Origin of the sequence: Ktedonobacter robiniae, assembly GCF_016587375.1 — a bacterium.
Taxonomy (GTDB): domain Bacteria; phylum Chloroflexota; class Ktedonobacteria; order Ktedonobacterales; family Ktedonobacteraceae; genus Ktedonobacter; species Ktedonobacter robiniae.
The window spans coordinates 745,369-860,711 of the sequence record NZ_BNJG01000003.1; the positions used below are offsets into that span (position 1 = coordinate 745,369).

95 protein-coding genes and 9 pseudogenes (2 of these 104 only partly in view) are annotated in these 115,343 nt (G+C 53.6%); 47 read left to right on the forward strand and 57 right to left on the reverse strand.

What is annotated here, in order from left to right:
- The 5 genes from JMJ04_RS35910 to JMJ04_RS35930 form a co-directional block, all read right to left on the reverse strand.
- A protein-coding gene (locus tag JMJ04_RS35910) for a hypothetical protein (protein ID WP_201375177.1) crosses the window boundary here: on the reverse strand, window positions 1–1,030 show its 5' portion. The gene continues 95 nt to the left of window position 1, outside the view; only the first 1,030 of its 1,125 coding nucleotides appear in the window; the start codon lies at window positions 1,028–1,030; its stop codon lies beyond the left edge, outside the window.
- Between the two features lie 193 nt (window positions 1,031–1,223).
- Window positions 1,224–1,682: a hypothetical protein gene (locus JMJ04_RS35915; RefSeq protein ID WP_201375178.1), complete on the reverse strand. Its 459-nt coding sequence runs from the start codon at window positions 1,680–1,682 to the stop codon at window positions 1,224–1,226.
- A gap of 108 nt (window positions 1,683–1,790) precedes the next feature.
- On the reverse strand, window positions 1,791–2,348 hold the full coding sequence (locus tag JMJ04_RS35920) for a hypothetical protein (RefSeq protein ID WP_201375179.1): 558 nt from the start codon (window positions 2,346–2,348) through the stop codon (window positions 1,791–1,793).
- A gap of 33 nt (window positions 2,349–2,381) precedes the next feature.
- Entirely contained in the window at window positions 2,382–4,076 is a 1,695-nt protein-coding gene (murJ, locus tag JMJ04_RS35925; protein ID WP_201375180.1) for a murein biosynthesis integral membrane protein MurJ, read from the reverse strand.
- A 211-nt stretch (window positions 4,077–4,287) separates the two neighbouring features.
- Window positions 4,288–5,214, reverse strand: a complete 927-nt coding sequence (locus tag JMJ04_RS35930; RefSeq protein WP_201376146.1) for a bifunctional helix-turn-helix transcriptional regulator/GNAT family N-acetyltransferase — start codon at window positions 5,212–5,214, stop codon at window positions 4,288–4,290.
- A 226-nt stretch (window positions 5,215–5,440) separates the two neighbouring features.
- Here JMJ04_RS35930 and JMJ04_RS35935 point away from each other — a divergent pair, with 226 nt between their 5' ends.
- Window positions 5,441–6,493: a sodium:calcium antiporter gene (locus JMJ04_RS35935; protein WP_201375181.1), complete on the forward strand. Its 1,053-nt coding sequence runs from the start codon at window positions 5,441–5,443 to the stop codon at window positions 6,491–6,493.
- Window positions 6,494–6,529: 36 nt separating this feature from the next.
- Window positions 6,530–7,459 (forward strand): cation diffusion facilitator family transporter, encoded by a 930-nt coding sequence (locus tag JMJ04_RS35940; protein WP_201375182.1) that lies wholly within the window; start codon window positions 6,530–6,532, stop codon window positions 7,457–7,459.
- A 78-nt stretch (window positions 7,460–7,537) separates the two neighbouring features.
- Here JMJ04_RS35940 and JMJ04_RS35945 read toward each other — a convergent pair whose 3' ends face one another.
- The 5 genes and pseudogenes from JMJ04_RS35945 to JMJ04_RS49175 all read right to left on the reverse strand — a co-directional run.
- Window positions 7,538–8,368 carry a sugar phosphate isomerase/epimerase family protein gene (locus tag JMJ04_RS35945; RefSeq protein WP_201375183.1) on the reverse strand — a complete coding sequence of 277 codons (831 nt, stop codon included), beginning with the start codon at window positions 8,366–8,368 and terminating at the stop codon, window positions 7,538–7,540.
- Between the two features lie 245 nt (window positions 8,369–8,613).
- Window positions 8,614–10,698, reverse strand: coding sequence for an amino acid permease (locus tag JMJ04_RS35950; protein ID WP_201375184.1), 2,085 nt, complete (start codon window positions 10,696–10,698; stop codon window positions 8,614–8,616).
- Window positions 10,699–10,903: 205 nt separating this feature from the next.
- Window positions 10,904–11,086 (reverse strand): hypothetical protein, encoded by a 183-nt coding sequence (locus JMJ04_RS35955; RefSeq protein WP_201375185.1) that lies wholly within the window; start codon window positions 11,084–11,086, stop codon window positions 10,904–10,906.
- 84 nt (window positions 11,087–11,170) lie between these two features.
- Window positions 11,171–11,908, reverse strand: coding sequence for an SdpI family protein (locus JMJ04_RS35960; protein ID WP_201375186.1), 738 nt, complete (start codon window positions 11,906–11,908; stop codon window positions 11,171–11,173).
- Between the two features lie 112 nt (window positions 11,909–12,020).
- Window positions 12,021–12,248, reverse strand: a pseudogene (locus tag JMJ04_RS49175) (metalloregulator ArsR/SmtB family transcription factor); the annotation flags it as partial.
- Between the two features lie 369 nt (window positions 12,249–12,617).
- Here JMJ04_RS49175 and JMJ04_RS35970 point away from each other — a divergent pair.
- Window positions 12,618–12,785, forward strand: a complete 168-nt coding sequence (locus JMJ04_RS35970) for a lmo0937 family membrane protein (RefSeq protein WP_201375188.1) — start codon at window positions 12,618–12,620, stop codon at window positions 12,783–12,785.
- Window positions 12,786–13,054: 269 nt separating this feature from the next.
- Here the strand turns inward: JMJ04_RS35970 and JMJ04_RS35975 are convergent, their stop codons facing one another.
- The 3 genes from JMJ04_RS35975 to JMJ04_RS35985 all read right to left on the reverse strand — a co-directional run bounded on the left by JMJ04_RS35975 (window position 13,055) and on the right by JMJ04_RS35985 (window position 19,620).
- Window positions 13,055–14,806, reverse strand: coding sequence for a peptide ABC transporter substrate-binding protein (locus JMJ04_RS35975; RefSeq protein WP_201375189.1), 1,752 nt, complete (start codon window positions 14,804–14,806; stop codon window positions 13,055–13,057).
- Between the two features lie 653 nt (window positions 14,807–15,459).
- Window positions 15,460–17,214 carry a peptide ABC transporter substrate-binding protein gene (locus JMJ04_RS35980; protein WP_201375190.1) on the reverse strand — a complete coding sequence of 585 codons (1,755 nt, stop codon included), beginning with the start codon at window positions 17,212–17,214 and terminating at the stop codon, window positions 15,460–15,462.
- A 648-nt stretch (window positions 17,215–17,862) separates the two neighbouring features.
- Entirely contained in the window at window positions 17,863–19,620 is a 1,758-nt protein-coding gene (locus JMJ04_RS35985; RefSeq protein WP_201375191.1) for a peptide ABC transporter substrate-binding protein, read from the reverse strand.
- A gap of 572 nt (window positions 19,621–20,192) precedes the next feature.
- Here JMJ04_RS35985 and JMJ04_RS35990 point away from each other — a divergent pair.
- Both JMJ04_RS35990 and JMJ04_RS35995 read left to right on the forward strand, forming a co-directional pair.
- Window positions 20,193–22,871, forward strand: coding sequence for an ATP-binding protein (locus JMJ04_RS35990; protein WP_201375192.1), 2,679 nt, complete (start codon window positions 20,193–20,195; stop codon window positions 22,869–22,871).
- 45 nt (window positions 22,872–22,916) lie between these two features.
- Window positions 22,917–23,717, forward strand: a complete 801-nt coding sequence (locus JMJ04_RS35995; RefSeq protein ID WP_476630029.1) for a response regulator transcription factor — start codon at window positions 22,917–22,919, stop codon at window positions 23,715–23,717.
- A gap of 25 nt (window positions 23,718–23,742) precedes the next feature.
- Here the strand turns inward: JMJ04_RS35995 and JMJ04_RS36000 are convergent, their stop codons facing one another.
- The 7 genes from JMJ04_RS36000 to JMJ04_RS36030 form a co-directional block, all read right to left on the reverse strand.
- The gene (locus JMJ04_RS36000) at window positions 23,743–24,969 is read right to left on the reverse strand and encodes an NAD(P)/FAD-dependent oxidoreductase (RefSeq protein WP_201375193.1); all 1,227 of its coding nucleotides are present in this window, start codon (window positions 24,967–24,969) and stop codon (window positions 23,743–23,745) included.
- 28 nt (window positions 24,970–24,997) lie between these two features.
- The gene (locus JMJ04_RS36005; protein WP_201375194.1) at window positions 24,998–25,717 is read right to left on the reverse strand and encodes a helix-turn-helix transcriptional regulator; all 720 of its coding nucleotides are present in this window, start codon (window positions 25,715–25,717) and stop codon (window positions 24,998–25,000) included.
- Window positions 25,714–26,052: a helix-turn-helix transcriptional regulator gene (locus JMJ04_RS36010; RefSeq protein ID WP_201375195.1), complete on the reverse strand. Its 339-nt coding sequence runs from the start codon at window positions 26,050–26,052 to the stop codon at window positions 25,714–25,716. The genes JMJ04_RS36005 and JMJ04_RS36010 overlap by 4 nt, the downstream gene beginning before the upstream one ends.
- 187 nt (window positions 26,053–26,239) lie before the next feature.
- Window positions 26,240–27,280: an ABC transporter substrate-binding protein gene (locus JMJ04_RS36015; RefSeq protein ID WP_201375196.1), complete on the reverse strand. Its 1,041-nt coding sequence runs from the start codon at window positions 27,278–27,280 to the stop codon at window positions 26,240–26,242.
- 162 nt (window positions 27,281–27,442) lie between these two features.
- Window positions 27,443–28,288, reverse strand: coding sequence for an ABC transporter permease (locus JMJ04_RS36020; protein WP_236038819.1), 846 nt, complete (start codon window positions 28,286–28,288; stop codon window positions 27,443–27,445).
- 1 nt (window position 28,289) lies between these two features.
- Window positions 28,290–29,132: an ABC transporter ATP-binding protein gene (locus JMJ04_RS36025; RefSeq protein WP_201375198.1), complete on the reverse strand. Its 843-nt coding sequence runs from the start codon at window positions 29,130–29,132 to the stop codon at window positions 28,290–28,292.
- Window positions 29,133–29,441: 309 nt separating this feature from the next.
- Entirely contained in the window at window positions 29,442–29,798 is a 357-nt protein-coding gene (locus JMJ04_RS36030; protein ID WP_476630030.1) for a ClpX C4-type zinc finger protein, read from the reverse strand.
- Window positions 29,799–30,013: 215 nt separating this feature from the next.
- On the opposite strand from JMJ04_RS36030, the gene JMJ04_RS36035 reads away from it, so the two are divergent.
- The 3 genes from JMJ04_RS36035 (at window position 30,014) to JMJ04_RS36045 (ending at window position 32,227) form a co-directional block, all read left to right on the forward strand.
- Entirely contained in the window at window positions 30,014–30,466 is a 453-nt protein-coding gene (locus JMJ04_RS36035) for an NADAR family protein (RefSeq protein WP_201375200.1), read from the forward strand.
- A gap of 599 nt (window positions 30,467–31,065) precedes the next feature.
- Window positions 31,066–31,674, forward strand: a complete 609-nt coding sequence (locus JMJ04_RS36040; protein ID WP_201375201.1) for a hypothetical protein — start codon at window positions 31,066–31,068, stop codon at window positions 31,672–31,674.
- A gap of 106 nt (window positions 31,675–31,780) precedes the next feature.
- Window positions 31,781–32,227, forward strand: coding sequence for a pyridoxamine 5'-phosphate oxidase family protein (locus JMJ04_RS36045; RefSeq protein WP_201375202.1), 447 nt, complete (start codon window positions 31,781–31,783; stop codon window positions 32,225–32,227).
- 92 nt (window positions 32,228–32,319) lie between these two features.
- Here JMJ04_RS36045 and JMJ04_RS36050 read toward each other — a convergent pair whose 3' ends face one another.
- Together JMJ04_RS36050 and JMJ04_RS36055 are read right to left on the reverse strand one after the other, a co-directional pair.
- A complete protein-coding gene (locus JMJ04_RS36050; protein WP_201375203.1) occupies window positions 32,320–33,429 on the reverse strand; it encodes a Zn-dependent alcohol dehydrogenase in 1,110 nt (369 codons plus the stop codon).
- Window positions 33,430–33,534: 105 nt separating this feature from the next.
- Window positions 33,535–33,885, reverse strand: coding sequence for an ester cyclase (locus JMJ04_RS36055; protein WP_201375204.1), 351 nt, complete (start codon window positions 33,883–33,885; stop codon window positions 33,535–33,537).
- A gap of 364 nt (window positions 33,886–34,249) precedes the next feature.
- On the opposite strand from JMJ04_RS36055, the gene JMJ04_RS36060 reads away from it, so the two are divergent.
- A complete protein-coding gene (locus JMJ04_RS36060; RefSeq protein WP_201375205.1) occupies window positions 34,250–34,492 on the forward strand; it encodes an SHOCT domain-containing protein in 243 nt (80 codons plus the stop codon).
- Window positions 34,493–34,614: 122 nt separating this feature from the next.
- Here the strand turns inward: JMJ04_RS36060 and JMJ04_RS36065 are convergent, their stop codons facing one another.
- Window positions 34,615–36,735, reverse strand: coding sequence for a WD40 repeat domain-containing serine/threonine protein kinase (locus tag JMJ04_RS36065; RefSeq protein ID WP_201375206.1), 2,121 nt, complete (start codon window positions 36,733–36,735; stop codon window positions 34,615–34,617).
- 351 nt (window positions 36,736–37,086) lie between these two features.
- Here JMJ04_RS36065 and JMJ04_RS36070 point away from each other — a divergent pair.
- Window positions 37,087–37,792 (forward strand): annotated as a pseudogene (locus tag JMJ04_RS36070) (IS6 family transposase); the annotation flags it as partial.
- Window positions 37,793–38,289: 497 nt separating this feature from the next.
- On the opposite strand, the pseudogene JMJ04_RS36075 reads toward JMJ04_RS36070, so the two are convergent.
- Window positions 38,290–39,786: pseudogene (locus JMJ04_RS36075) on the reverse strand (PAS domain-containing sensor histidine kinase); the annotation flags it as partial.
- 645 nt (window positions 39,787–40,431) lie between these two features.
- Window positions 40,432–41,292: an NmrA family NAD(P)-binding protein gene (locus JMJ04_RS36080; RefSeq protein WP_201375208.1), complete on the reverse strand. Its 861-nt coding sequence runs from the start codon at window positions 41,290–41,292 to the stop codon at window positions 40,432–40,434.
- Window positions 41,293–42,021: 729 nt separating this feature from the next.
- Between JMJ04_RS36080 and JMJ04_RS48245 the strand changes: the two genes are divergently transcribed.
- From JMJ04_RS48245 to JMJ04_RS36100, 5 genes and pseudogenes are all read left to right on the forward strand, one after another.
- Window positions 42,022–42,153 carry a hypothetical protein gene (locus tag JMJ04_RS48245; protein ID WP_268887417.1) on the forward strand — a complete coding sequence of 44 codons (132 nt, stop codon included), beginning with the start codon at window positions 42,022–42,024 and terminating at the stop codon, window positions 42,151–42,153.
- A gap of 301 nt (window positions 42,154–42,454) precedes the next feature.
- Window positions 42,455–43,444: an acetamidase/formamidase family protein gene (locus tag JMJ04_RS36085; RefSeq protein ID WP_201375209.1), complete on the forward strand. Its 990-nt coding sequence runs from the start codon at window positions 42,455–42,457 to the stop codon at window positions 43,442–43,444.
- Window positions 43,445–43,666: 222 nt separating this feature from the next.
- Window positions 43,667–43,918 (forward strand): annotated as a pseudogene (locus tag JMJ04_RS36090) (HAD family hydrolase); the annotation flags it as partial.
- 217 nt (window positions 43,919–44,135) lie between these two features.
- A complete protein-coding gene (locus JMJ04_RS36095) occupies window positions 44,136–44,801 on the forward strand; it encodes a TetR/AcrR family transcriptional regulator (RefSeq protein WP_201375211.1) in 666 nt (221 codons plus the stop codon).
- Window positions 44,802–44,814: 13 nt separating this feature from the next.
- A complete protein-coding gene (locus tag JMJ04_RS36100) occupies window positions 44,815–44,997 on the forward strand; it encodes a hypothetical protein (RefSeq protein WP_201375212.1) in 183 nt (60 codons plus the stop codon).
- Here the strand turns inward: JMJ04_RS36100 and JMJ04_RS36105 are convergent.
- The gene (locus JMJ04_RS36105) at window positions 44,994–45,185 is read right to left on the reverse strand and encodes a DNA glycosylase AlkZ-like family protein (protein WP_201375213.1); all 192 of its coding nucleotides are present in this window, start codon (window positions 45,183–45,185) and stop codon (window positions 44,994–44,996) included. The genes JMJ04_RS36100 and JMJ04_RS36105 overlap by 4 nt on opposite strands.
- A gap of 514 nt (window positions 45,186–45,699) precedes the next feature.
- Between JMJ04_RS36105 and JMJ04_RS36110 the strand changes: the two genes are divergently transcribed.
- Window positions 45,700–46,284 (forward strand): HdeD family acid-resistance protein, encoded by a 585-nt coding sequence (locus JMJ04_RS36110; protein ID WP_201375214.1) that lies wholly within the window; start codon window positions 45,700–45,702, stop codon window positions 46,282–46,284.
- Window positions 46,285–46,679: 395 nt separating this feature from the next.
- Window positions 46,680–47,657: an aldo/keto reductase gene (locus tag JMJ04_RS36115; protein ID WP_420799564.1), complete on the forward strand. Its 978-nt coding sequence runs from the start codon at window positions 46,680–46,682 to the stop codon at window positions 47,655–47,657.
- A 19-nt stretch (window positions 47,658–47,676) separates the two neighbouring features.
- Here the strand turns inward: JMJ04_RS36115 and JMJ04_RS36120 are convergent, their stop codons facing one another.
- The 3 genes from JMJ04_RS36120 to JMJ04_RS47430 form a co-directional block, all read right to left on the reverse strand.
- Window positions 47,677–48,795 carry a glucose 1-dehydrogenase gene (locus tag JMJ04_RS36120; RefSeq protein ID WP_201375216.1) on the reverse strand — a complete coding sequence of 373 codons (1,119 nt, stop codon included), beginning with the start codon at window positions 48,793–48,795 and terminating at the stop codon, window positions 47,677–47,679.
- A 78-nt stretch (window positions 48,796–48,873) separates the two neighbouring features.
- The gene (locus tag JMJ04_RS36125) at window positions 48,874–50,544 is read right to left on the reverse strand and encodes a glycoside hydrolase family 15 protein (RefSeq protein ID WP_236038821.1); all 1,671 of its coding nucleotides are present in this window, start codon (window positions 50,542–50,544) and stop codon (window positions 48,874–48,876) included.
- Window positions 50,478–50,747 (reverse strand): trehalase-like domain-containing protein, encoded by a 270-nt coding sequence (locus JMJ04_RS47430; protein ID WP_236038823.1) that lies wholly within the window; start codon window positions 50,745–50,747, stop codon window positions 50,478–50,480. Before JMJ04_RS47430 ends, JMJ04_RS36125 begins: the two co-directional genes overlap by 67 nt.
- A 110-nt stretch (window positions 50,748–50,857) precedes the next feature.
- Between JMJ04_RS47430 and JMJ04_RS36130 the strand changes: the two genes are divergently transcribed.
- Entirely contained in the window at window positions 50,858–51,250 is a 393-nt protein-coding gene (locus JMJ04_RS36130) for a DUF2721 domain-containing protein (RefSeq protein WP_201375217.1), read from the forward strand.
- Between the two features lie 392 nt (window positions 51,251–51,642).
- Here the strand turns inward: JMJ04_RS36130 and JMJ04_RS36135 are convergent, their stop codons facing one another.
- The 3 genes from JMJ04_RS36135 to JMJ04_RS36145 form a co-directional block, all read right to left on the reverse strand.
- The gene (locus JMJ04_RS36135) at window positions 51,643–52,287 is read right to left on the reverse strand and encodes a response regulator (RefSeq protein ID WP_201375218.1); all 645 of its coding nucleotides are present in this window, start codon (window positions 52,285–52,287) and stop codon (window positions 51,643–51,645) included.
- A 30-nt stretch (window positions 52,288–52,317) separates the two neighbouring features.
- A complete protein-coding gene (locus JMJ04_RS36140) occupies window positions 52,318–54,087 on the reverse strand; it encodes a GAF domain-containing sensor histidine kinase (RefSeq protein ID WP_201375219.1) in 1,770 nt (589 codons plus the stop codon).
- Window positions 54,088–54,329: 242 nt separating this feature from the next.
- On the reverse strand, window positions 54,330–55,217 hold the full coding sequence (locus JMJ04_RS36145) for a haloalkane dehalogenase (protein WP_201375220.1): 888 nt from the start codon (window positions 55,215–55,217) through the stop codon (window positions 54,330–54,332).
- 557 nt (window positions 55,218–55,774) lie between these two features.
- Between JMJ04_RS36145 and JMJ04_RS36150 the strand changes: the two genes are divergently transcribed.
- The gene (locus tag JMJ04_RS36150) at window positions 55,775–56,617 is read left to right on the forward strand and encodes a hypothetical protein (protein ID WP_236038825.1); all 843 of its coding nucleotides are present in this window, start codon (window positions 55,775–55,777) and stop codon (window positions 56,615–56,617) included.
- Between the two features lie 98 nt (window positions 56,618–56,715).
- Here JMJ04_RS36150 and JMJ04_RS36155 read toward each other — a convergent pair whose 3' ends face one another.
- From JMJ04_RS36155 to JMJ04_RS47435, 5 genes are all read right to left on the reverse strand, one after another.
- Window positions 56,716–57,462 (reverse strand): metallophosphoesterase family protein, encoded by a 747-nt coding sequence (locus JMJ04_RS36155; RefSeq protein ID WP_201375221.1) that lies wholly within the window; start codon window positions 57,460–57,462, stop codon window positions 56,716–56,718.
- A gap of 77 nt (window positions 57,463–57,539) precedes the next feature.
- Window positions 57,540–59,585, reverse strand: a complete 2,046-nt coding sequence (locus JMJ04_RS36160; RefSeq protein WP_201375222.1) for a serine/threonine-protein kinase — start codon at window positions 59,583–59,585, stop codon at window positions 57,540–57,542.
- A 572-nt stretch (window positions 59,586–60,157) separates the two neighbouring features.
- Window positions 60,158–60,676 (reverse strand): hypothetical protein, encoded by a 519-nt coding sequence (locus JMJ04_RS36165; RefSeq protein WP_201375223.1) that lies wholly within the window; start codon window positions 60,674–60,676, stop codon window positions 60,158–60,160.
- Between the two features lie 886 nt (window positions 60,677–61,562).
- Window positions 61,563–63,254, reverse strand: coding sequence for an FAD-dependent monooxygenase (locus tag JMJ04_RS36170; RefSeq protein WP_201375224.1), 1,692 nt, complete (start codon window positions 63,252–63,254; stop codon window positions 61,563–61,565).
- Between the two features lie 72 nt (window positions 63,255–63,326).
- Window positions 63,327–64,892 carry a LuxR family transcriptional regulator gene (locus JMJ04_RS47435; protein WP_236038827.1) on the reverse strand — a complete coding sequence of 522 codons (1,566 nt, stop codon included), beginning with the start codon at window positions 64,890–64,892 and terminating at the stop codon, window positions 63,327–63,329.
- A gap of 118 nt (window positions 64,893–65,010) precedes the next feature.
- Here JMJ04_RS47435 and JMJ04_RS36180 point away from each other — a divergent pair, with 118 nt between their 5' ends.
- On the forward strand, window positions 65,011–65,391 hold the full coding sequence (locus tag JMJ04_RS36180; RefSeq protein ID WP_201375225.1) for a UPF0158 family protein: 381 nt from the start codon (window positions 65,011–65,013) through the stop codon (window positions 65,389–65,391).
- A gap of 87 nt (window positions 65,392–65,478) precedes the next feature.
- Window positions 65,479–65,688 carry an SEC-C metal-binding domain-containing protein gene (locus JMJ04_RS49180; RefSeq protein ID WP_201375226.1) on the forward strand — a complete coding sequence of 70 codons (210 nt, stop codon included), beginning with the start codon at window positions 65,479–65,481 and terminating at the stop codon, window positions 65,686–65,688.
- Between the two features lie 11 nt (window positions 65,689–65,699).
- Here the strand turns inward: JMJ04_RS49180 and JMJ04_RS36190 are convergent, their stop codons facing one another.
- Window positions 65,700–65,864: an amidase family protein gene (locus JMJ04_RS36190; protein WP_236038829.1), complete on the reverse strand. Its 165-nt coding sequence runs from the start codon at window positions 65,862–65,864 to the stop codon at window positions 65,700–65,702.
- 20 nt (window positions 65,865–65,884) lie between these two features.
- On the opposite strand from JMJ04_RS36190, the gene JMJ04_RS36195 reads away from it, so the two are divergent.
- Together JMJ04_RS36195 and JMJ04_RS36200 are read left to right on the forward strand one after the other, a co-directional pair.
- Window positions 65,885–66,568: a leucine-rich repeat domain-containing protein gene (locus JMJ04_RS36195; protein WP_420799547.1), complete on the forward strand. Its 684-nt coding sequence runs from the start codon at window positions 65,885–65,887 to the stop codon at window positions 66,566–66,568.
- Between the two features lie 40 nt (window positions 66,569–66,608).
- Window positions 66,609–66,962 carry a leucine-rich repeat domain-containing protein gene (locus tag JMJ04_RS36200; protein ID WP_236038979.1) on the forward strand — a complete coding sequence of 118 codons (354 nt, stop codon included), beginning with the start codon at window positions 66,609–66,611 and terminating at the stop codon, window positions 66,960–66,962.
- A gap of 125 nt (window positions 66,963–67,087) precedes the next feature.
- Here JMJ04_RS36200 and JMJ04_RS36205 read toward each other — a convergent pair whose 3' ends face one another.
- Window positions 67,088–69,571 carry a DUF4132 domain-containing protein gene (locus JMJ04_RS36205; RefSeq protein WP_201375229.1) on the reverse strand — a complete coding sequence of 828 codons (2,484 nt, stop codon included), beginning with the start codon at window positions 69,569–69,571 and terminating at the stop codon, window positions 67,088–67,090.
- Between the two features lie 5 nt (window positions 69,572–69,576).
- Entirely contained in the window at window positions 69,577–69,966 is a 390-nt protein-coding gene (locus JMJ04_RS36210; protein WP_201375230.1) for a MoaD/ThiS family protein, read from the reverse strand.
- Between JMJ04_RS36210 and JMJ04_RS36215 the strand changes: the two genes are divergently transcribed.
- The 4 genes and pseudogenes from JMJ04_RS36215 to JMJ04_RS36235 all read left to right on the forward strand — a co-directional run bounded on the left by JMJ04_RS36215 (window position 69,947) and on the right by JMJ04_RS36235 (window position 74,042).
- Window positions 69,947–70,294, forward strand: coding sequence for a hypothetical protein (locus tag JMJ04_RS36215; protein WP_201375231.1), 348 nt, complete (start codon window positions 69,947–69,949; stop codon window positions 70,292–70,294). The two genes, JMJ04_RS36210 and JMJ04_RS36215, sit on opposite strands and share 20 nt — an antisense overlap.
- A gap of 387 nt (window positions 70,295–70,681) precedes the next feature.
- Window positions 70,682–71,044, forward strand: coding sequence for a hypothetical protein (locus JMJ04_RS36225; protein ID WP_236038832.1), 363 nt, complete (start codon window positions 70,682–70,684; stop codon window positions 71,042–71,044).
- A 486-nt stretch (window positions 71,045–71,530) separates the two neighbouring features.
- Window positions 71,531–72,322, forward strand: a pseudogene (gene iscB, locus JMJ04_RS36230) (RNA-guided endonuclease IscB); the annotation flags it as partial.
- 157 nt (window positions 72,323–72,479) lie between these two features.
- Entirely contained in the window at window positions 72,480–74,042 is a 1,563-nt protein-coding gene (locus JMJ04_RS36235; protein ID WP_201375234.1) for an acyl-CoA synthetase, read from the forward strand.
- Window positions 74,043–74,314: 272 nt separating this feature from the next.
- Here JMJ04_RS36235 and JMJ04_RS36240 read toward each other — a convergent pair whose 3' ends face one another.
- Both JMJ04_RS36240 and JMJ04_RS36245 read right to left on the reverse strand, forming a co-directional pair.
- On the reverse strand, window positions 74,315–74,494 hold the full coding sequence (locus JMJ04_RS36240) for a hypothetical protein (protein ID WP_201375235.1): 180 nt from the start codon (window positions 74,492–74,494) through the stop codon (window positions 74,315–74,317).
- Complete coding sequence (locus JMJ04_RS36245) at window positions 74,491–74,811, reverse strand: cupin domain-containing protein (protein WP_201375236.1); 321 nt, start codon at window positions 74,809–74,811, stop codon at window positions 74,491–74,493. Before JMJ04_RS36245 ends, JMJ04_RS36240 begins: the two co-directional genes overlap by 4 nt.
- 109 nt (window positions 74,812–74,920) lie before the next feature.
- Here JMJ04_RS36245 and JMJ04_RS36250 point away from each other — a divergent pair, with 109 nt between their 5' ends.
- From JMJ04_RS36250 to JMJ04_RS36260, 3 genes are all read left to right on the forward strand, one after another.
- Complete coding sequence (locus tag JMJ04_RS36250; RefSeq protein ID WP_201375237.1) at window positions 74,921–75,493, forward strand: AAA family ATPase; 573 nt, start codon at window positions 74,921–74,923, stop codon at window positions 75,491–75,493.
- Between the two features lie 568 nt (window positions 75,494–76,061).
- Window positions 76,062–77,249 (forward strand): class I SAM-dependent methyltransferase, encoded by a 1,188-nt coding sequence (locus JMJ04_RS36255; protein ID WP_201375238.1) that lies wholly within the window; start codon window positions 76,062–76,064, stop codon window positions 77,247–77,249.
- Between the two features lie 535 nt (window positions 77,250–77,784).
- Window positions 77,785–79,686: a peptide ABC transporter substrate-binding protein gene (locus tag JMJ04_RS36260; RefSeq protein WP_307811796.1), complete on the forward strand. Its 1,902-nt coding sequence runs from the start codon at window positions 77,785–77,787 to the stop codon at window positions 79,684–79,686.
- Here JMJ04_RS36260 and JMJ04_RS36265 read toward each other — a convergent pair.
- Window positions 79,643–80,167, reverse strand: coding sequence for a universal stress protein (locus tag JMJ04_RS36265; RefSeq protein WP_201375239.1), 525 nt, complete (start codon window positions 80,165–80,167; stop codon window positions 79,643–79,645). The two genes, JMJ04_RS36260 and JMJ04_RS36265, sit on opposite strands and share 44 nt — an antisense overlap.
- A gap of 21 nt (window positions 80,168–80,188) precedes the next feature.
- Window positions 80,189–81,499, reverse strand: a complete 1,311-nt coding sequence (locus JMJ04_RS36270) for an ArsB/NhaD family transporter (protein ID WP_201375240.1) — start codon at window positions 81,497–81,499, stop codon at window positions 80,189–80,191.
- 407 nt (window positions 81,500–81,906) lie between these two features.
- Here JMJ04_RS36270 and JMJ04_RS36275 point away from each other — a divergent pair.
- From JMJ04_RS36275 to JMJ04_RS36290, 3 genes and pseudogenes are all read left to right on the forward strand, one after another.
- Window positions 81,907–83,864, forward strand: a pseudogene (locus JMJ04_RS36275) (amino acid permease).
- 176 nt (window positions 83,865–84,040) lie between these two features.
- The gene (locus tag JMJ04_RS36285) at window positions 84,041–85,075 is read left to right on the forward strand and encodes an SDR family NAD(P)-dependent oxidoreductase (RefSeq protein ID WP_201375243.1); all 1,035 of its coding nucleotides are present in this window, start codon (window positions 84,041–84,043) and stop codon (window positions 85,073–85,075) included.
- Window positions 85,076–85,646: 571 nt separating this feature from the next.
- Window positions 85,647–86,261 (forward strand): annotated as a pseudogene (locus JMJ04_RS36290) (SDR family oxidoreductase); the annotation flags it as partial.
- A 65-nt stretch (window positions 86,262–86,326) separates the two neighbouring features.
- Here JMJ04_RS36290 and JMJ04_RS36295 read toward each other — a convergent pair.
- Complete coding sequence (locus JMJ04_RS36295; protein WP_236038983.1) at window positions 86,327–87,406, reverse strand: Type 1 glutamine amidotransferase-like domain-containing protein; 1,080 nt, start codon at window positions 87,404–87,406, stop codon at window positions 86,327–86,329.
- A gap of 306 nt (window positions 87,407–87,712) precedes the next feature.
- On the opposite strand from JMJ04_RS36295, the gene JMJ04_RS36300 reads away from it, so the two are divergent.
- Window positions 87,713–87,988 (forward strand): YkgJ family cysteine cluster protein, encoded by a 276-nt coding sequence (locus tag JMJ04_RS36300; protein ID WP_201375245.1) that lies wholly within the window; start codon window positions 87,713–87,715, stop codon window positions 87,986–87,988.
- Between the two features lie 75 nt (window positions 87,989–88,063).
- On the opposite strand, the gene JMJ04_RS36305 is transcribed toward JMJ04_RS36300, so the two are convergent.
- Window positions 88,064–89,137, reverse strand: a complete 1,074-nt coding sequence (locus JMJ04_RS36305; RefSeq protein ID WP_201375246.1) for a glycosyltransferase family 9 protein — start codon at window positions 89,135–89,137, stop codon at window positions 88,064–88,066.
- Between the two features lie 240 nt (window positions 89,138–89,377).
- Between JMJ04_RS36305 and JMJ04_RS36310 the strand changes: the two genes are divergently transcribed.
- The gene (locus JMJ04_RS36310; protein ID WP_201375247.1) at window positions 89,378–89,686 is read left to right on the forward strand and encodes a hypothetical protein; all 309 of its coding nucleotides are present in this window, start codon (window positions 89,378–89,380) and stop codon (window positions 89,684–89,686) included.
- A 143-nt stretch (window positions 89,687–89,829) separates the two neighbouring features.
- Entirely contained in the window at window positions 89,830–90,264 is a 435-nt protein-coding gene (locus JMJ04_RS36315) for a hypothetical protein (protein WP_201375248.1), read from the forward strand.
- 100 nt (window positions 90,265–90,364) lie between these two features.
- Here the strand turns inward: JMJ04_RS36315 and JMJ04_RS36320 are convergent, their stop codons facing one another.
- The 3 genes from JMJ04_RS36320 to JMJ04_RS36330 all read right to left on the reverse strand — a co-directional run bounded on the left by JMJ04_RS36320 (window position 90,365) and on the right by JMJ04_RS36330 (window position 92,610).
- A complete protein-coding gene (locus JMJ04_RS36320) occupies window positions 90,365–91,318 on the reverse strand; it encodes an aldo/keto reductase (protein WP_201375249.1) in 954 nt (317 codons plus the stop codon).
- Window positions 91,319–91,510: 192 nt separating this feature from the next.
- Entirely contained in the window at window positions 91,511–92,275 is a 765-nt protein-coding gene (locus JMJ04_RS36325; protein ID WP_201375250.1) for a Type 1 glutamine amidotransferase-like domain-containing protein, read from the reverse strand.
- 194 nt (window positions 92,276–92,469) lie between these two features.
- On the reverse strand, window positions 92,470–92,610 hold the full coding sequence (locus JMJ04_RS36330; RefSeq protein WP_201375251.1) for a hypothetical protein: 141 nt from the start codon (window positions 92,608–92,610) through the stop codon (window positions 92,470–92,472).
- Between the two features lie 311 nt (window positions 92,611–92,921).
- Between JMJ04_RS36330 and JMJ04_RS36335 the strand changes: the two genes are divergently transcribed.
- The gene (locus JMJ04_RS36335; RefSeq protein ID WP_476630031.1) at window positions 92,922–93,974 is read left to right on the forward strand and encodes a WD40/YVTN/BNR-like repeat-containing protein; all 1,053 of its coding nucleotides are present in this window, start codon (window positions 92,922–92,924) and stop codon (window positions 93,972–93,974) included.
- A 69-nt stretch (window positions 93,975–94,043) separates the two neighbouring features.
- Here JMJ04_RS36335 and JMJ04_RS36340 read toward each other — a convergent pair whose 3' ends face one another.
- The 3 genes from JMJ04_RS36340 to JMJ04_RS36350 form a co-directional block, all read right to left on the reverse strand.
- Window positions 94,044–94,238 carry a hypothetical protein gene (locus JMJ04_RS36340; RefSeq protein ID WP_201375253.1) on the reverse strand — a complete coding sequence of 65 codons (195 nt, stop codon included), beginning with the start codon at window positions 94,236–94,238 and terminating at the stop codon, window positions 94,044–94,046.
- Window positions 94,239–94,343: 105 nt separating this feature from the next.
- Window positions 94,344–95,249, reverse strand: a complete 906-nt coding sequence (locus tag JMJ04_RS36345) for a 2-deoxy-5-keto-D-gluconate 6-phosphate aldolase domain-containing protein (protein ID WP_236038840.1) — start codon at window positions 95,247–95,249, stop codon at window positions 94,344–94,346.
- Between the two features lie 116 nt (window positions 95,250–95,365).
- Window positions 95,366–96,211, reverse strand: coding sequence for an MIP/aquaporin family protein (locus tag JMJ04_RS36350; RefSeq protein WP_201375254.1), 846 nt, complete (start codon window positions 96,209–96,211; stop codon window positions 95,366–95,368).
- Between the two features lie 543 nt (window positions 96,212–96,754).
- Between JMJ04_RS36350 and JMJ04_RS36355 the strand changes: the two genes are divergently transcribed.
- The 7 genes and pseudogenes from JMJ04_RS36355 (at window position 96,755) to JMJ04_RS36385 (ending at window position 105,490) form a co-directional block, all read left to right on the forward strand.
- Window positions 96,755–99,574: a winged helix-turn-helix domain-containing protein gene (locus JMJ04_RS36355; RefSeq protein WP_201375255.1), complete on the forward strand. Its 2,820-nt coding sequence runs from the start codon at window positions 96,755–96,757 to the stop codon at window positions 99,572–99,574.
- A 326-nt stretch (window positions 99,575–99,900) separates the two neighbouring features.
- A complete protein-coding gene (locus tag JMJ04_RS36360) occupies window positions 99,901–101,433 on the forward strand; it encodes an ATP-binding protein (RefSeq protein ID WP_236038843.1) in 1,533 nt (510 codons plus the stop codon).
- A gap of 13 nt (window positions 101,434–101,446) precedes the next feature.
- The gene (locus JMJ04_RS36365; protein ID WP_201375257.1) at window positions 101,447–101,839 is read left to right on the forward strand and encodes a response regulator; all 393 of its coding nucleotides are present in this window, start codon (window positions 101,447–101,449) and stop codon (window positions 101,837–101,839) included.
- Between the two features lie 411 nt (window positions 101,840–102,250).
- Window positions 102,251–103,645, forward strand: coding sequence for a mercuric reductase (locus tag JMJ04_RS36370; RefSeq protein ID WP_201375258.1), 1,395 nt, complete (start codon window positions 102,251–102,253; stop codon window positions 103,643–103,645).
- A 243-nt stretch (window positions 103,646–103,888) separates the two neighbouring features.
- Window positions 103,889–104,499, forward strand: a pseudogene (locus tag JMJ04_RS36375) (sulfite oxidase-like oxidoreductase).
- Entirely contained in the window at window positions 104,469–105,227 is a 759-nt protein-coding gene (locus tag JMJ04_RS36380) for a ferredoxin reductase (protein WP_201375259.1), read from the forward strand. The pseudogene JMJ04_RS36375 and the gene JMJ04_RS36380 overlap by 31 nt, the downstream one beginning before the upstream one ends.
- Window positions 105,224–105,490, forward strand: a complete 267-nt coding sequence (locus JMJ04_RS36385) for a DUF6510 family protein (RefSeq protein ID WP_236038846.1) — start codon at window positions 105,224–105,226, stop codon at window positions 105,488–105,490. The genes JMJ04_RS36380 and JMJ04_RS36385 overlap by 4 nt, the downstream gene beginning before the upstream one ends.
- A gap of 62 nt (window positions 105,491–105,552) precedes the next feature.
- Here JMJ04_RS36385 and JMJ04_RS36390 read toward each other — a convergent pair whose 3' ends face one another.
- Both JMJ04_RS36390 and JMJ04_RS49185 read right to left on the reverse strand, forming a co-directional pair.
- On the reverse strand, window positions 105,553–107,067 hold the full coding sequence (locus JMJ04_RS36390; protein ID WP_201375260.1) for an APC family permease: 1,515 nt from the start codon (window positions 107,065–107,067) through the stop codon (window positions 105,553–105,555).
- Between the two features lie 189 nt (window positions 107,068–107,256).
- Window positions 107,257–107,649, reverse strand: a complete 393-nt coding sequence (locus JMJ04_RS49185; protein WP_420799565.1) for a zinc ribbon domain-containing protein — start codon at window positions 107,647–107,649, stop codon at window positions 107,257–107,259.
- Window positions 107,650–108,546: 897 nt separating this feature from the next.
- On the opposite strand from JMJ04_RS49185, the gene JMJ04_RS36400 reads away from it, so the two are divergent.
- Entirely contained in the window at window positions 108,547–111,684 is a 3,138-nt protein-coding gene (locus tag JMJ04_RS36400; RefSeq protein ID WP_201375262.1) for a transglycosylase domain-containing protein, read from the forward strand.
- Window positions 111,685–111,777: 93 nt separating this feature from the next.
- Here JMJ04_RS36400 and JMJ04_RS36405 read toward each other — a convergent pair whose 3' ends face one another.
- The 3 genes from JMJ04_RS36405 to JMJ04_RS36415 form a co-directional block, all read right to left on the reverse strand.
- Window positions 111,778–113,145 (reverse strand): glutamine synthetase family protein, encoded by a 1,368-nt coding sequence (locus JMJ04_RS36405; protein WP_201375263.1) that lies wholly within the window; start codon window positions 113,143–113,145, stop codon window positions 111,778–111,780.
- Window positions 113,146–113,372: 227 nt separating this feature from the next.
- Window positions 113,373–113,867, reverse strand: coding sequence for a cytochrome P450 (locus tag JMJ04_RS36410; protein ID WP_201375264.1), 495 nt, complete (start codon window positions 113,865–113,867; stop codon window positions 113,373–113,375).
- A complete protein-coding gene (locus JMJ04_RS36415) occupies window positions 113,849–114,430 on the reverse strand; it encodes a cytochrome P450 (RefSeq protein ID WP_201375265.1) in 582 nt (193 codons plus the stop codon). The genes JMJ04_RS36410 and JMJ04_RS36415 overlap by 19 nt, the downstream gene beginning before the upstream one ends.
- A gap of 331 nt (window positions 114,431–114,761) precedes the next feature.
- Between JMJ04_RS36415 and JMJ04_RS36420 the strand changes: the two are divergent.
- Window positions 114,762–114,985, forward strand: a pseudogene (locus tag JMJ04_RS36420) (winged helix-turn-helix transcriptional regulator); the annotation flags it as partial.
- Window positions 114,986–115,250: 265 nt separating this feature from the next.
- On the forward strand, window positions 115,251–115,343 hold the 5' portion of the coding sequence (locus JMJ04_RS36425; RefSeq protein WP_201375266.1) for a PPOX class F420-dependent oxidoreductase. 363 nt of this gene lie beyond the right edge of the window; the window shows 93 of its 456 coding nt (coding positions 1–93); its start codon is at window positions 115,251–115,253; the stop codon falls past the right edge of the window.

Below are 115,343 nucleotides of genomic sequence, written 5' to 3' on the forward strand. Positions count from 1 at the left end.
AGGGCGCGGACCACTGAATGCCGCTCTCGTACGTGATTGGTCCTACAATAGAGAGATCAATGAAGTACAGGATATAGAACATCAATGGCACCAGGAAAGCGAACAAACGCACGCGCTCCGGCTGGTCCGATGATGGCTGCAAGAAGCGATAGACAAGATCTGCCGCGAGTCCACCCAGAAGCGCCGTGGGAACAGCGATCAGTGCCGCATGAGGATGAAAAGCCAGCATCAGCACGCCGTTTAAGCCGAGCATGAAGGCGAAGGTGCCAAAGGGCAGCCGCCAGCGGCGCATAATCAAGAGCACACAGCCCATCATAATAGCAGTATTCAGCAGGATAGCGGTAATGCCATCTGTGGCCGAACGCGTAACAGTAAGCAGTGGCCAGGGTGAGATCAATGGTGAGGCATAAGAAGTAAAAAAGGTTAAAAGCGAGAAGGTAAAGGTCAGGGAGAAAATGACGGGTCCCAGTTGGCGCCAGGAAGGGGTAGCCCCAGAGCGACGCCAGGCGGCACGCAATGGACCTGTCAAGGCAAGAGCAATGCCCAGCGCCAGGCCCAGGTGTGTTGGGCTAAGCAGAGCCTCGGTGCTGCGCTCAATCCCCAGAAAAATGTGCCAGGTCATATCGCCAATACCGCAAATGCCAAAAACCACCAGGCCCAGCAGCGTAAGATCATACCCCTTTGGAATGGCGCGCAGCCAATTCTGATCTTTCAGGGCAGTACTCAGCAGCGATCCGAAGGATGTGCTCTGGCCGCTTGTAAGGGTTGACTGGCGTACGTTGAGAAATACCTGAGTGAGCAGAGTAAAAGCCACTACCAGGTATCCCGAATAGAAGACAGCATGCCAGGGGGTAAAGAAGGTCTCTAGCTGTGGAATATTGCTGTGCGCCCACCCATCGATAAAGAGGCCACCCAGCCACCAGACGGAGACAATGACCATAATCCAATCAAAACGGAGAGAGCTCGCAGTGCGCACTACTATCCCGCTTGCTCCCTGAGAAAACCCTAGACTATCCGATTTGCTCGCCATGGTAGGATTCCTTCCTTGTGATGTTCCCATGCATCGAGATATGATACCTTCATTTATACGACGAACTATACACCAGAGTTAGAGAAAAGTCTATTCAACCTCAAGAAAGGACGGGCATATATAAAAGCGGAGAGATGAGGAACATACCTCATCTCTCCGCTTCATTGATAGAACTGCTCTTCTTAGTGTAACACTAGGCTGATAGCTTCAATCGTAGCTCAGCGGCGGCCTCGCGCTTACTCACATAGACCTTATTGCCACAGTAGATGTTGCGCCGCTTGAACTCCTCAGGAGTTTCACGCTCATAGCGCTCGCGCACACGTGGGTTACGCTCGGCGGCCGGGGAGAAGAACCAGGCGTCCGCAAGAGGAGCATAGGCGGCATCATGCACCCAGGCGGGACAGGGGAGCTCATATTTCGCGCACAGGTACTCCACCGAGGCCGCACAGAAGACCGCCCAGCGCCGCAACTCGGGCGCCAGGCTGGCCGATACCTCGATAGGATCTTTGACCAACTCCTCGCGGCGGTCCGCGAAGTTATCAAAGAAGTCATTCATAAAGTCGCCTAGCGGGACCCACGGTGTTTTGTCGGTATCCTTACAAATCTGCCGAAAGGCGACAGCCATGGTCTGTAGCTGTGTGCATGTTTGCATGATACTATCCTCTTCTGCTTTCAGCCTTTTTCGCTGTCAACCAAATTATAACATGAAGAAGGAAGAAACAAGAAGATGTAGGAGTAGAATCTCAGCAATTTGCTGCAATTACTCAAAAAAGATTTCGTCGAGGGTGTCTTCGAGGAAGTATTCTTCTTGCCAGCGCTTGGCGATAAAGGTATCTACGAGAGTCTGAGCTTCATCGCGCGTGCGGACGCCGAGTTGTTGGGAGAGCGCTTCGACGTCGCTGCGGTCCTTCTCGCGAAATGAGATCAATTTCAGGGCGAGGATACAGGCTTTGGAGGGAAGATAGACCGAGAGCTTGCCAAAGGTTTTCCAGTGGCGGGCCTGAGGTTCAGGGGCGAAGCCGCGCACAAAGAGGGCCGCGTCATCGTTGAGCCAATGCTGCTTGATCTTCAAACGGCGAGCGACCGCGCGCACCGCCGTTTGAAAGAGTCTGGTCTCTTTGGTGGCCGTATCCCTGTTCGTGGTATCGGGCAGGTCCATCAAGACGACGTCGATATCCTGGGTCGACTCGCGGTTGCCGACCATCATAAGCATATAGACACCGCCCACGATCATAATACGCACCGGCTCCTGAAAGCCGCGCCGCTCTAGCTCATCTCCCAGCTCCTGGAGATAGAGCTCGACTTCTTGACGCTCCATGCCCTAGCTCAATCCTTGTTTTCACTCTGGTTACTATTTCTTACCCAGCTTCGCCAGTACCGCCTGCTTCAGCAGAGAAATCTCCTCCACCTTCATCAATAGAATACCACCAAAGAAGACGATCACGGCGACTCCACCTGCAATGAGCGTTGTTAAGAGCTGACCACGCAGAGAACGCAGGGAGAAGAAGTCATAGTGGCCCATCCAGTATTGCAACACCCAGGCCACCGCCGCCATCACCACGGTCGCGACAATGATCTTCAAAAGTGCCGGGAGCGAAGAGCGGAAATGCAGCGAGCCAAAGAACTTATAGAAGAGAGCAAAGAGGATAATACCATGCATCGAGTTCTGCACGGTATTGGCAAAGACCAGCGCGGGCATACCAATCGTGCGATAGAAGGGCAGCGCGACGAGGGCATAGAGACCATAGCAGACAAAGCCTACAATGACGGGAACTATGGTATTCTTGCGCGCATAGAAAGCGAACATAATCAACTGGTCCACGACCAGGAAGGGGAGTTGATAGGCATAATTCTGGAGCGCGACCGCTGCCAGCCCGGCATCGCTGGGCGTAAAGTTTCCATGGCGAAAGAGCAGGAAGACAATTGGATAGCGCAAAACGATCAGGCCTGCCATAGCTGGAATCATCAAGAGCAGGCCCAAGCGTAGACCCATGGTTAATGTCTCTTTGAACTGGCTATCCTCATTCTCAGTCGCGTAACGCGAGAGTGTGGGCAAAATGGCGAAAGAGAGCGCTGCCGATACCAAACCGCCAGGGAACTGAATCAAGGTCGTAGCGAATTTAGCAGCCGTCAGATTAGCCGTACGGTCACCAGGGGTGCGATTCATCAGGCTGAGATCGAGGAAGACGAAGAACATACTGATGATATAGCTCACGGCCAGGGGGGCATATAGCTTGAAGATACGCCGGATCGCGGGATGCTTCACATCCAGCACAAACATATATGGCAGGCGCTGGCGTTTCAGTCCAGGTACCAGCAGCGCAACCTGCGCCAGGCCACCAAGAATGACGCCAAAGGCCAGCCCCAACTGACCAAAGTGGGTGGCACCAAACCAGCCAGTCACGATGGCACCGGCGATGATTCCCAGGTGCAGCGCGCCAGAGGCAAAGGCCGCGAAGCCAAACTCTTTACGCGCATAGAGCACAGCCTGCAAGACAGCAAAGGGTCCCATAACGGTCAGAGCGCAGATAATGACCTGGGCGAACGTAATCGTAAGCGCCTTCTCGCCCGCTTTGAAATCGCCTGTCAGAATAGATCCCACAAACCAGGGCGCGACAAAGATAAAGATCGCATTGACAAATAGGGAAATAAGAATCAACAGGTTCACCAGGCTATAGACCACGCGCCTCAGCTCCTGGTGCCTCCCCTCATCGGCGTAATCTGAAAAGGTCGGAATAAGCGCGCCACTGACTGTGCCATTAGCAAGGAGATCAAGGAAGGTTTGGAGGGGTGTCAAGGCGGTAGCGAAGGGGCCCGTAACGGCTGTGCCCAGGCCCGCCAGAACACTCTGACGTAGCTGACCCAGCACGCTGCTCCCCAGGTTTCCCAACATAACAACCGTCGCCGACTTGACGAGCTGGCCTCGTTTACTTGGTGTTGGGGCGGTCTCGTTTGCCTCAACTACCTCAATTATCTCCTGGTCAGCCAGCTCCTGCTGGATCGGCTCCTGAGCTGGAACATGGGCTATGCTCGCTTGCTCTTCCATGAATAAACTACCTCTTTATCTCTGTCATTTTATGTGAGTTTATTTACCTAGTGTATCACCCCCAAGCTAACAAGCCCAGCAAAGGTAGAAATAATTCCTATTCTTGCTTACTTTTCACGCCTGCGGCGCTCGCGGGAGTAGATAATATGGTGGCCCTGGCAGCCTCAGGCTGCCAGGGCCACCATATTATCTATCCGAAATAAGCGCTTGCTTATAGAGGTAGCTCCCAGGTTTCGCCTATGAGGTCATGGCCATAGCTGTGGTGAGGTTCTTGCTCTACGAGCGTGAAGCCGGTTTTGGTGTAAATGTGGCGCGCCTCCACAAGAATGCTATTCGTCCAGAGTTTGAGCTTTTTATAGCCCCTACGGCGCGCGAAGCGGATGCACTCCTCGACGAGACGAGTGCCGAGTCCCAGACCACGTGCCTTCGGTTCGACTAGCAGCAGGCGGAGTTTGGCCTCGTCCTCGTTGGCCCGCACAACAAATACTGAACCCACAATCTCGCCTTGCATCTCGGCAATCCAGCAACGCTCCCATTCTGGCTGATAGTTGTTGATAAAATCTGCGACAATCTGAGCCACGAGAGCCTCGAAGCGCTCATCCCAGCCATATTCCTGGGTATAAAGCACGCCATGCCTGTGCGTCACCCAGCCCATATCGCCCGGCTCATGTGAACGTAAAAAGAAGGGTTCAGCATACTTGAGACTCTTATTGAAAATATGCTCAATGCTCTCCATAGCCTGAAGCAGGCGTTGCTGCTCGCCCTCGCTTAACTCACCGAGCATTTCACTGACTTCGTCACGTGAACGCTGATCCAGCACAGCAAAGGCTTGCCTTCCCTCAGTGGTCAGGCGCAGAAGGCGCTGGCGACCATCGGTTTCGGAGCGCACCTTCTCCAGCAACCCCTGCTGCTCCAGGCGATTGAGAATACGGCTCAAATAACCCGCGTCCAGCCCCAATTCGCGGCACAGGTCAGATGCCGTCAAAGCATGGCCTTGAGCCAGGTCAAAAATCACACGTGACTCAGCCAAGGAGTAGGGGCTATGCAACAAACCCTCGCGCAATACCCCGATCTGCCGGGTAAAGAAGCGGTTAAAGCGTCGTACCTCGCGAATTTTGGTCTCCAAATTATCCACTATCACTTTTCTCCCTTCCTTGCTTCTGGCAATTAGTTACTTGCTTTAGTCAAATATAAGTTAAAAACAACAAAAATGCAAGGAAGAAGACGATCTCTTCCTCTTTTTCTGTCTCTGTCCCCTTTGTTTGCCACTGAATGTGTTAGGCGGCTGCCTCCTTTTGCCCAAGCGATACGTGTTCAGTTACAGACAGACACACAATATATCGCTCTACCAAGAGGAGGGAGCCATGCTGCATTCATTGCCACTTCTCGTATTAATACTAATTTTTTTGGCCGCGGCCGCCGTCGTCTGGCTGGCTGGTGTCTATCTCTCAAGCACGACTGATGAGATGGATGATCGCTTTCATATGGGGCAGGCTCTGGGAGGCATGCTCTTCCTGGCCATTACGACAAACCTGCCAGAGATCGCGATTACGGCCAGCGCGGCCCTTTCACATAATCTGGAGATCGCGGTTGGTAATATCCTGGGCGGAATCGCCATTCAGACAGTGGTGCTGGTCTTATTTGATGTGGTAGGCCTGTGGCGGAAGGACGCGCTAAGCTATTATGCCGCCTCCCTGCAATTGATCCTGGAGGGTAGCCTGGTCGTTGCCGTACTCTTCCTAACGATAATGGGTACACAGCTCCCACCGTCGCTCGTCTTCCTACGCGTTACTCCGGCAACACTCCTCATTACTATTACCTGGGTTGTCGGCGTCTGGCTAATCGGGAAGGCCCGCAAGGCTCTCCCCTGGCAGGAGAAGGGAGTTCCCGAGGAGGTGCTGCATGGGAAGCGCAGCGATAGAAAAAAGGAGAAGATACAACGCTGGAGCACAATACGCATCGTCATTGTCTTTCTGGTTGCGGCTCTCTTTACACTGGTTGCAGGTGTGGCACTTGAGGAAAGCGGCAATGAGATCGCCCATCAGATCGGTATGAGTGGGGTCGTCTTTGGTAGCACAATTCTGGCGTTGGCAACGGCCTTGCCCGAGATCTCAACGGGTTTGGCTTCCATCAGATTGAAGGCCTATAACCTGGCTTTTAGCGATATCTTTGGTGGCAATGCCTTCCTCCCAGTCCTCTTCCTGCTCGCGACCCTGCTTTCAGGCGAAGCCGTGCTGCCAAAGGCACAGAAGGCCGATCTCTACCTGGCCGCGCTCGGTGGCGTACTTACTATCATCTATATCCATGGGTTGATTTTCCGACCTAAGCGTCAGATACTACATATGGGCATCGATTCTCTCCTGGTGCTTATCTGTTATGTGCTGGGTATCCTGGGACTCGTTACCTTCGCGCGTTAAACATTTCAATGGACTATTTAAAATGAAGGGTATTTCATGAGGCAGTACTCACCACGCTTTTATATCCTGCTTTCTGTTGGAGCGGCTCTGTTCACGATGACAGTCAAGTTTATTGGCTACTTTCTTACAGGTTCGGTCGGCCTTTTTTCTGATGCCGCCGAGTCCATCGTGAATTTGGTCGCGGCCCTGGTAGGTCTCTGGGCGCTGACGCTTGCCGCGCGGCCCGCCGACGAAGACCACGCCTATGGACACACCAAATCCGAATATTTCGCCAGCGGTGTCGAGGGAGCACTGATCCTCGTCGCGGCCCTGTTCATCATCTGGGAAGCCATCCCACGCCTCCTCCATCCAGAACCAATCGAGCAAGCCTGGCTGGGCCTGGCCTTCTCTGTTTCAGGCGCCATCGTCAATGCTGTGCTGGCCTGGTTTATGTTTCGCGCAGGAAAGCAGCAGCGCTCCATTACGCTTGAGGCCGACGCACACCACCTCTTCGCAGATGTCATAACGACCGTTGGCGTCCTGGTAGGCATAGTACTGGTCGCCCTGACGGGTTGGTACATTCTTGATCCGCTAATCGCCATCGCCGTCGCCATCAATATCGTCTGGACAGGCATCAAGCTGCTACGCGAAACAGGGCTGGGTTTCCTTGACACGGCCCTCCCACATGAAGACCAGGACCAGATACGCGCAGTCATGAAGCATTACGAGGAGCAAGGTATCGCCTTCCATGCCATTCGCAGCCGCTCGGCGGGCCACCGGCGCTTTATCTCCTTCCACGTACTCGTACCCGGCAACTGGACGGTGCTCAAGGGGCATACCCTCTGTGAAGAGATTGAGCTGGCTATACGCAAAACTCTTCCCGGTAGTACTGTCTTTACCCATCTTGAGCCTAAGGAAGACCCCACCTCTTGGGAAGATACCACGCTCGACCGCGTAGAGCAGCAAATAGAGCAAGCGACCTCATAAAATTTGATCGAATAGAGGCGAGATAGAGGGGGGAGTCTTCCTCCTCTATCTCGCCTCTATTCGATCAAATTTTCGTGCTTATTGCACGTACTGTTGCACAACAGCCAGTTCGTTGGCTAGCCCCTCCCACTCGTCTTGATCTGGACCATCATAGATCAAGGTATAGGGGCCAGAGAAGTTGGCCAGGCGCGTAATGTCTAGACAACGTAGATAGTCTTCCTGGTCCAGGACGTAGGGTGAGTCAAAAGAAGCCTTTGCATGGCAAGACTCAGCCAGGGAAGCAATCTCTTCAAAGGCTGCATATTTCCCATGACCCTTCCAGTTACCAAAATCGAGGCAGAGTCCGACCTCGCCATTCAGGCGCTCGAACAGGGCCTGAACCGACTGAGGAGTTGAAAGGAGCGCGAACCAGTTCTCAGTCATCAAGCGTACATCCCTTTCCCTGGCCTCAGCCGCCAATACGCTCAAGGCGTGGTAGCTTCGTTCTAGTGATTGAGGCGAGGGATCGGATTTTCCAGCGATCACACGCATACAGCGTGCCCCTAGTGCTTGAGCCACGTCTAACCACTGACGTATCCATGCCAGGTCACGCTCTCCATTCGTGGGATGCGTAATATCGCCGTCATCTACCAGTAGCGAGAAGAGTTCTACCTGCGCAGCCTCCAATGCCGCTCGCAGTTCTCCAAGATACCCTGGATCAAGAGTGGGCAAGTGAAAATGACAAATCTCCATAGTAGAGATGCCCACCTCCACCAGGCGCTCAGGCAATGCTAACAGCGAATACGCTCCCTTGTTGTGAGTATTGGCTGGCAGCGGAGCGCCAACACCATAAAAAGCTGGACTGCCAAGAGTACGATCCAGGCTCCACGTAGATACTGAGACACGAGCAGCTTGATTATTGGTCTGCAAAATACATCCTCCCTCTCTCTTGCAAAGAGCGAAACGCTCCTACACATAGGCAAAAACTTTTATAGTGAAGTATATCTCTCAAAGCAGGCAGCCGTCTATTTTATTGTCAAGTGCACCCAGGGGAAGAAGCACCATTCGCGCCTCATAGAGAGGTGAGAGGTAAGCAGTCAAGCTTATAGTAGAGGTGAGGCCTTTGCAATGAGGCATATGAGCAGGCATGGAAGACCCTGGCATAACGTATATTGTCAAACGGCGGTTGCGATACATACACAATTTCGACCAGCCTGTTTGGCTCGATACATAGCCAGGTCTGCGCGTTTCATAAGCTGATCTGGAGTCGAGGCATGATCGGGATAGAGGGCGACCCCCACGCTGATAGTGACATGCGTCTCATGCCTCTCTCCCTCGGTCTGCCAGCAACATGGCCGCTCCTCCAGAGTACGACGAAGCCTTTCTGCGACACTCATTGCCAGATCCAGGTTGATGTCCCGTAAAATAACCGCGAACTCCTCTCCTCCGTAGCGCCCGACCGTATCATCTGCGCGAAGGGAGGCTCGCAGGCGCTGCCCCACTTCATGCAGGATATAATCGCCAACCTGGTGTCCCCAGCGATCATTGATCCGTTTAAAGTAATCCACGTCGACAAAGAGGATCGCACATGTTCTCTGACAACAGTCAGTAAACACAACATTGAGTGCGCTCATGATTGCTCTATGATTCGGGAGCTCTGTGACCGGATCAGTTGTCGCGGCACGGGTTTGTTCTCGATACAAACGGTCTACTTCCATGAGCAAGACCTCTTGTTGCTGATACGCTTCCTGAAGTTGCTTGCGCAACATTCTTTCTTTTTCCGTCTCAAATTGTTGATCACTCAGCAAGGTCCGTAGCCGAGGATATTCTCCCCCAAGCCAGCCCACGACAAGTGTTACCACAACACTCATGAGGAGCGTATTTTCCCAATTTCGGTTGGACATTGATGCAACCAGGGATATTGAGAGCGTCGCCCAGATAGCGATTACCGACGTACTTATTCCAGTGAGTGCGATAAAGAAAAAGGTAAAATGTTTTCGCCACAGTAATCCAGGAGAAGCGCCCTGTTGAGATCCATAAGAGCGGATAAAGAAGGGCAGGACAAACAGAATGATCATCGATGTGAGGAGCAGGATAACACCTACTGCCAGGGAAAGCTCATAGTTATTATACCTCGTCACTGCTGGATTTTGCTCGTATACATGCAGCAAAGGAAAGAGGACAAAGAGGACGGCAGAAGTCACTGCAACAGCCAATGCATCTATGAGCAGAGAGACGAGAGGAACCCCCCAACGATTAGGACGCGCAAAAGAAGCGGGAAGGTGATGGTGTTGAGCTAGCGTCACCAATAAACGCGAAAAGAGGAGTAGATAGACAACCAGCAGTATCACATCTGAGCAGGCCAGGGCGAGGGTAAAGAGGGAACCACCAAACGAGCCAAAGAGCATGGTGCTTGCACGAAATGCGGTCAACGTTTCTGTTTCGGGCGCGACTGGTAGCACTACCACAAGGCTCCAGGTACCAAGAAGGTAGAACAGCAGTATGAGGCCCGCTCCCCACCAGATATAGGTTGACGCGTGTCGCAAACCAGCCTGTCCTTCACGCAGTTCCCTCCCCAGGAAAAAAGGATAATTGACGCCAAGTAAGGCGAAAATGATGGTACTAAAATAGGACGCATTGTCTGGGAAGACAGCATACCAGTTTACGGGGCGTATAAAGGAGGCAGCGCTCTGGTGCCCTTGCAGGAGCCGTCCGAGCGCTCCCGCGCCGAGTAAGAGATAGAGCAGGCAGCTTACGAATAAGACGTGTTTTAAGCGTGCGAGCGGGAGACAACTGATACCCACCGCCAGGCAGAAAAGAAGAAACATGGCGAAGGCATATTGAGTGGGTGTACTGAGGTACGCCGGGTATGAGAAGTGCAGATAGTCAGCGGCCTCTTCAATATAGGTAGCCGTCAGTAAAAGACCAGCAACCCAGGTGCCAAAGGTTACGATAAAGCCTGGAGTTGAGCCAAAGACACTGCTAACCCAGGCATAGAGGCTGCCCTGCCCAGGTAAATGCAACGCAAGCCACCGGGTGATGATGGTACAGGGAAGCAAGAAGATTGCTCCTCCCAATAGCCAGTAGGAAATCGCTGATGGACCGGCGGGGTGGATATAAGCAATATTAGAAAAGGCCATGACAGCCAGGACGAGAAGAACAACAAGGTCCCTCCTGCTCAGCACAGCAGGGAGTGGGGGAATCTCAGGTCTGGAGCCTGGCAGGGGTTTGTTGGGTTGAGATGCTGAGAGCGTCTTCATTACTACTTCTCTCCCTGGCTAGAGAACAATGAGCAAGAGGGAAACGTTCGGCTATAAAAATAGAAGAAGGCCAGCGCGCACGGCACATCTGCTCTCTATTATTCATAGTAGTATCAATAAAAAAAACAAGCCTCACCAGGCACCGGCTTGCTCTACCTCTGATGTGATATGGGCTATCGCGACCGCAAACAGCTACTGTGACGTACTACGATTTCTCTGAGGTGCGAAGCTGCCAATACCCAATCACGGGCACGAAAAAGAAAACGAGCAACAAGACCAGCACCAGCAGATGCCTGACGTCATGAGTCGAGAGAAACGAAGCCAGTTCGATTCCTCCTAACACCAGCGTGCCAATCTTCCGCTCTGTCTTGCCTCTGGATGCGCTCATGCGTCAATCCGCCTCATTGGCACGAGCGCAGGTACAGGTGATTTGGGTTTCAGTGCGGCCATGACTATGTGTTTCTCTGTCTCATCAGTTCTCGACTGGGGGATCATCGAAAGATCCCGGGGCGTACTCTGGTTGTTCGCGTCGGTAACTGATATATGAATATAGATAGAGAAAGGCAGCCATCAACAAGACCAGAGAAAGGAAAAACCAGGGACGGAGTGCTGGCATGAAGCTCAGCGGAATGCAAAGCAGGCCGCAAGCAACAAAGAGCCTACCCCCGACGCGATGAGTGCGTTCCCACGAAGCATCACTGCTGAGCGTCCAAGGCGTGCGAATGCCCATCCAGAAATTCCGACGCAGTTTGCCAAGATAGTTGCCGGTGAAAATGAACAGCCCGCCAACTCCCAGCGAGATGAAAAAGCTTATGTCGAGGTTCATTCCCAGATTGTTCGCCGTTGCAATGACCTGAACCAGGAGCAGCACTACGATACTGCCCATGAAAAGGAAACTACGCCACTGGACATTGGTGGCCTCGTCAATACGACTGCCCAGATGGGGACCGGCAGCCTGACGTACTCGCAGGAACCAGACCAGCAGGCTGATACCCGGGAAAAGAAACGTCGCCATCCATTTCGGTCCATAGCTAGTGGCATGCCCACCGCTCCAATGAACAGGCACTGTTGCAGGTAAGAACGGATACGCGAAAAGCGCGATCAGCAGTTGAAGAACGATAATTGCCCAGATCAACATATCGGTCGAGTTGCGCCACCTGGGATTGGGACGTGGCAGGATTTTGTCACTGGTGCGACTGGGATTATTCATGCGTTTTCTCCAGAGGTTGGTCAGAACAAGGTTCCTCTTCGGTGGTGAAGAGTGTTTTATCCTGTAAATCGGTGGGAACGTGCATGTCCCCAAACCAGCCAAGAACCTCCATCATGAGGTCTTGAAAAACAGTGGTATTCAACGAGTAGACCTGAAATTGCCCACGTCGTTCAACACGCACCAGGTCTGCCAATTTAAGGATGGTCAAATGATGCGAGAGAAGTGACCGGGTAACGCCAGCCTGCTCTGCGAGATCTCCCACTGTATGTGCTCCCTCTCGCAGACACTTTAAAATTCTCCGACGTGTGGGGTCAGCGATCGCCTTGTATGCTTCTTGCATCTCCATGCGTTCCTTTTCTCGTTGAGAGACCTGCTAGTATTTCAATGTACATTGAAATACTAGCAGGTCAGAGTGGGAAAGTCAAGAGGCAAGACTTACGCGCCGTCATGCTGAAGACGCGCCCTGACTGGGATCTCTTTACCCTCACCCAGCCCTACTTTTAAGCCAAAACTTATCCTTTTCTAAACAGATACTCACGCATTCGTGCATCTTCTTAGATAGTTAACTCGTGTCCATAGTAGAAAAAGTTGCATCATCTATTACAAGGTATCATCTATGATTACATTTGTAATCCGAGAAATATTTGAGAGGTCAGCATATATTCGCCTTCTCGCGAAATTCCTCGGATAAGTCGAAAGGGGTAACATCATGATTGGTAGTATTCTCTGGGCCGTCGTGGTCATTCTCTTTGTTCTGTGGCTACTTGGTTTTGTCTTGCACATCGCAGGTGGCTTGATTCACCTGCTGCTGGTGATTGCCGTCATCGTGGCCCTGTATAATCTCTTCGTGGCTGGCCGTTCACGCCGCACCATTTAGCCAGCAACTACTCAGCAGAGCAAGAGAAGCCTTTCTGGTGATATAGACTTGCAAAGAGAACCCATCGCCCATATCTTATGCTCGATGGGTTCTCTTACTGCATATATAAATTCTCACACATAAAATTTCGGCGCGCTCCTCAAGTTCTTTTTTTTACATAGAACTACTTCATACAACAAAGGGGAGGAGAGGATGCAAATTGCACCCTCTCCTCCCCTTTTGTAGAGCACACGTGAATGGTTATCACGCACCCTCTACACGACACGAGCTTATTTGTACGTGTTTGTGTTGGCGCAGGCAGAATCGCTGGACTTATAGATCTTAGCCCAGTCTCCAGGAGGAGTCAGATCCTGAGCGTTATCCACAACACCTTGAACACATGTCTTAAGGACATAGACCGTGGTACGCTGATCGAAGGGAATCCAGGCTGCATCATCGACAAGTTGCTGCTCAATCTGGTTATACTGGGTGATACGCTCAGTGGCATTCTGATTGACATCAGCCTTCAACATGAGGTCCTGAGTCTGCTGCTGGACACTGAGATCCTTCGCTTTACCCATACCGTAGTTGTTCTCGTTGTTGGTCGAGCCCTTACCAAAGAGCAGGGTCAGCCAGTCCTGAGGATCGGGATAATCAGCGATCCAGGCAGCGGCCCACATCTGCAATTTGTCATTGCCTACGGTACCGGACTCATCGGCGAGGCGCTTATTGAAGTCCTCGTCGTTGATGGTTACGTTAACGCCCAGAGTGTCTTTCCACTGCTGCTGCGCGAACTCGTAGAGGTTCTTGGAGGTCTGTGAACCACCAGTTGCCACTGTCAAGGTAATGGCGGGGAAGTTGGCGGTTGTGTAGCCTTCCTCTTGCATACCTTCCTGGAAAAGCTGCTTGGCCAGGGTCTTATCACCCTTGGTGCTGGTCACGCCAGCAGGAGCCTTCAGGTCGGGATTGTAGCCAGGCATACCCTGGGGCACGATATGATTAGTCGCCAAACGTACGCCCTTAGTAATGCTCTTCTCAATCGCACTCTTGTCAAAGGAGAGCGCAAAGGCCTGGCGGATCTTGACGTTGTTGAAAGGCTTGGTCAGCCAGTTCATGGTAAAGTAGTCGATAGCCAGCTGAGGGGCCTGGCGGAACTGCTTGTTGGGCAGTGCACGCGCCTCATCCAGGTTAGCAGTTGGCACGCCAGCCTGGTCAACCTGGTTGGTCTTGTAGGCTTTGTAGACCGTCTGTGGGTCTTTATAGAACGCGTACACGACTTTCTTCAGCTGTGGCTTGCTACCCCAGTAATTGGAGTTGGGTACAAAACTGACATACTTGCCAGCGTTGTGCTGATCCAGTTTGAAGGGGCCTGAGCAACCACCCTCGCTCAGGTGCTTCAGGAAATCGGTGTCGCCATACTTCTCTACAAAGCTTTTCTCTACGACATAGGAGGTCGAGTAGGTCAGCGCCTGCAAGAAGTACTGAGCATTGCTTTTGGCTACAATCTTAACTGTTGTGGGATCGACAGCAAAGATGCTATCGCCAATCAGTGTGGGGACCTTGCCCGCAAAACGCTTGTCCGAGTCTTTAATAAGTCCCAGATAGGAGGGGGCAACCGTCGACTTCAACTCAGGCTTGAGCGCGCGGTCAATGCTATAGACCACGTCATCAGCGGTGATGGGGTTGCCATCGCTGAACTTGAGTCCGGGACGTAGGGTAAAGGTCCAGGTCAAACCATCACTAGACTGTTTCCAGGACTGAGCCAGTTCGCCATAGACCTTCAGGTTGTCGTCGAGCTGGACGAGGCCCGTGAACATCATGTCAAGAGCAGTAATAGAAGCCGAGTCGGTCGAAAGCGCGGGATCAAGCGTCGCGACATCCGATAGACCGCTCAAAGGAACAACATAAATTTGCTTGTCATCAGATAGTTTGCCGCCAGCTGTGTTACCACCCGAGCTGCCACCGCATGCTGCAACGAGCACGGCAAGCAGGGTCAGGAGCAACGGCAAAAAGAGTGTCACATGTTTCTTGCCAGACTGCATCAAGTACTTTCTCCTTAGAAACGCATACAAAGACCATGTTTTGCTGAGATAGTGAAGAGTATTACCGCCGCTTAAATTATCTTTTCCCGGCTATAAACCAATTCATCACTAGAATTCTTCTCTATCTACAAACATGTAAATATCGCTGCTACTATGCGAGACAAAGAAAGACAAGAAAATCCGTCTTTGTTGCCCCTCTCCATTTTCATATGCTTAGAAATGGATACTACATTTACACAGCGTATTATATATACGCCATGAGTTTGTATAATCTCTCGCACAAATCCCCAAAAATCAAATTTCATTCTCTTTAATAACGTATCTAGCGTTGCCTTCCATCAAGTTATCTATAATATAAAATATAAAGGTAATATGATATCAAGTACCTATGTAATCATACCATCTTATTAACAATTATTACTGTGTTATCAGGTCTGCGCTTCCATTTTTTAGCAATTTCATGCTTAAATACTTTAAATTTGAGATATATTTACATCCAGAAAGCTTGTACAAACCTGCATCACAAGCGCATTTTGCAGAGCACTATTTCACAATAAAGAGAAGAGGAGAGAGTGCAGATTGCACCCTCTCCTCTTCTCTTTTGTCAAGCGCATGTGATTGAAATCGTCACATACCCTCTTTGCGATACAAGCTTAGTATGCGCTCGTGTTGGCGCAGGGGGAATCGCTGGTCTTGTAAATCTTCAACCAGTCCTGAGGAGGAATCTGGTCCTGCGCGTTGTCCACGATACCCTTGACACAGGGCTTGAGGACATAGCTCAGGGTACGCTGATCGACAGGCATCCAGGCGACATCATCCACCATCTGCTGCTCGATCTGATTGTACTGAGAAATGCGCTCGGTGGCATTCTGGTTAACATCAGCTTTCAGCATCAGGTCCTGAATCTGCTTCTGTGTCGCAACGGTCTTGGAAGTCCCCATACCATAGTTGAGTGAGTTATTGGATGAACCAGCGCCGAAGAGCAGGGTCGTCCAGTCCTCGGGATCGGGATAGTCCGCGCCCCAGGCCGCGAACCACATCTGCAGTTTACCATTGCCCACAGTATTGGAGACATCATCCAGGCGTTTGTTGAAGTCTTCATCGTTGATGGTGACCGTAACGCCCAGAGTGTCTTTCCACTGCTGCTGCGCGAACTCGAAGAGGTTCTTTGCAGACTGTGAGCCACTGCTAGCAACCGTCACTGAGATAGCGGGAAAGTTCGAGAGGGTATAATTCTCTTCCTGCATGCCCTGCTGGAAGAGTTGCTTGGCCAGAGTCTTATCGCCCTTGGTGCTAGTCACACCAGCCGGGCCCTTCAGGTCGGGGTAGTAGCCAGGCATGCCCTGAGGTATGATATGGTTGGTCGCCAGGCGCGCACCCTTGTTGATGTTCTTCTCAATCGCACTCTTGTCAACGGCGAGCGCAAAGGCCTGACGGATCTTGATATTGTTGAAGGGCTTGGCCAGGTAGTTCATCGCAAAGTAGTCGATGGTCAGCTGAGGAACCTGGCGGAACTGCTTATTGGGCAGAGCACGCGCCTCATCCAGGTTAGCAGTTGGCACGCCAGCATTGTCCAGCTGATTGGTCTTGTAAGCTTTGTAGGCCGTCTGCGGATCTTTGTAGAAGGCGTAGACTACCTTCTTCAGCTGGGCCTTACCAGCCCAGTAGCTGTTATTGGGAACAAAGCTGACCTGTTTGCCAGACGTGTACTTTTCCAGCTGGTAGGGACCAGAACAGCTACCCTCGCTCAGGTGCTTCAGAAAATCGGTGTCGCCATACTTCTGGACGAAGCTCTTCTCCACAACATAAGAGGTCGGGTAAGTCAACGCGTCGAGGAAGTATTGCGCATTCTGACTGGTCACAATCTTGACGGTCGAGGGATCAGGGGCAAAGAGGCTATCATTGATCAGTGTCGGAACCTTGCCCGCGAAACGCTTATCCGAGTCTTTCACTAGGCTCAAGTAGGCTGGAGCCACAGTCGACTTCAACTCAGGTTTGAGGGCACGGTCGATGCTGAAGATCACATCATCAGCAGTGATGGGGTTGCCATCGTTGAATTTGATTCCCGGACGCAGTTTGAAGGTCCAGGTCAGGCCATCACTGGAGGTGGTCCAGGACTGAGCCAGTTCTCCATACACCTTCAGATTATCGTCGAGCTGGACCAGGCCTGTAAACATTAGGTCAATAGCGCCGATCGAGGGCGCGTCGGTCGAGAGCGCGGGATCAAGCGTCGCGAGATCCGACAGGCCGCTCTCGGGGATGACATACACCTGCTTGTCATCAGATAGCTTGCTACCAGATGAGCTACCATTACCTCCTGAATTGCCGCCGCATGCTGCAACGAGCACGGCAAGCAGGGTCAGGAGTAATGGCAAAAAAAGTATCCTACGTTTTTTGCCAGACTGCATTAAGTACATTCTCCTTAGAAACGCATACAAGGACCATGATTTGTTGAGATAGTGAAGGGTATTATCGCCGTTTAAACCATCTTTTCTCGGCTATAAACCAGCTCACCACTGGACCCCTTCTCTACTACAAACATGTAAATACCGCTGTCGTATGCAAAAACAAACAAAGACAAGAAAATCTGTCTTTCTTGCCCTCACCTTTCCATATCCTTAGAAATGGATACTACGCTAACACAGCGTATTATATATACGCCACGAGTTTGTATAATCTCTCGCACAAATCCCCAAGAATCAAATTTCATTCTCTTTAATAACTTACCCAGCCTTGTCTTCCATCAAGTTATCTATAATATAAAATATAAAGGTAATATAATATCAAGTACCTATGTAATCAAACCGTCTTATTAACAATTATTACTGTGTTATCAGGTCTGCGCTTCCATTTTTTAGCAATTTCATGCTTAAATACTTTAAATGCGAGCGACGTTCTCGTCCAGAAAACTCGTATAAATCTACATCACAAGCTCATTTTACAGAGCACTATTTCACAATAAAGAGAAGAGGAGAGGATGCAATTTGCATCCTCTCCTCTTCTCTTTTGTCGAGCGCACGTGACTAGTTGTCACACACCCTCTTCGCTACACGAGATTAATAAGAGCTCGTGTTAGCGCAGGAGGAATCGTTGGTCTTGTAGATGTTGGCCCAGTCACCAGGAGGAATCAGGTCCTGCGCGTTGTCCACGACACCCTGGACACAGGGCTTGAGGACATAGCTCAGGGTACGCTGATCGACAGGCATCCAGGCGACATCATCCACCATCTGCTGCTCAATCTGATTATACTGAGCAATACGCTGAGTGGCATTCTGGTTAACGTCAGCTTTCAGCATCAGGTCCTGCATCTGCTTCTGAATCGCGACGGTCTTGGAAGTCCCCATACCATAGTTGGGTGAGTTACTAGGTGAACCAGCACCAAAGAGCAGGGTCGTCCAGTCCTCGGGATCGGGATAGTCCGCACCCCAGGCCGCGAACCACATCTGCAGTTTGCCATTGCCTACGGTATTGGAGACATCATCCAGGCGTTTGTTGAAGTCCTCATCGTTGATGGTGACCGTGATACCCAGGGCATCTTTCCACTGCTGCTGCACGAACTCGGCAAGGTTCTTACCAGCGGATGAGCCACTGGTGGCAAGCGTCAGCGTGACAGCGGGGAAGTTAGAGGTGGTGTAGCCCGCCTCCTGCATACCCTCCTGGAAGAGCTGCTTAGCCAGGGTCTTGTCGCCCTTGACGCTGGTCACGCCTGCCGGGCCCTTCAGGTCGGGGTTGTAGCCAGGCATGCCCTGAGGCACAATGTGGTTGGTCGCCAGGCGCGCACCCTTGTAGATGCTCTTTTCGATGGCGCTCTTATCAACGGCGAGAGCAAAGGCCTGACGGATCTTAATATTGTTAAAGGGCTTGGCCAGGTAATTCATCGCAAAGTAGTCGATGGTCAGCTGAGGAACCTGGCGATACTGGTTGTTAGGCAGAGCACGCGCCTGATCCAGGTTAGTGGGTGGTACGTTGGCCAGATCCAGTTGGTTGGTCTGGAAGGCTTTGTAGGCCGTCTGTGGATCTTTGTAGAACGGGAGGACAACTTTCTTCAGCTGTGGTTTGCTACCCCAGTAGTTGGAGTTGGGTACAAAGCTGGCATATTTGCCAGAGTTGTACTGGTCCAGTTTGAAGGGGCCAGAGCAACCACCCTCGCTCAGGTGCTTCAAGAAAGCGGTGTCGCCATATTTCTGGACAAAGCTCTTCTCTACGACATACGAGGTCGAGTAGGTGAGCGCATCAAGGAAATACTGCGCATTCTGGTTGGTGATGATCTTGACCGTCGAGGGATCGGGGGCGAAGAGGCTATCATTGATCAGCGTAGGAACCTTGCCCGCAAAGCGCTTATCCGAGTCTTTCACCAGGCCCAGGTAGGACGGGGACACTGTCGACTTCAACTCAGGCTTGAGGGCGCGATCAATGCTGAAGATCACGTCATCAGCGGTGATGGGGTTGCCATCACTAAATTTAATACCAGGACGCAGTTTGAAGGTCCAGGTCCGGCCATCCTTGGAGGTAGTCCAGGACTGAGCCAGTTCTCCATACACCTTCAGATTATCGTCGAGCTGGACCAGGCCTGTAAACATCATATCAATAGCGCTAATCGAGGGCGCGTCGGTCGAGAGCGCGGGATCAAGCGTCGCGAGATCTGATAGACCTGCCGTCTGTGAAGCATTCACATAGACCTGCTTGTCATCGGATAGCTTGCTACCAGTTGAGCCACTGCCTCCTGAATTGCCACCACATGCCGCGACAAGCACGGCGAGCAGGGTCAGGAGCAATGGCAAAAAGAGTGTCACACGTTTTTTGCCAGATCGCATTGAGTACATTCTCCTTGAGACAGTATGCAATGACTACTTTATGTTGAAATAGCAAAGATTGCTGCATCTCATCGCTTAAATTAGCTTTTACGACCTTACGTCAGCCATATACCAGGAAAAATCTGGCACCTCTCTCTATTTCGTTGTTTACAAATGCATCTGCTTCTATGTTAGACCAAGAAAGGCGGAAAAAACCAAGTGTTCTTGTCCCTACCTTTTTCATATCCCTAAAAAAGGGATACTCTAGCAACACAGTCTAGTATATATACGCCATAGGTTTGCATAATCTCTCACATAAAAACACAAAAAATAAAACCCATATACTTTAATAGAATATCCTATCGCATTTTCTCATTATATTGTTTACAATAAGAAACAAAAAGATGCTCTATTATCTAGTAGTGATATAAGTAAACAGACATATTTGCTACTATTTCTATGCATTGCTTGTTAGCTTTTCCCATTTGTAGGCTATAATATATTTAAATGTCTCAAAGTAGAGGCGTGTTGTATACTGACAACTCGCTACTATGCGAGGTTTTCAGACAAAAACTCGGTGAGGAGTGCCAGGTATGCCTCCAATTTTACGTCATTCGCTGCTCTACCAATTAGTAAGTGTCTACTTACTTTTTGTCATTGTGGTGCTCGTCGGGGGAGCAGGAATAAACACTGTTATTGAGCAACAACAGCGCGAAGCCGTTCAGGCTTCTGATCAGGCCCTGGCTCAAGAGATTGCGCTTGAGACAAATCTTCATTTACGCGATTCTGAAGTTTCACTGAGCACGCTTGGGCACCTGGCTATGCAGGCCAGAACATCCCAGGCTATTATGCAACTCTTTCAGACTTACCAGGCTGCGCGTAACGATGTAGACCATGTATACTGGCTTGATCCACTCGGCCTCATTCAAACTTCCTATCCACAATTGAAATCCAATATGGCGGTCGAATTTTCGCCACCAGATGTAGTTCCACGCGTACGTAATACAGCCAATCCTGTCATAGAGGTAGGCATCGCCATCGAAACAACCTTTAACGCAGGCGTCATCATTGCTGCTCCCATACACGATAACCATGGCACGCTTGTAGGTATTATTGCCGCCAGCCTCTCACTCTTCGAGTTGAGCGAGCCTTTGCAAGCTGTCGTTAAAGCGCAACAGCTCCAGCGACATCAACTCCAGATTAGCATTATCGACGCCCGCGGCGAGCTGGTAGCGACTCCCGATCACTCGCGTCTCCTGCAAACCGTCCTTGATGAACTGCCAGGCGCGGACCTGGCCCTACAGCATCAAGGGAACTCCCAACTTGGAACAGGGCTTGATGGGCAGAACTGGCTCTTTAGCTCAGTCCCAGTTTCTGATATTGACTGGGCGGTGGTCGTCCAGCGTCCAGCCTCTGAAGCTCTCCACGTCGTGACTCAACTGCATCTCTGGCTTCTTACAATCGCGCTCATCTTCACTATCGGCGGTCTGCTCTTCTGGCTCCTGTTACATGGGCGCGTTATTCGTCCTCTACATACCCTGGCGCTACAACACCAGGCTCTACCCTCCTCCGAACAATCTATCCCATCCCATGCCACCCAACTCGCCAGGCGCGCGGACGAAGTTGGCTACCTGGCACGCTCACTCATCCGCCTGGAGCGCGATGGCCTGGCCAAGCTGGGCGAACTCCAGACACTGCTTGAGACCTCAAGCGTCGTCGTGGGCTCCTTAGAACCACAGGCGGTGGTAGGGAAAATTATTCGCGAGGTTCGCCGCCTGGTAGATGTACAGGCCGCTGCGGTACTGCTGCCAGACGAGCAAGGAGTCTTACATGTACTGGTAAGCGATGGGCATAACCGGCGCTATAACGATATCCTCTCCCTGGCACCCGAAAATGTAAGCTCCTCAGCCGTCCTGGCCCTCCACTCTAACCGACCTGTGCAAAAGTTGCTCAGCGCAGGGCCAGCACCTTCGCTCTCATATGACGAGGGCTTCCGCTCAGTGCTGGCGGTCCCCATTATCAGCCGCCATGCAGGTGGTGTAGTCCTGCTAGTTCATCGCACTCAACCCCAGCCTTTTAACCAGAATGAGATCGATCTCCTTCTAACATTCGCCAACTACGCCACCCTGGCCTGGGAGCACGCCGTTCTCTATGAGCGCAGTGACGAACGGCTACGAGAGGTAGCGCGTGAGAACGCACAACTCTATCAGCAGGCTTCGGAGGAGAAACAGAAGCTAGAGGCAATTATGGAGAGCATGAGCGATGGCCTGGTGCTGACAGGTATCAATGGAACCGTACTCTACGCCAACCCGGGCGCCAGCTCTATCACCGGCCTGCCCATTACAGAACTTGAACGTCATCCTATACAGGTTCTCTACGAGGCGCTTTCCCGATCAGCTATGGAGCCAGAGGAGTGTGCGCGAAAGATGCTCCAGGCCACTTCCGCCGAAAAGCCTGAACTCCTCATTGAGCTTGAGCGACACACACAACGCCAGGTCATCCACCTGCGTTTCTTTGATGTGGGTGACGAGGCGGGGCAAACTATCGGACGGGGCCTGCTGTTACGTGATGTAACTCGCGAGCGTGAGATAGATGAGTTTAAGACAACCCTTCTGGGCGCGGTAGGGCATGAATTGCGCACGCCTCTGGCAGCCATCAAAGGCTACGCCTCTACCCTCCTGCAGGAAGACGTTACCTGGCCCATTGAAGACCAGCGCCACTTCCTGCAAACCATCAGCACCAAGGCCGACTACATGGCACAACTTGTCAGCAACCTGCTGGACCTCTCCCGTCAGGAGGCAGGACTCCTACTACTCAATCGCGCCCCGGCAAGGCTACAGGAAATAGTCACGCACACCATCGCGGAGACCGAGCATCCGGGTGTGACGGTAACCACGCGTATCCCTGACGACCTGCCTCTCGTAGATATCGATAGTGGGCGCATAGAGGTTGTGCTGCGCAACCTTGTCATGAATGCCCTGGCCTATGGCGAGAGCGAGATACATATCTCAGCAAAGCTACAGGAAAACGCGGTCATTGTCGCAGTCACAGACAACGGCCCTGGCATCGCTCCGACCGAGTTACCGCATGTATTTGAACGTTTCTACCGCGCCCAACATGGTCGGCAACGCCATTCAGGAGGTACCGGGCTCGGCCTGGCTATCTGCAAAGCCTTTATCGAAGCTCATGGAACATCTATCTGGGCCGAAAGCGCTAAACAGGGAACAACGATCTCATTCACCCTTCCGGCGAGAGAAGGCCCACATAAGTAGCACGCGATCTACAATTTCAAGGTATCTAAACAAAGGGGAAAACCTATGCCAGCAACCCTAAAACGTATTCTGCTTGCCGAGGATGAGGAGGCGCTACGAGACTTTGTGAGCCGCAATCTGCGCGCACGTGGCTTTGAGGTCCTGGAAGCCAGCAATGGTCTCGAAGCCATGGCCCTCTGGCAGCAGGAAGCCCCCCACCTGCTTATTCTGGACGTCATGATGCCACGTATGGATGGACTGGAGGTTTGCCAGCGCGTGCGCCAAAGCTCTACCGTACCTATCATTATTCTCACTGCGCTGGATTCAGAGCGCGACAAAGTAGCAACGCTCGACCTGGGAGCGGACGACTACCTGACCAAGCCCTTTGGAGTGGAGGAGCTTCTAGCCCGCGTGCGTGCTGCCTTGCGCCGCACAAATTGGGAAGAGACAGGATCACTGCCAGCCGCCAACAGCGCCAAACACTTTGACGAACTCGAGGTCGACCTGGCGGGACATATCGTACGCTTGCGGGGTGAAGAGGTTCGCCTCTCGCCAACCGAGTTCGCGCTGCTGAAGCAACTGGTCACCAACGCAGGCAAAGTACTTACGCATCGCATGCTCCTCCAGAGTATCTGGGGCCAGAATATGGCGATGAGGCCGAGTATTTACGCGTATACATCAATCGCTTACGCCACAAGCTGGAGACTGACTCAGCCAATCCGCGCTACCTCCTCACCGAGCCTGGCGTCGGCTATCGCTTCGTCACTCCTACCAGCAAATAAAGAGCGCGGTGACCGCCAGCAAGCATTTCTGCCCCTCAAGAAATCCATGCTCGCATGGCCCCTACAACCATGCGAGCACCAATAATTTGTAGGGACCATGCGAGCATGACTCACCTGCCCAGCGAAGGACGATCCAGCCGAAATGGCTGAAACGCAGAGGGAAGGAACCCATCCATTGCCGCTGTGGCTAAGAGTTGCCCGAAGCGGAGACCGAACGGCATCCCATGACCAGTAAAACCACCAACGAAGAAGACCTGTGGAAAGGTTAGCGCGGCATCAACAATCGGATGCATATCCTGCGTACATCCTATGATTCCTGCCCAACGCTGTACCACGCGCAGTTGAGGGGCAAGCAATGGGAAGATCCGTGGCAACACCTGCTCAATCGCCTTTTGTACCGGGATTGTTGGCACTCTTTCCCAAATACCAACCCCTGCGTTTGGGGCAACAGATCCGCACCCTCCAATCAGAATATTGCCAGAAGGAGTTTGCTGCATATATTCTCCCGTGTTCATGTGGACAGTGAGTGCCATCGAAAAAATGGGATCAAGTGCCTCATAGGCTTGCATCTGCTCCAGAACAGGGACAATAACATTCGCCAGTTCTGGCAATAAGGTACTCGTCCAGGCATTGATTGCAACAATAACCCTTTGTGCAACCAGGCTCCCCTGCGAAGTTCGCAGGCGGATATGTGCTCCATCCTGTTCGATCTTATGAACTTCTGCCTGATAGGCTTTTGCGCCATGGCGCAACGCTGCCTGGACCAGGCCCTGCACGAGCCGCGCAGAGTGGAGGAGGCCCTGTTCTGGCAGAAAACGCCCACTAAGAATCTCGGGAGCAAGTGGTGTGTTGATCATCGCTTCCACCTGTGCTCGCTCAAGCCATTCTGCGGAAAATCCTTCTGCTCGTAATAGGTCCACTTCCTGGCGTTGTTCCTCACTCTGGGCTTCAGTTAGAGCCAACTGGAGCGCACCCGGCTCCCGGTAGTCACACGCGATCTCTTCCTCCTGTAGCACCTGGCGAAGCAAGACACGATTCTCATACGTGATGTCCATCACAGCACGAGCGGTTTGCTGTCCAAGGCGAGCAATAGCTTCAGGATAAGACCCGGCGGTGCCTGCTCGAACAAACCCACCATTGCGCCCTGTCGCTCCATCCGCAAGTGCTGTGCGTTCGAGCAGGACAGCATGAACACCTGCTCGTGCTAACCAATAACAGGTTGCGGCACCTAAGAGCCCTCCACCAACAATGGCGACGTCTGCCACTGGCGGCAGATCAGTGGGGAGAGAGAAACGCGAAGAAGTACGTTGCCAATAGGAGACGGATTCTGCAACCATTATATATATCCTTTCACTCTTTACAAAATCAATTGAGATCAACCCGGTTCTGCGCCTTGTTGCTGTAGCAGGCCAGTAGGCCAGATGCCCATTCTATAACGCTCGCCCGCAGTTCTCTCGGTTCCACTACTTCAGCCATGGGACCCAGACCCAGTAAAGCCGTGCGAGCAGTCTCCATCGTTTCAAAGACCAGGGAAACCGTTCTCCATCCAGAGGCATCTGGTTCTGATTGCAAAAGGCGGTCGCTGAGAGCTTCCCCAAAAAGCTGGAGAAGGCGAGGAACCGCATCTCGCGAAATGCGCAGTGTGACCGGGTAAGATGGCAAAAAACGAGCACACCATTCTGCCCAGTACTGAGCAAGATGAAACGCTTCTGGACGGCTAAATGTCTCCTGCAAGACTTCCACCTGCTGGATACGGGCAATTCTAAATGGACGGATGGTTTCGCGCGTGGCTCCAACAAGGTACCAGATGCCAGCTTTCACGACGAGTCCCAAGGGATCGACCAGGGGCGTCATGATGTTCCCGCTTTCCTGCCGATAGACCAGAGAGAGGCGGCGATTCTGCCAAACGGCATCCTGAACAGCTCGTAAATGAGGCACCTGGTCAACCGGAAAGTTCCATCCTGTTGGGTCTACATGCAAGCGTTCCTGTATCTCCACGGCACGCCTTTTGTCTCGCTCAGAAAGCGTGCTCAAGACTTTCGCAAGGGCAACCTCTCGTGTCGTATGCAAATCAAGATCGCTCAACGGTCTTTGGCCTTCAGAGAAAAAAGCGTGCTTAACTCCTCCTCGTTCAGTCCGGCTATGTGGAGATGATAATCTGGCAGAAGGGTATAACCTCCTCCCGGTCCTCCTTCTCCATAGATAGGAACACCAGCAAGACTGAGATCATTGATATCGCGGTACAGCGTCCGTTCTGAGACCTGTAGTCGCGCTGCCAATTCCCTGGCTGTGAGGTGTGGGTAACGTTGTAACAGAAAAACAAGAGCAAGTAAGCGATCAAATTTCAGAGATGTTCTCCTTTGCTGCCAGACGCGAAGCCTGCGCTCAGTATAGCAGCAATCCCTGACAAAAAGTGTCAAGGACCAATCACCTTGGATGGCTGTCAGGTACAGTTTGGCTGGTTTGTCTTCTTCATTCAAGAGCCGTACATCCAGTGGAGTATAATCCAAAAAAATTTACGAGCAGGGAGCCAACCACGCGGTTGGCTCCCTGCTCGTTGGAGGATAAGGTTTACGTATATTGATGCATCTACAGGGGAAATGACGTTTAGCTGTTGGCTTTGTCGGTGAACTCGTTGGTGTAGGTCTTGTTCAAATCAATCGTCTTGCTTTTAACGTCAGGCTTGGTCTGATTCTCTACGCTGAGCACCGACTCGGGACCACCCTGGGGCATTTTGCCGTCAGGACTGTAAATCGCGTACTGATTCTTCAGGGCCGTGATGTAGAGATCCTTGTCGCCAGCATAGTAATCGGCAGGCATCTGCGCAGCAATCTCTTCCGCGCTATGGGTATGAATCCACTTCATGGTCTTCACATACGCGTTGACCAGCTTCTGGACAGTATCCTTATGGCTGTTGACATACTCGTTCTTCATGAAGACACAGATGAAGGGGTAAGGGCCACCCAGGGCAGCCGAGGTCGACTCAGGCGTACGCAGGTCCACCAGGACATTACCAATGCCCTTGGTAGTCAGGCGCGAGATGGTCGGCTCGGTGGTCATACCAGCATCGATACGCCCCTGCTGCATCGCCGCGATAAAGGTATCGCCAGCGCCCACAGGAATGAAATGTACCTGGTCCTGCGAGATACCAGCCTTGGCCAGCAGCGCAATCGTCAGATTCTGTGTGCCCGAACCCAGCTCAGTCACACCCAGGTTCTTGCCTTTGAGATCGGCGATGGTCTTGATCTGACCTGCCTCTTTGGCGGAGACAACTTCGGCCTCGCCAGGGGCAACATCGAGCTGTACTACGCTCTCCATGCCCTTGCCAGCGGCCTGGAGATCAATGGTATGATCATACGAGCCCGAACCAGCGTCTACCTGGCCCGCGAGCACCTGGTTCTCGGAAGACTGACCGGACGCCTCGTCGATCAGGGTCACATCCAGACCAGCTTGATCAAAATACCCCAGGCGCTTGGCAAGCATGTTTGGCAAATAAATCTGCTTACTCAAGCCACCAACCATGATTGAGATATGCGTCTTACCCCCGCCGCTGGTGCTACCGCTATCACCGCCACAGGCGCTGAGAACGAGAGCCAGGGTCATACTCAGCATTAAGCTGGCCCAGACGCTGCGCTTCCATGTTTTCATAGGGTTTCTCCTCTTTCATCTTTGATAAATATACGTGCAAAGATAGCGCTCCTTTGCGCATCTTAACGTATGCACCTCATACATCACGGCTTACTTCTTCTCCGAAAACCCTGAGCGCGAAGCGCTAGTCACGCCAGTGACGTTGGGTTTCGGAATAAGATCTTAGATGGTGACATCCTTCACCGTGTTTGGCCGCCAGGTAATCAAGCGATTCTCTAGCGCGGTCACCAGGAACTCCATGATCAGGGCTACGGCTGCGAGAATCGCCATTGCCGCGAAGACACCGTTGGCGTTAAAGTTCGCCTGCGAGGACTGGATCATCAGGCCCAGGCCCTCGGTCGAGCCGATAAACTCACCAACTACGGCACCCACCAAAGCGAAGCTGAAACTGGTATGTAAGCTGGCAATAATCCAGGTCAGCGCCGAAGGAATAATGACCTCGGTCGAGACCTTCCGGCTGCTCGCACCAAGCAGACGAGCGTTGGCGATCAGGTTACGATCTACCTCACGAACGCCCTGGAAGGCATTGAAGAAGACAATAAAGAAGACGAGCACGACGGCAAGAGCAATCTTGGATTGGATGCCCAGGCCCAAGCCGATGGCGAAGATTGAGCCAAGCACAACGCGCGGAATGGCGTTGGCAGCCTTAATATATGGGCTGAGAATATCGGCCAGGAAGTGGTTGCGCCCCAGGACAACACCGGAGATAACGCCCAGGACAACGCCAATCACAAAGCCGATGAAGGTCTCCTCAAGCGTGGCACCAATCTGGACCCACAATGGTCCCTGCGCGGTCCCCTGAGTTACCCAGGTGACAAGCTGTGCCCAGATACCCGAGGGCTGTCCCCAGAAGAAGGGATCGATAATATTCAGGCGCGAGAGCAGCTCCCAGCCACCGACGAGCACAATCAACAAGCCAATGCGCAGGGTGTTAACGATGATGCGCTGACGAATTCTGGCCTGGCGTGCTTTTGTCACTATGCTGGCCTCAGCCTCATTTACTGCCATCTCAGGCTTTCTGCTTATTTCTTTCATAGCTAATGACCACCTCGTTGCGAAGAGCTTCCCAGATTTCTTGATACAGATGGACAAAATGCGGATCAAAACGGATCTCCGTCAGGTTGCGCGGGCGCGGCAGGTCTATGGTGTAGATACCTTTGACCGTTGCGGGGCCAGCGGTCAGCACACAGACCTTGTCGGCCAGGGAGATGGCCTCTTCCAAATCGTGAGTGACGAAGACAACGGAGGCCGAGGTGGCGGACCACAGGTTCAGTAGCTCATCCTCCATCAGGATGCGCGTCTGCACGTCCAGAGCGCTAAATGGCTCGTCCATTAGAATAATCTGTGGCTCGTTAATAAGGGTCTGGGCCAGAGCTACGCGTTTACGCATACCGCCTGAAAGCTGATGGGGATAGCGATCCTCAAAACCAGAGAGGCCGACGCGGGCGATCCAGTCGCGCGCACGTTCAAAGGCCTCGGCCTTGGGAACACCACGGAAGAGAGGGCCGGTCGCGACATTGCGCAACACGTTTTTCCATGGGAAGACCGCGTCCGACTGAAAGACATAGCCGATACGAGGGTCAATGCCCTGGACGGGATTGCCCATCACCTCGACCTCGCCAATGCTTGGCTTCTCCAGGCCAGAGATCAGACCCAGGGTCGTCGATTTACCGCAACCAGTGGGACCAACAACGGCACAGAACTCGCCGGGCTTTACATTGAGGGAGAGGTCGCGTAAAGCGGTATATGCCTGGCCATTTGGCGTCTGAAAGCGCTTGGTCACATTGCGCAATTCAATGGCAGGCGTCCCCAGGCCCGACTCAGATTGCAGAGTAGTTGATGTGTTTGTCATAGAGAGAGTAATTTTACCCAACCCCTTTCTTGAATGGTCTGCTGGCACCACCTTGTGCTACCAGTTCAAGTCGTTCTTTTATATGAGCACAATTGCTTTTGAGCTAATGGGTTGTGGTTGTGTACACAGGGTACAGGCGCGCCTGCCTTCGTTGACGATAAGCTATACTCTATGCCTGTGCTGGTAAGTATAGCCAGGAAGGCATAAACAACGCATAAACGCGGCCCCCACCGGCATAAACAATGTATAAACACACTGCCGCCTATGGAGACCGCGTTCTATAAATAGCCTTCCCTGATGATGACCCTTCTAGGCTGTCCCAAGCATGGCGTGGAAACGCTGTACGCATTGATCGCAGATAAAAGTATTGGGCGAACTGCCTTCAGCGATACCGATCTCAGATGGGAAGAGATGAGCAATCTGGGAACCGCTACGCCCACAGAAGGAGCAGGTCTGCTGAGCGGTAGGTAATGTGAGCACGGTGCGCGCCTGCAAGAGACTGATGCCTAACGAGCGGAGCAGACCCGCGCCAATCCCCTCACCTTCGTTCATCAAGCCCAGCAAAAGATGGGTCGGGCATATGCTCTTCTCGCCCTGATTCTTCATCTCTTCCCCTGCCAGAATGCTGCATAACGCTTGCCATAATTCCTTTCTGAAGGCTTTCAGTTTTCCATTGTGATATACAGGTGAGCGTTACACCTGAGTATTGGGAGCGTTTAATCGAGCAAGTGTGAGCAATTTCAAAAAACAGTGCTACGTTTTGGCGCTCTATGCGATTTATATTTATAGAGAGTATTCTCAAGCCGCAAATGGCAATTATCTTATTCCTGGCAAAGGCTGCTATCCTGGCAGCAGATTCAGGGACAGGAGGTCCTACATTTATGCCTATTTATTTTTACACGGCTCACGAAGAACCACATGGCTGCTTCTCCAATTTCTCTCGGCACGGCATCGACCTGGATGGGGCCTGGTGGCCAACCGTAGAGCACTACTTCCAGGCTCAGAAGTTCGCAGGTACGCCCTACGCTAATAAAATTCGTATCGCCTTCACGCCCAAGCAGGCCGCCGACCTGGGGCGCAGTCGCCAACATCCCCTGCGTCCCGATTGGGAGCAGGTGAAGGACGAAATTATGCTTAAAGCGGTTCGTCGCAAGTTCGAGTTACACACCCAGCTGCGCAAACTTCTCCTCGCGACTGGGGCAGAAGAATTGATCGAGAACGCTCCCAGCGATTATTATTGGGGGTGTGGCAGCGATGGCAGCGGACAGAACAAGTTGGGACAACTTCTGATGCGGATACGTATGGAGCTGAGTTCCTTACCCTCCCTAACATAGACTATTAACTATAAGCTTCAGGAGATGAGCAATAGCTGGCTTTTGCGCAAGCCAGCTATTACCAAATTGGCAAAAATGACCTTGACTTTTAGCCACAAATATGTTAGTATTTAATATGTCAATTGCGAAAGGCCACAAATTTGTGGCCTTTCTCTTTTTTTGCTAAAGCGAGATAACTACTTACTCGGCTGCAAAACTTCAACTATACACGCATAGTCATTTATGAAGAAACACTGGACACAGTCATAGGGGTGCTCCATCTCCAGGGCTTCTACCACTGGATGTACCAGGCACAACCCAATCAACCCTTCTCCCTGCTCTCCCTCATTCAATCAATGCAGAAAATGCATGTGATCAATGCTCTGAGACTGCTGGAATCTCCCTCAGATCGACCTTGTACAACTCGCGATTGTTCAGGGCAACTCTGGCCTGACCTGCGGACTCCTCACGCTTGCAGACATCTGCAACGCGATTATCACGGTACGCTAAGCAATCCCAATTTTATTGCAATAGATGCGTTTATATGCTACAATTCGCAGGCCACTTTAATAAGCTCAATTATTCTTAATAACTTCTGATAATGAAAGAGGGAATCTCTAATGAATTGTACAAGCTGTGGCGTAGTTGCCCCCTATAATGCAGCAATCTGCCCCAACTGCGGTGCTTCCTTCCCCATGCCAAACTCATATCCCCAGGCCCCCGATTATGCACCACAACAACCCAATAATGCTCCTCCTGCAACAGGATATTCATATCCGCAGCAGGGTTATGCCGCGCCGCAGCAAAGCTATGCCGCACCGGGCTACAATTCAGCGCAAGCAGGCTACATGGGTCAGCAGCAGAGCTACGCCTACGGCCAGCCTCAATATCCTCCAACCTACCAGCAAATGACGAACGTTACCGTCGTCAATAATGCACAAACGAGTAATACACCCGTCATCGTAGAGGTCCTGCTCAATTTCTTTCTTGGCATCTATGGGGTCGGATGGCTCATGGCGGGCGAAACCACTACCGGCATCGTCCTGCTCGTCTGTAGCTTCGTCGTTTACTGGCCTGTGTTGATCGGCCTCGCCGTATTCACTTTAGGGATTGGCCTCTTCTGCGATATCCCGCTCGTTATCGGCGCAGTCATCTTGAATGCCGTACTCCTGAACGGAGCCTTGAAGCGCCGTTACGCCCAGGTCACAGTGGTCCAGACAAGATATTAAATAATACAGATATCGCCTTCAATACCCAATTGTTACTCCTCTGTTTGTGGTGAAGCGCAACACTAAAAGTAAAGTAAGCGTTCTCTTGAGAGAGGGGAGCGAAGGTATGCTTGGCAAGCTCAGTAACACGCAAATCGAGGAAATGCTATACACGGAGATGATTGGGCGCCTTGGCTGTCATGCGGAGGGCAAGACCTATGTCTACCCCATCAATTATGTCTATGACGGCGAGTATATTTATGGTTGTTCGCTCGAAGGAGTGAAGCTTCAGGTGCTGAGAGCCCATCCCGAAGTCTGCTTTGAAATAGACCATGTGCAGAACCTTGCCAACTGGCGTAGCGTCATGGCCTGGGGCACCTTTGAAGAGCTTGAGGGAGAAGAGGCGGCACAGGCTGCTAACCTGCTGATGCAACGTGAAATGACCCTCATAGCCAGTGGCCAATCGGTTCACCAGATGCGTAAGGTCGATTCACAAGCCACCTCATTCGTCAGCGCAATCTACCGCATCCGCCTGGCAAAAAAAAATGGACGCTTTGAGATCGAGGATGATTAGAGCGCTACTGACGTACGCGCCTACGCCTCTGGGCCAGATGTAGTACCCTGGCGTAGGCGCGTACGTCAGTAGCGCTCTGAATAATGCATAGATTACGCGCTGGGGAAGCGAATAATGGTGCGGGCGCCATCGCCACGGCGCATACGCTCAAAGGCCGTCTCCAGCTCATCAAGGGGAACTGTGTGACTAACCATGCCTTCCACGCGCATACGGCCAGCCTGAATGCGTTTGAGCAGCGCGGGGACGTCGGCCTGGAAGCGTGATGAACCATAGAAGCAGCCGCGAATGCTCTTCTCAATGATAAATTCAAAGGCGGGTAGTGTGATCGTTGACGTTCGCGGCGCGAGGCCGACCACGACTGCTGTGCCACCGGCTCGAATCAGACTCCAGGCCTGCTCTATTGTGCGTGGATTTCCCAGAACCTCGAAGGCCCAGTCCACACCAAGCTGTGTGATGCGCCGGACCTCGCGCAGGGCCTCCTGCTCACGCGAGTTAATAGTGTGTGAAGCCCCAAAACTCTGCGCCAACTTCAACTTCTCGGGATTGATGTCGATGGCGATGATGGGATAGGCGCCCGAGAGGTTGGCCGCCTGGATTACGTTCAGGCCCACGCCTCCACAACCGATCACGGCCACGCTCTCACCTGGACGCACGCCAGCTGTGCGCTCAACAGCCCCTACGCCGGTCAGCACGGCGCAACCCAGGACCGCCGCGACCTCCGTAGGCACGTCGGCGGGAATCTTTGCCGCCCCCTCCTGAGGCACCACTACGTACTCGCTAAAGCACGAGACCGCGAGGAAGTGGTGCAAGTTCTTATCGCCAAGGTGCATACGACTGGTGCCATCGCGTAGTGTCCCCTGCATCCCCATGGCACCAGCAGTCGTACAGAGATGCGTCTGACCACGCTGGCAGAAATAGCACTGCCCACAGGAAGGCACCCAGGTCAGAACCACGCGATCCCCAACCTCGAAGCCCGTTACACCAGGCCCAACCTCGGCGATGACGCCCGCGCCCTCATGTCCCAATACAATCGGCATCGGCTCAGGCAGACTGCCATCGCGCACATGTAGATCGCTATGGCAGACGCCCGCTGCCTCCATACGCACCAGGATCTCGCCCTGGCGTGGCGCATCCAGCGTAATCTCCTCAATAACGATAGGCTTCCCCGCCTCATACAAGACAGCCGCTCGTGTTTGCATCATTGCACACTCCTTAGTTACTGCTCGCAAATATGTATCCATACATAAATCATTAAGCCTGTCCATCTCCTCGTGCCAGGCTTACAGGCATTATACCGCATAAAGTGCTTAACTTGAGGTCTCGGAGCCGGTCCACATCTCCGCCATCTTGTCATCGGCAATGCGCACAAACCACATCACACCTGAGGTAATCTCATTGCCTTGATGGGTTCTCTGGATAGTGGTACGAATCGCCACCATGTCACCCTCGCTCACAATGCTCTTGATGGTAATCCGAAAATCAGGGAAGGCGGCTCGCACCTGAGACAACGATTGCTTGACGCTATCAGGACCAGTTACCTCTGGATGTGCATGATCTATCCATGTAGGCGCAAGCACTTCGTCTGCCAGCTCCATATTTCCAGTATTCCACATCTCCAGGTAGCGTCTTACAAGGCCTTTATTTGTTTCAATATCCATTTTTCATCCTTTAAAAATATTTGCTCTTCCTCATGAATATACTCCATATGCTCAGAGAGACCCTATTTATTAATAAACACTAGTCCATCTGTTATATATTACGTCCATTCTCGTGCTGAATCTCATCAGAAAGAAGCATGATTACTTCTAAAGCAAAGAGGCAAGGTTTTTATGACAAATCAATGACAAAAGAGGGCGCCAGAATTCACATCCCAGTCATCTTCCAAGGCTATACTTTCTCTATCTACAGGAACTATAAATTACTGCCTTTGGGGAAACTGAGCGCGAGAGCTATAGTCATGGCTGCAGCGTTGGTTTCCACATAAGGATTGGTAAATTGAGAAAGAAATAAAGGAGATTGTATATGCACTGGGGTTCTGGCTTCTGGCCTGTGTTTCCGTTAATCTGGGTAAGCATTATAGCGTTCTTCTGCTGGGGGGCCTCTCGCTGGTTTGGCTGGCGAGCCAGGCAGAGACACTTTGAGATGCCTGGGGAACCAAACGCAATGGAGATCTTGTGCCGGCGTTATGCTCGTGGCGAGATCGACGGCACAACCTTCGACCAGATGCGCGAGCGCCTGGAGAGTTCGGCCCAACCTCGCTATTAGCCTCAGGGAAGCATCCCGAATGCCTTTCCCATTCCTTATAGCTCGACCTCGCCACTCGTAGCCAGGTCGAGCCCCTCTTTCTAAAAGAGTTTCCTGCTCTGCTGCTCATAGGCAAGACTCTATCAGCCAAAGCTACTTCCCCCAATGATATCGATAGGAGATGCTACACCTGCTGAGTCCAGGATGACAATTCCCTGAGCATCTTTGGGCCAGGAGACAGCGACGATAAACTGGCTCATAGCTCTCACACTAAGGCTTGCACCCCTCTCTACGTCCCAAAGGGTAAGCCTGGAAGGGGAAGCAGAGACCAGATGCTTTCCATCTGGAGACCAGGCCACGTCCTCAATATTTTCATATGTCTGCATGGAACTCTGAATCTGTAGCTTGCCACCTTGCAGCGACCAGATCTGTATGTTTCCCCCGGAATCGTAGCAAGCAAGTCTGGTGCTATCAGGCGACCAGGCTTTAAGATAGCCCGATGCCGATACAGACCCTGATGTGCTCATCAGGGGATCGCTGGCCTTCTGTACATCCCAGACATACAATTGATCCCCACCAATAGCAGCAATATATGCTCCATTGGGAGACCAGGTCAGCGAAGTTATATGACTTTGAACACCTGAATAGGAACGCACAACTTTACCAGGATCGGATGCCTCATAAAGGACTACCTCATTTTGAAAACCCTCCAGGCTACTACTACGAGCGCCGACAAAATAGCGATTGTCGGGAGACCAGGCTAGAAGGAATGTAAGGGGATCGCCTTTTGCATTAAAGACTGGGTAAGAGAAGAGTGGTGTATTCGTTGAAACATTCCAGGCGCTAAGATAACCGGCCATGTCCGAGATAAGCATATGTGTCCCATCAGGAGAAAAAGAGAAGTCGTAGGGCGACGCATGCTGCAATGAATAAGAGTTATTTATGGTACTGGAGGCTTTGTTAATCGCGAGAACGTCAAAGCTATCGTTGTATACTATAGCCGCATTTTTCCCACTAGAGGAAAAGTTCGCGAAGCGCACCTGGGTATCTTTAGATGCAGGTTGTAGCATAGGAGGCATAACACTTTGTGGCTGCGGCCTGTGAGGAAGTAATCCCTTGGAAAGGTTTGCCCCCAGAACAACGACCGCCGTACCAGCGACGGCAACGCCAAGGATAGAACGGCGTGTAAGACGCTTAGCCGGTTTCGGCTGCAACTGTGATTGAGGCGCCTGTATCTGCACCTGTCCCATGCCGGGCATTGGAAACGAACCCGGCGGAGGAGCTATAGGAGGAGTAAAGATAGGCTGTCTGGGCGATTGCATTGGAGGTTGAAGATTGGCGATCTCACACAATATGCCTTCGACAAGTATGATCGATGCGGGACGCCGCTCAGTGCGAAGCGAGATCATAGACATGACCAGGTCTTCAAGCTGGGTCGCACCAGGTAGGGCGATAAGCCGCAAGGGAGAGAAGTTAAAGGGATTGTCGGCGGGGTCGATGCCGGAGAGCAAATAGTACAGGAGCGCCCCCAGGCTATAAATATCTGAGGCAGGCGAGGTCTGCGCCTTCCCGTACTGCTCAGGAGCGGCATAGCCTGGCGAGCCAAAGGGAATGGTATCCCTGGTCTGCCCGGGCTTAAAATGCCGCGCGATGCCGAAATCGATGAGATAGAGCTTGCGCCGCGTCGTCAACATAATATTAGCAGGCTTGAGGTCGCGAAAAATAATAGCTGGCTGACGCGTATGCAGATAGTGAAGAACTGTACATAGCTGAAGCGCGATATCGAGAAGCTCAGGCAGCGGCAGAAGAGGCTCAGTGGAAGTAGGTGAGCGCGTTGCAGACTTGCGTTCGAGGTAGGCTTCCAGCGTCTCGCCATCGATAAAATCCATGGTGAGATACCAGTGCTCAGGATCGGTGAAATGGTGGTAGACGCGAGGAAGATTGGAATGCTTGAGAGTAGAGAGGAGCGCGACTTCACGGTTAAAGGCATCCGTTGCCTCAATGACCTGCTGAGAAGAGAGGCCTCGCAGATTAATTTGTTTCAGGGCTAGAATTGCGTCATTAGAATGAGTGTCCGCAACTTTATACACAGCACCAAAGCCGCCGGTTCCAAGTTGAGAAAGCAGGCGATAGCGCCCCTGAATTAAGAAGGGCTGCTCATTCTCCACACTATCAGTCAGAGGTTGATCACAGGCAAAGCAGGCAGCCTGGTCTACATCATTCGCGGCTCCGCATTGAAGACAGTAAAGAACATCCGTTTTCATGCATATAATCCTATGATCTTATTCCGAAACCCAATGTCACTTGCGTGCCTAGCGCTTCCCCCATTCGGGACAAGCGCGCTCAGGGTCTTCGGATCAGAAGTATTTCCATTCCTCGCAGCAAATATTCATATCTATATATTCTAAAACAAAATTAACGAAATGTGTGTGGGTCATATGACCTATTTCGGCTCGCAAGCTCGCCGTTTTCCACCCACGCCCCCTTACCTCTGGATTTTGGCATACAATAAAGGAACAGATAGATGGTTCCGTCAGAATTCAGAGCAAGGCTTGTCTTGAAGATCGTTTGCAATGGATGCTGAGGGCAACGACTCATCGGAAAAGGAGTGCTTCATGAACTCTCCACATTGCGCCTCAGCCACCACGAAAGAACAAACCCAGAAAACAACGCTCTGCTCTCGCCTATTTCGTTGCTCAGCTTGCAAGCACCTCTTCAACGAGCGAGCGCACAGGAACACCCTTCAATTTCCTGGAATACCCCACTGACGTTATTCTGCTGGTTGTCTTCTGGCGGCTTCGGTCGAAGCTAAGCTTGCGAGATCTCGCCGATATGTTTCTTGAGCGCGGTTGGGAGTTCACGTATGAGGCTGTTCGAGAGTGGGAAAGACCGTTTGCTCCACTCATTACCAAACAATTGCGGACGAAACAACGTGGATTGGCAGGGCCGTCGTGGTATGTGGATGAAACCTCCATAAGGGTCAAAGGGAAATGGTGTTCTCTCTCTCGTGCCATTGATGCTGATGGCAACCTAGTGGATTCGCACCTAAGTGAGAAACGGAACATGGGGACCGCTCAGCGGTTTTTCAAGCAGGCTCTCGCCGTTGTTGGCCATACGCCGGAACGAGTGATAACGCATGGCCATACCTCCTATCCACGAGCGGGGTGTGAAACCTTGGGCAAACACGTGCAGCATCGGACGAACACATACCTCAACAATCGCTTGGAGCAAGATCATCGGGGAATCAAGCAACGGTATTCTCCCATGCATGGTTTCGGAAACGTTGACGCCGCTGCCCGTGTCTGCTGGGTCTTTGATGAATGACGAAACGACCTTCATCCTCACAAGACCATGAGAAAACCAGCCTCACCCTCAGAATAGCGACAGGCTTTCCTCGATCGTCTTCTGGCCTTACAGTTATCAATACACGTACGCTTCTAGCGAGAGGCAACGATATCTCAGCGTTTGGATTATCTCTGATAAACTTCCGTGTGCTCAGTTCTGATACTACCCTTCTGGACAGGGCTTGTGAATTCTCCGGTCCCAAGGCTCATCCCACAGTGTAGATAACCGGCGATCGCACTTCGGCGGATGTCTTGGCCGATCTGCGCGAGCGCTTGATCGACGCGTCAAAAGTCATGACCTAAGCCAGGTAGAATGCAAAAGAAAGGCGCCATGATGCGCAGCAAAGCCGCCGGATTCAGGCAGGGCATTCAACGCCGAGTGGGTCCGCAAGAATCTGGTTTGTGATGGCGGCGGCAGTCGTGCCGAAACAGCTTCCGCCATCATCATCTCAGTTGACGCGCACGCCACGCGCGTCAACTGCTCAGGCATCCCTCATTGAGAGGAAGGGTCACCGTAAAGGTCGAGCCTTTCCCAACGGCGCTGTCCACCGTGATGGTTCCCCCTTGATGTTTGACGATTTCGGCCACAATATAGAGCCCCATGCCCAGGCCCGGAATTGCTTTCCGCTTGGGATCAGTGACCCGATAGGACCGCTCAAAAATTTTGTCGCGCAGTTCTCGCGGGATGCCCAGGCCATGATCGCGGACGCGGATCGTGACCGCATCGTCGGAGGCGGAGAGATCCATCTCAACGGTCTGGGCATCGGGCGAATACTTGATGGCATTGCTGAGCAGGTTGGTGAAGACCTGTCCCAGCCGGTCTCGATCCCCGATCAGGCTGGTCTGCACGCTCCTGCGGACCAGGATGGTATGGCTGGGATGGAGGTGGTGGATGGTGGCGGTGACCTCCCGCAACACCTCGTCGAGGTCCACCCGCTCCCGCCGATACTCGAGGCTCCCTGCCTGCATCCTGGAGACATCCAGTAACACTGCGATCAGGCGTTCCAGTTGCTTGACGGGACCCTCCACCCGGGCAAGCGCGGTGGCCGCCTCGGGCTGGGAGTGCTTTTCGAGTTGTTTGCGCACCAGTTGGATCTGCATCTTCAAGGCGGTGAGCGGGTTTCTCAGTTCATGGCTGGCCATGCTGATAAAGTCATCCTTGCGTTGTTCTAGTTCCTTGCGCGCCGAATTATCCAGCAGAAAGACGACCATCTGGCGCGGCTGCTCCTGGAAGATAACGCCTCCCACCAACACGGGCAGACGACTGCCATCTTGACATACCAGTTCGGTCTCAAAGGGCGCGTGCTGTCCGCGTGCGGTGAGCTCCTGGATCGAGCGCTCGAAGAGCGGCGCTTGTTCTGGGGAAGTGATCTTCACCCGGTTCAACGTTCTGCTCTGCACCTCTTCTCGGGTATAACCGGTCATGCGAAGAAACGCCTCATTGGCGTCAGCGAGCACTTCTCCTTCCATCTCGACAGAAGTAATCCCGATAATATTGGATTCGATCAGGACGCGGATACGCTCCTGACTCTGGCGTAAGGCTTCCTCCGTTCGTTTCTGATTCTCAATATCGGTGGCGGTGCCAAACCACTTGACGATTTGGCCTCCTTCATCACGTACCGGTATCCCGCGAGTTAAGAACCAGCGATACTCGCCCGTTTGTCCATCCTTGAGGCGATATTCGATCTCATAGGGTTCACCCGAGGCGCACGCATGATGCCAGATCTTCAGGGTGCGCTGAGAATCGTCAGGGTGTAAAAACTGGCTCCATCTATGACCCAATGCTTGTGCGGGGGAGGAACTACTATAGTCATACCACCGTTGATTCCAGTACTCAACCCAGCCATCTGGCGAGGTCGTCCACACCAACTGTGGCACCGTTTCAGCCAGCACACGCAAGTTCTCCCGGCTTTCTTTGAGCTGCTGCTCCGCACGTTTCTGCACAGCAATATGCTTGATGAGCGCCTTCCAGAGTGGAAGCGTGAGATGCCTGATCTGTTTTCCATTCAACATCATGCAGTAGCTATCCCTTTCATGTGGTCCTATCCCTGGAAGGAAGATGCCTCCCTGCTCTGATATCTCGAAACAGCATTGAGAAATGTGAGAAGACGCGGAACCCCCTTCTACGTTAAACTACTTTCAAGCACTTCTGTCGAGAGGGCTTGAGCAAGGGTATGCTTGCTCATAGGAACTGTCGGATCCGAAAGGCGACAGGAATGTTTGTTGCTCGAGGAGGAACCTGCCCATGTGGTACGCTGGCATCGACTTGGCTGACGAAAAGCACTACACCGTGGTGATCGATGATGTCGGCCATCAGAGTGGCACTTATTCCAAAGCACATCGCCGCTATGCCTGCATCAAACCATTGCGCAATGCTCCGCAGCAGTTTGCTTGGCAATCCACACGCTCCAAACCTTGGGCATTGGAGTACTATCAACGTAAGCGCAAAGAAGGAAAAAGTCACACAGTCGCTGTGCGTGCCTTGGCCAATGTCTGGGGACGGGTGATCTGTGCGATATGGCTGATGCCGCCTCCCATTTGCCATTGTGAAATGTGTAGAAAAGACAGAGCCTTAGCTATGGGGTTTGGTGGCCTACTGTGTTTCGGGCACTATACTCAGACTGTCTGGAAGGTCTGTAGGTGTTCAGTCAGGTAGGTGACTACCGTACAAGGTTTGCGGGCTGTCACATCTTCAATAACCCGAGTAACAAGGTCCCCACCGCCCTGACGATAAAACTGTAGCAGAGTAACGACCGCGTGCGCCGTCCAGGGGGAGTAAAGCCCCAGGAGTGCTTTTTCTGCCTCCTCGTCAGAGATGGTTGCATAGCGAACCGGGGTATGCAATAACGAAGAAAATATCTCCGCCAGTTGTGTGCACGTGATCGCCTCTGGACCGGTCACATCATATTCCTTGTACTGGTATTTCTCCTCGCCGAGCAGATGTGCCGCAACAGCGCCGATATCACGTGCATCAACGTAGCTCATACGTGCATCCGCCAGCGGAGCATACATCATCCCCTGAGTGATAATTGGCCGGGCATACATTAGCTCAAAGTTTTGCATCAGAAAAAGTGTACGTAGAATAGTGTATGGTACCCCTGAGGCACGAATTGCGTCCTCAGCTTTCCCATGATAGTGCAGTAATGGGCTCAACGATTGAGGGTCCGCCCCTATTTCAGATTGTTTGACGAGGTGACGTATACCGGCTTTTTTCCCTTCCTGTGCCCATAGCACCTCGGTTTCTAAGAGATGCTCTGCGACCGGAGTAATGAGATAAACACTCTCGATTCCTTGGAGCGCCTGCACAACGCTTGCTTGCTTCGTCATATCACCTAAAAAAGCTTCCACTCCCTGAGCCTGTAGTTTCGCGGCATCAGCTGTTTTACGCACGAAGGCACGTACTGGAACCTTCCTTGCCAGAAGCTCTTTGATAACGGCCTTTCCAACGGCACTTGTCGCACCTGTAACAAGAATCATCGCTCATATTCCTCCTATCCTTTATTCAGTGTTTTCCAGGTTTCCGACCAGGTAGGTTCCTGCCACATCACACTTACCACATGGACACGAATCAGGACTTCTCCCATTCCTGGCCGAGATTGTGGCGCATTTTCGAACGCCATGTGGTCAGAATGACCATACAGACAAATGACTTTCATCGCTCACATGTCTCCTTGTTCTTCCCCATTCTTCCAGAGCATTTCCAGGCTGATCTCTCCAGCAGAACCGACACATGACCCAACGAAATGCCGCAGACGCCGAGAAGTCTTGAGCTAAAGGGGAGCTTCTGAATGGATACGTACCTGCATGTGGCTCCGAAGTGCTTTACCTGGCAAAATTATAGAATGATAATGGTCTTCCTACAAACGCTGTCCCATTCTGAGGCCATCTCCCCGTCGCGCCATTCGGGCAGATCACCCCCGTCGTTCTCACCTTTCAGCGATGCCTCATCCTGATCGGTGCCAAGAGCAACCGGCTTGCCACCATCCGGCACGACTCTCCTGCCTCTAGCAACTCCTCTCCAGAAACTCCTTCCAGGTCATCAGACCTGTCGCATGATTGGGGGTCAGAATGGAGTTGGAACTGAGCGCGCTGAACAGCGGGTCGGAGAACGGCTCCGCAAAAATACACCGATAGGCCTACTGGAAAAAAGACGATCAGGCACCTGCCGATTGGAGACGCCGTGTTGAAGGGATCATTCAACTCCCGTTGTTCGATCTGCCACCGATAGATATGGCCGTTGGTGCCGAAGAAGGAAGCGGCACAACATCCCCACGCTCCCATTTTTACCCGGTTCCCAAGCAACCGATGTGGCAGGAGACAGAAGAGCAGTCCAGCTGACCCTTCGCCTGGTACGAGGAAACCTCTTTACTTATTCTACCTCTGAGCCTAGCAAATCTACAGATTGATAGATTTTACTCCACTCTCTACAAGCACGGGCAGAGATGTCTGTCAAACTTCCTGTAAGTGTGAACGTGCTACACAGAGTAATGTTTCGCGTGACGCATCATGAGGCGGAGAAAGGCAGAAGTGTCAGGTCCTATCGGGGCAAGCACTCGACTGGATCGGTACTATGCAGGTGTTGATGTGGTGTGTCTGTATAGTCCCTCCCTGTTACAAGGGAAGTGTTGAGAGGCTAAAAATGGCAGTGCATTCTCTCAAGGCTGAGCCGAAGAATCTTCATGGCTTTTTTTCTCGTGACCTTTCCGCTGTTCTGACCATTGACACGGGCGATACCGTCCGCTATGAAACACTGGATGCTGGCTGGGGGGCGCTTCAACAGGCGAAGACTTTGGGCATTCCCCAGGACTTCGCGCCCCGGGATCGCCAAAGAGATTTTGGCCACGCCCTCACTGGCCCTCTCGCCGTGCGTGGCGCTGAGCCGGGTATGACCTTGGAAGTGCGGATCAACCGAATCTGCACGAGCACTTGGGGCTGGTCGGCCGGGCCTGGATTGCCCAGCCAGATGGATGAAAGGCTGGGCTTCGCAAAGGCCCCAAGTGGCCCACCGGCGGTGATCACGGTACCCACTGGAGATCAAGCGACGATGTGGTCCCTGGACCCAAACCAAGGCTTGGCTCATAACCGGCTTGGTCAGACGCTTCGCATGCGCCCGTTCATGGGCGTCATGGGAATGCCCGCCAATGAGCCGGGCGTGCAAACCACCTTTCCGCCACGATTCTGCGGAGGGAACCTGGACTGCAAAGAACTCGTGGAACAAAGCCGGTTGTACCTGCCGATTGCTGTGGAAGGAGGACTGTTTTCTCTTGGTGACGGGCATGCCGTTCAAGGAGATGGAGAGGTGGCGGGACCAGCATTGGCCTGTCCGATGGAGCTGGTCGAGCTTGAGTTCCATCTCCATACGCATATGCAATTGTCTCTGCCTCGCGCGTTCACCCCGGCAGGCTGGCTCACCTTTGGGTTTCACGAGGATTTGAATGAGGCCTGGGCCATAGCAACCCGAGAAATGGTGCAGTTAATGGGTGAGTTCTATCAGCTGCAACCGAAAGAAGCACTCGCTCTGGCCAGTCTGGTGATGGATTTGCGAATCACCCAAGTGGTCAATGGGGTTCGTGGCGTGCATGCGCTTCTTGCGCATGATGCAATTGATGCCAGTAAGAACGGAGTGTGACATGAAAGCCGCTTACATTGAATACCCCAGTCCGCCCGAGTCCATTCGCTATGCCCACGCGATGCGCAAAGAGATGGTATGCCTTTCTTGCCAAGAAGAGAAAAATGGGAAGGAAATTGTCCTGTTTTCATAGTATAGTTGAAAGCGGAATAAGTCATCCATCTATCGAGGTCGCAACACTCCTGAACTCGCTCCTTTCTTTGAGGTGGCTTTTTTTTCTGTGACGTTGGGATGAAAAAACCTGATGCCCGAATCTATCAGTTGGCTTGCGAGCAACTCAACACGCCTGCAGAAGCGTGCCTCTATGTGGGCGATGGCGCGAGTAGAGAATTGACTGGGGCTATGCAGGTCGGGATGCAAGCTGTGTTGCTCCGTCTCCCGGCAGAAGAACAGACGGCTCGCCGCCCTCAAGCGGAATTCTGGTCTGGCTCTGCTCTCTCCTTCTTGCATGAAGTACTCACGTTTCTTTCCTGAAAGAAGGCGTTGGTCAGCCTTCTTCTCCCTCGCCTTTTGTCAGAGAGAAGGCATTCCATCGCTGATACACTTTTTCGATCCCTTTCTTGAGCTTAGCTCGTTACTCAACTCGTGGGCAGAACCACTCTTTGGGTCAATTACCACCTCTTGACGGGTATCAGTTGGTGTGGCACCATCCATTTCTGAAAATGAATTCATTTTCAGAAATGGAGTGCCTATGAATCAGAAAAGCGAGAGCCATCAGCAAGTAAAGCAGCCCAGAGGGGCGAGAAGGCGTGCACGCACCCGCGACAGCCTGCTTGTTGCAGCCCGTAAGGTGTTTGCAGCCCGTGGATATCATGACGCCACTATCACCGAAATTACCGAAGCTGCTGCGGTTGGCGTCGGGACCTTTTACCTGCACTTCCGCGATAAAGAGGCGATCTTCAATACCGTTCTGGCAGAAGGACTCGAAGCCATACGCCGGCAGGTGGGGGAGGAGATAGCACACGAGGATAATCCTTCCCTGCCTGTGGTCGTTCGTGCCATTTTTCATCAGGTTTACGCGCAACGCGATATTATCCGTATTGAGAGGACGGGAGAAGGAGTAGCGGCACGATCTAGTGGGCCAGGAATACTTATGGAGACGTTCACGCGTTTCCTTGAGCAGGCTGCCGACCTTTCTCCTTTCTCTGAAGAGGAGATTTCCTTACTCGCTGCACTGCTTGAAGGCCTGATGGACCGAGCCTTCCACTGCTGGTGGGATGAACAGGACGAGCCAGGTCCAGACCTCATGGCAGATCGCGTGTTGCACGTCATGAAGCATGGCTTCCCTGCCCCCTTGTTTGAGGAACCACAGAAACCGTTCTTCAACCATTCTTCGCTCCCTCAACCCTTTGAGTAAAAAAGGATCAAACATGTCATCACACGTTGAACGAACGACTTCTCACGGTGAGAATGCGGCACCTCAGGCCCAGGTGCTCACGAGCACGCGGCATGCCTATCGTATAAGCATCGAAGAGGGGAGCAAGTGGATTGTCTCCGATGGTTCAAGACGTTGCATCATATCCGTGGTTGCCCGCAGAGCTACTGCCCGCTAACCTTCTACATCGACCTCTTCAAATTCATCTTTCATTGACTGAAAGAGCTGTTTTGCCTGGCTTCTTCCTTCCCCATTCCAGCACCAGCGAGCAAAGTCTTCCACTGCTGCCGGACCGTACGCCCGCAGATAGCGGCGGACGAGTTCCTGGAGTGCCTGCTCTGGCTCGATCGATGGCCATGCGCCCATCCACGCGCTGGGATTAACAAACGTGACGTTCTACCCCTGTTTTGGCCCGAAACAGAGATCCCCCGGAGGGCCGATTGTCTCAAGGGAGTATCCCGGCTTGAGGACAGGATGACGTCATGCAAGTGAGCAATACCCGTCCGCTTCGCGAGCGCAATGGCGAGTTGTTCGCGCGTCATGGGTTCGCTACCTACCACTTGCGGGACAGCAGAGAGAAAGGCTTCGTGTTGTGTCGGACTTAAATTCTATGGGACTACGCCGTTCCCTTCCATGACCTGAGGATCTTCCCCTAGCGTAGCAGACATTACATGCTTATATCCATGCCTGTAATATAAACAGCGATATGAGCAAGAAGCCGACGAACCCGGTCCTTGGGGAGGCTGGTTTGTGGTCCAAAGAAACGAGTCCCACAGGAGAGGATTTCTGCCCGTCGTGCTTCAGTGCTTCGCTTGCTCTATTCCAGGGCTTTTTCCGCCACCTTATACTGGAGGGAGAAACGTCAAATGAGGAGGTGAACATGCGCCCACGTTTTCCATCCATAATGGAAACAACAGCATCAAGCACTAGTGTCTGGTGGTTTGTCATGATTGCAGGGATTGCAGCGATGGTTGTGGGAGTGTTGTTTCTCATCTCGCCAGGAACGACGCTTCTTGTGCTCGTACAATTCTTAGGAGCCTATTGGTTGGTAACTGGTGTTCTTGCTTTTGCCAACCTCTGCATTGATAGAACGCTGTGGGGGTGGAAGCTTGTCACTGGTATTTTAGGCGTTGTTGCAGGTTTGAGCGTCTTACGGAATCCCTTATGGAGCGCAATCTTCGTGCCAAAATTGCTGGTGATCTTTCTGGCAATAGATGCGTTTGTTATGGGGATGACACAGAACATTCATGCATTCAGAGGTGGCAGTTCCAGTCTTGCTATCCTGGGCATCATGAATGTCATCTTTGCCATCATTTTGCTGCTGAACCCACTCATTGGCGTTCTTCTTCTGCCGATTGTTCTGGGTATTATTGCGGTGATTGGCGGAGGTCTTGCAGCTATTCGAGCCTTTGCTTCGCGTCCGCGACAGACACCCCTCCAACCGCCCGGAGCGCAGCCTGTGTAAGGCACGCACATTTGAGGATAGCGGCCCTGAACCTGACCCCAACCCCTGTGCAACTGTTTGGTGTCAGATACACCATGCCTAAAGGCACACGAAATGCTTGGGCCTGCGAACATCCTCGTGGGTGTAATGGTAAATCCGCATATTTGTTCATGCCAGATACCTCATGCATACATGCAGGGGCTTGTCCCTAAAGCCGAAGCTTGAGACGAAAGGCCGTCTGACAGCGACTCACTCAGGACAGGTGTACCACCCTGAGCAAGAGAAGCAAGGTACTTCTTCCGAATATTGATGGCAACATTGAGATGGATGGGGGTGAGGATTTTTCTCTTGTGATTCAAGACAGAGGGTGCTGTTGTTTTCTCTACTCAATGCGAAAAAACGAAAGAGAATGGATGATGGAATATACACAGTTGGGTCGAACGGCCCTCCACGTTTCCAGAATCAGCTATGGCACCTGGCAGTTCGGGGGAGAGTGGGGTCAGGTCAAACAGGAACAGTGGGATACAGGGAAAGCAACCGTACGCAAAGCACTTGAACTGGGTATCAACCTTTTTGATACAGCCCAGGCCTATGGTTTTGGACTGGCTGAGCGCCTGCTTGGTGAAGCCCTCCAACCCGAGCTGAGAAGCAAGCGTGACACAGTCGTGCTTGCTACCAAAGGTGGGCTCCGCCTGGAAGGAGATCGAGTCGTGCGAGACTCCAGTCCTCGGTGTTTGCGTCAGGGCGTAGAGGAGAGTCTTCGCGCTCTTGGCGTCAGCTTCATCGATCTGTACCAGGTTCATTGGCCTGATCCCAACACTCCCATCGAGGAGACGGCCAGCACGCTCGACGAATTGGTGCGGGAAGGGATAATTCGCTACGTGGGTGTCTCGAACTACAACGTCGAACAGATGCAGGCGTTTGAACGAGTAAGGAAAGTCGACACCTTGCAGCCACCCTACAGTCTTTTCCGCCGCGAGATCGAGACCGATATCCTCCCCTATTGCCAGGCCGCGGGCATCGGGGTGTTCGTGTATGGCGCGCTGGCCCATGGACTGCTTGGCGGATCGTTTACGCCACAGACGACCTTCGCACCGGATGACTGGCGCAGCCAGCACGAGTCCTTTCATGGTGAGGGTTTTGCGCGCAATGTCGCGGTTGTCGAGAGCTTGAAGCGCGTGGCACAACGCCAAGGGATGACCATAGCCCAATTAGCTATCGCCTGGGCGCTGGCCCAGCCTGCCGTCGATGTGGCGATTGTTGGAGCGCGCAATCCCGAACAACTCGAACAAACCGCTGTGGCGAGCGAGAAGTATCTCACACAAGAAACGCTACAAGAAATCGAGAGCATCATGCGCGATGCCGTTCCTATCGGAAGTTCTGCTCCTGAATAGGTGGCGCGGTCACACGTTCTCAGCGTTGAAAGGAAATTACGCTCTTAATGCCCGCTGGCCATCCGAGAATGCGCTCAACCGCCTGCTCAATCGGAGTTCGTTCCGCCAGCAGCGCGCGCACGGCATCCGGCCAGCGCTGGTAGAAGATCTCCAGATCCATGATGGCTGCCCCAAAATCGTGCGCTCCCGCATTGACCGTTCCCAACACTACCTGATTTTTTAAGACCATGTCGCGAAACAGAGCCGCGAAATCCGCTTCTATCAGGGTTGGCCAGCCAGGGATACCCGTGAGCACATAGATGCCATTGGGACCCAGAGCGCGGAGCACTTCAAACATCAGCGGGGAGTGCCCCACAGCCTCATACACCAGGTCAATCGGGCCAGTGTGAGTGGTAAGTTGCGAAGTAGGCAATACCTGACTCGAAAAGTAGGTCGCGCCAATGGCTTGTGCGACCTCGCTCTGGGGATTGGGCACCTGCCCCCGTGAGTAGATGAACGTCTCGAACTCCCTGGCCCGCAGCGCCATTGCTCCCAACAATCCCACAGGACCAGCACCAAGAACCAGTGCGGTGTGCCCACGCCCCTGGGCGCGTTCGGAGAGAGTCGGGTCGATCCAGGGAGGGCGGCGTTGCATCAGTTTGTAGAGTTGATACTCCGCTTTTTCGGCGATGGTGAGTGGCTCGACCAGGACGGCGACCTCACGCAGGTGTTGAGGCACGCGATTCATATATTGAGCCTCATCCACAACGAACTCCGCCAGATAGCCATGGGTACCTTTGATGCCACGCTCAGTAAAGTCCTCCGTCTCGCAGAAATCCTGGTGCCCAGCGCGACATGAGCGACAGCGCTCATGTGGGCAAGGGCGACGCACTGTCGGCACGACCAGGTCGCCAGGCGCCAACTGCGTCACGGCAGCCCCAACCTCTATCACTTCCCCCAACGCTTCATGCCCGATCAGCAGGTAATCTGATCCCGCTGGTGGGGTTCCGTACGCAAATGAGCAGATCTCTTTATCGGTGCCACAGATTCCAACCTCCAGCATACGCAATTTGACCTGGTCCGGTTGCGTTATCACCGGTTCTTTCTGTTCAATGAGCATTACTTCTCTGCGAGCGGGAAACACAGCTATCGCTTTCATCTCTTCTCCTTCATCTTTCTCAAGCGCCGACAGATATCCTCCCAGCGGGCCACTGGGAGCACGCACTTAATGAGAGGTTTAAAGACTGAGGTAGAGATGTGGGGCCATCTTATTGATAGCTTCATCCACACGCAGACAGGCGCGAATCAAGGCCAGATGAGTAAAGGCCTGTGGGAAATTCCCCAAGGCCTCGCCTGTAGATGCTATCTCTTCGGCATATAGGCCCACATGGTTCGCATAGGTCAGCATATGCTCCAAAGAGAGTCGTGCTTCTTCCAGCCGCCCTGCCCTGACCAGAGCTTCCACTAGCCAGAAACTGCAGATATTAAACGTCCCTTCATGGCCCACTAAGCCATCACTTGCTGCCGTTTCAACATCATAGCGATACACATGAGGCATATGCGTCAGTTCCCGCTGAATACGCTCAATAGTTGCCAGCATGCGCGGGTCACGTGCCTCAATGAAACCAGTCAGCGCGAGCAACAGAGCGCTCGCATCTACCGCCTTCCCGCCATAATATTGCACAAAGCTTTGGCTTTGCTCGTCCCATCCTTGCGCCATAATCTCACGATAGATCTGCATGCTGATCTTCTGCCACTCGTCGAGTGGTGCCGGAAAACCACGCTCGCGAGCGATGCGCTGCGCGCGGTCAAAGGCAACCCAACACATCAGACGGGAGTGCAAGAAATGCTGCGCCCCACCGCGAACCTCCCAGATCCCCTCATCGGCCTCCTGCCAGTGCTGCGCCAGCCAATCGAGTTGCTGGCAAAGGTGCAACCAGCTCGCATAGGTCAGGCCACGATGGCGTGAGTAGACGTAAATGACATCCATCAATTCACCATAGATATCCAATTGACGCTGGGACGCGGCCCCATTGCCGACACGCACCGGACGACTCTGCCGATAGCCCTCCAGGTGATCCAGCAGGACCTCCGGCATCTCATGACCGCCACGAATGGTATAGATGGGTTGGAGTTCTCCACCCTCCTCAAGGGAGTTGAGGCACCTTTTCAACCAGCCGATAAAGGCTTCCGCCTCCTCCAGAAAACCGAGCGCCAGCAAGCTATCCAGGGTAAAGGAGGCATCACGAAACCAGGTAAAGCGATAGTCCCAGTTGCGCTCCCCCCCGATTGTTTCCGGCAGGCTGGTTGTCGGTGCGGCCACAATAGCCCCGGTGGGCGCGTAGGTCAGCAGCTTGAGGGCCAGCGCGGAACGTTGGACATGTTCACGCCAGCGCCCCTGATACTGGCACTGGCTTAGCCAGCGCCGCCAGTAGCGGCGCGTCTCTGTGAATTGTGCGTTATAAAGCTCCTGTCCGACAGGATGCAGGCACATCTCCTGGTCCTGGGAACTGTCCAGAAAAAAGAAAGCGGTCTGGTCTTCCGAGAGTGTGAATGTCGCCTGCGCTCCCCCCTGTCCATCATCGTTCAAAGGCACCGACGATGAGAGCGCCAGCGTCAACTGAGAGCTACGGAAGACTGCTCCATGCTCAGAAAGCCGGAGAGTATGGGAGTCACGTGCGTAGTTAAAGGCAGGTCTGCAGGTCACCTGGAACGTGAGCGAGCCACGCACCATATGGACCGCACGCACGAGATGGTGTTCGTAACGCTGAGTGCCCTCCTGTTTAATTGGCATGAAATCGGTGACTTCCCCAACGCCATCGTGCATGAGAAAGCGCGTAATCAGAATATTGGTCTCTGGAAAGTAGATCTGTTTGATGTTGACATCTGCCTGCTCGACGGGAGCCAAGCGAAACGCCCCCCCTTCTCAGCATCCAGCAGCGCACCGAAGACGCTCGCCGAATCAAAATCGGGGAGACAGCACCAATCGATGGAGCCGTTTTTGCCTACCAGCGCCACCGTCGTGAGATCTCCGATCATTCCATAATCTTCAATGGGAAGATAACGCGTTGCAGGAGTGGGTTCGACTGGTTTCACTTGTGTCTTGGTCATGAGGTGTCCTTTTTCAGATCTCTGATGAGAGAAACAAGGTCTTTCTCTTTGCAGTATAGGATGGAAGAAGAAACCGTTTGCAAGAGATAAATTGAGCAAGTCTCCGGTTGATGCATGTGGAACTGCTCGATCTTTTGCGCGCCCGTGAGCAGAACCAGACAGAGGGCTCGGCCGGTTCCCAGAACATCAACCAGGTGCGACAAATGGAAATTGAAGAGCAGATTCCTCGCCTCATGCGGCGCTATACCTTCATTCGCAATGCATTGCTCCTGGTGAAAATGGCGATGATTACCTTTGTGGCTGATATGGGTGCGATCGCGCTGGCGGAACTCCTCCCGTCCTTCGTTCCCCTGGTGACAGCACCTCTCGTGGATTTTCTGCTTGGGGTCACGTTTCTTCTCATCAGCTTGATACTCTCGATCATTGAGCTTTTTCATTCGCATCGGGAAGTAGCCTATGAAGCGACCCAAGGACTGCATCTCGTGCAACCCGAACAACGTTGACACGTGGAACAGAGCGAAACAAATTATAAACGAAGATGAGAAGCGAGTTGAACTCCTTTCTCATCGCCATGTAAACATATGCTTTTATGCCGATGATAATAGAGACATGCCTATATTGTCAATTATGCGGCATTATTCCATATATAGAAATCGCTCCTTTGTGATCTCCAATATATACATAGAAAAACGCTTGTATTACCTTTTGGGGGTCATAACGTTTTTTCCTCCCATTTTTCCCGCTAAGAGGGGTCCCGACATAAAAAACCCTCAAAATTCCGCTAAGGGAAATCCCCTGCTTGCAGCTTCGAAAACGTGGCGAAATGAGGTGTGGCTTGAATACAAGTCCGGGTTTCCTCTCGGCATTCCCGTGGAACGCCAAAATGTTGTCCTCCCTATTTGAGGCCAGCATCGCGGGCCCGCACAATGGCCTGGGCACAGTCAGCCGCCTGAAGTTTGCTGAAGATATTGGAGACATGGTTCTGCACCGTCTTGAGGCTGAGGGTAAGGTGTTTGGCAATGACTGCGTTGTTCTCGCCCTGCGCAATCAGGAGAAGGATCTCCCGCTCGCGTTCTGTGAGGTCGGGAAAGGCGATGGCAGATGCAGTCTGTGGGAGAGCTGAGAAGTAATGGATCATGCGCTGCGCGATGGTGGGGCTGAAGATAGCCTCACCCCGGGAGACGGCTTTGACTGCCCGCACCAGCTCATCCTGGTCCGCGTCCTTGAGCAGGTATCCACGAGCGCCAGCGCGCATGGCAGCGAAGACCGAGTCGTCGTCTTCAAACATTGTGACGACCAGGACCTTTATGTGTGGGCTGGTATGCAGAATGCGACGTGTCGCCTCTATACCGTTCATCTCGGGCATTTTGATATCTATGAGGATCACGTCCGGCTGGAGAGCCTCAGCCAGGGTCTCGGTCTCGTTGCCGTTCGCGGCCTCACCAATCACTTCCATGTCCGGGAGATCGCGCAGCATGGCCCGCACTCCCTCACGGTAAAAGGCATGATCATCGGCAATCAGCAGGCGAATTCGCTCCATCTGGTTGTTTCCTTCCCCTCAAGAGATGTTCTATGATTTTAGGGGCAGCCGCACCTGAACACAGGTACCCCGGCCCTGTGTTGTTGTCAACATGAACTCACCTCCCAGTTCCGCGACCCGTTCGCGCATCGAGGTGATACCGACGCCAGCGTGGCTCTCCTCGGACAGGCCACACCCATCATCGCTGACCGAAAGGTACAGGAAGCGTTCTGCCAGTACCAGTCGTAGGAAGCAGTGTTGGGCTTGTGCATGACGCACGACGTTGGTGAGCGCCTCCAGGGCGATGCGATAGGCCGCAACCTCCACAGCAGCAGAAAGTTCCGCCATATCCGAGAGAGGAGTGGGCACTTCTAGAGAGATGTGCAGGCCATTCGTCTCCTGGAGTTGCATCACGTGTTCGCTAATGGCTGAGACCAGACCCAGCTCATCCAGCACAGGTGGGCGTAGCGCATAGACGACGCGGCGAATATTGGCAATGGTGTCTTTGACCTGCGCCTTGAGGGTATCCAGGAGCGCAATAGCGGTATCAGGATCACGTGGGACCAGGTGACCAGCCGTATCAATACGCTGGGATAGGCTGGCAAGCGTTGGGCCAACACAGTCATGTAGATCGCGCCGTAAGCGACGGCGCTCCTCTTCCCGTGCCAGCACCAGGCGCTCGCGTGCCTTTTGCAGATCGGTTGTCAGCCGGACGGCGTGCGTGGCGAGACCCGCCTGGCGCGCCAGTTCATCAAGCAGGCGCCTATCCGCGGGTGTGAAGGCTTCACCAGGAGAGCGCGGAGCGAGCTGGAACTGGCCGAGGGTCTGCTCCTGGTAGGTAAGCGGCAGTGTCAGGAGCTCTCCCATAGGCTGGCCATAGCTGGCTGCCAGCTCAAGCGTCTCCTCCTGTTTCCACAAAATTGCCGCATAGGGGAGCTTGAGCGCCTGGGCCACCGTTTCGACAATGGTCGAGAGGACTGCATCGGGCTCAAGCGTCTCCTTCAGCCGCTGAGAAAGCCGCGCAATCACCAGGTAAGGTTCGTCACGCTGACCATAAAGCAGGCGATTCACGCCACGTTGCAAGAACGCACGCAAGGGTTGAAAGAGCACCGCGATCAGGCCAGCAGCGAGCAGGGTAATAAAGAAGTTCCCCTGAGCTTGAAGCAGTGTCCCCAACGTTCCTACGATGAGCGCATACAGACTGATAGTGCTCAGCGTCAGTAGACCGTAGACAAGGGTGCGGTTAATGATCAGGTCAATATCCCACAACCTGTAGCGCAAAATAGCAAAGCCAATGGAGAACGGGATGAGGAGCAAAAAGAAGAGTTGGGAGACATTGAACAGGCTCCGCACCACTACATTCGCAAGCATTCCCTGAAGAAAGAGCAGGGCTGAGAGTGCCGTCCACACAATATAGCCGCTCCCACAACTTCCTATCCCAAAGAAGACCCATTTGGCCTGTTGCCGCTGCACCTGGTTGGATATGCGCCGGTAGCGATACACCTGAACCGCTACCAGACCTCCCACAGACAGGAGGATACACCCAAAGATGATTAGCGCCAGGCTATTTATAGGCTCGGATGCGGCGGGGACGAAGGTATAGATTCCCCAGGTGATCACTGATCCAAGCGCAAGCCATGCGCTCCAACGCGGGAGAAAGCGCCCGGTGGGAAAGAGGCAGCCAAAGAGCGGGATGCCGATATCGCTGAGAAACGTGAGGAGGTTGATTGGCACGCTCCATGAAGAAGGAAGCGTCCTCAGCATGAGCTCAAGCGTGCCCACAGGGCCATCCAGTCTCGACTTCTGCCCCACGTTCGCCACACAATAAGGGCCCCTATCCCAAGATACGTGATTGCCATAAGGAGATTACATATTATTATAAGGAAGGCAATATAGGCATTGAGGGAGAATCCCCACGCGTGCAGGGCTCGTATCCCGTCCTGCGTGAGCTGGCCACTGACATCGTCAGGAGCAAGAGCGGAAGTCACGCGCCATCCACCCTATGCCGAGATCGCCGAGCCAGCTGGACGACGCCACGCCATCATGGCCCTGCATGGCCCCCGTCAGCCCAACGCCCCTATCCAGCCGACGATAGCCCGCCCGATTTCGTCTGGCGAATCTTCCTGGACGAAATGGATCCCCGACACCTTGTTCTCGGTGAGCGCGGGCCACCCGCGGACGAGGTTGACCAGTGTATCGTTGGCGAGAATCGCACCTGGCTCTGCCTTCAGGAACAGCTTGGGCACATTGCTCGCCTCCAGCCAGTCCGCGTAATCAGTCGCGATCGCATGCACATCGGCGGGCTCGCCCTCGATGGGGATTTCCCGGGGCCACGTCAGCGTTGGCCGTCGCCCCTCGCCAGGCTCGGCGAACGGCCTTCGGTATTCCGCCATCTCCTCGTCGGAGAGGGTGCGCAGGACGGCCTTCGGCAGGATCTGCTCGATGAAGAAGTTGTCTCGCAGGATCATATCCTCGCCAGCCTCCGAACGCAGCGCCTCCAAGGCTTGACGCATTCCCATCTTGTTCCAGTGGTCCCGGCCCTGCGGCGCCACGATCGCCTCCATGAACGCGATTCCCTTCACAGCCTCGCGGTGGCGGTTGGCCCAGTCGAAGCCGAGGGCCGAGCCCCAGTCATGGACGACGAAGGTGACCCGCTCGCGCACGTCCAGGGCCTCGAGCAAAGCGTCGAGGTAGCGCCGGTGCTCGACGAAGCGATACGAGCCGGGGCCGCTGTTAGGCAGCTTGTCGGAGTCGCCCATGCCGATCAGGTCGGGGGCGATGCAGCGGCCTCGTGGCTGCAGGTGCGGCAACACGTTGCGCCAGAGGTACGACGAGGTGGGATTGCCGTGCAGCAGCACGATAGGGTCGCCCTCTCCCACCTCCACGTACGCCATCTCGCTGCAGAGAATCCGCCGCCGCTGCTTTTGGTACGGAAATGCTGCAGAGATCATGTTGGCTTCTCCTTCTTTACTTTAGAGTAAACGCAGGTTAGGGGAGTGGAAAGAGGCGGACAGTGGAGCTTTTTGGTATCGCGGTCCGCCCCTCCATGCCATGAGCTTGGACTGTTTTTCAGGTTCTTCACATTTTGGCACTCTCAAGCGTAGCGTACTGAGATGCTCTTTGCAAGCGGGGCAGTGGGTGAGCCTGATCGTATCCATGGAAAGAGGCGGAGAGTTTTCCACAGGTCGTCCACACACTAGCTGTACATTTTGAAATGAAACGGGCCTATCCCAGTTTTGGTAATTGATGAGTTTACTAGACATCTCTGGCCTTTTCTTCGAGCACAGAAGAAGGACAAAAATCCTTGTCACTGATGTGCTTTCGCCAAATTTGGGACAGTTCCGCGCAACGAGCGATGACCAGTAGCAAGCAGAGAAAATATGTGCTTTCTTGAGAAAAAAGAAGCAACCTTGGCAATCGTGGGAACGGGCGGTATCGGAAAGAACTGCGTAAGGGGCTCTCCGCCATTGGTCAGTATCTGACGACCCACCACCTTCCGCAAGAACGCGTGCTGCTGCGCCTCGACGGACAATATGACAACGGAGCCGTGCTCTCCGACGTGGCTGGGTTCACGTTTGTCACCCGTGGCAAAGACTATCACCTGCTCGATCATCCGCTCATTCAGGCGCGTCTGCACCTGCCACCTGATCAATTCCAGCAGCGTCCCGAAAGTCAGATGGCGCGCAGTCTCTACGACTGCCCACAGATCCCGATGGGATCTGATGAAGTGTCCTGCCGCGTGGTCGTGGCAATGCATCCGGCAGGCAAAAAGAAGAGCCCGGTTGGCGTCACGCGTGCAGGCATGGTCTACGAACTGTTCTTCACCAACCTGCCACAACACGCCTTCACTGCCTGCGATGTCGTCGAGTTGTACCTGCATCGCGGTGCCTTTGAACCCGCGCTCTCAGATGAAGACCGAGAGATTGATCCCGACAGGTGGTGCAGCCATTCGGCCTGGGGGCAAGAATGCTGGCAGGCCGTGGCCCAATGGGTGTGGAACCTGAGGTTGGAGCTGGGCCATCAGCTCAAGCCGGAGCCACTGCGCACGACCGAGTTTGCTCCTGCTCTCCTACCACCTCCACCACATACAGCTCCTGCCTCTGACTATGCCCCTCCAGAAGTGGGTTCAGCATGGAAGGCCGGCCGCTTCGCGGGCCACGATTTCACCCTCCAATCAGACGGGACCCTCCAGTGTCCAGCAAACCAGGAGCTTCGTGTCCAGGAACAGCGCCGAGGAGCCGATGACAGCCTGCGCATCGTGTACGCAGCCGGTATCCGCAGCTGCCGTCCCTGCCCCTGCGCGAGCAGTGCCAATGGAATCGCAGCGAAACGCATAAACTGCGCCAGGTGAGTGTGCTGCTGCATCCCCTCAGCGTCGGGGAAGAGCCGCTGCTCTGGCGAGACTGGAAGGAATGGGCGTGTGAAGCGAACGAGGAGGGTCGCTGCGGATTACTGCGCTCGGCCTGTGGTCAGCCACTGTGCCCAATCAGCGCGCTGATTGCCACGTGCGACCTGTGCTGCCTGCTCCCATGCGTACGGCACCTGAATATGCTCCACCTGCCACCCGTGCTGGTTCTGACACAAAAGTGCATAACGAGCGTGAGGGCTGCCGGATTCCATCCCATAGGTCTCCATCGAGTAGGCCGGCATTCCAACGCTCCCAGGGTTAATGAGGAGTTTTCCTTGCGCGAGGGAAACCGTGCGCGGGATGTGGCTATGTCCACTGAGAATAACGGGTTGGGCAATCTCAGCACAGCTTTTCGCGATGGCTGAAGTGCTTCTCAAGAAGACCCCAGAAGGAGTGACCTCTTCAAGGAGATACGACGCATCGAAGAGGTCGCCATGACAGACAAAGAGCTCATCGGCGACAATGGTGGTGTCCGGCAAGGAGCGCAGCCAGGCAAAATGAGCCGGGGTGAGCTGGGTGCAGGTGTAGTTTTGAGAGAGCGAGCGTTTTTCCTGCGGCAGAAACAGTTCGCGATCGTCATTGCCGCAAACGTTCACCATCTTACGGGCGATGAGCAGGTCGGCGGTGCCCGCGGGATCGAGTGGGCCAGTCAGGTGATCTCCCAGATTCACGATCCGTTGGATACCTCGGCGATCGATATCCTGCAAGACTGCTTCCAGGGCCCAACGATTCCCATGGATATCGGCAATGACCGCCAGAGAAGTGTGAAAGGTCTTCGTTTCGCTCATGGTTTTCTCTTTTCTCAATGCAAGGTGTTTTCAGAAAAGTCTACCATATCGCCGCTTCTTTGCAAATATGCAGGATGTCAAAGATGGCACGTCTCGGATGGTGCTGCGCTTTTGGTGACGACATTGGGACTGGCCGTGGTGACGATGCTGGTATGCTCAACGTCGAGCTGTACGAGGTTGAGCAGGTTGAGCAAAATGGTCAGCTGGCGACTAAAGCTAAAGCTTTTGCTGGTCTCACCCGCGGCAAAGGTGAGTGTCATTGTGTTATAGCTTGCTCCGTTATCGGATGAGTATTTGACGATAACCACGCCGCCAGGGCTGTTGGCACTGACTGTGATTGTCGCGATATAGGTTATGGTGGCGATACCTCCACAGGAGGCCGAGATGGTAGGGGGATCGAAAGTGATATCGACTCCTTGCACCTGGAAGGGATTGATTGCTGTCGATGCCACGCTCCCGGTTGGGATAGGCGCTGGTCTGGTCGATGTGCCAGTGGCTCCGGCTGTAGGTGCTGGGGGAGGAGCTCCTGAGGCCCTGGGGGATGTGGGACTTGCCTGAGTACTTCCGGGCGTCTTGCCAATGGTCGGGCTGCCTGTTGCTCCAGGCGTTTGAGTTGCTGGAGGCGTGCCAGATGTTTGAGTCGTTGGAGGCGTGCCAGGCGTTTGAGTTATTGGAGAGGCGCCAGATGTTTGAGTTGCTAAAGGGGAAATGGGCGTTTGAGCCCGCAGAGAGAAGCCAGGCATAAACGTTGAGGCATAGCTATTGAGGACGGTGTTCATTGTAAGTGTTCCTAGAAGCCCGAGAATGATAAGAAGCATAACTACACCCAGGAGCAATCTCCCGCGCCTCTTCTTGCGCTCTCTGTCATTGCGACTGGCAGTGTTCCACATGGATAGAGCGGGCTCTTGCTCGTCTCCTTTTACATCGATAGAATTGAATGTAGAGGTCGGCTTAGCTTGTTTCAGCTCGCTAGATGCCTGTTTCAGTTGATACTCGCCTATCTGTGGTAAGGGTGCGGCCGGTTCTTCCGCAGAATTAGTAGGCTCGCTCGTACGGAGTGAGGGGTCTGGCCAATCTACTCCTGTGATGGGTGATGATGGCGTCCCATAGCCGCTCGAAAGAGTGCGGGAACTGCTCGCACTATGGAATGAGACGCTCCGTGAGCCAGCGCTCAACTCAGATAGGGAGCATTGGCTGGGCAATTCGGCACTGCACTCTGATGTCGAGTGCTCAGGCACTGGTTTAGCGGGGGCTGATGTACCGTGGAGGGCCTGGTGAAAGGCCTGCGCGAAGGCGACTATGGTGGGATAACGTTCCTCGGACTTCTTCGCCAGGCCGCGCTGGATGACAGCGCTCAACTCAGGAGAAATCTGCGGATCAAGCTGACTGGCATCGGGTGGCGCGGTCTGGATATGCTGGTAGAGGATGTTCACGGCATCGCCCTGAAAGGGATATTGCCCAGTTAGCAACTTGTAGCTCATGATTGCCAGGGAATACTGGTCGCTGGCGGGCACAGCCTCTCCACGCCACTGTTCGGGGGCCATGTAATTTGGCGTGCCGCGGGCGTGTTTGCTTGAATTGGAAGAGCCCAGGCGCAGGCGAGCCAGGCCAAAGTCCGAGAGCAGGAGGTGGGGCACGTCGGGCTGGTAATAACTATTACTGACTAGAAAGTTCGATGACTTTACGTCCTGGTGAACGACCTGATGGTCGTGAGCGTATTGAAGCGCTTCCGCCGCCTGGCGCACGATTGGTTCTACCATCAGAGGAGGTAGCTTCGCACGGCGCAGCTTACGCAGCCAGATGTCAAGCGAGCCCGCGGCATGATACGGCATCACGAGATACGTGAGTTGGGCAGCATTCAACATGGTCACCCCATAATCGAAGAGGGGCAAAATATGGGGATGATCCAGCATCGAGATCATGCGCGCCTCGCGCTGAAAGATGCGTAATGTCTTACTGCTTGCCTCGCCGCCCTCATCCTCCGCCTCATTGGTGCAAACGATCTTTACCGCAACCTGGCGCGCGAGGCGCAAGTCATCCGCGAGATAGATCTCGCCCATGCCTCCGTTTCCCACCAGTCGAAGTAAGCGGTAATTATGTATATGCAATCCATCGAGTGGCATCTTTGACCCCTGTAGCCCTTAAAATAAAAATCATGCATGTTACGACGACAAATCGCCCTGTATTTATCACTACTTTGAAACATAGGTGTTTATCAATGCTCGGCTTTAGTTATATGCTTATCCTGATGTTGTTATCTGTACAATACAAATTTAACAAATATGATGCATTTTGACAATTAATAAAACATAAAAAGATAGGGTAGTGAGTAAAACGAAAGAAAACGCATTGCTCGCAAAAATTCTCGGAGCACCGTCATTTTTCAGGTTCCCAAGCTTCAATTGATCAGAGAAGAAAAGCCATATCCTGTTGGAGCACGTCTATGAGGTGCCGTGTGTATTGATTGGGTAGTCGTTTTTGAAGACTACGTGCTAGCACTCGTACATTGATCAATAGGAGCGAAGATGCCCAAGAAACGCCAGGGACAGGGGAAGACAAAGAAACAGCAGAACAAAGGAAGACTGACAACCTCTCATGCAAGAAAAATCGTATTGAGGAGGCACGGGTTACGCCGCTGGCTCCTGGCCCATCAGATATCAGTTCTTTGATCGAGCCCTATAGCAAGGAGTTGCTTCTAGCGTTTTTTTTCCTGTGCATCGTGCCTCGCAGCTGCTTGCGCCTGCTTGGATAGCTCTCGTCGTCGCACGTTAGCGTCTAAAGCCTGGACCTCATTAACCAGCACCGCATTTGAGGCTGGATCCAATGCTTTCTTTGACGATTTTTTGATGGCCTCACGTGTGGCGGTGATGGTGCCATATTTATGTGGATGAGCTTCTTCAGCCGCGTCGTACATCGCGCTCAGTTCAGTTAGTATCCACTTCAAGTGAGTTCCATACGCCAATTCATCGTCTGGGACCATGGCAACTACTACCGTAACAATAGCAGGCCATCCTGGCAATGGCTCTAATATACCATTATCAATGTTCCTGAAAATAGACCGGAGATTAGACACCCACTGACGATTTGTACGACATTTCTGTCCCAACATCTCAGTCGTGATGCCCTTCTCTTTAGATATCTTAAACATGTGGAGCATTTCCTCAGCTAGCTTTTGCACCTCAATTGGAACACGCTGCTCTCGCTCTTTTTTCAATATTATTCTCCTATTATTATCTAATATAAAATTTAATGTGCATCTACATGCCGTTAATTGTAAAATGGCTTATAGAATATTCCTCTTATTCACATCACAAAACACTAGATGAGATAGAAATATTAGGAAAAGCTTGACAAACGCATCATTTTCTCCTATTATTTACCCAATACGTAAGGAATCCTTACGTTTCAGGTGCACACATCACGTCTGTAATAAAGATAAGTGTCATTCTGGCAACATACAAATCGCGATTTGGCCTTAATAATTGTAACGCATTTTTTCAAAAATAGAAACATTGTGCGCTTGTGGAGAATGACAAGCGCATGAGCGTATATACGACCGATTTGCGTTACAGGGAGATATTATGCTAGAACGTGTCTTCTACCTTGTCTAAGATCAACAATAATAGTTGTCCTATGAGTGTTTAGGAGAGATACGCGATGGAGCAGAAACCGAAAACATACATGCTCGTATTCCATCGATCCATGACCTTCCGTAACATTTGTGGCAACTGCACCTTTGTTTCGTCAGGCGAAATAGTGCCCGGCGTTGAACTGCTCCAAGAGATCCCGGCTATGTCTGGGTCACCTGCCCTATATGAATTGGCTATGACGTTTGACGGAGAACACAAGGTGCTGATAGTACAGAAGAGCTTGGTGACCTTGCACCGAGAATAAAGCACAAAACCGTCTTCAAACAAAACAAAAACAGCTCATGTGCATGGTAGGTGACATGAATACCTTATACAAAGAGAACGGGACCGTGATCACGGTCCCGTTCTCTTTGTATAAGGTACTGTCGCCTACTCGAGCTCCCGTTGCTTTCGCACGGGGAGTTCTCAGGTGACTGGCCTGATCTCCCAATGGCAAAAGGATTATATCTTCTAGTGGTGGGGAACGTATCCGAGCAACCGTGATAGACCAGTAAAAATGTCATCAGACCCAACTGGTAGGGTCGCGGCGTTTTGAGCACGCCAGGCGATAAAGCCATCAGGTCTGACTAACACAGCACCTGAGTCGCTTATCCCATAGCTTGCAAGAAAGCTGCCCTCGCCATCGCTATACGGCTGATCATGCCCAATCCTGTACAAATCCATAGATAATCCCAACCTGCTTGCCACCTTTGCAAACATCTCCAGCCAGCACTGTCCATTGGGCCCTGCCAGCAAGACAAAATTGCGTCCATAGAGATCAAGGATGGATATCTGCTCGCCATTGTGGCGTAACCAGACATGGGGAGCACGCGTTCCAGGGCGTCCCGACGGCTCATTTTCAAAAATCACATCATCATCATTCTCATGAGAAACGGCAGCGGAACGATATCGATAGCCAGAGATCACACTGAAGGCAGTTGGTTGAGGCGCATCAGGGCTTTTGCGGACACGCATCAGCATCTCCTGAGCACTCCGCGCGATGGCTTCTCTCTGTTCATGGTGCGGCAGACGATAGGCATATAACCCGGTGGAAACACTCACGGCGAGATCCGCAGCGGGTTGTCGCTCCTGACCGTAGGTGGACAGGAGATGCTCATGCGCCTGTTTTTTGAGCACGAGTGCCAGCTTCCAGGCCAGATTGTGGGCATCGGCAATACCGGTGTTAGCCCCAAATGCTCCCATCGTCGTCATCACATGCGCTGCATCCCCGACCAGAAAGACACGGTTCTGTTGATAGCGTTCTGCAACGCGTGAAGCAAGTTCCCAGGAAAGCGTGCTCACAATCTTCACGGGCTGGTCGGCGATGCCAATCGCCGCCCGTACGAGGTCAAGGCAATATGCTTCTGATGGTGCGTCGAGACGTTCGTCGGGCCTGGGTTTGAGATTGGCGAACAGTGCCCAGCGATCTCTCGATGCTCCAGATTGTCCAAGTATGCCATCAACTGTGGCGTTATTGACAAAACAGAGCGTCACCTTTCGTCCCTGAAGCACCTCGTTCAGATCCATTTGAAACAGGATGCTAACCCATTGTCCAAGTATGCCATAACCATAGGAGCCAATACCAAGCTGTTGCCGGATAGCACTTCTATTGCCGTCTGCCGCCACCAGGTAGTGTGCATGGATACGGCTCTCCTGCCCGGTAGCTCGGTCGCGGATCAGAGCGCTAATGCCTCCCACCTGTTGTTCAAAATGCACCAGTTCCGTGCCAAAGCGGATAGCGCTGCCTGCGGCAGTCGCCCGCATACGCACTATCGGCTCCAGTTTATCCTGCCCGATCATCGCTGTCCGCGTGGGACTCGCGAATGGGTTACTGATGCTTGCCCGCTGGTGCGCGGTTGCCTCAGTAGCGTCGAGCACCTTCCCCGTCAAGCTTTCCACGCGCAAACCCATTTCGCCAAGGTGTTCTGGCGGCGTTTCTTGTGCAAAGATGGCAGACTCGATGCCAACCTGGCGAAAGAGCTCCATTGTGCGCGCATTGAAGCCGCCCGCTCGCGCATGGATTGATGTCGTGGTGTGTCGCTCAACAAGTAATGCAGGGATGCCATGCCATGCCAGAAAGAGTGCCATTGAAAGGCCAACCACACTTCCCCCAACAATCAGGACCGGTACATCCTCGTCGTGTTTCGTTGCACTATCGCTCATCGTGCTTCCTCCAAACATAGGTGATACGTCCGTCTGGATGAGCAGTATAGAGCGCGGAAGGGTGAAAGCGCATCACCTTCGCTCGTGATTTTTAGCATTCTCGTGGCTCTCTGTTGAAAAAAGGCGGAGATCCTGAGCAAGAGCTCGCGCTTCTCGGCGGCTATGCACGTTAAGTTTGCGATAAATGCTGCTCACCTGCGTTTTCACGGTATTGATCGAAACAACCAGTTCGCGCGCAATCTCTGCATAGGAAAGTTCAGCCACGAGGAGGCGTAAGACGCGTTGTTCCTGGCGCGAAAGGGGCTCAAGGCTTGTTATCGCGTATTGTGGGGCTTCTCGATCCAGCCCGAGAGTTTGTAGTAAAAGCGGCTGGAGAGATGCAAAGCGTTCTGGATGAGCGGAGAAGCGCGCCTGTAGCGCGGTGAGGCGCTGCCGGACAAGGGATTTGGATCCCCCGAGAGACCATATCTGTAGCAGAATAGACGTTGAGCGCTGCAACAATTCCTCATTTTGCCACTGCTCGCTCGCGTCCCATGCCTCCTGAGCGACCTGTTCCGCCGTCTCCATATCCCTCCACATACATAAAGTTTGCGCCAGTCCGAGCAAGGCCGGGATGAGATCCTCGCGATCTCCTACCTCCCTGGCTTCCTGGATCACGCGACGATAGCAAGCTGCCGCGTGTTGTAACACTCCTTGCTCACCATAGACCATTGCCAACAGCAGCAGACAACTGCGTGCACCATGTGAATGATGCAAGTTTGTCCAGATGGTGAGCGCCTCTCGCAAGAGTTCTGTAGCCTGGGTGAGTTGCCCACACGACACGGCTCTTGACCCCAGAAGGTTGAGGCAAACGCCGCGCCAATGCTGGGACTCCAGGAATGGTAGCCATCGTAACGCATGACTGGCATAGGCAACAGCCTGTTCTTGCATGCCCTGCCGCATCGCAAGGTAAGCGCGAAAGGCGTAGACTTCTCCGAGTCGAGGGAGATTCCCTTCAGCGCGCCAACGCAAATCGGCCATCTGCAACAGCGTCTCTATCTGCTCAAGGATGCCAACCGGCGGCTGTTCTGGTTCAACGCTCACTGAGAGTACTTGCGCGTAGTGAAGACAGAGCAGCGGGTACTGGGAGAGAATGTCATCGGGCAGTTGTTCCAGCCAGTTCCGCAACGTGGAGAGATCCTGCATATCATCGAAGCCTCGCCCGGTCACATAGCAATCGATCAGGGCGGCTGCGTGTTCTGCGTCCTGTGCTCGCAGATTCTGCTCAACGGCTTCTTTGAGCATCCCTTCTCGTCCATGCCAGGTACTCGTCTCAAGGATTTGTATCTTCTGAAATGCTCTCCCGATCTCTTCTAGACATGTGACAGATAATTCGATGCTGCGACCCACATAGCGCTTTGCGATACGTTTTCCTTGCCGTTGATAGGCATACCAGTAGGCTTCGCTGCTCTTTTTCCGCGCTTCTTTGAGCAGATTAAAATGACCATTTCTTCCACGAAAAGAGAAGGAGGTATGTGTGGTCAGCCAGGTAAACCAGGAGGCGCTATCGGCCTCAAGCAAAGGATGGTCCTGTTCGTAAAGCAGGTAAAGGTCCTGTTCTGCTGACCATAGAAGCGTGAAGCGGGCTGTCTTTGGCATCGCTCCTCTCATTCTTTTTTGTTCCCCAAAGCCGTCTTCATGAAAGTATATATTTCTGCTCTCTAGAAAGGCAAGGGCTCAAGCCCACGAGAAACCCGCCTCACCGGTATAACGAGCAATGGAAGACGCCAACCTGGGCAACACATACTACCTCAATACCCAGACTGGAGAAGTGCTCTTCCTATCGGAAGATGATGATATGGATGAACAAGAACAGCTGGCAGAAGAAATCGAGGGGAGCAACGACTATGTACGCATTGAGCGTATCCCATCCTCTGAAGTATATCACTGGATGAGCAATTTTGTAGATAAGGTAGTTGCTCCCAAAGATCAACGCGCCGCTCAGAAATTATCCACTGCCTTACATGGGAAAGGTGCATTCAGGCGCTTTAAAGGTACATTATACACAACAGGACAGCAGTGGACGCAGACCTGGTATGACTGGAGAGACCAACGACTCAAAGAAGCAATGGAGGCATGGCTACGGGAGGTACTCTAGCCTATGGAGACGTTTGAGACCTATGACCTGCGCCTACTTGATCCCAATGGAGGCGTCCTGGCCACGATCACGCATTGGTGACCAGGCATGAAAGATCCTGACCCCGACCATCCAAGAGAGAAAGCCACCGCCCTTAGTTATCTGCCGACGAAGGCTGAGGCAAGTTGCCCTTGCGGGAGTGGTCGCGCGTTTACTGACTGTTGTCACCCCCCACCCTACTGGCGTCCTTTCCGCCCCAATCCCAACATGCAAGGATATCGTCTGCTGCACCCACAGAGAACTCGCTTTACCCCTTGATAGAACATACATCAGACCATGCCCAACACCTCCGCCAGTCCTGCCGCCCATGCCAGCAGGTACTCGTCGCGTTGAAAACGCCCGACGCATTGCAGGCCCAATGGCAAACTATTGGCTGCGCTGCCGACAGGCAAACTGATTGTCGGCAAGCCAGCGTGCGTCCACGGCACGTTCATGGCAGCATCACCTGTGTGGCTTGATCTGGGGAAAAAATCAGCTCAGTGAACTCCCAGCGGAAATATGGAGACTGACAGCCCTAAAAAGACTGGAACTACGCGATAATCAGCTCACTAAGGTACCATCCGCTGTGGGAAACCTTTCATTTTTGAACTGGCTGGATATCTCTGGCAATCAGCTCAGCGAGCTACCATCTGAAATAGGAAAACTGAAGGTTCTACGAGATTGTTCTCTGAATGAGAATCAGTTGCGCGCATTACCGCCTGAAATAGGAAAACTGAAGGCTCTGCGTGAACTGCACCTGAGCGAGAATCAGTTGCGTGCCTTACCTTCGGCAATAGGTGATCTGAGGATTTTGCAAGTGCTCGAACTTGATCGCAACCAGTTAAGCGAGCTTCCGCCGGAGATTGGGAAGCTGTTTAGACTAACAGAAATTGATCTCGCACGCAATCAAATAAGCAGGCTCCCATCTGAGGTAGGAAAGCTCACTATCCTGCAAAGGCTTCAACTGGAGATGAATCAGTTGCGAGAATTACCAGTTGAAGTGGGAAAGCTCACGGCCCTTAAAGGGCTTTTTCTGTCCAAAAATCAGTTGCGAACATTACCGCCGGAAAGCGGCAACCTTTCCTCTTTACGACAACTCTGGCTCGATGATAACAAGCTAACAGCATTACCACCCGAAGTGGGAGACTTGCGGTTTTAAATAGACTCGATCTAAAAAGAACCATCTGACTACCTTGCCCGTGGAAGTCGGGCAACTTAAGGCGCTATCCTGGCTTGATGTGAGTGAGAATCAGTTGCACACGTTGCCCGCGACAGTGGGGCTATTGGTGGGGCTGCACCGACTCGATGTGCAAAAGAACCGATTGGAGGAGTTACCGCTAGAACTTGGGCAACTCACAGCATTGCAGTGGCTTGATCTGCGCGACAACCAACTGAAGGAATTACCGACGGCCATAGGGCATGTAACCACTCTGCAAGCGCTGTATCTGACCGGCAACCCCCTCTGTGAGTCGCTAGCGATGATGTGTCAGCAGGATCTATCAGCGATCCTGGCATACCTTCGGATCACGATGCGTTGGGCTAAAGCCAAATAGAACAGATCGGTGGGATGAAGTTCTATGCAATGCTTACTGAATAGAAATATTTTGCAATTGAGGAAGCCATAAGGCAACGATAATTGCTACGTGGCTTCCTCAATTGCGAGAACGCTCTAGAGATCTTACGGTACGGTGATTTTGCGTTTGCCGATCTGGCTCGTGATAGTTGGGTCAGTGATTTTCGTATCTTCTGCAAGCAGGAAGGCTTTGGAGAGGATGATGGCGAGGACTGTATCCCCCTCGAAAGGGAGGTAGAGATCCTGCGTCGTATTGGCGCCACGGCCAGGCACAATGCAGAGATATTGATCATTGGGTTCCATGAGGATGTTCCCCGATCCCAGGTGAATCTTGTAGATACGTAGATCGCCTTGTACCTTGAGGAAGCGGCCTTCAATGCGGCAACGCGGTGCGAGTGAGAGCCGAGGAATGAGTCGCTCCAGGATCTGTTTGCGTGTCTCAGCTGTTGCGGAGAGTTCGCCAAAGCCGTATGAGTGCCAGTAGTCTCGATATTGCCCCTCTGGGCCACCATCTTGCCAGGTGGGATCGTTACCAACACTGGCGACGCCCACGAAGAGATCGACGTCGCGCAGCACTTCGGAGAAGACGAGAGGGGGTATCTGATCCAGTGCGAGGGGAACTGCTGTGTCATCCCCGCGCCAGGAGTTGGAGACATAGCCACCGCCACCTGCATGCGCGTAGTTCTCAGCAGCGTCTATCTCGTAAAAACGGACTTGATCGGTTGTGAGATAGAAATAGGTCCCTGCGTCGTTGATATCCGTTTCGTAATTGTCACCCGCCCCTTCAACCCAGAATTCAGCGCGTAATCCCCAATGCGGTAGAGAAAGCATGGTTGGTGGATAGACGTCATCGACTGCCAGGCGTAGCTTACTTTGCCAGCCACGTCCAATTGCCAGGGAGTTGAACTGATGCTGACGTAGGATGTGGGTCGCAAAGCGGTTCGAGTAGACACGGGTGTTACGCTCGGCATCGGTGAGCAGGTACACTTCGCGATGTGCCTGCTTGAATGGTTGTGTGATCCGCTGCTCTTCAAGCCATTCTCGCCAGGCCAGGACTTCCTCGGCAGGTGAAAAGACGGGATGCCAGAGTGTGACGACGGCTTCATCTGTAAGCTGCAATGGCTGATCATGCATATCCACCAGGTGTCCTTCACGCCAGATACCTGTATCTACGCGCTTGCCATTAGTGAAGCGCCAGATCAGGTGATGTGCAAGCGTGCCGACAAGAGGATGCTCTAGATAACGTTTGCGCCATGTTGCGAGCGGCCATGTGCGCTCGATGAGAGGTAGGCGTTCAATGCGTTCGCGCTGTGCCGCCAGCATATGAGCCATGTCATCGCTCAAGCGTTTGAGGTCTTTTAGGGCCTGCTTCTCATCACGCTTCACGTTCGCTGGCGCAGCTTTGCATGGCTTTCCTGCTGCATTGAACCATTGAAGTTGTACGCGAGCGCCGACGACACGCAACTCTACGGAGGCTTCGCCGATGCAAACGCGCCTACATCCCTCTTGAAGCTCAAACGTGGGTACGGTCAGCTCCTCCATGTCTTCACGGCTCATGCCAGCCCGGTGAGCGGCTTCATTTAACGCGACTTCAATGCCTCTGAGGAATGTGGCTTGTTTGGTATTGAGACGCACGCGCTCAAGCTGGGCGGCACCATCCAGACCAGGCATGTTCTTGAGCGCATAGACGCAAGCTCCTGCGACCTTGGGCGCACGAGGACCAATGCCCAGCAGCTTCCGATAGCCCTCAATAGCGGCATCGCCAAGGACGGCCGCCAGGTGCTCATTCTCAAGCTCAAGACAGCACCAGGCTAAACCCTTGAGCAGGGTCGCATTCTCTTCGTCCAGCCGCTCATCGTGTTTCTTGCGAAACGCACCGATCCACTCACACATGAGTTTCGCTAGATTCTGGGCTTCAAGTCGCTTGATATGTTGTTTAGCCTCTGCAAGCCACTTGTTGCTGGGGGTGCTGCTATTGGCGAGAGCGCAATGTCGCAGCAACACCAGCCAATGCTCCCGTGTTTGCTCCTCTATCGTCTCTAATAATGGCTTCACCTGCGTTCCCCAGGCATCAGGTCGCAAGGGAATGACTTGCTCTTGTTGCCCTCCCAGGAGATCGTCAATGAGTTTGAGCTGACGGCGTTGATCAGCAGAGGCATAAAAACTGCTGACCTCCTCACGCAAGCCTTCCAGGTGAGGGCGGCAGACAACAAGGGTTTCAGGGGTTGCCAGGGGATGAGAGAGCGCACGCAGCAATGCCTGAGATGGCAGATAGTAGTTTCTATAATCTTGCTGGAGTATTTGGAGGAGCGCCTGGGTGTCTTCTAGAGTATAGGGAAGATGGCGTTTGCAAAGCTGGCTTAGCAAACCTTGCACTGCACGTTGGGCATGCCAGCTATACTGGTTCTCCTGCCTGGGTGGTTGTTCGAGTGCCACACGTAGTACCGCGATTTGTAGTTGAGGGTTCGCCTGAAGAATAGGTCTTGCCGCCTCAAGTTCTGCTGGCTTCATGTCCCAGCTATACTGACGCTGATCAGCCTCCTGGTAAAAAGCTGTAAGGAGTTCGTGTGCCTGTATCGTGTGTGACATATTCTTTACCCTCCAACCAGCGGAACCAACTTGAAGAACGTGACCTCGCTTCCCGCAGGCAACGCAATAGAGGCATCCAGGTTCTCGACCTGCCTATCATTGACCAGGACGATGAAACCTCGTCGTGAGAAGGCTTCAATGGCCTTCTCATACTGGGCCTGCCAACCGAGCTTGTGTGCGTGTTGAAGGCGATACCCATTCAATGTGCGCTCGGTCTCGTTTGGCTGCACAAGTCCCTGAAAAGAGAGCGCCTGCTTTGCATTAAACTCAGTCACTTCCTGGTAAATGCGGCGACGAATCAGCTCCCGAAGGGTAAGGGTTTCATCTAGTAGCTCAAGATGCCAGCTACGCTTTTGCCCGAGCATGGACTCGTCGATGATGGTCACTTCGCTCATAGAAGGTACATCTCACTTCCATTGTTTTACTCTTCTTTTCTTTTTGATGCCGCTCAAGCCGGAATATCTTGCTTTTGGGGCAAGCAAAAGAGCATTAATCGTAGTAGAGTTGTTCCATCTGCTCAGGAGGAACTCCCCGGAATCTGCCGGAGATATAAACCGCATTGCAGCGATGGAAGTAACAAAACTCTTCCCATTGTTGATGACGGCGTTGGCAACATTCTTGCTCTTGCAACAGGCGCTGGGAACGTTCCTGGTTCGCTCCATAGAAGATAACAAAGTGTGCCAGGAGCCAGATAAGGATGGGGAAGCTGATAAGAAAACCTAGAATCACCCAACTGCCGTTCTCCCCTAGCTTTTCATCTATCTGCAAAAAAGGCCATTCTGATCATACATGCAGAAGAGTAAGGAAAGAAAAATCGCAAAGCAGAGGAGCATTTGTTCTCCCTGGGGCAAAGGTATCGTGCGTGGTTTAGGGGGGTGCAAGCATTTTTCCCAGAATGGTTTGTTGGGTAGTGGTTACGGGCCTCATTGTTGTCGTGAGTCTCCTATTTGCCCCATAGGTCATTTGTGGCTGGAGGCGTGTCGCCGTCGAGAAGCTCTTATTGTAAATAGCCGTCACACGTTGAACGGAGTCGATGCGCCTACACACTGAGAAGAAGGCGGGACGGAACCCATCTCCATTCGCGGGCCTGAAGGCACTGGCGAGCCGATTGTGACAGAGACAGAGGTTGCTTTTAATGTAGGTGTGACAACGTACGATCATGGCAATGCCTTTTGTCTGAGCCTAGAGGAAATGCATAGGGGAGATCTCTTCTTCTGGAACCTGGTTGGCGACCCGCACGATATCGCCGTCAAAGTGGTCCTTATACGCCTAGTTTCTTATTTCCCTGAAATTGAGGTAGGTAGCGACCGAGAACCAAGCGAATGGTGGGAAGCAGCTCTGCGCTGCCAGAAACTCTTCGGGGTTGCCGATTTGCCGCCAGGGAGTTGGGGCGACAGGGGTAAGTTAGGGGAAGATGCAAGAAGGCAACTCATTGCCCTCGCGATTTCACTCCCTGACGCCTTGTCAGTATAGTTGAAAGGCTATATGCGCTTTCTTTCTGAAATATTGGGTTAGAGAGGAGAAAAAGGCGCCCCTAACCGCCTCTTTCTCCCATTCCACTCGCAACGGTTGGGGAAACATTTCCTGTTTCTCCAAAAATACCATCAAACCACGGATGAGAAACAATGGGCCCACTTCATGATGACGTTTTGACGCGAGACGTGATATAACAAGGGGAGGATCGGGAGTGAGAAATCATGAACCCCGGTTTTTCAAACCGGGGCTTGCTCGACGGTTCGCCGCTGAGCAAGCCCTCATGAGCAGACTCAGTTCGGAGCGTGCTCCGAACTCCGTTCGCAGCGAAACTAGGTACCAGTGGGTGCGAGGCCAGCCCGCTGCTCTACGGTGATGGGTTAAACAGGCAGAGGGGTCAAGCCCGTGCTCATCGCGTCAAACCGTCGCTGAACATTGTCGAGGCCAACCGTACCTGCGCAAGCAGAGATCCGAAAGGATTCTTGGATGTCCAAGGTGTTTGTCATGGATAGCTCTCACCAGCCGCTGGATCCCGTGCATCCGGGTCAAGCGAGCCGCTTCCTCAAGCAGGAGAAAGCAGCCGTGTGGCGTCGCTTCCCCTTCAGCATCATCCTCAAGCAAGAGGTCAAGCAGCCCCAGACCAAGCCCTTGCGCCTCAAGATCGATCCAGGCAGCCGTACGACCGGCATCGCCCTGGTCCATGATACCTCGGGCGAGGTTGTCTTTGCCGCAGAGATAAGCCATCGCGGGCAACAGGTCAAGGAAGCTCTCGACACCCGTCGAGGAGCCCGAAGGGGGAGACGCGCCCGCAAGACGCGCTACCGCAAAGCCCGATTCCACAATCGCCGGCGCCCCAAGGGGTGGCTGTCTCCCCCGCTGGAGAGCCGCCTGCGCAACATCCTGACGTGGGTCGGGCGCCTGTACCGCTGCGCGCCGGTGACCTGCATCGGCCAGGAGCTGGTGCGCTTTGACATGCAGCTGCTGGAGAACCCCTCTATCCAGGGGAAGGAGTATCAGCAAGGGACGCTCGCGGGATACGAGGCGAGGGAGTACCTGCTGGAGAAGTGGGAGCGGCGCTGTGCCTATTGCGGCAAGAGCAACCTCCCGCTGCAGATCGATCACATTCTGCCCCGCGCCAAAGGGGGAACCAACCGCCTGAGCAACTTGACGCTGGCCTGCGAGCCCTGCAACCAGGCCAAAGGAAACAGAGACCTCGAAGACTTCCTCAAGAAGGAACCGGAACGCCTCAAGCAGATTCAGGCCCAGGCCAAAGCCCCTTTTTTTACGCCGCTGCATCGATTGGATGGATACAGTTACCAGAAAGGAGGCGTGCATTCCTCCCCAGCCTAAAGGCGCGGGGCTTCCTACACGCATCTGTGTGAGAACGAGGCGTTGATCGTCACGCAAGTAAGGTCAATGATAAGTGAGGTACGACATGGATTCGATCGTTGAGACGGTATTTCAGCACGCGGAAAGAGGGCCGGAGCAGCCTGCTATTTTCTTTGAAGGGCAAACCATCTCCTACGGGCAACTTGCTTCTCAGGTACAATCCTTCGCGCAAGCGCTGTTGGTACAAGGGTTGCGAGAAGGTGACCGGGTGGCGCTCTTCCTGGAGAACTGTCCGGACTTTGTCGTCGCGTACCTGGGAGCGCACCTCGCTGGGGGGATCGTGGTCCTGGTCAATACCCAGTATAGACAGGTTGAGCTCAGCCATATCATGAGCGATGCAGGAGTGCGCTTTTGCGTCACCGGACCAGCTGGACAAGCAGAGTTGTCGCGCCTGGATCTGCCAGACCTCGAAACGCTGATCATCGTCGATGAGGAAGCTCATGAGGGGACGCAAGGGGCACGCGTTTCACTTTCTTTGAGCGATTTTCTGGATGCGGGCGACGAGCGGGGTGGCACGAGAGAGTTGACCATGCCATCACCAGATGCTCCCGCAGTCATTGGCTACACCTCTGGCACAACTGGGCGGGCCAAGGGCGCGCTCATGCTTCAGCGCAATCTGCTCGCCAATATCGCCTCGCTCACTGAGGCTTGGCACTGGACCAGCGAAGACCATCTCCTGCTCGTCCTACCTCTCTTTCATACCCATGGCCTGATGGTAGGCATGCACGGCACGCTCTACACAGGGGCGCGCGTGACCTTGCGGCGGAAGTTCGACGCCTCCAGTGTGCTGGCGAGCCTGCGCGATGACCCAAGCATGAGCCTGTTCTTTGGGGTTCCCACCATGTACTCGCGCCTGCTGGCTGAGGCCGAACGCCAGGGGGGACCCGTGCCCCATCCACGCCTCTTCGTCTCCGGTTCCGCACCGCTCAGCCCACATCTCTTCAACGATTTTACGCGTATATTCGGACAATTCATTCTTGAGCGGTACGGTATGACGGAAACGGGAATGAATCTTTCCGTCCCCTATGATGGCGAGAGGCGCGCGGGAACGGTTGGCCTGCCCTTTCCAGGTCAGGAGGCACGCATCGTGGACACGCACACGCGCCAGGCGCTTCCTGCGGGCGAGATTGGGGAGATCGAGGTGCATGGTCCTCACGTCTTCAAAGGGTATTGGAACCGTCCCGACGCGACCGCCGAGGCTTTTACCGAGGATGGCTGGTTCAAGACGGGGGACCTGGGCTGGCGCAGCGAGGACGGCTATTTCACCATTACTGGTCGTGCCCGCGAGCTGATTATTAGTGGTGGCTACAATATTTATCCGCGCGAGGTCGAAGACGTCCTAGCGACCCACCCAGGTGTCGCCGAGGTTGCCGTGGTCGGGCTTCCCGATTCGGATTTGGGCGAGCAAGTGGTTGCCGTCATCGTATCCAGGCCGAACCAGCCTTGCGATGCCAACGACATCATCGCCCACTGCCGCCAACGGCTCGCCAGCTACAAGAAACCCCGTCGCGTGATCTTCGTCGAGGCGTTGCCCCGTAACGCCCTGGGAAAGGTGCAGAAGCACCTGCTCGTCGCTCGCCTGGACGAACACGAGCAGCGGGGGAGGTAGCATGCCCCACAGCGAACACTGACCTCTCCTTCCAGCACAAAAAAAGCTTTGTCCTGGTGGCGATGGAGATGGGGAGGTGGCTCAGCCCCCGACGGAACGACCTCGACATGCACTCCATCGGCATTGCGTGTCTGCTCGCTTTTTGCCTTCAGGGTCGAGAGCGTGCCTAAGAACCAGATGGCCTGTCCCTCCTCGTCGGTCAGTGCATAGCCTGTGTGCTTGTGTCATATTGTGCTCCTTACTAGATGAGTGGGAATCGCCAAATCGTGATCCTAGAAACCCAGATGTAGTCCAATGGCGGCGTTCTCTTCAAGCGTGGCGTTCCAGTATCCGTATTTGGCGGACACAGCCTGGAAGCGGGTCAGTACTTCGGGTGTCGCTGCCCGATGGGTGCCATTGGTTGGCGCACCGATTTCCCAAAAAAAGTGACCCATTTGCTTGGTTGTGATCATATGGATAGTCGCCGGTTCAGTGAAGGGATTATGCAAGGTGTGAGGGGCGTAGCTTGGTATATGCAGGAAATAACCGGGTTTCCCACATACCACTCATAGCCATTCTCATCCTGCCTGAGTATTTCTAACTGGCCAGAAACAACTATGAAGTCCTCCGTATCGATGTGCGTGTGCAAAGGGACAACAACCCCGGCAGGCATGATGCCCTTCAGGGCACAGAAGTCACTTTTGGGGTCATCTGGGGAGGTCAAAAACTCAACTGTGGGTCCTAATATGTCAAGTATGATGCCGGTCGTGGGATTCTTCTGTATGCTCATATGTGCTTCTTTTTTACTAACTACTGTTGACACGACTCTTCTATGTGTTGGATGGCTTCGTCCAGGCTGGTTGAGGCAGCCATTGCTTTCTACCAAGTTGCTCGTCCCCATGCTGACGCACGCATTGATCGCGCGTCCACGTCTGACTGATCTGCTAATGGCAGGAATGAAGTGTGCGCTGACGCTGATTTCGGCTGCCGCTGGCTCGGGCAAGACAACTGCGATTGCGGAATGGCTGAGAACCTTTTCATCCCCTGGCTTTGCTGCCTGGGTTTCATTGGATGAAGAGGATAATGATCCCCAGCGCTTCTGGCTGTATGTTCTCATCGCCATTGAATCCAGTCTGCCTGGTCTCTGTCTCCCCTTGATTCATGCCCTACGTACGCAACGGGTCTCGTCCTCTACTTTTTTGAAGCATGTAATCAATGCCTTCCTACAGAGCGAGCAATCTCTATTCCTGGTGTTGGACGATTATCATGCCGTGACCAACCCGGTCATTCACCAGGCGATGACATATCTGCTTGAGCATCTTCCCCGTCGTGTTCATCTGATTGTGGCGACCCGTAGTGACCCTCCCTGGCCTCTCTCTCACCTGCGTTTGCAGGGGCAAATTCAAGAGATACACATGGATCAACTGAGCGGAACGTCTGAAGAGGTTGCGACCTTTTTCGACCAGGGGTAATGTAGATAGAGCTTGCTCCTGCCATTATTGAGGAGATAACAAGGCGTACGGAGGGCTGGATGGCTGGTATTCAACTCCTAACTCTTACTCACATTTAACAAAGTGAGCTTGAGCACAGACCGTTTCCATTGAAAATGAAAACCCATCAGCAACGTTTCCAAGCTCGCACATGCTATCAATTGTTAAATGTGGGTAAAAGACAGGTTTTTCAAACCGGGGTTCATGACCTGATCCTCCTGCGTCGTTTCCCTTCTGATGCCATTGAATATGCTCCAGAAGTTGGTCAACAGACGTGGGGTACTGGAGGAAACTATGATTGGAGAGAGTCGGTCGCAAAAATAACGTGTCCATTACCGCTCCTCTTTGGGGACACAGACCCGTTTGGCATCGCATGGGCTGAGGAAACAAGAGAGGCATTCAGCCAAGCGCCGATCACTGATCTGTAACACCAGTATAACAGGATACTTGACAGGAGAAAAGGCTTTTTCTTAATGATGATTGCCATCATGAGCTAGGCCTGCTATAGTAATGAACACACAAACATAGCGAAGGGAGATGCCGATACTTTATGGCCGCGAACTGGTGGGAGACACTCACCGAGCTAGTAACAACACTTGAACAAAAGCATATTGACTATACCATCCTAAACCGCGCCGCCCTCTATGCTCAGGGCGCCCTCGAAGAGGTTCCCCATGCCATAGAAATATCCATCCAATGGGATCTCTTCGCGCTCGCGCACGAGCTTCTGCCCTCAGGCTCCATCACCCACGAAGGGAACGCAGCTCGCTTCTCCTTCCGTAAACAGCCCTTCCGTGTGACGCTCTCCTGCCAGTACAATACAGTTGTGGCGACCGATCCTGACCGCCTGCACATTGAACATGTTGGACGCCACTTCTGGGTCAAGGCGCTAGACTACTACGTGCGCACCCTTTCCTCCAAGGATGAGTTAGTACGTGCCATCAAGGCCTACTGGCGGCGCTTACAAGAGCAAAACAATCGGTTAAACATGCAGGCCTGGAACCAGGACACCTACGACGCCTGGCTAGCACGCTTTGGCTCGCCCCAGGAGGCCGCGCAACGCATTCTGAAAGATCCTCGTGGACGCCTGGGTTCACTCGTACACCATCTGCCAGTGGTACAGGGAAAGAAGATTATCAACCTGCTAGGTTCGCATGGAGCCAAGGCCATCTCCCTGGCCCAGCTCGGTGCCAGGGCCACCGTAGTCGATATCTCCGAGGGAAATGCGCGCTATGCCCGCGACGTAGCCCAGGCCGCTGGAGTCGATTTGCGTTACATCGTCTCCGATGTGTTAAGCCTACCAGAGAGCGAGTTAGATGCCAGTTATGACCTGGTGCTCCTGGAACTGGGTGTGCTCCACTACTTCGTGGACCTGGAACCCCTCTTCAGCATTATCAAACGTCTGCTCCACCCCGATGGTCTGCTCCTGCTCCAGGACTTCCACCCCATCTCGACCAAGCTGATTATCTCCAAAGGCGCTAAACATAAAGTCAAGGGCAACTACTTCGACAAAGCGCTTATCACCAAACCCGTAGCCTTGAGCAAGCATCTCCCCACAGGGAAACAGGAAAATGCGCCCATAGTATACCAGCGTCAATGGACTCTTGGCGAGATCGTTACCGCTGTCGCCGCCTCTGGCCTCATCATCTCCTCCCTGGACGAGGAACCCAATCCCAAACTCGACGATATCGGTATCCCCAAACTCTTCACCCTCACCGCCCGCAACGTCACGCTATAAACATGGAGTCCATGAAGAAAAAGCTGTGTCAAGGAGTGTGGGTGGGTTGGCGAAGCCAACCCACCCACACTCCTTGACACGCGAGCCACGCAATGGCAAAAATTTAAATTTAACAGATAGCAACCGACCTACCACCTTGAGGGCAAAAATACATAATAGAACCCCTGCAATAGAGTGTAATACTTTAACCTGCATTTCATGTTTATATTTATTTTAAGAAAAATAGATGCTCTATGTTTGCAGAATACGACTGGTAAGAAAAAACAATTTCTTGCATATGTGTGATATTTCTGCCGCTGCTGACGTAGTATCTGTTACTATCCCAAATTTTTCGCTGGAGAAGCTGATGGATGAGTTCTCTACTTTATCCTCGCTAGCTCTGGCCAAAGCGCCTTCTCCATTGATGTAGCGAGCGCTTAGTAGCCATTGGCGCCTTCTCTCTCTTTCCAGAATATGTGCCTGACGTACAAGAGAGTCGTACTGCACCGCATCGTTTATTTGTGGTACTCTCACTATCTGGTAGCAAGGAGACCTAATGCAACTACACACACCAGACACCCGACCACGTACACGCATCACAACCCATCGTTTACTCCCTCTCTTCATGGGCATACTGATGCTCTTTGTTGCGGCCTGTGGCGGTGGCAACAACACCCCAACCAGCAGCGGCAAAGCCCCGGATGACCAGCAGATCCTGGTCAAACCCGTGGAAGGCCGCTCGGAGTTGCAGACCTTTGATCCCGCGCTCGCAACCGAATCGGCGGCCATCAATGCCATCAATATGGTCTTTACCGGCCTGGTTGAACTTGACGATAAGCTCCAGGTGCAGGATCAGTTGGCAGCTTCACATTCACTGGCTGCTGATGGCGTCACCTGGACCTTTAAGCTCAAACCTGGCCTCAAGTTCAGTGATGGCACGCCCCTGACCTCGACTGACGTGGCCTATAGCCTGGATCGGGCTCTAGCACCCGATCTCAAGTCGCCTGTTTCGCCCGTATACCTCGGCCTGCTCAAGGATGCGGATAAACGCTTCAGTGGCGCGATACCATCGCTCATCAACGATAGTATTTTGACGCCCGATTCCCAAACGGTGGTCCTCATCGCCAAAAGCAAAGCCGCTTATTTCTTGCAAATCCTGACCTATCAAACCTCGTTTGTGCTTGAGAAGAGCATGATCCAGAAGTACGGCAATAACTTTGCCGCCCACTTGAGCGAGGGCATTGGCGGCGATGGTCCCTTCAAAGTCGCCAAATATACGCCGAATAAAGACATCGAGTTCGTGCCCAATCCCAACTACTATGGACCTAAACCTAAGCTGAAGAAGGTTATTATGCCCTTCTACGCACAGGCGGATACAGCGTATCGTGCCTACCAGGCCAACCAGGTCGAATCTGCCTATGTGCCTTCTGTCCAGATTGCCAACGCGAAGCAGCTCCCAAACGGGCAGTACCATAGCATTCCTCAGCTCGATGTCGAATACTTTACCATGAACTACCTGGCTAAGCCTTTTGATAATCTTAAGATTCGCCAGGCCTTCGCCCTCTCCATCGATAAGAATGCCATTGCCCATAATGTCTTTAAAGATAGTGCAATCCCAACCAACCATATCGTGCCCCAGGGCATGCCGGGTTATAATGAGAGCCTAACGGCTACTCATGGCGTGACTAGCACGAAAGGCGATGTCGACCTCGCCAAAAAGCTCTTTGCCGAAGGGCTTCAGGAGGAGCACCTGACAGCCGCAACCTTCCCCCAGATTACCTTTACCGTTGCCACGTTGGGGCAGACAGACTCACGCAATATGTTTGCCGCCGTCCAGCAGATGTGGCAGAAGAATCTCGGGATCACTGTCAAGATCCAGGATGAAGACTTCAACAAGCTGCTCGACGACCGCAACAGCACGGTCAACAATTCCAAGGGCATGCAGATGTGGGCGCTCGACTGGAGTTCGGATTATCCCGACCCCCAGGACTGGCTGACCCTGATCTTCGATAAGGGTTCGCCCAAAAACGCCTTCAACTATGGGCAGAACACAACGCCTCTCGCCACAGAACAGCAGGCAAACCAGCTCCTGATGGAGCAGGCCGACGTCAATGCGGATCAGCAGGCGCGCTTGAAACAGTACAACCAGGCTGAGCAGGCGCTCATCAACGATGTCGCCTGGATTCCTGTCTATCAGAGCATCTCGACGCTGGTGCGCAAACCCTGCGTGGTTGGTGTCGTTGATAATCCACAGAACTTCACTCCCCCGACGATTGGGGCAATATCTACATCTCTGACGCGACTCCCTGCGCTAATACGAAACAGTATAGCTAACCAGGTAGCCGCATACGCCAGTAGCGGGCCGAAGCAACATGCTTCGGCCCACTACTGCTTTGTAGGAATCTGCGTACCCATCAGCGCGGCCTGGGTGGCGATGGAGGCGAAAGCGGAAGGGTAAAATCATCGCTGACGCGCGGACGCACCAGCAGGACCGAGCAGGGGGCATGATCCAGGACAAAGCGTGCTACATGTCCAACCGATTTGGGCCCCAGCGCAGGTCCACCACCGCGAGGTGAGCGGGGACAGATCACGATGAGATCAGCCTGCCATTCAGTGGCCAACTGCACAATCGCTCGCTCTGGCCGCCCTACATGCTGGAGTAACTCTATATGCGTACTATATGTGCCAAGATGCTGACGGGCCTCTGACAGTACCTCCTGCGCCAGGCCCTCCTCGGCCTGCCGCATCTGCTCATGGCGAGGCAACATAGAACGGCTTGGGCGCAGAAAGCGCTCACGCTGGCGTTTCATATCCTCCTGCGGCCCTGTGTCGGTCACATAGAGCGCGCCAAGCGTCTTCTCCTCCGCTCTCAGCAGCGAGGCGAGCGCACCTACAAGCGCCTCAACATTAAAGCTATCCAGGCAACAGAGTACACGCATATATTTCCTCCCTCCATGTTCTTAGAGCAGTAGCAGCCAGATCGTCATTGCTCCGACTAGCAGCATGATTGGAGTGACGACAATGCCAACTTTAAAGTAATCCAGGCCCGAGACATCGATATTCCGACGGCGCAGGATGAGCAGCCAGAGCACTGTCGCTAGCGAGCCAACCGTTGTCACGTTGGGGCCAAGATCGCAGCCCAGGATCGTCGCAGCGATAAAACCCAAGCGCATCGAGTCATTAGCAAAATGCACGTTATGCAAGGCCGAGGTCAACACAACCGCCATGGGCACATTATTGATCAGGTTGGTGCCAGCCGCCGCACCCAGCGTACCTACCAAGATCGCACCCAGGCTGGTTCCTCCTGAAAGCTGGAGCAGGCCCTGGCCAAAAAGCGCCGTGAGGTTCGTGTCCTCCATAGCGCGCACGATAATAACCATGCCCGCAATAAAGCCAAAGATTGACCAGGAGATGTGCTTTCCAGTCTCCCGCAGCGTGCTCTGCCGCCAGTATAGCGCACCAGCCAGTAAGGCCAGCGCGCCCAGCAACGCCACCAGAGAGAGCGGTACACGCAGCGCTGAGGCCGTCACATACGCGAGAGCCACCAGCAAGAGGATAGTGCAGGTATAGCGAAAATACCCCACGTGCTTCACAGCCTCTTCCGCCGAGGGGAGCCGCTTGCTCTCAAAACTTCCACTTAGCTGGCGACGATAAAGCAAGAAGAAGGCCAGGATGTTCAGAACAATGACCACCAGACTGGGAAGTAAAAGCAGGCGCAGGAAGGTCCATAGGTCGAGCGGGGTAGTTGAGAGCACAATAATATTGATGGGGTTACTCACGGGCAGGAGAAACGAAGCCGTATCGGCAATAAAAGTGCAGGCAAAGAGAAAAGGCAGCACTGGCAGACGCAGGCGCGTGACCAGGCTATAAATAATTGGCGTCAGGATTAAGGCTGTGGCGTCATTGGAGAGAAACATAGAGATCAGGCTACCTAATAGGAATGTATTTAGGAAGAGGCGCCATACGCTCTTGCCCGAGAGACGAGCCGCCCAGGCCGCCAACCAATCAAAAAATCCGGCCACTTCGGCAAGCGCTGAGAGACCCATCATGCCCAGGAAGAAGAGAAAGGTATTCCAATCCTCCAACAATGTCTGTACAGCATGCATGGGGGTAATCAGACCAAGCAACAGCAAGGCGGCTACCCCTATCAGGGCAACAATGGCCTCGTTTGTCTTCCAGGGACGCACCATGATGCCCACAAGCGTAAACAACATAATGCCAGCAATCAAAATTGTCCTGGCGAGAGTAGAGAGAGGGAAGAAGAAAAACATAGATAAGTTTGCCTCGATTCATATATATTTGTATGTTATACGTTCAATGCCTCCACAGATACCTCAAGAACATGCACCAGGCCATTTTTGTGCATGTTCGGTTTGTACCTGGGGTTATATGTACCTGCGAGTAAATATACTAGAAGGAGAATAGATGTAACATCTCGCTCTCATCACTTAAAGCGCGTCTCAGCTATATGCTAGCTTGCTAAGAAAGAGAGATTATGGCAGCCCCTCCACCAGAGCAGCCGGAGCGGAACTCTACCCACGCGGCGCAATATATATTCGAAGCTAAAATACCCAGGATCACTGCGACGCTCCCTGACATTCAGCCGCTCCCCAGGACATTAGGCACTCGTGACCTGGTCGTCTTCCTGATTTTCGATATCGTCGTTCTATCGTTTGCGATGCTGATGCAGTTGGCCGGGCCATTCGCCTTACTCTACTGGCTTCTAGGCACCTGCACCTTCTTCTTGCCAGGGGCAGTCGTCTTCTACTGGCTGGCGCGACACCTGCCGGGACAGGGAAGCCCCTATGTGTGGCTCAGTAGTGTCTTCAACCCTGTCCTTGGCTTTACGATCACCTTTAGTATCTGGCTTACAAGCATGCTCTTTACTTCGACCTCGCTTCAGGAGGCGATTATCTACTTCCGCATGCTCAAACCAACCTGGCTCTATACCTCTTCTCAACAGGGCCTGCTCATGATTCTTATGCTCTTTCTGGCAACAGCCATCAGTTGTCTCCCTCTGGCACGTCTAAAGCGCCTCCTCTTTATTGCCTGTCTCGGCTACGGCACACTCTATATCATTCTAGGTGTCAGTGCACTGTGGAGACTACAGCATGGCGTGCTATGGCTCCTTCCCTGGAACCACCCGGCAACTCAGCCACTCTTGTGGCATGAGCAACCTCTGTTCTATAGCTTCACGATTCTAGCCTTCCTTGGCCTGAATCATCCCCTCTTTATGGGCAGCGAGGTACGCGAGGGACAAGCGGGCCTACGCCGGGCCTCCAAATACATCTGGTGGGGGGCTGCCATCATACCTTTCCTCTATCTGCTGGGCCTGGTCGGTGCCGCTGCGTGGACACCTGTTGTGTCAAGAAATGAAACTCAGGCCGCGGTTGAACTCTGGATAAACGCCTTCGGACCAGCAGTAAATTTTCCCGCCACTCTCGTGTTGGGCCTTGCGGATATCTTCCAGGCAGTCATCTTTATGGTGCTTTTTTCGCGCCTACTTATCACCCTGACTCAACATCACCGCCTGCCTCCTGCCTTTGCACGCATAAACGCTTCGGGGGTTCCTGTCTTTACGATGCTAGTCCAGGCCTTCACTATCCTGGTGGTCATGGTTATAGGCTTTATATTCGTCCCCTCGCTCTTTGAAAGTGGCAATAACGTCATAGAGATCGAGCGAAATACACATGAAATCATGTTGGCAAGCTCGTTTGTTCTCTTGTTATGCTCCACATCACTACTCTTCACCTTGCCCATAATAATAAGTTTCAATAGAGGGAAAGGCAGAAGCATAGCGTTCACTGTCAACTATAAACGCCTGATGCTTATAGCAATTGCACTCCTGGGTACAGGTGCCACGCTAGTAGCTATCTGGACAACGCTCACACAATCGTGGGTCACTGGAATCTCGAATGAGCACTGGGGAAGCATCATTCTGCTGGTCGTATTTATCATGCTGATCCTCGGCTGGCTCTGTGGTGAGATGCCCCGCCTGAGCGTCCTGTTAAGCAACCAGGAGCACGTGACCAGTCGCGAGAAGACGCTGCGTGAACAATTGCAGGAGGCTTATCAACAACAAGGCGTTCTCTTGCTAGAGCTAGAGAAACTCTATCGCGAACAGGCTTTTGCGGCAACCATTGATCCCGTGACTGAGCTTCCCAATCACCGGGCCGTGATGAGCTATATTGACGCGACTCTCGCACGGGCACAAGCAGAGCATAGCCCCTTCGCGATCATGTTTATTGACCTCGATCATTTTAAAAGCATAAACGATCAATGGGGGCATCGAGCGGGCGATAGCATTCTCTACGAGGTTGCCCAACGCTTACACGCCAACCTGAGCCAGGAAGACTTCATCGGCCGCTATGGGGAGAAGAGTTCGCCTTGATTTGCACAAATAGTGATCTACCAAAAACCAGAAAGAGAGCCAGGCAACTCTGCACCATCCTCTCAGAGCGACCCTTCCTCTGCTATGTTCGTGATAGTACGCACGAGATTTCAGTGACCGCCAGCATCGGCATAGCCGTCTACCCAAGGCATGGTACCACACGCGACGCTCTCATAGAGCAGGCCGATCGCGCTATGTACCTAGCCAAGCAGAAGGGGCGTAATCGCATCTGCTGCTCATCCTGAACAATGCGCAATCTGACACACACTCTCCCTGCTGAGCGTGTTCTCTATGGAGCACGCTACTGGCATACGCGGCTACTGAGGTGGCGGGACCACACATACCTCTTACCCCACACAAGCACCGCAAGCGCGAGGCATCACAACAAGAATTTGCAATAGAATAGGAAGATAACAACGTTATGAGCACAAAATGGAACAGGAATCTAGCATGGGCAGGGATTGGGCTGGGCGCTGGCCTGGCCCTGCGTACATACATCAGGCGCAGCCTGGAGCAGGATCTCCAGGGGCAGATCGTCGTCATCACGGGTGGATCACGCGGGCTAGGTCTGGCGATGGCGCGTGAGTTCGCGCGCCAGGGATGCCGCCTCGCGCTCTGCGCACGTGAGGCTAAGGCCCTGGAGGTCGTAAAAGAGGAATTTACGCAAAAGGGCGTCGAAATCTATACCCAGACCTGCGATGTCAGCAAGCGCGACCAGGTCGACCTCTTTGTCTCCCAGGTTCTCAATCATTTTGGACGGATCGATATTCTCATCAATAACGCAGGCGTGATCACGGTTGGCCCACAGAAAAGTACGACTATCGAGGATTATGCAGAGGCGATGGATATTATGTACTGGGGCATGGTCAATATGACCTTTGCTGTGCTGCCGCACATGCGCGAGCGCGCCAGTGGGCGCATCGTGAATATCACCTCCATCGGTGGTAAGGTCAGTGTACCCCACCTGCTTCCCTATTCGGCGGCCAAATTCGCCGCTGTAGGCTTCTCCGAGGGTATGCATGCTGAACTGGCACAGGATGGCATTACGGTGACGACCGTCGTGCCTGGCCTGATGCGCACAGGCTCGCATGTACACGCCTATGCCAAAGGCGACAAGGAGGCAGAGTATGCCTGGTTCGCGATGGGCGCAACCTACCCCTTCATCTCTATGCAGGCCGATAGAGCAGCTCGTAAGATTGTAGAAGCGGCCCGCCTGGGAGAGGCTGAAGTTATCCTCTCACCCCAGGCTAAGTTGCTAGCTGGATTCCACGGCCTCTTCCCCGGCCTGACCAGCGATATCCTCTCCGTGATAAACCGACTCATGCCCAAGGCACCAGACGACGACGATAAAACACGGGACGCGGCCCACCGCCATGTAACGCCCGTCGCCTCATTTATCAGCAAGCCCGGCGAGGTTGCCATCCACAAATTCAACCAGGAGAGCAAACAAGACTAGACGCGTACCTATTGGTGTATCTGCCAAGTGACACAGAAATCTGTAGGAGCCATGCCAGCATGGCCTTGTTCGCGCAGGGTGAGCATATGTTGTGGCGGAGAGAGTCCATGCAAGCATGGACCCTACAACTTGTTGGATACACTTGTAGCATTATATATAAGCGCGTGCTTTAGCAGCGCTGCTACCACACAGCGTTAGGTTCAATCTACATTCACTTAACTAAAAACTACTCAAGCTATGCTAACCATCAGTATTCCCTTCTCAGTAACTGTCATTACACAATCACTGCTTGCATAATTAATAAATCCAATTTCTTTATAACTACATATATCTTTGCCCTTACACGCTAAAAGAGCCCTTCGGAAGCATTGGGAGGCTTCGTTATAGATATTCATGCGCATTATATTTTTAGTAGAAGTTTAGAGAAAGATTAATATATGTTTAGAGAAGCATTAATAATCTTATTGTTGACTTGTAAAATCGTGTCAACATGGTAACTATTAAATTAGTTAGACCAAGACTTCACTTCTTTTGAATAAATAAATTTAAAGCGTAAGATGTACGCCAGGAGAGCCTGGAGCACGTTTGCAATGCACTTCGCGCACAGGACTACTCCTGCCATAGCCTGGTCTGCGATGTCAGCGACGCGGACGCCGTCTTCACGACCGTCGAGGCCACGGTGAAACACTTTGGACGCCTGGATATACTCGTCAACTGTGCCGCCGTTGACTATACCTACTCGGTCGAGGAGCTAAGCATAGAGCAGTGGGATCGCGAGCTTGCCATCAATCTACGCGCCCCCTTCCTCTTCGCCAAAGCGGCCTTCCCCTGGCTACGCCAGCAGGGTGGTGGGCATATCTTCAATATCGCCTCGACCGCGGCTACCCGCGCCTGGGCCAATGCCTCGCCCTATCACGCCTCAAAATGGGGCCTGCTGGGCTTTAGCCGTGGCTTGAGCGTCGAGAGGCGCCCACATAACATTCGCGTTACCACGCTCATCCCCGGCGGCATGGATACTCACTTCTTTGACCGCTTCCTGGACCAGGGCATTCCCATGCCCGACAAAAACAACCTGCAAAGTCCGGCCAATGTCGCGGCGACCATGGTCTTCGCCGCCCAGCTCCCACCCGAGTCCGCCCTTCAGGAGCTCATCGTCACCCCCCTCAACGAAACCAGCTGGCCCTAAATAAATTTTATACGTGATAGAAGGGGCTACGCGCGCATGCACGCGTAGCCCCTTCTATCACTTGTTTACTCTTCTTCCTCTATGTGCCACTGGGAGCCCTGGGGAGTATCTTCGATCACTATGCCATAGGTACTAAGCGTGTCGCGCAGGCGGTCGGCAAAGAGCCACTGCTTCGCAGCACGCAGATCAGCACGAATGGTTACCAGAGCATCAATAAGTGGCGCGGGAAGCGCTCCCGCCAGGTTCTGCTCCTCAATGCGTGGATCAAGGGTCTCGCCTGGCGCAAGCAACGTCTCAACATCGATTGGGTTGCCAACCATGGAGAGCGCCTGCTGTTGTCCTTGCGCGACCGCTTCCGCTCCCAGCAACGTTAAGGGAAAGCTCTCACTTGCCTGGAACTCCACCATCTGACCCTCACGGATGATATGGACGCCTCCCTTGCCCTCAACGGCGACCTCGCCCGTGACAAAGTCCAGAATACAAGCGGTATGCTCATCGATACCAAAGACAACCACGTCCTCCGGCAACTGCTTCAGCATCTTGCTGAAGCGCTCACGCCCCATATAGCAGAAGCTTGTATCCAGGTCGGCCCCGCCCTCGTTGTTGTTCCAGTGCGGCACAATCGCCAGGTTCATGCCAAAGGGTTTGAAGAAATCCAGCCCCTGGTACCAGCTCGGCTCATCGCCAACCTTGAAAATCTCATAGACTGGAAGGCTATAAGAACTCATCGCGATGGAAGCCGCACTGGAGACATAGAGCGCGGTACCGTTAGCATGTGCCTGGCGGATGGCATCAAAATAGGTCGTTCCCTGTAGTTCGCGTATCATATACGTTGGGCTGCCTGGCCCGGCAAGGATGGCGCGCGCATGTGTGATGGCTGCTAGCATGGCGGCCCCGGTCTCGCTCTCCTGCTCCTCCTGCCGCGTCTCAATGCGTTGCGGTTGGGGGCGAAACTCACCCAGGCGCTCCCGCAAAAACTGTACAATCTTCTCCGCAACCAGTACACGGTTAGGCTGAAAACCGGCTGGTGTATCTAAAACTGCGATGGTACGCGGTTCTTCTAAGCGAGGTAGCATCTGACTCAGCACGCGACGTCCAACCACGGTCGTTTCACCTGACCCTAGAATCGCGCATTGTCCCGGCATAGTCTGCAAAGTTCGCCCTCCATTTGCTATTTGCGCCTATAACAAGTTTAATTTCCCGATTAACCTCTCTACTATTGTAGAACATAGAGCTTATATATGGTATTTTTCTTCTCATGAAATAGACCTTCAGGTAGGCAAGGCCGGGTGCAGTGCCTCAGAATAATTCCTCTCATGTAGATGAACCATGTGCTATACTAGTGCAAAAATACTAGACGGAAAAACAGGCTACCTCCTTTCCCAGCGAGAGTAGGTACGCCGCCATGCCCCCAAATGAGGGTTTACAAGCACTGCTGGATCTGTTGTACCATGAAAGGGAGAGTGAGCGATTTGGAATGTCGCGCCGGGTGTGGGGCCTGCTGTATCGCACCCTCTATCAGCACACCTATTCCTGGTATGCCACAGGGTAAGCCCGCGGGCGTACGTTGTGTACAACTTACCCAGGATAATCGTTGCCAAATCTTTGGCAAGCCAGAGCGCCCTCAGGTCTGCCGCCTGCTCAGCCCCTCCCAGGAGATGTGCGGTAACTCACGCGAGGAGGCATTGACCTATCTCATTCAGCTTGAGCGCGCGACGACGCCCTAGAGTGTGGTCCGCCACTGCTAAAGCACGCTACATATAGTATGCATATGTAGCGTGCTTTAGCAGTGGCGGGCAGAATTAGCAAGCCTGCTCTAGTAGTTCGTGGATCGCGGAGAGGACCTCCTCCAGGGTGACAGTGTTGACGAAGGATTCCTGGTGCTCACACTCCTCAAGCGTGCAATCCTTGCCACAGACGGGACAGTGCATCTGGAATGAGGTACAGGTACGGTGCCCGGTGCTGGTGATGGGGCCAGCGTTCACCAGGTTCATACACCAGTAGATACCCACCGTTGAGGCCCCGACTGCCCGGGCGAGGTGCACAGGACCCGAGTCGTTGGAGACCACCAGGCGGCAGCGCGAGAAGAGGGCTGCCAGCCCTCCCAGGGAGAGCCGCTCGTACAGGTTCAGCGCTTCTGTATGCATAGACGCCAATACGCTCTCAACAGTCGCCTTCTCACTGCCAGTCCCAATGACCACGACCTGCATTCCCAGCGCAGCGAGATGATCTCCCACCTTGGCAAAACACTCAGCCGCCCAGCGCCTGCGGGGGTCGCCCGCTCCCGGATGGAGAATCACCAGCGGCTTCTTCTGCTCTGGTACGGCGCGCTCGGCCTCTTGCAAATCTTCAGACACCACATACACACGCGGCTCAAGCTGCGTCGTGGTCGCCCCTACCAGTGAGACCACCTCTAGATACCGCAGGATTTCATGCTGGAAGTAGACATAGGGGACCCAGCGATCCAGCGCCACAGCATCAGTAGTCTTCAAGCCCAGCGTCGTACGCGCCCCCAGGCTATGCGTAAAGGGATTTGAGTAGCGCCCACCACCATGCAACTGGATCGCCAGGTCAAAGTGCTCATCTCGCATGGCCTGGAAGAAACGCTCCAACTCCTCCTGGTCATTCTGAAACGTCTCCTTCTCGCCGACGCCCGCGCAGGGAGGCACCACAACCACGCGATCCACAGGACCCGGCCTATCGCGCCAGAACGCCTGGTGCCATTTCTTTGCCAGGAGCACAATCTCCGCCTCGGGATAACTAGAGCGCAGAGCCTCCAGGGCAGGCAGGATAAAGATAAAATCGCCAAGAGCGTTGGCCCTGAGCACCGCTATCTTCTGTATCCCTGTAAGCCTACTCTTCGGCTGCTGGTACATGTACACTTCTCCTCCACTCCTGATTCGAGGGCTGGCATTATTTCAAATTACTCCAACCAAATTACTTCAACCGAGGTCCATACTGCTTCTTTCACGCTCAAGCTGGGCCACAGGTGTACACACACATACTCACTCTAAAGGAGGAGACACATTTCCCTACTTCGATGGATGTATAACCTCACCCTCTTAGGTATACTAATTTGACCTAAACGTGTTCTGCTTAGCAGATGGAGCTGACCTATGGAATACTTTGATCTTCATCCACGCGATGTTGAGAGCGCACACATTCAGCAGAAAATTGAAGACCTGACAGAACGTATCGACGCGATTGATGACGAGATTCTCTTCTACCAGGATCGCATGACGGCCTTCCAGAATACTAATGAGTTCTTTCGCGTCCTGCATCGCATTGATGGGCTGACCCGCGAGGAGAACCAGCTTTACAATGAACTCAACTATGAGAAGCAGAGGTTTTATGAGCGCCGCGCGACATCTGAACTCTCGCCCTACCAATCACCCCCTACCGATCGTTCTTTGACTGATAGGTAGCTTCCTCTCGCCTGACGGGGGAGACGAACAGCGCTCCCCTGCTTCTCTATGCCATCATTCCCCAAAAATACGCCTTGCCTGGTAAAAAGTGCCGTCCTCAAACGTGATAGAGACTGAAACTTTGCGTGCGAGGACAAATAGCTATGTACTTTGCTACCTGGTTGGAACAGTATCAATTCGAGAAGTTCGTTCTTGATGTCGCGATTGCTACGCTTACATATGGGGGCGTGACCTCTCAACTCTCCAGCTACCAGTTCTTAGACCCTATCGATGCCTGGGGTCTGCCAAAATATCCGGATAAGACGCTCATCCTCAATCCCGAGGCCAATATCGCCGAGGGCTTACATAACTTTATTCAAACGAATGAGAGCTATCTACGTGAGCCTGATACCTGGTTAGGAACCTGGATCAATCCAGATACACTCTGCTGCTATCTGGATGTGACCCTGATCTGTCCTCGCCTGGAGGAGGCACGGCGCGAGGCCATCCAGCGCAGCCAGACAGGGAAGCGACCCGTCCTGGCGCTCTATAATTTCAAGCACAATAAGACACTCTATCTCAACCAGCCAACAATGTAACAGTAGCCGCGTACGCCAGTAGCAGGCCCGCTACTGGCGTACGCGGCTACTAGGGCCGTGCCCTGGCATACGCAACTATTGGTGGAATACCTTGCTTTGGCTAGCGGTGGGCTAGCATGAATTTTTCGAGATCGTGCAGTTCGCTATCGCTCAGGCGATACTCTGCCGCGGCGACCATGTCCTCGATCTGGGCAGGGCGGCGCGAGCCGACGATGGCGGCTGTGACCGCTGGGTTGCGCAGCGTCCAGGCCACGGCGACCACGCCCGCGGTGACATTATGCGCCTGGCCAATCTCCTGTAACATGTGCGCCAGCTCCAGGTTGCGCGAGAGAGCAGGCTCCTTAAAGTTGTCGGCATTCTTGCGCCAGTCATCGTCAGGCATCTGCTCGATGCGCTCCTTTGTCATGCGGCCAGTTAGAAGGCCCGAGGCCATGGGCGAGTAGACAATCACGCCAATATCGTTCTTCTCACAATAGGGGAGAATTTCCTTCTCTACATCGGGACTAAGCAATGAATAGGGCGGCTGCAATGTCTCCACAGGGGCAATACGCTCGGCACGCCGCATCTGCTCGACATTGAAGTTTGAGACGCCGATATGGCGTACCTTGCCCTCGCGTTTCAGCTCGGCCAGCGCGCTCCATCCCTCCTCGATATCGGGGTCCGGATTTGGCCAGTGAATCTGGTAGAGGTCGATATAATCAATGCCCAGGCGTTTGAGGCTGGCCTCGGCCTCGCGCTTGATGGAATCTGCCTTCAGGCTATTATCTATCTGACGCTTCCCATCCCAGACCAGGGAACACTTGGTGAAGATAAGGGGCCTCTCACGACCTTTGATGGCCTCTCCAACGACTTCTTCCGAATGACCCAGACCATACACAGCAGCGGTATCGATCCAGTTAATGCCCAGATCCAGGCCGCGCTTAATGGTGGCGATAGACTCCTGGTCATCCTGAGAACCCCAGCCGGCATCCCAACCGCCTCCACCCATGGCCCACGCTCCAATACCAAGCGGAGTGATCTGCATATCGGTTTTGCCAAAGCGGCGAGTTTGCATATCGTTTTCCCCTTACTACCTTTCGAAAACCTGAGCGCGGAGCGCTAGTCACGGTAGTGACGTTGGTTTTCGCATAAGAAGGACACTACTACATAAACAACAGGTAGGCACACGACCGGTTTACAGACATTATACGTAGTGCATCCGCACAACGGATACATAGGGGAGAGAGAGTCCAAGCAAACTTGAGCCCTACAATTCGATTTCCGCACCCGCCTGGAAGACGCGAGGGTCCACATCAGCGGTGAAAAGCGTCACACTCTGCTGACCCATGATGCGCCAGGTAGCAGGCCTATCACCTCGTGGCTCATAGGTGCGCACCAGGGCAGTATTCTCATCGATACCTACAAGTACACACCCTTCGGGCGCACTCGCGATAATCCTCTTCTGCAACTCTTCGCCCATCCAGTGGAGCATGCGATCAAAATGTGGGAAGACCACAATATGCGGCACAAGCCCAAGCGCCCTGCTCCAGCGCGGCTCCTGGCCAGCGCGAATATCGCGAATAGCCAGGGTAAAGCCACCCATGGCCATAGCGCCCGCGCTACAGCCTGCCAGTGACATGCCTCCTCGATACGCGGCCTCAATGCGCCTCCAGGCTTCTGAATCACGCATCGACTCAATTACATGCTGCGGATCGCCACCCGAGAAATAGGTTAGATTGCTCCCCTCAAGCAGCGCAACCTGTTCAGGATCATTCGCGCTCTGATGATCAAGAATGCGCGTCGCCCGCACCTCTTTGACGCCCAGGCGCCGAAAGTGCGAGCTACCCAGGCCGTTCCAATAGTTGGGACCATTGGCCTCCAGGCCGCTGGCCGTAGGCAAGAGCGCAACCCGGCTCTCTTTCACAGCTCCGCTCCGCGCCTCTAATAAGTAGGTATCCACCTCATTCATCACATCCAGGTACTCGCCTGATCCCAGCAGGGCCAATATCCCCGCCTCTGTAAACTGCTCCATATATCACTCCCCAGGAAAACATGATTTTGCCATTCAATCGTGTGAGCAAAGCTAGCCGCTATGAAGCGGCGCTCACTATTGCTTTTTAATGATGCCTATTGCCTCAAGCATAGTCTCTATCATACACTGAAATAAATCAATATGGGGGCAGAGTATATGATGAACCACAACCGCAAAACGAGGCAAAGGCTCTTCTACTTCTCAGCCCAACCGACATCGCCGACATCACCACAAGCACCGTAACGCTCGAACAGTACCTTGCCAGAGGAGGTAAGGCCATATTCCGCGACGAGCTTCCCCATCATCTCCCCCTGCAACCCTTCCTCCAGCTCCACTGGCTACACAAATTCCTTCAAATGCATCCTGAAATTGCCAATGAGTAAGCAAGATCAAACAGGTGAAAATACATTGGTTGCACATACGCCCATTTAGCTGGTCTTATTCTGTATCAAAAACAGCCGTGAACACAATGGCCATTTTCCTAGAGAAGGAGCAATTGGCAAATAAAATTCTTAATATGAAACTAGAAAATCGGTTTTCTCCGTAACGGTACCAGGTCTATATGCGTAGAATATTTTTAGAGAGTCTGAGAGCTGTGCAAGATCTTTTTCACAGAAAGGGACGCGCAATGAAGATGTATCTCGCTATGCAGAGAGAGCTGGTCGTCGTTGAGCAGGCTGGTGAAGGCTGGCAAGCCCACTCGTTTCTTGAGGGCTTGCAGCCAACCTGCCTGGCGGTCGATCCTTTTAGGCCGGAGATCGTGTATTGTGGCACCTTTGGGCGAGGACTCTGGCGAAGTGAAGATGCGGGGCGCTCCTGGCAACCTGTTGGTGATGCCGGAGCTGCTATGGAGCCATATAATGACGATGGTATCGCCCAGCCCCATATCACTTCGCTCGCGGTCAGCTCGACCGAGCAGAACCAGGGCTATGGCGTGGTGTACGCCGGCACTGAGCCAAGCACTATCTATCGCTCTGATGATGGTGGGCAACGCTGGCGCGAGCTAAAGGCCCTACGCGAACTGCCTTCCGCGCCCTCCTGGCGCTTCCCGCCTCGCCCCTACACCAGCCATGTGCGCTGGATTACGCCCGATCCCAGGGTGCCGGGACGCCTCTTCGCGGCCATCGAGGCGGGCGCGCTTGTGCGCAGCCTGGATGGTGGCGAGACCTGGGAGGATCGCGTCTCCGATGCCCCTATTGATACCCATACCCTGGTGATGCATCCCCAGGCACCCGACCGCCTGTACTCGGCCGCGGGTGATGGTTTCTCCTCATCAGGACGAGGCTACAGCGAGAGCTATGATGGCGGGCAACGCTGGCAGCGACCCGACGAGGGCCTGGAACAGCACTACCTCTGGGGCCTGGCTGTTGATCCCGCCAATCCAGATACCATTGTAGTCTCCGCCTCGCCAGGACCCTATGCCGCCCATCACCAGCGCGAAGAGGCCCAGTCCGCCATCTACCTGAAGCAAGCAGGCCAGCCCTGGCGACGCATCTCGGATGGACTCCCCGATATAGAAGGAACGGTCGTGCCCGTCCTGGCAAGTCACGAGACCGAACCCGGCGTCTTTTACGCGCTCTGCAACCGTGGCCTCTACCGTTCAGTCGACGCAGGCCAACACTGGAAGGCACTTCCCATTCCCTGGAAAGAGGAGTACCTCACCCAACACCACCAGGCCCTCGCCCTCGGCCCAACCTAAACAACAGCCAGTAGTAGCCATGTACGCCAGTAGCAGACCCGCTACTGGCGTACATGGCTACTGGACGTGCTACTTTGCTGAATCGGTAACTTCGGCGATGATCTCCTGGTCATCGGTTTCCTGGCGGCCAGCGTTGAACTGACCTACAAAGTAGAGCAACACACCCACGATCAGGGAGAGCAGGCCAATGCCTCCAATCCAGAGCGACCACTGCGTGCTGGTGACCAGTGATATCCAGGAACCTGTGAATGTGGCATATACCAAGCGTGAGCATTTTTGCTTAGTGAACAGTTGATGAAGATTTCGCTCAACCAACCGCTAGCTCGCATTCGGTGAGCGTTTCAGACCGCCGTGGACCGCCATACCTGCCTAGCGTCCCGCCTCAAAGCACCGGTTCCACTCCTCAAAATGCTGCGCGATCTGCGTCGCGGCGGCGTCCAGAGAGAGGCGTTTTGCCTCAAAGTCAGCAACGGCATTCCAGAAGCTGGTACGACCAACGGCAAAACCAATAAAACCTGGCACGCTTGCAGCCGTCTGGAGCCAGTGAATAACGCGCTCCTGGCTTGCTCCACGCCCAAGCACAATGAGACCAACATTCTGGCCACCATTGCGGTGTGCGGCTTCGACGATGTTCTCGCAATCAGCGCGTTGATTCAACCCTTCAATTTTCCAGACATCTGGTTCCACCCCAGCCTGCCGCAATTCTTCGATGGCCCGTACCATTAAGCGAGGCCGAAGCTGGCTGTCATAGGCATCTTTATTCTGATCGACGAGTTCAAGTTGGTGGAACTCAGCTGGGACAAGGAGTTCAAACAGGAATAGATGTTGTGATTGGTGCAAGTAGTCCGAGAGACGTTTCAGACGTTGAGTTTGACGCTGATTCAGCATGCGGTCGCCCTCGGGATTATAGCGAACCAACGCCTTGGCGAATGTTGGCTGCATGGCCTCAATATGGTGCGCGAAGTCGTCGCCATAGACAAAATCAAACTCGTCTTGCCCACTTTTTTCCACGGGGACTGCCGTGATGGTACCCTGTTGCACCGCCTCGCGGAGAATGCCAACGCCATATTGTTCATCAACGAGGATACCCGCCTCCTCTTTGGGGATACGGGCCTTTTTAAACCCCTCGTAGATGACTCGCTTACTCTCAGCTACCTTCAACGCTTGCTCGACATTGAGCGGTTCCTTCCAGCCAAACAAACCACTGATATAAGAAGCGCGATGATCAAATGGTAAAATGGCAAGCTTTTTGGTATATCCTGTCATCCTCATCATGTGCTCCCTTCTTCTCACCTGTGTCTTCTAGAGATAAAGGTAAAGATGTGTTCGGTTGATAGCTCTCTGAGTGCCGAAACGTTTCCTGTGATGAAAAAGTTTCTCTTGTCTGGTGGTCAATTCCTCTCTCTCAGCGCGATCAATTTTCCATCCTGATCGGTATTCAATTGCGGAGCTTTGACATTTTTAAAGATACACCGATAGCGCGGGGCGTGGAACAGCTTGGCTGTCAACACATCGTGTATGCCCACCAGGCTCAGCGATCGAAAGAGTCCGACGGCAAGCAGTGCCCCGATGGGAGAAGCAAGGATATACACCCATTGGTCGCGCCAGAACCAGGAGACCAGCGCTGGGCCAAAGCTGCGAGCGGGATTCAGGCTGGAGCCAGAGATGGGCGCAACCTGCCAGTAGATGAACGCCATCAGGAGCCAGGTCATCAAAGGGGTCCAATGCATCAGGCGATGGCTACTGACGAAGAGAAAAATCGCCAGAATCAGCAGGCAAGTGAGTCCCATCTCGATCAGAAAAACGCTCCAGATGGGATACCCCGCCCCTGGAGCGGTGACGCCATTGTGGACACTTGCCGCACGCTCCCTCCAGATCAGCACGGCCAATCCCGCGCCGAGCACCGCACCGAGAAATTGGCTCGCCAGATAGCTGACAAGATCGTGCTGGTGCATCTTGCCTTGCAGCCAGAATGCCAGCGAGACAGCGGGGTTGAGATGGGCACCGCTCAGCTTGCCAAGAGGTGAGATTGCCACAAGCGGTCCGCTTCCCGCGAGCAGCAGTCCCGTAATCAGCCGACGCACGCCGCTATTGGGAAGCACGACTGCCAGTGGTGAATCTGTACCCAAATTGAAGGTGACTGCGCTTAACGCGATGAAGACGAGAAACGCGGTTCCCAGCAATTCTGAGCCGTATTCGGGCCAGTGGAGCCGTTGCCACCAGGAATGCCTCTGCATGCATATCTCCCTTATTTCGTCCGCCTCGCTTACGCACGAGCAGACGCGGTGCACGATCTTTCCTGGTCGAGCATCGAGAACAGATATTATTGTGCTATTCTGCCAATGTTAGATGAGCAAAGACACTATCACACAGGACAGTATACGGGAATGTACACAACATTTTTTCAGGCGCTTGGCCATAAACACGTCTTTTGATTTTGCTAATGGTGCCATCCCTCGCATCTGAGCAGTGCTCCTTGCTAGCGGATGACCTCTGACTCCCGGAGTATACTGGAAGCGCGGAGAGGAAGTCATGGGTCGAAAGAGCTATTGGAAGGCGAGAAGTGGCCGCCGGGATCCGGCACGAAAGTTCTAGCGTGCAGCTCGACTTCCCTAGTCAATTGAAGCGAATGCACAGGAATGCAATCAAACAGGAGAGCCATGCACAGTGAGAGGGACAGAGAACTCTTTCATAGATAGTGGCACAGCATGCATGTTCCAAAGAGTTGATCTGCTCATCGCCAAAAGGCAAACAACAGGGAGCAGAAAGGAAGAACGAGTATGGGCCACGATAACCATACCCCCCACAACACCACACCAGAGCCGGACCTACGCTCATCCCCTCATTCTCTGCTTGCGACCAAGTTTCTTCCTCCCGTATCTACTCATGAGATCATTGCTCGCCCACGTCTCCTGGCCTTGCTCAATGCTGGCCTCCACCGACGCCTCATGCTCATCTCCGCCGCCGCAGGCTTTGGGAAAACCACGCTGCTGGCAAGCTGGGTTCGCACGTTTCCTCCAGACCACCCGCCAGTGGCCTGGGTGTCGCTTGACGCAGGCGATAACGCCCCCCTGCAGTTTTGGGCGTACGTTCTGACCGCATTGGAACAGTGCCGGCCTGGACTTTCTCCTCTCCCCGTTGCCTCCTTGTCCGAGATACCACAACCGTCCTGGCAAGCAGTGCTCGCAACTCTGATCAATAACCTGGCCCGGCAAAGCGAACCCCTGGTGCTGGTGCTGGACAATTATGAGGAGATTACAGAGCCCGCGATCCATGCCCTGCTTTCCTCACTGCTTGAGCACCTGCCGCCCACGCTGTGTGTGGTCCTGGCGACACGGACTGACCCTCCCTTTTCCCTTGCCCGGCTGCGCGCGCAGGCCCAGATTCAGGAATTACGCGCCGAGCAATTACGGGCAACGAGCGAGGAGATGACCGCCTTTTTCTGGAGCGTGATGGATCTTCGGCTTGCCGAGCAAGACATCCAGGCAGTGGACGCACGCCTGCAAGGCTGGTGGGCGGGCATGCAACTGGCAGCGCTTACCTTGAAGGAAAAGGCGCACCCCAACGATCTGCTTCAAGCACTCCAGGGAAAACCGCGTGCGCTTTTCGAGTATCTAGTGCAAGAGGTGCTAAAACGACAGCCAGAGCAGGTGCAGACCTTCCTCCTGCGCACATCTATCTTATCCCGTCTGCACAACTCCCTGTGCAATGCGGTCCTTGAGCAGCAGGACAGCCAGCTTTTCCTGGAGGAAATAGAAAGGGCCAATCTCTTTCTCAGTCCCCTTGATGAGCAGCGCCAGTGGTATGCCTATCACCCTCTCTGGTCCTCGGTCCTGCGTGCGCAGTTGGAGCGGACCTCTCCCTCGGAGGTGCCTGGCCTGCATCTGCGGGCCAGTCAGTGGTATGCAGCGCAGCAGATGCACGGCGAAGCGATCCAGCACGCGCTGCAGGCGCACGAGTGGTCCTGGGCCGCGTTGTTGATGGAGCAGATTCCCCGTCAGGACCTCTGGAGTCGGCTCGAGTACGCGTTGCTCCCTTCCTGGATGGAGCAACTTCCCCGCGAGGTTCTGCGTGAGCGGCCTCGTTTATGCCTGGCCTCTGCCCAGAGCTTGTTCTGGATCGCTGCGCCAGACGTCACCGAAAGCTGGGTGCGCGATGCCAGACGCGCCTGGACACGAGCCCATCTCTGGGAAGAACAGACACCCATGACGCGAGATGCACACGGACCAGAGGCTCCACTCCATCTTCTGGGGGAAATCGCCGCCTTGCAAGCCACGATTGCGGGTTTCTATCATGGGGATGCGGGAGCAACGCGAGCTTTTTGTCAGGAGGCACTGACCCATCTTGAGGAGCAGCAATGGGCCGCACGAGTCCAGATGGCGTTTGCCCAGGCTCGGGCGAACGTTTCTCAGGGATATGTCGAGCGCGGTGCCCTGCAACTGCAGGCTGAATGGAGCCGGATCAAAGCGAAGGGCGATCAAACACTCGAGAGTATCTACTGGCGCGAGGCCGTCTGGGAAAGCACGATGGCGGGCAAATTGCACCAGGCATGGCAATTGAGCCAGCAAGCGATTCATGCACTCCAAACTCTTGAGGGACCTCTGCCAACGCAAGTGTGCTGGCCCTATACCTATCAAGCCAGGATCTTGCACGAGTGGAACCGATTAGAGGAAGCCCAACATCTCGCGGAACAGGCAATCGAGCTCGGTGAACAGACCGAACTTCTGGCATTTTTACCCCTCGCCTATACCCTGTTGTTGCGGATTACCCTCTCACAAAGGCGATTGGAGGAGGCCAGAAAAGCCTCTCGGCAGATGGAATATGCCTGGCGAAATTCACCGTCCCCCTATCGTGCAGCGATCTGGAGCAGCGTCGATCAGATGCGTTTCTGGCTGGCAGGTGGCGATCTGGAGCAGGCACGACGCTGGGCGAGAGAGGTGAAACTGAGAGATCCGCTGGACTCTCCACTAGCACGGGAACGACAGGATGTTGCCTTTGCTCACTTACTGCTTGCCGAATCCCAAGCGGACCAGGCGTTAAACCTGCTCATCCCCCTGGTAGAACGGGCAACGGTCACGCAGCGGTGGAACCATGTGTTAGAAATGTGGCTCTTGCAGATACAGGCGTATCACATGCTTCAGCGGCAGCGAGAAGCCCTATCTCTCCTGGCACAGGCCGTGCATCTGGGCGCGTCAGAAGGGTACATCCGTCACTTTGTGGATGGAGGGGCCGCCATAGCTGGATTGCTCTCCCAGCTCAGAGAACAGGAGCACCAGAAGGAAGATCTCCCGTATCTGGAGACCCTTTTGCGTGCGTTCAAACAGCAGCCAGTGGCCCAGCCAACCCATCTGGAAAGCGAGCCATCCTCAAGACCACCCCAACAGTTGCTGGACCCGTTAAGCGCGCGTGAACAGGAAGTGCTTCGCTTGCTCGCGCGTGGTGCCTCGAACCAGGACATCGCGGAAGCATTGGTGGTCGCAATCAGCACCGTTAAGCATCATATTAGTAATATCCTCAGCAAACTTGAAGCCACCAATCGCACCCAGGCGGTAGCCCGTGCGCGGGCTCTTGGCCTCCTTTCTTCAGATCATCTTGACTGAGCGCGCTCGTCGGAGGCAGATATATCAGGCATGTCAAACCCGAATATATTCAACTGACTAGAGAAGTCGAGCTGCGCACTAGAACTTTGGTGCCGGGTTACATTTGTCACTTCTCGCCTTCCAATAGATCTTTCGTCCCATGACTTCCTCTCTGTTCTTCCAATATACTTCGAGAGTCAGAGGTCGTCCGCCAGAAGAAACACTGGTGAAACGCGAGGGATGTTCCTTTTTCTAGATAAAGCAGGAGCGTTCTTGATAATGGATGTGGTATGTGAAAGGGGAACATAGAGATGTCATTACGAATCGAAAAAAGAATGCGGAAAGAGATGGAAGAAGAGCGGTACGCGCTGATTGATGCCCTTCCCCAGTTTGTTTGGGTCATCCGACCTGATGGCTCTATTGCATACACAAATCAACGTTGGCGCGACTATCGCCGCCTGTTGTCTCAACATGCTGAAGGGCAGGCGGGGGTCCAGCATCTGTGTTTCGATGGCTGCCTACCCATTCAGGACTGGCAGCCCATGCTGCCCCACACTGACTCCTGTCCGGAGAAAGAGATCTGGCTTCAAAATCTCCACCCTGAGGATAAAGAGCGTGTCCTGGCATTTGAGCGCCAGGCATTTGCAGCGGGTGAACCCTACACATTTGAGTATCGCCTCAGGGATGGACGCATGCGCGCGTATCGCTGGTTCTTATCACGGCGTGTGCCACTCCGCAATGACGCAGGGCAGATTGTCCAGTGGTTGGATACCTGCACGGATATTGATGAACAGAAACAGACGGAGGAAGCCTTACGCCAGAGCCAGGAGCGCGTGAGCGCCCTGATGAATTCCAGCATAATCGGGATCAATATCATCGAGGGGGAGCAGATTGTGGACGCAAATGATACCTTTCTGCGCATGACCGGCTATACTCGTGAAGACCTCTGTGAAGGACGCATGAACTGGTTGTACATGACGCCTCCAGAATATCTAGCTCAGGCCCAGCAGGCACATCAGGAGCTTGCCGCCCGGCAGGCGATGACATATGAGAAAGAGTACGTGTGTAAAGATGGTAGTCGCCTTCCAGTGCTTGTGTGCGGGGTCGTCTTAAAACATCACCCATTCCAGGGGATTGCCTTTGTACTAGATAATTCGGCACGCAAAGAACTGGAACAGCGAAAAGATGCCTTTTTGGGCATGGTCAGCCATGAACTGAAGACTCCCCTCGCCTCCTTGAAGCTGCAAACACAGCTTTTGTGTAAGAAACTTGAGAAACGAGACCTTCCTAATACGGAGGTAGTGTGTGCTCGTATGGAAACACAGCTGAATGCCCTTACCCGCCTGGTCGATGAGTTACTCGACCTTTCGCGCATCCAGGCTGGAACGCTGGAATATGCGCAAGACACGGTCGATCTGGGCGAGATGCTTGAGGAAGTGGTTAACATGATTCAGGATATGCACACAAATCATACCATTGCGATTCATCATGCCTCATCTCCCGCTGTCATTGTCGGAGATCGAGATCGACTCGCACGAGTCTTCCTGAACGTGCTCAGCAATGCCATCAAATATGCTCCAGATGATCCATTGATCGACGTGGCGCTTACTACCTCGCTTGAAGCGGTCACGATCAGCGTGCGCGATCAGGGGATTGGGATTCCACGAGAGCTGCAAGGAAGAATCTTTGAACGCTTCTACCGGGCGGTCACCCCTCAGCAGCGTGCCTTTCCAGGACTGGGGATGGGTTTATATATTGTCGCGGAGATTGTCAGGCATCATGGGGGAACGATTCGGGTCGAAAGCGAAAGAGGAAAAGGCTCAACCTTTCACGTCACGTTCCCCTTGCCACCTCGCGGAAAGAGGTTACCAGAAGGATAGAAGAGGAACAGCGATGCGCAAGGGCCAATATGTAGATCGTGAAGCTGCTCACAGCAAACATATTCTGATCGTCGACGATGATCCTCTCCTGGGCGATCTCCTTCTGGAAGCTCTCCAGGAGGAGGAAGCCTATCAGGCATGCCATGTCCTCAGTGGAGAGATCGCACTGAACACCCTGCAAACAGATGTTCCTGCGTTACTGCTGCTGGATTATCATCTCCCTGGGATGAACGGCCTGGAGCTCGCAGATTGGCTGGGGAGCCGAGAGGAATATGATCATATCCCCATCCTGCTGATGAGTGCGGATGTGCCGCAGGAAGTCAGTAGCCACAAGCACCTCAGAACGTTGCAGAAACCCTTTGAGCTGGAAATCCTGCTGCGCCTGGTCGCGGAACTGCTGACCTGAGAAGCAAAGGGTGTCCCTGGTGTGGAAAAAGTGCTCTCCAACAACCATGGTGCTCAAGCCATACTCCCATGATCGGGAAGATTACAAAAGAGGGGTAGACTAGCATAGATGCCTGGCTGCCCCATAGCGATTTTGAGAAGCATCCAGGAGAGCAAGAGAAACCCTTCTGTTGCAAATATCGATTGACGGAACATGACAAGGCCATTCTCAATTTGGGAACTTAGTTAAAAAACATGCAGATAGCAGTGAATGGCATCCCTGCAATCTTTTGCATAAATAGACGGAGAGATATATTTGTCCTTCTATTGTGCCAACGTATATCTTGAAGATGGAACACCACTATTGAGGAATGTATTTCGCTCGTGGGAAGCGCCTGTTACGTTTACGGAGAAGCAGAAGGAGAACATTGAGATGCCGCAAGCCACCAACTATGATGCGATTGTGATCGGGACCAGCCAGGGCGGCAGATTCCTCCCCATCGCTTTGGCGAAGGCAGGCCGAAAAGTGGCGCTGATCGAGCGTGACCACATTGGCGGTGTCTGTGTCAATGTGGGCTGTACCCCCACCAAAACGATGGTCGCCAGCGCACGCCTCGCCTACCTGGCAAGGCGTGGCGCTGACTACGGCATACATATTGGCCCCATTTCGGTCGATCTGCAGGCCGTACGCACACGCAAACAAGGGATCGTCGAAGGCGCACGCCTCGGCTACAAAAGCCGTCTTACAGCAGCACAAGAGCTGGATCTGCTCAGGGGCCAGGCTCACTTTACCGCCCCAAAAACGCTTGAGGTCTCTTTCAATGGCGGCGAGACGCGGGAGATCACCGCGCCACTGATTGTTATCGATACCGGTGACCGGCCTGAACAACTAGAAATCAAAGGCATCGAGAGCGTACCCGTGCTCAATTCAACCACGCTCATGGAGCTAGACACGCTCCCCGAACACCTGCTCATCATCGGTGGCGGCTACATTGGGCTGGAGTTCGGGCAGATGTTTCGCCGCTTTGGCAGCCAGGTCACGATCATTCAGCGCGGTCCACGCTTACTTAGGAGCGAGGATGAAGACGTGAGTGACGAAATAACAAAGATTTTGCGCGAGGAAGGGACCACGGTCCTGACCGGAACCATCCCCCAACAGGTGGAGCCACTCAGTGGAGGACGTATTCAATTGACCGTGCGCACGCCTCAGGGAGAACAGCAGCTCATCGGCTCACATCTACTGGCAGCATCCGGCCGCGTCCCTAACACCGAAGATCTCACCCCCGAAGCTGCTGGCATCCAATTAAACAAGGAGGGGTATATCCAGGTCAATGAGCAGTTGGAAACGAGCGTTCCTGGCATTTACGCGATGGGGGATGTGAAAGGTGGGCCCGCTTTTACTCACATCTCTTACGATGACTTCCGCATTTTGCGCACCAATCTGCTGGAGCATGGTAACGCCAGCACGCAGGGTCGCCTTGTTCCCTATACCATATTCATCGACCCCCAGCTTGGGCGCGTTGGCTTGAGTGAAAACGAGGCCAGAAAACAGGGGCGTAACATCCGTGTGGCGAAATTGCCCATGAATGCCGTACCCCGTGCTCTGGAAACAGGCGAGACGCGCGGTTTTATGAAGGCTATCGTCGATGCCGAGACCCAGCAAATCCTGGGCTGCGCCATCCTGAGCATAGAAGGGGGCGAGATAATGACGATCATTCAGGTGGCAATGATGGGGAAGTTGCCCTACACAGCCTTAAAAGAAGGCACGTTCACCCATCCACTCCTGGCTGAAGGGCTCAATGCGCTGTTTATGACGCTTGATTCTTAGGGTAGCTCTCATTCGTCGCCAATTTGTTTGGACTGGCTGCTAGAGGCTCCACGTTCATCGTCTCCCTTCATGGATCTTTGCAATACAGCCGGAAACCAGGCAATGCGGAAGATTGATGACGTCATGCTGTCTGAGCAACAACGGGGGTAGGTTCATCCTATCCGGCGTATGCCGATCAGCCTGGACATCGGTGTATAATAGATTCGAAAGGAACAACATGAGAAAGAGATCAGGAGTGAGAAAATGAGCGAAGGTTTCGTCTCGCGAGGGTTCCGAGGTCGCCGAAAGCCTGGCGATGAGAGTGGGCGAATCCCGCCAGGACAATATCTGGAGCGTGGCTTTCCCGTCCTTTCGGCGGGACCGACACCACACACGCCTCTCGCAACCTGGGATTTCTCCCTGCTTGGGGAGGTCGATCAACCAAAACGGTGGACCTGGGATGCATTTCGCGCCTTGCCACATGAGATGGTGACCAAAGACATCCACTGCGTGACCAAGTGGTCGAAACGGGACACACACTGGGAAGGCGTCTCCGTCGATACACTGCTCGAGCAGGTTGAGTACGACGCTAACTACGTGATTGCCTTTAGCGATGGCGGCTATACTACCAACCTTCCATTGGAAGACGTGTTGGATGGGAAGGCGTGGGTGGTGTATGCGTATGATGGGCAGCCACTCACCCCGAACACGGTGGACCAGCACGCCTGCTGGTTCCCCACCTCTACTTCTGGAAGAGCGCCAAGTGGGTCCGAGGTCTGCGATTGGTCGATCGGGATGAACCGGGCTTCTGGGAGTCGCTTGGCTACCATAATCACGGTGATCCATGGAAAGAAGAACGATACCGGGGCGACTAAGCTGGCAGCTTGGCGAGGTGGTTGCGACGCAGGAAGAAACAGCGCGGGCGAAGAGTATTACACTCGCCGTTCCTCACTGGAAGGGGCATCGACCAGGACAGCATGTGGATGTACGACTCACGGCTGAAGACGGCTACCGGGCAGAGCGCAGCTATTCGATCGCGTCTGCTCCTCAGCAGGAACAACGTGTGACGCTCACCGTCGAACGGTTCGATGATGGGGAAGTGTCGCCCTACCTCACAGGTGAACTCCATGTCGGTGACCAACTGGAACTGCGCGGTCCAATTGGGGGATACTTCGTCTGGGAGGCACAGATGGGTGGTCCTCTCTTGCTAGTAGCTGGGGGATCGGGTATCGTGCCGTTGATGGCAATGATTCGCTATCATGCCGCCGTGGGGAGTACGATTCCGATCCGTTTGCTGTATTCGTCGCGATCGTACATGGAGGTGATCTACCGTGAAGAACTCGCTCGCCTGGTCAAGAGCAACACGAAGATTGAAGTGGCGCAAACGCTGACCCGCGTGCAACCGCCTGGATGGACAGGGTATCATCGTCGGATCGATACCGAGATGCTGCGCGAGGTGGCATGGCCGGTTGATCAAGGGGCATTGATGTTCATCTGTGGCCCTACTCCATTCGTCGAAACAGCCGCAACGAGTCTCGTCACATTGGGATATGAACCTGGACGAATCAAAACCGAACGATTCGGACCCACAGGAGAAACATGATGGAGAACAAGCTTGATGGCAATGCTGCTGGGGGCATTCTGCAAGAGATCTTCCCTTTTGAAATGACGCAGGCCCAGGCAACCTGTACAGGTTGCGGTGCAACCGGTGCCATCGGTGCATTGGCTGTCTACATGCATGGGATGGGGACGGTCATACGCTGCCCTTCCTGTGATACCGTGCTCATCCGCATTGCGCAGAGAAGGGGGCAATACTGGCTGGATATGCAGGGCGTACGCGTTCTTCAGATCAGTACAGAGGTCTAGTCCATCTTCCCGCGTACGCCAGTAGCGGGTCTGCTACTGGCGTACGCGGCTACTGGATGCGGCTACTCTGCCGAGCCGGTAACTTCGGCGATGATCTCCTGGTCATCGGCCTGCTGGCGGCCAGCGGTGAACTGGCCTACGAAGTAGAGCAACACACCCACGATCAGGGAGAGCAAACCAATGCCTCCAATCCAGAGCACCCATTGCGCGCTGGTAACCAGTGATGTCCAGGGGCCTGTGAATGTGACATACACACCCACGGCACTGGCGATCAGGCCAAAGACGGCGCACAGGTAGAAGACCCAGGTGGGGGCCAGCTTTACCCGTGTGAAGGCATCCTGGTATTTGTAGCGAATCACAATCACATCCACAAACAGAATGACCATCGAGACACACCAGATAACGGTTACTGCCGCTTGCAGAATATCATAGATGATGGTTGAAAGGTCGGCAGGCTTGAGGCCAGCATTTAAGGCATATGGAGCCAGAATAAAGGCGATGACCGTAAAGACGGCGGCGATAATAGTCTGCACCAGCACAGCCATCCAGGGAACTTTGTTGGCATTGACCTTGCTGATGATAGCCGGCATACGACGATCCAGGCCTGAGACAAAGAGCAGGCGCCCGAATGAGTAGTTGTAGACAGTTGTGTTAAAGAGGAAGAAGCCAATAAAAATGATATTGACCAGTAGACCCAGCACACTACCCGCACCACCAAAGCCGGAGGTCACCGCCTGGGCAATTGCTGAAGGGCTCCCCTGCGCGCTTACCGGGGTCACCGCCTGCATCACACCAAAGGTCGTTAGTAGATAGCCTGCCATGACGACCGCCGAACCCCAGAGGAGATACCGGGTAATCGAGCGCGTATTGGTGATCTCGACTCCCATATTGAGCGGAACCTCAATACCCAATAGAGCCAGAATAACAGTGCCATAGAAAGTATAGGTCGCGGGAACAGGTAACCAGTTATGCGCTGCATAGTCAACATGGGCGGAATGGCCACCAAAGAGGGCCAGCAAGCCAGCCAGTCCCACAAGCAGGATCGCGCCGCCATAGGCCACAAAGATCACATTGACCAGATTCTGCGTCACCCGGAAGCGCAGAACAGAGAGTACAAGTGAAAAGGCGAGCACAGCCAGAATGACGACCCCTTGCTGCCAGGGCTCAGTCAGCCAGGAGGCGTTGATCTGCTGCAAGAGCGAGACCACGGTATCACTGGTGGCGATCATTACCAGAATACCTGGCCACCAGGCACAGAAGCCCGCGAAGAAACCCATAAAAGAGCCAAACGCCTTGTGCGTCCAGACATAGATTGAGCCTTCGCCCGGAAACATCAAGCCCATCTGACCTGTGACTATCGCCCCCGGAATAAGAAAAGTTATAAAGCCCAGAATCCAGTACACATACGCGGAGGGTCCCGCGCCGCCTGCGACTACCGCGCCGTTGCTGGCAAAAAGCACAATCGCTACGAAGATCGCCACCATGTCAAATGAATTGAGTACACGCGGTAAAATTCCCCCGGCAATACGCTCCGAGCGGAGCTGATTGCCTTCATTTCCCATTGCAGATGTCGCCATAGCAAGTTTCCCTACCTTTCGCGAAATAATGATACGCGGCTCATCCTTAAAGCCATCATTTACAGCAAACTCGTTGGGAATCGAAGTGCGCGAAGAGGATTGAAGCACATCTATTTTGATGCTCTTATTATAGCATAGAGGCCGCTTTGATTAGGTGACACTCCACGTCCCGTAGAACGGGACGGGCTTCTAAGCCAGTTCAAAGGGATGGCCTGTCTTCGGAGAGACCGTCTCCGCGAGACGTGGTTGAGCCTGAGTCTTGCTTAGACAACGTTGGGGCGTGTCTGCCCGACTACTCCTTGACCTGGACGGGCCAGGACGGAGATACGTGAAGGAACGAGGAAACCTCACTTGGGTACCATAGGCAAGCCGATGCATATTGATCGAACCCACCAGGTCCCGATGCCCCGAGAACTGGCAGGCGCGACACGCCCAATTTCTTCCTTTGGGCTTGTGTGTGTGCCCACATGCAGGACACTGGCTCGAGGTTCCTCGTTCCGAGCCAGTGAAGCTCATGATGTGGGCGGCTTTGGCTTTGTGCGTGAGATAGTCTCTGTCTTTGCCATATTCCCACAAGGCCATGCGCTGGTTGTGGTGTCTGCCACTCTTCTTGTCACGCACCCCATGAGGATTGCCAATGAAGAGGGTTCCAACCTGGTGCTGCACACAGAAGTCGATCACCTTGCGGGTGGCTTTGTGCCGCAGGTCTCGAATGCGCCGCTCTGCTCTTCGGCACTGCTTGTTCTTCGCACGTTGCAGCCTCTTCCAATTTATGCATTTCCATACAGCAATCCCATACCTGTGCGGCTTCCACCTGAGCAGCTTTGAGGCATTGGAATTGTTTGTGTGACAGGCGATTCAGTTGGTAGATTTTCACCGTTTGCATGCATAGCATGATAACAGAAAAGAGCAGGGTGTACAAGTGGGGAGAACCGGATCTATCCACTCTTCAGTTGTACCTCAGAACGATCAAGGGATCCAGAGAAGCGTGTCAGGGGACGTGAGAACAACCTGGGTGGAGTCGGCCCCCACCCAGCCCGAAAGGAACGGCGCTTTCATCCTGTCCTATGAATGGAAACGGGACTTCCCGCGCCGGGTGTTAAAATAGTCCCGAGATCTTTGCACATTCTCACTTTCACTTGCCGCACATCATCCACAAAGACTAAACCATTAGCCTGGTCTCCCTAGCCCATTTATGTAAGCAATTAGCAGATAGATGAGTGTGTATGTTAACCTATGCAGGATACATAGCAAATGCAGACAGCGAACGTGAATTTTCCGGCAATCTTATCGTTGCCGATGTTTTTTGCATAAAGGAGTCAAAAAACAGAGAGGTCAGTCGCATCATACGCATGTGAAGAGGGAAAAGTGACACTCGTCGCTGAGTACCCATTTCCTAACCCTGAATCAGTCAGGCCCTTTCATATGTGTAATAAAGGAGCAACCTGCTGCTGACCATGAAAACGTATAAGGAGGCATATGAGTAATAACTGGAATCAGCCAGGCGCGCCAGCGAACAAGACGCAGAACGGCAAACCGGCAAAAAAAACGGGAGGATTACTCAGCAACTATCAGCAGAAAAATGTCGAGCAGCAACTACCCGCTTCACGCCCATTTTCACAACGACCTGCCGGCCCTAGTCAACCTCCACAGTTTCCGCCTGCAGCCAATCCGCGTCGGCCTGCTTCTTCGCAGTTTCCGCCTTCCCAACCCCAACAGTTCCAGCCACAGATGCCACCACAACCACAGAGGCCCCAGCAGTTCTCTCCACAAACTGCACGGCCCCCCATGAGGCCTTTACCCCCTCAACAACAGGGCTGGATGCCAAATGCGATGCAAGTTATGCGCCAGGTCTCTGGGAAAATGGCCACTTTGGGGCGCAGTAATTATACACAGACTACGCAGACTGCGCCGCCACCTATGGGAAACTATCAGGGGTCATATCCTCAAGGCGGCAATCCCCTCGCTCAGCAACCAACCCTGGAGCAAACTACTCCCTGGAAACGCGCTTTGAACTCGCCCTTTATCGCACCTTTGATCACTAACAAGCGCCGTGGGCGTGGACGTCCACAATCGCGCTTCCGCAGGATCTTCAATCGCGTAGCTCTGGCGGTATTGATAGTGGGATTTGTGGTCACATCTATCACGGGCTTCTTTGCTGTGAGCTATTATCAACAACAAGCGGGCAAGGTCGCTAGCATTGCGAACAAGACGAGCGCGCAAACAACACGCATCTACGACCGCAACACGACATTAATTGGGGAGTTCTACAATCAAGAAGAAGGAAGTGCTGGCCGCTCAACACCCATCTCGTTTAAAGATATTCCCCAGGTTTTGCAGGACGCCCAGGTTTCTGCCGAGGATCGCACCTTCTGGAACAACGCGGGTATCGATCCACAGGGTATTCTGCGTGCCGCCACCTCCGGTAATGGCGGTGGTAGTACCATTACGCAGCAGGTGATTAAAAATCTGTCGAAGCAGAGTCAGAGTACCTACACGCGCAAACTCGTCGAGGCAACCCTGGCTCTGGGTATGACACAACAATATCCCAAGTGGAAGATTCTGGAGATCTACTTTAATAGTGTCCCCTATGGGATTCAGGATCTCGGTGTTGAGGCTGCGGTTCGCGATTTATTTGGCTTGCAGCCCGATTGCGATAAAAACTTTAACTGTAAGCCCGGCATTACAAAGCTAGCTCTTGATCCCAAGACTGGCAAGCCCAATCCAATTGTGGAATTGGCTCGTGCTTCGTTGTTGGCTGGGATTCCTAATAATCCCACCATTTTTGACCCATCAATCAGCGAGACCACACGCCAGAACGCGCTCGGCCGCCAGGACTATGTCCTGCAAAAGATGAAGGCAGACGGCAAGCGCGTCGATGGTAAACCCATAGACGACGAGATGATCCAGCAGGCCGAGAAATTAACTGCTACCTGGAAATTCGCGCCATATAGCGCGATTAAAAAGGCTCCTCACTTCACCGATTGGGTCACACTTCAGATGGTGCATATACTCGGCAATGGTGACGATCAAATGGGGCTGCAGGCCTTCCTCTCGGGCGGCTTCAACATTCGCACCACCCTGGATATGAATATTCAGCAGTATGTTCAGGATGCCTCGAAATACTTTATTACGCAGCCAACCTATCAGAAGTTCGGCAGCTATGCTGGAACAACGGCTGTACTCAATCGAGACCTGCAAGTGAATGATGCCGCGGTCGTAGTCATGAACTCCAAGACAGGCGAGGTCCTGGGGATGAGTGGTAGCGTTGACTATTACAAGGACCCAAAGAACAAGCGTGTAGCTGGTAGCGTTAATGTGACCACGAGTGGGCGTGGTCCTGGCTCGACCTTTAAACCAATCGTCTATGCCACGGCCTTCCAGATGGGGTGGAATCCAGGGATTGTCCTACCTGACGTTCGTACCTACTTTCCAAATGGCGCTGCTGCAGGCGCCTTGGATCAAGATAACGTAGAATTCCCATATTCGCCCAATGACTACGGTGGGAAGCCGAATGGGGTATCTGGGCCACGCTCAACTATTCGGGCGGCGCTGGCAAACTCATACAACATTCCAGCGGTAAAGGCGATGACCTTTGCTGGCACCGATAATGTCTTTAATAACGCGCGCCTGATGGGAATCACCAGCCTTGATCAAGCTATGCAGAAGCAAAAATGCACGGATGCCATGAATTGTTTTCACCTGACGCCAGTCCTGGGTACGGTGGATGTCTCGCCCCTGGAGATGACCAGCGCCTACCAGACCTTCGCCAACGATGGTGTGCATGTTCCGTACCAGAATATTCTCGATGTCTGGGATAACTATGGCAACCATCTCTTCCATTATGACCCGGCGAAGACGAAAGGCACGCGTGTCTTTTCCAGCCAGGTCAACTACCTTCTCACGTCGGTCCTGAGCGATGAGCCATCACGCCAGCCAGAGTTTCCTGGCGACCATGATCTTTCGTTCTATGACTGGGATCCAAGCTGCCAGGCATCTCTCAAGACATACATTAGCTGTGATACCTACCAGGTAGGCGCCAAAACTGGTACCACCGATTCCTTCAAGGATAACTGGACGATTGGTTATACCCCTAGAGCCACGGTTGGGGTCTGGGCAGGGAATGCCGATGGTCATGACATGGCAAATGGAGTGGTTGGTATTACCGGGGCGGCTCCCATCTGGCATGCTGTGATGGAGTTTGTCTCCGGGCGCCCCTGCGCCGACATTAACGATGCAATGAACGTACACATTGCTTGCCACACCTCTCGCCTCGATCCGGCAACGGATGGCATGACCGGCCCGACCACATTCTCTAAGCCCGGTGGCGTGACCTATACCTGCAACCTTTCGGCGCAGGATGGGCTGGCGGGGGCGGGTATCTGTGACTGGGTTATCAATGGTCAGGCCCCGACACTGCGCGGGCGAGACATTATCCCCACTGCGCCCACCAACACGAATGGCAATGGTGGAAACAAACCGGGTGGCGGTAATAACACCCCGACCCCAACGCCAACCCCGGCAATAACGCCGACGGTCACATCAACGCCGAAACCGCAGAAGACACCTTCGCCTTTCCCGACTTTGGTGCCTCCGTTCCCTACTCCGACTCCGTAGGTTTTCTGGCCCGTCTTTGCGACTGTAAAACAATAGTGTATGACAGATACCGGGCTGCCCGCGGGCAGCCCGGTATCTGTCATACACTATTGTTTAATATTTGTAGAAGTGTTGCGCGGCCTCTTCTTCGGGAGTCTTCTCTTTAAAGAATTCGATTTCGTTACGCTTGACGGCAATGTAGGAGGTAGCCAGCAGCGAACCCAGAGCTTCGGTGAGTACGGTGTCGTGCTCCAATTCGTCGAGGGCCTCGCTGAGGGTGGTTGGCAGGCGCTGGATGCCCAGGCGAGCGCGCTCTTCATCGCTATAGTTGCCGGGATCAATCTCTTGTGGCTCCCCTGGCTCGATACGCTTCTCGATGCCGTCGAGGCCTGCTGCTAGCAGCGCGCCCAACGCCAGGTAGGGATTGCCGCTATGGTCGGCACATTTCAGCTCGATATTAGCAGAATTGGCTTCGCGCCCGCTGAAGAGCGAGGGGATGCGGATCGCGCCTTCGCGATTATCATAGCCATAGACACTATAGGCCGAACTCCAGTAATGCGGCAATAGGCGCCTGTAGGAGTTGGGGCTACCACAGGTGAGCGCGACCAGGCCGCGAATATGCTTCAAGACGCCGCCCACAAAGTATTTGCCAAGCTGGCTAAAACCACCACGCTGGCCCTCTTCAAAGAAGAGGTTTTTCCCGGCCTGCTCGCCACGCTCAGTCCCCCAGAGACTCATGTGGATATGTGCGCCGCTGCCCGCTTGATCGAGAAATGGCTTGGGGGCAAAGGTCGCGTACAGACCATAGTCGCGCGCCACGCTCCTGACCGTCTCGCGAACCAGGCAGACGTTGTCCGCGGCTCTGAGCACGTTGGCGTGCTGGATTGAGAGCTCTTGTTGCGCGGGTCCCAGTTCCGTGTGAAATAGCTCGATGGAGATTCCCTGCGCCTCTAAGGCGGCGAGAATGGCATCGATCACATGTGCCTGTTCATCGAGACCGATGCTGCTATAACAGAGGCTGCTGTCGGCGGGAAGAAACTGCCCCGTCTGCTCGTCTTTGCGTGCCAGGTAAAATTCGTGCTCAACCGCAGCCTCTGCACGCATACCATGCGCGGCTAGGCGCGCGCTTATGCGCTTCAAGAAGGTACGCGGGCAGGCTTCCCAGGGAACGCCATCCGTACCGACCATATCACACATCATGGAGGCCGCGTGTGGTGCGTAGGGCAGCGTGACAAAGGTCTCCGGATCTGGCAACAGGCGGAACTCACCAACCGGCCCCATACCCTCGACAGCCGCCAGTTGTTCTACTCCCGTAAAGGCCTGCATGGCCAGCGTCTGCCCAATGCCCTCACGCATACGGCTCTCCAGCTTATCCACATGTGTGGCCTTGCCGCGAATAATTCCCCCATTATCGCAGTAGAGGAAACGCACCAGGCGAATTTTGTCATTCTTCGCCTTGAGTATGATTTGATGCTTATCCATAGGCTTCTCTCCCAGACTTTGATTTATTCTACTATAACATATACTCAAGCAACCATTTTCGCCTCATTTTTGCTAAGCTTGGGCCCCTCGCCATTCGCCTGCTTGAGTTCAAAACCGCCCCAAAGTTGTCAAACGGTGTCAACCAAAGTGCCTCAGTGTCAATCACATTGGGTACAAAATTGGGTGCATCGTCTGGGGCCGCTACTTTTTCCTTCAAAGATGCGCGCTCACAGCTCTTGATGCTGATGGACCGTCATCAAGAGCTTGCCCCGTGGCCGCAGGGTGATCAGCGGCTCTGGGACCACGTTGGTCTCGGGCAGGAGGCGCAACTGATACCGAGACAGGATCGTCGCTAGGATGAGCAGTGCTTCGGTGAGGGCAAACTGGTTGCCGATACACACGCGCGGCCCTCCCCCAAAGGGGAAGTAGGCAAAGCGATGACGCCCGGCTGAACACTCGGGGGAGAAGCGCTCGGGATCGAAGACATCAGGCCGCTCCCAGAAGTCAGGATGCCGGTGAGTCATCGCAGGAAACATCAGGACATACGCCCCTTTGGCAATACGATAGCCGTCAATTTCATCTTCAGCGATGGCCTGGCGGGCAAAGGCCCATGCCGGTGGATAGAGGCGCATGGACTCCTCAAGCACCATGCGCGTCAGTGGAAGCTGGGGCAGGCAGATCCTCCATCTGCGGAGCGCGCCCATTAAGGCTTGTGCTTCCAAATGATTGATCGTGGTGACGCCTGCAACACGCGCTCCTTATGCGCAAGCATATCTGCGCCAAAGAGTGCTTTACACACAATGTTTAAGGTTAGGCCACTCATCTCCTGGAACAGATCGAGGGACTGTCCTGCGTTGATGCCTGCTTCCTCAGTCCAGGCCAGGTCGCTCTCGGCTATCAGCTGGCCTATGGCGACGATCTGCTTCCGATGAAAGACCGGCTGGATCAGGCGACGCTGGTGCAGCCAGGAGTCTCCATTGTTGGTGAGCAGGCCATTGCCCAGCGTCAGGCGAAGCGCTTGATTGGAAATCCCCCCTTTGCGATAGTTGAAGTGATTCTCCTGAACGACATGGCGCACGCCATCAGGATGAAAGACCAGGGTCCAGGGACCCAGGACCGTTGGCAGCGTCACGAGATCGCCGTAGCGCTCGAGTAGTTCCTGTAACAAGCTTAGAGTATGGCGCGCAAATCTGACGGTATTCCAGGCCACCGTAGGCCATGGCGATCCAGGGGGCAGGCGTCTGCGCCGCGTTGCTGGGAGCGATGCAAGTGTAGTATGAGACATCTGTTTTTCTCCTCAAAGACAAAGTTCGTAGGTAGTAAGTTCGACTCGGTGCTCATCAATGTCTGAGAGGGCAACGAGTGAGCTATGGGATGATCCTCAAAACGGCAGGGGATCCTGACCTCAGCCTTTATGCAACAGACTCAGCACGAGCAATGAGTTGGCTCTCGCGCAAGATGAGCAAGGCGCTCCAGAGAGAAGGTGATCTTCTTGCTCCAGCGCAAGCTGGCTTCGCTTGTTATGCTCCCCACGTCCTACTACAATCAAAATACCGGATAACAGTGAAAGAAACAAGTACACAAAATAATTTGAGGTAGTCTAGAAAATCATACTAATGCTCACCCTCCAATTGCGGGAGCTAGAGCAGGCAGGGATCATTCACCGGCAGGTCTATGCTCAGGTCCCCCAAAGGTGGAATACTCACTCACTGAGGCGGAACGAAGCCTGGAACCGATCGTCTATCAGGTTCACGCCTGGGGAGAGTGGTACTGCGAGCAAAACAACATCGAATATTGGCAGTTGAGTGACAACATAAAAGATCATGGTATCCGTGCGTGAGATTGGCTGCACTGCCTCCCTTGACAAGTTCCCCATCTCTGGCTATAGTACGTTAGTGAACACTCACACACATATGGAGAAGGGGCTGCTTGCAAGCATCCAGCCTTCCTGACTGGATGCTTGAGAGAAAAACCTCTCTGTAGGACGTGAATGCATTCTTTAGTATGTCAAGTGAATGGACGGATGACATATATGGTTTTGGCGAAACCGTTTGCTGCTCTTAGAGGACTCTAAGCAGATTGAGCACAAGAAAGAGAGACAGATCATGAGCGAAAAAACGACTCATACCACGCGAGAGTATCTGACTGTCCCTGGAAAAGGTCATATGACCCTGCTGACCAGCTTCCGCCGCAACGGC

Bases quoted from the DNA above. Each gene is read 5' to 3' on its own strand.
- JMJ04_RS36335 (WP_476630031.1), top strand. From the start codon at position 92,922: ATGCAGAGAGAGCTGGTCGTCGTTGAGCAGGCTGGTGAAGGCTGGCAA.
- JMJ04_RS36160 (WP_201375222.1), bottom strand. From the start codon at position 59,585: ATGCCACTCGATGGATTGCATATACATAATTACCGCTTACTTCGACTG.
- JMJ04_RS36265 (WP_201375239.1), bottom strand. From the start codon at position 80,167: ATGCGTGTACTCTGTTGCCTGGATAGCTTTAATGTTGAGGCGCTTGTA.
- JMJ04_RS36040 (WP_201375201.1), top strand. From the start codon at position 31,066: ATGAATTGTACAAGCTGTGGCGTAGTTGCCCCCTATAATGCAGCAATC.
- JMJ04_RS35990 (WP_201375192.1), top strand. From the start codon at position 20,193: ATGCCTCCAATTTTACGTCATTCGCTGCTCTACCAATTAGTAAGTGTC.
- JMJ04_RS47435 (WP_236038827.1), bottom strand. From the start codon at position 64,892: ATGCCAAAGACAGCCCGCTTCACGCTTCTATGGTCAGCAGAACAGGAC.
- murJ (WP_201375180.1), bottom strand. From the start codon at position 4,076: ATGGAAGAGCAAGCGAGCATAGCCCATGTTCCAGCTCAGGAGCCGATC.
- JMJ04_RS36260 (WP_307811796.1), top strand. From the start codon at position 77,785: ATGCAACTACACACACCAGACACCCGACCACGTACACGCATCACAACC.
- JMJ04_RS36135 (WP_201375218.1), bottom strand. From the start codon at position 52,287: ATGGAGCGAATTCGCCTGCTGATTGCCGATGATCATGCCTTTTACCGT.
- JMJ04_RS36000 (WP_201375193.1), bottom strand. From the start codon at position 24,969: ATGGTTGCAGAATCCGTCTCCTATTGGCAACGTACTTCTTCGCGTTTC.
- JMJ04_RS36360 (WP_236038843.1), top strand. From the start codon at position 99,901: ATGGAAGAAGAGCGGTACGCGCTGATTGATGCCCTTCCCCAGTTTGTT.
- JMJ04_RS36180 (WP_201375225.1), top strand. From the start codon at position 65,011: ATGGAAGACGCCAACCTGGGCAACACATACTACCTCAATACCCAGACT.
- JMJ04_RS36415 (WP_201375265.1), bottom strand. From the start codon at position 114,430: ATGTCTCATACTACACTTGCATCGCTCCCAGCAACGCGGCGCAGACGC.
- JMJ04_RS35955 (WP_201375185.1), bottom strand. From the start codon at position 11,086: ATGAGCGCATCCAGAGGCAAGACAGAGCGGAAGATTGGCACGCTGGTG.
- JMJ04_RS36155 (WP_201375221.1), bottom strand. From the start codon at position 57,462: ATGAGCGAAACGAAGACCTTTCACACTTCTCTGGCGGTCATTGCCGAT.
- JMJ04_RS35920 (WP_201375179.1), bottom strand. From the start codon at position 2,348: ATGGAGCGTCAAGAAGTCGAGCTCTATCTCCAGGAGCTGGGAGATGAG.
- JMJ04_RS35960 (WP_201375186.1), bottom strand. From the start codon at position 11,908: ATGAATAATCCCAGTCGCACCAGTGACAAAATCCTGCCACGTCCCAAT.
- JMJ04_RS36080 (WP_201375208.1), bottom strand. From the start codon at position 41,292: ATGATTCTTGTTACAGGTGCGACAAGTGCCGTTGGAAAGGCCGTTATC.
- JMJ04_RS49185 (WP_420799565.1), bottom strand. From the start codon at position 107,649: ATGGCCTTGTGGGAATATGGCAAAGACAGAGACTATCTCACGCACAAA.
- JMJ04_RS35985 (WP_201375191.1), bottom strand. From the start codon at position 19,620: ATGCGATCTGGCAAAAAACGTGTGACACTCTTTTTGCCATTGCTCCTG.
- JMJ04_RS36245 (WP_201375236.1), bottom strand. From the start codon at position 74,811: ATGAGCATACAGAAGAATCCCACGACCGGCATCATACTTGACATATTA.
- JMJ04_RS36020 (WP_236038819.1), bottom strand. From the start codon at position 28,288: ATGGCAGTAAATGAGGCTGAGGCCAGCATAGTGACAAAAGCACGCCAG.
- JMJ04_RS36215 (WP_201375231.1), top strand. From the start codon at position 69,947: ATGATGGTCACTTCGCTCATAGAAGGTACATCTCACTTCCATTGTTTT.
- JMJ04_RS36120 (WP_201375216.1), bottom strand. From the start codon at position 48,795: ATGAAAGCGATAGCTGTGTTTCCCGCTCGCAGAGAAGTAATGCTCATT.
- JMJ04_RS36350 (WP_201375254.1), bottom strand. From the start codon at position 96,211: ATGCAGAGGCATTCCTGGTGGCAACGGCTCCACTGGCCCGAATACGGC.
- JMJ04_RS36295 (WP_236038983.1), bottom strand. From the start codon at position 87,406: ATGCCGGGACAATGCGCGATTCTAGGGTCAGGTGAAACGACCGTGGTT.
- JMJ04_RS36170 (WP_201375224.1), bottom strand. From the start codon at position 63,254: ATGAGCGATAGTGCAACGAAACACGACGAGGATGTACCGGTCCTGATT.
- JMJ04_RS49180 (WP_201375226.1), top strand. From the start codon at position 65,479: ATGAAAGATCCTGACCCCGACCATCCAAGAGAGAAAGCCACCGCCCTT.
- JMJ04_RS36320 (WP_201375249.1), bottom strand. From the start codon at position 91,318: ATGCAAACTCGCCGCTTTGGCAAAACCGATATGCAGATCACTCCGCTT.
- JMJ04_RS35975 (WP_201375189.1), bottom strand. From the start codon at position 14,806: ATGCAGTCTGGCAAGAAACATGTGACACTCTTTTTGCCGTTGCTCCTG.
- JMJ04_RS36255 (WP_201375238.1), top strand. From the start codon at position 76,062: ATGGCCGCGAACTGGTGGGAGACACTCACCGAGCTAGTAACAACACTT.
- JMJ04_RS35980 (WP_201375190.1), bottom strand. From the start codon at position 17,214: ATGCAGTCTGGCAAAAAACGTAGGATACTTTTTTTGCCATTACTCCTG.
- JMJ04_RS36310 (WP_201375247.1), top strand. From the start codon at position 89,378: ATGGAATACTTTGATCTTCATCCACGCGATGTTGAGAGCGCACACATT.
- JMJ04_RS35940 (WP_201375182.1), top strand. From the start codon at position 6,530: ATGAGGCAGTACTCACCACGCTTTTATATCCTGCTTTCTGTTGGAGCG.
- JMJ04_RS36390 (WP_201375260.1), bottom strand. From the start codon at position 107,067: ATGGCGACATCTGCAATGGGAAATGAAGGCAATCAGCTCCGCTCGGAG.
- JMJ04_RS36035 (WP_201375200.1), top strand. From the start codon at position 30,014: ATGCCTATTTATTTTTACACGGCTCACGAAGAACCACATGGCTGCTTC.
- JMJ04_RS36270 (WP_201375240.1), bottom strand. From the start codon at position 81,499: ATGTTTTTCTTCTTCCCTCTCTCTACTCTCGCCAGGACAATTTTGATT.
- JMJ04_RS36300 (WP_201375245.1), top strand. From the start codon at position 87,713: ATGAAAGGGAGAGTGAGCGATTTGGAATGTCGCGCCGGGTGTGGGGCC.
- JMJ04_RS36050 (WP_201375203.1), bottom strand. From the start codon at position 33,429: ATGATGCAAACACGAGCGGCTGTCTTGTATGAGGCGGGGAAGCCTATC.
- JMJ04_RS36315 (WP_201375248.1), top strand. From the start codon at position 89,830: ATGTACTTTGCTACCTGGTTGGAACAGTATCAATTCGAGAAGTTCGTT.
- JMJ04_RS35915 (WP_201375178.1), bottom strand. From the start codon at position 1,682: ATGCAAACATGCACACAGCTACAGACCATGGCTGTCGCCTTTCGGCAG.
- JMJ04_RS36370 (WP_201375258.1), top strand. From the start codon at position 102,251: ATGCCGCAAGCCACCAACTATGATGCGATTGTGATCGGGACCAGCCAG.
- JMJ04_RS35950 (WP_201375184.1), bottom strand. From the start codon at position 10,698: ATGAAGACGCTCTCAGCATCTCAACCCAACAAACCCCTGCCAGGCTCC.
- JMJ04_RS36405 (WP_201375263.1), bottom strand. From the start codon at position 113,145: ATGGATAAGCATCAAATCATACTCAAGGCGAAGAATGACAAAATTCGC.
- JMJ04_RS36015 (WP_201375196.1), bottom strand. From the start codon at position 27,280: ATGAAAACATGGAAGCGCAGCGTCTGGGCCAGCTTAATGCTGAGTATG.
- JMJ04_RS36110 (WP_201375214.1), top strand. From the start codon at position 45,700: ATGCGCCCACGTTTTCCATCCATAATGGAAACAACAGCATCAAGCACT.
- JMJ04_RS36250 (WP_201375237.1), top strand. From the start codon at position 74,921: ATGCTGACGCACGCATTGATCGCGCGTCCACGTCTGACTGATCTGCTA.
- JMJ04_RS36145 (WP_201375220.1), bottom strand. From the start codon at position 55,217: ATGATCTCTGCAGCATTTCCGTACCAAAAGCAGCGGCGGCGGATTCTC.
- JMJ04_RS36385 (WP_236038846.1), top strand. From the start codon at position 105,224: ATGATGGAGAACAAGCTTGATGGCAATGCTGCTGGGGGCATTCTGCAA.
- JMJ04_RS36045 (WP_201375202.1), top strand. From the start codon at position 31,781: ATGCTTGGCAAGCTCAGTAACACGCAAATCGAGGAAATGCTATACACG.
- JMJ04_RS36355 (WP_201375255.1), top strand. From the start codon at position 96,755: ATGGGCCACGATAACCATACCCCCCACAACACCACACCAGAGCCGGAC.
- JMJ04_RS35935 (WP_201375181.1), top strand. From the start codon at position 5,441: ATGCTGCATTCATTGCCACTTCTCGTATTAATACTAATTTTTTTGGCC.
- JMJ04_RS36305 (WP_201375246.1), bottom strand. From the start codon at position 89,137: ATGTACCAGCAGCCGAAGAGTAGGCTTACAGGGATACAGAAGATAGCG.
- JMJ04_RS35970 (WP_201375188.1), top strand. From the start codon at position 12,618: ATGATTGGTAGTATTCTCTGGGCCGTCGTGGTCATTCTCTTTGTTCTG.
- JMJ04_RS36240 (WP_201375235.1), bottom strand. From the start codon at position 74,494: ATGATCACAACCAAGCAAATGGGTCACTTTTTTTGGGAAATCGGTGCG.
- JMJ04_RS36345 (WP_236038840.1), bottom strand. From the start codon at position 95,249: ATGATGAGGATGACAGGATATACCAAAAAGCTTGCCATTTTACCATTT.
- JMJ04_RS47430 (WP_236038823.1), bottom strand. From the start codon at position 50,747: ATGACCAAGACACAAGTGAAACCAGTCGAACCCACTCCTGCAACGCGT.
- JMJ04_RS36055 (WP_201375204.1), bottom strand. From the start codon at position 33,885: ATGGATATTGAAACAAATAAAGGCCTTGTAAGACGCTACCTGGAGATG.
- JMJ04_RS36325 (WP_201375250.1), bottom strand. From the start codon at position 92,275: ATGGAGCAGTTTACAGAGGCGGGGATATTGGCCCTGCTGGGATCAGGC.
- JMJ04_RS36365 (WP_201375257.1), top strand. From the start codon at position 101,447: ATGCGCAAGGGCCAATATGTAGATCGTGAAGCTGCTCACAGCAAACAT.
- JMJ04_RS36130 (WP_201375217.1), top strand. From the start codon at position 50,858: ATGCATGTGGAACTGCTCGATCTTTTGCGCGCCCGTGAGCAGAACCAG.
- JMJ04_RS36105 (WP_201375213.1), bottom strand. From the start codon at position 45,185: ATGGGCGCATGGCCATCGATCGAGCCAGAGCAGGCACTCCAGGAACTC.
- JMJ04_RS36115 (WP_420799564.1), top strand. From the start codon at position 46,680: ATGGAATATACACAGTTGGGTCGAACGGCCCTCCACGTTTCCAGAATC.
- JMJ04_RS36085 (WP_201375209.1), top strand. From the start codon at position 42,455: ATGGCAGTGCATTCTCTCAAGGCTGAGCCGAAGAATCTTCATGGCTTT.
- JMJ04_RS36285 (WP_201375243.1), top strand. From the start codon at position 84,041: ATGAGCACAAAATGGAACAGGAATCTAGCATGGGCAGGGATTGGGCTG.
- JMJ04_RS36065 (WP_201375206.1), bottom strand. From the start codon at position 36,735: ATGAAAACGGATGTTCTTTACTGTCTTCAATGCGGAGCCGCGAATGAT.
- JMJ04_RS36235 (WP_201375234.1), top strand. From the start codon at position 72,480: ATGGATTCGATCGTTGAGACGGTATTTCAGCACGCGGAAAGAGGGCCG.
- JMJ04_RS36205 (WP_201375229.1), bottom strand. From the start codon at position 69,571: ATGTCACACACGATACAGGCACACGAACTCCTTACAGCTTTTTACCAG.
- JMJ04_RS36210 (WP_201375230.1), bottom strand. From the start codon at position 69,966: ATGAGCGAAGTGACCATCATCGACGAGTCCATGCTCGGGCAAAAGCGT.
- JMJ04_RS36400 (WP_201375262.1), top strand. From the start codon at position 108,547: ATGAGTAATAACTGGAATCAGCCAGGCGCGCCAGCGAACAAGACGCAG.
- JMJ04_RS36380 (WP_201375259.1), top strand. From the start codon at position 104,469: ATGGAAAGAAGAACGATACCGGGGCGACTAAGCTGGCAGCTTGGCGAG.
- JMJ04_RS36190 (WP_236038829.1), bottom strand. From the start codon at position 65,864: ATGAACGTGCCGTGGACGCACGCTGGCTTGCCGACAATCAGTTTGCCT.
- JMJ04_RS36025 (WP_201375198.1), bottom strand. From the start codon at position 29,132: ATGACAAACACATCAACTACTCTGCAATCTGAGTCGGGCCTGGGGACG.
- JMJ04_RS36095 (WP_201375211.1), top strand. From the start codon at position 44,136: ATGAATCAGAAAAGCGAGAGCCATCAGCAAGTAAAGCAGCCCAGAGGG.
- JMJ04_RS35995 (WP_476630029.1), top strand. From the start codon at position 22,917: ATGCCAGCAACCCTAAAACGTATTCTGCTTGCCGAGGATGAGGAGGCG.
- JMJ04_RS36060 (WP_201375205.1), top strand. From the start codon at position 34,250: ATGCACTGGGGTTCTGGCTTCTGGCCTGTGTTTCCGTTAATCTGGGTA.
- JMJ04_RS36100 (WP_201375212.1), top strand. From the start codon at position 44,815: ATGTCATCACACGTTGAACGAACGACTTCTCACGGTGAGAATGCGGCA.